This window comes from Paenibacillus sp. FSL M8-0228 (genome assembly GCF_038007385.1).
GTDB classification, from domain to species: Bacteria; Bacillota; Bacilli; order Paenibacillales; family Paenibacillaceae; genus Paenibacillus; species Paenibacillus polymyxa_D.
On sequence record NZ_JBBOXA010000001.1, the window covers coordinates 4515343 to 4630685 of the forward strand.

At 48.0% G+C, this 115343-nt stretch carries 114 protein-coding genes and 1 pseudogene (2 of these 115 only partly in view); 38 read left to right on the forward strand and 77 right to left on the reverse strand.

What is annotated here, in order from left to right:
• Positions 1–723, forward strand: partial view of a DUF72 domain-containing protein gene (locus MKY98_RS20345; RefSeq protein ID WP_069011032.1) — the 3' portion only. The gene continues 156 nt to the left of window position 1, outside the view; the window shows 723 of its 879 coding nt (coding positions 157–879); the start codon falls outside the window, past its left edge; the stop codon is at positions 721–723.
• Here the strand turns inward: MKY98_RS20345 and MKY98_RS20350 are convergent.
• The 5 genes from MKY98_RS20350 to MKY98_RS20370 are packed head-to-tail and all read right to left on the reverse strand — an operon-like array spanning position 715 to position 5748.
• Positions 715–1830: a tetratricopeptide repeat-containing glycosyltransferase family 2 protein gene (locus MKY98_RS20350; protein WP_069011031.1), complete on the reverse strand. Its 1116-nt coding sequence runs from the start codon at positions 1828–1830 to the stop codon at positions 715–717. The genes MKY98_RS20345 and MKY98_RS20350 overlap by 9 nt on opposite strands.
• Positions 1827–2702, reverse strand: a complete 876-nt coding sequence (locus tag MKY98_RS20355) for a class I SAM-dependent methyltransferase (RefSeq protein ID WP_069011030.1) — start codon at positions 2700–2702, stop codon at positions 1827–1829. Before MKY98_RS20355 ends, MKY98_RS20350 begins: the two co-directional genes overlap by 4 nt.
• Positions 2695–4038 (reverse strand): nucleotide sugar dehydrogenase, encoded by a 1344-nt coding sequence (locus tag MKY98_RS20360; RefSeq protein ID WP_069011029.1) that lies wholly within the window; start codon positions 4036–4038, stop codon positions 2695–2697. Before MKY98_RS20360 ends, MKY98_RS20355 begins: the two co-directional genes overlap by 8 nt.
• A 2-nt stretch (positions 4039–4040) precedes the next feature.
• The gene (locus MKY98_RS20365) at positions 4041–5021 is read right to left on the reverse strand and encodes a polysaccharide biosynthesis protein (protein WP_069011028.1); all 981 of its coding nucleotides are present in this window, start codon (positions 5019–5021) and stop codon (positions 4041–4043) included.
• A 19-nt stretch (positions 5022–5040) separates the two neighbouring features.
• The gene (locus MKY98_RS20370; protein WP_029518347.1) at positions 5041–5748 is read right to left on the reverse strand and encodes a glycosyltransferase family A protein; all 708 of its coding nucleotides are present in this window, start codon (positions 5746–5748) and stop codon (positions 5041–5043) included.
• A gap of 215 nt (positions 5749–5963) precedes the next feature.
• Here MKY98_RS20370 and MKY98_RS20375 point away from each other — a divergent pair, with 215 nt between their 5' ends.
• A complete protein-coding gene (locus MKY98_RS20375) occupies positions 5964–6677 on the forward strand; it encodes a GT-D fold domain-containing glycosyltransferase (RefSeq protein WP_069011027.1) in 714 nt (237 codons plus the stop codon).
• Positions 6678–6930: 253 nt separating this feature from the next.
• On the forward strand, positions 6931–8058 hold the full coding sequence (locus MKY98_RS20380; protein ID WP_069011026.1) for an SGNH/GDSL hydrolase family protein: 1128 nt from the start codon (positions 6931–6933) through the stop codon (positions 8056–8058).
• A gap of 219 nt (positions 8059–8277) precedes the next feature.
• On the opposite strand, the gene MKY98_RS20385 is transcribed toward MKY98_RS20380, so the two are convergent.
• Positions 8278–8694 carry a hypothetical protein gene (locus MKY98_RS20385; protein ID WP_069011025.1) on the reverse strand — a complete coding sequence of 139 codons (417 nt, stop codon included), beginning with the start codon at positions 8692–8694 and terminating at the stop codon, positions 8278–8280.
• 164 nt (positions 8695–8858) lie between these two features.
• Here MKY98_RS20385 and MKY98_RS20390 point away from each other — a divergent pair, with 164 nt between their 5' ends.
• The 3 genes from MKY98_RS20390 (at position 8859) to MKY98_RS20400 (ending at position 12608) form a co-directional block, all read left to right on the forward strand.
• Positions 8859–10829: a methyl-accepting chemotaxis protein gene (locus MKY98_RS20390; protein WP_341011215.1), complete on the forward strand. Its 1971-nt coding sequence runs from the start codon at positions 8859–8861 to the stop codon at positions 10827–10829.
• Positions 10830–10885: 56 nt separating this feature from the next.
• Entirely contained in the window at positions 10886–11062 is a 177-nt protein-coding gene (locus MKY98_RS20395; protein ID WP_023990044.1) for a YjfB family protein, read from the forward strand.
• Between the two features lie 190 nt (positions 11063–11252).
• On the forward strand, positions 11253–12608 hold the full coding sequence (locus tag MKY98_RS20400; protein ID WP_069011023.1) for a dipeptidase: 1356 nt from the start codon (positions 11253–11255) through the stop codon (positions 12606–12608).
• 73 nt (positions 12609–12681) lie between these two features.
• Here MKY98_RS20400 and MKY98_RS20405 read toward each other — a convergent pair whose 3' ends face one another.
• The 5 genes from MKY98_RS20405 to MKY98_RS20425 all read right to left on the reverse strand — a co-directional run bounded on the left by MKY98_RS20405 (position 12682) and on the right by MKY98_RS20425 (position 15255).
• Positions 12682–13068, reverse strand: a complete 387-nt coding sequence (locus MKY98_RS20405; protein WP_176715708.1) for a hypothetical protein — start codon at positions 13066–13068, stop codon at positions 12682–12684.
• A 64-nt stretch (positions 13069–13132) separates the two neighbouring features.
• On the reverse strand, positions 13133–13396 hold the full coding sequence (locus MKY98_RS20410; protein WP_029518340.1) for a hypothetical protein: 264 nt from the start codon (positions 13394–13396) through the stop codon (positions 13133–13135).
• 86 nt (positions 13397–13482) lie between these two features.
• The gene (locus MKY98_RS20415) at positions 13483–13974 is read right to left on the reverse strand and encodes a hypothetical protein (RefSeq protein ID WP_013311697.1); all 492 of its coding nucleotides are present in this window, start codon (positions 13972–13974) and stop codon (positions 13483–13485) included.
• Between the two features lie 141 nt (positions 13975–14115).
• A complete protein-coding gene (locus MKY98_RS20420; RefSeq protein ID WP_069011022.1) occupies positions 14116–14598 on the reverse strand; it encodes a hypothetical protein in 483 nt (160 codons plus the stop codon).
• Between the two features lie 429 nt (positions 14599–15027).
• Positions 15028–15255, reverse strand: coding sequence for a helix-turn-helix domain-containing protein (locus MKY98_RS20425; RefSeq protein WP_007431813.1), 228 nt, complete (start codon positions 15253–15255; stop codon positions 15028–15030).
• A 304-nt stretch (positions 15256–15559) separates the two neighbouring features.
• Between MKY98_RS20425 and efeO the strand changes: the two genes are divergently transcribed.
• From efeO to MKY98_RS20440, 3 genes are read left to right on the forward strand one after another with little or no spacing between them, the layout of a single operon-like run.
• On the forward strand, positions 15560–16438 hold the full coding sequence (gene efeO, locus MKY98_RS20430; RefSeq protein ID WP_069011021.1) for an iron uptake system protein EfeO: 879 nt from the start codon (positions 15560–15562) through the stop codon (positions 16436–16438).
• 4 nt (positions 16439–16442) lie between these two features.
• A complete protein-coding gene (gene efeB / locus MKY98_RS20435; protein ID WP_069011020.1) occupies positions 16443–17807 on the forward strand; it encodes an iron uptake transporter deferrochelatase/peroxidase subunit in 1365 nt (454 codons plus the stop codon).
• A gap of 24 nt (positions 17808–17831) precedes the next feature.
• Positions 17832–19661: an FTR1 family iron permease gene (locus tag MKY98_RS20440; RefSeq protein ID WP_069011019.1), complete on the forward strand. Its 1830-nt coding sequence runs from the start codon at positions 17832–17834 to the stop codon at positions 19659–19661.
• 214 nt (positions 19662–19875) lie between these two features.
• Here the strand turns inward: MKY98_RS20440 and MKY98_RS20445 are convergent, their stop codons facing one another.
• From MKY98_RS20445 to MKY98_RS20500, 12 genes are all read right to left on the reverse strand, one after another.
• A complete protein-coding gene (locus MKY98_RS20445; protein ID WP_029518336.1) occupies positions 19876–21288 on the reverse strand; it encodes an alanine racemase in 1413 nt (470 codons plus the stop codon).
• 83 nt (positions 21289–21371) lie between these two features.
• Complete coding sequence (locus MKY98_RS20450; RefSeq protein ID WP_029518335.1) at positions 21372–22460, reverse strand: Gfo/Idh/MocA family protein; 1089 nt, start codon at positions 22458–22460, stop codon at positions 21372–21374.
• The gene (locus tag MKY98_RS20455) at positions 22457–23617 is read right to left on the reverse strand and encodes a hypothetical protein (RefSeq protein ID WP_029518334.1); all 1161 of its coding nucleotides are present in this window, start codon (positions 23615–23617) and stop codon (positions 22457–22459) included. The genes MKY98_RS20450 and MKY98_RS20455 overlap by 4 nt, the downstream gene beginning before the upstream one ends.
• 17 nt (positions 23618–23634) lie before the next feature.
• Positions 23635–25167 carry a hypothetical protein gene (locus tag MKY98_RS20460; protein ID WP_069011018.1) on the reverse strand — a complete coding sequence of 511 codons (1533 nt, stop codon included), beginning with the start codon at positions 25165–25167 and terminating at the stop codon, positions 23635–23637.
• Positions 25168–25216: 49 nt separating this feature from the next.
• On the reverse strand, positions 25217–26029 hold the full coding sequence (locus MKY98_RS20465; protein ID WP_029518332.1) for an ABC transporter permease: 813 nt from the start codon (positions 26027–26029) through the stop codon (positions 25217–25219).
• Position 26030: 1 nt separating this feature from the next.
• Positions 26031–26837, reverse strand: a complete 807-nt coding sequence (locus MKY98_RS20470; RefSeq protein ID WP_029518331.1) for an ABC transporter permease — start codon at positions 26835–26837, stop codon at positions 26031–26033.
• The gene (locus MKY98_RS20475) at positions 26827–27819 is read right to left on the reverse strand and encodes an ABC transporter ATP-binding protein (RefSeq protein ID WP_029518330.1); all 993 of its coding nucleotides are present in this window, start codon (positions 27817–27819) and stop codon (positions 26827–26829) included. The genes MKY98_RS20470 and MKY98_RS20475 overlap by 11 nt, the downstream gene beginning before the upstream one ends.
• Positions 27820–27888: 69 nt before the next feature.
• Positions 27889–29019, reverse strand: coding sequence for a hypothetical protein (locus tag MKY98_RS20480; protein ID WP_039272632.1), 1131 nt, complete (start codon positions 29017–29019; stop codon positions 27889–27891).
• Positions 29012–29257 carry an acyl carrier protein gene (locus tag MKY98_RS20485; RefSeq protein ID WP_029518328.1) on the reverse strand — a complete coding sequence of 82 codons (246 nt, stop codon included), beginning with the start codon at positions 29255–29257 and terminating at the stop codon, positions 29012–29014. Before MKY98_RS20485 ends, MKY98_RS20480 begins: the two co-directional genes overlap by 8 nt.
• A 17-nt stretch (positions 29258–29274) precedes the next feature.
• Positions 29275–30651 (reverse strand): peptide ligase PGM1-related protein, encoded by a 1377-nt coding sequence (locus tag MKY98_RS20490; RefSeq protein WP_069011017.1) that lies wholly within the window; start codon positions 30649–30651, stop codon positions 29275–29277.
• A gap of 55 nt (positions 30652–30706) precedes the next feature.
• Complete coding sequence (locus MKY98_RS20495) at positions 30707–31900, reverse strand: radical SAM/SPASM domain-containing protein (protein WP_069011016.1); 1194 nt, start codon at positions 31898–31900, stop codon at positions 30707–30709.
• A 49-nt stretch (positions 31901–31949) separates the two neighbouring features.
• The gene (locus tag MKY98_RS20500) at positions 31950–32228 is read right to left on the reverse strand and encodes an acyl carrier protein (protein WP_013311713.1); all 279 of its coding nucleotides are present in this window, start codon (positions 32226–32228) and stop codon (positions 31950–31952) included.
• Positions 32229–32585: 357 nt separating this feature from the next.
• Between MKY98_RS20500 and MKY98_RS20505 the strand changes: the two genes are divergently transcribed.
• The 3 genes from MKY98_RS20505 to nagA are packed head-to-tail and all read left to right on the forward strand — an operon-like array spanning position 32586 to position 35399.
• Positions 32586–33452 (forward strand): MurR/RpiR family transcriptional regulator, encoded by an 867-nt coding sequence (locus MKY98_RS20505; RefSeq protein WP_069011015.1) that lies wholly within the window; start codon positions 32586–32588, stop codon positions 33450–33452.
• Position 33453: 1 nt separating this feature from the next.
• Positions 33454–34182 carry a glucosamine-6-phosphate deaminase gene (gene nagB / locus MKY98_RS20510; RefSeq protein WP_069011014.1) on the forward strand — a complete coding sequence of 243 codons (729 nt, stop codon included), beginning with the start codon at positions 33454–33456 and terminating at the stop codon, positions 34180–34182.
• A complete protein-coding gene (gene nagA / locus MKY98_RS20515) occupies positions 34179–35399 on the forward strand; it encodes an N-acetylglucosamine-6-phosphate deacetylase (RefSeq protein WP_081317555.1) in 1221 nt (406 codons plus the stop codon). The genes nagB and nagA overlap by 4 nt, the downstream gene beginning before the upstream one ends.
• A 104-nt stretch (positions 35400–35503) precedes the next feature.
• On the opposite strand, the gene MKY98_RS20520 is transcribed toward nagA, so the two are convergent.
• Complete coding sequence (locus tag MKY98_RS20520; protein WP_029518322.1) at positions 35504–36493, reverse strand: YhcN/YlaJ family sporulation lipoprotein; 990 nt, start codon at positions 36491–36493, stop codon at positions 35504–35506.
• A gap of 194 nt (positions 36494–36687) precedes the next feature.
• Between MKY98_RS20520 and MKY98_RS20525 the strand changes: the two genes are divergently transcribed.
• The gene (locus MKY98_RS20525) at positions 36688–38265 is read left to right on the forward strand and encodes an esterase/lipase family protein (protein ID WP_029518321.1); all 1578 of its coding nucleotides are present in this window, start codon (positions 36688–36690) and stop codon (positions 38263–38265) included.
• 72 nt (positions 38266–38337) lie between these two features.
• On the opposite strand, the gene MKY98_RS20530 is transcribed toward MKY98_RS20525, so the two are convergent.
• From MKY98_RS20530 to MKY98_RS20540, 3 genes are read right to left on the reverse strand one after another with little or no spacing between them, the layout of a single operon-like run.
• Positions 38338–38997 (reverse strand): hypothetical protein, encoded by a 660-nt coding sequence (locus tag MKY98_RS20530; RefSeq protein ID WP_039272637.1) that lies wholly within the window; start codon positions 38995–38997, stop codon positions 38338–38340.
• 54 nt (positions 38998–39051) lie between these two features.
• Positions 39052–39294 carry a helix-turn-helix domain-containing protein gene (locus tag MKY98_RS27095; RefSeq protein WP_080658658.1) on the reverse strand — a complete coding sequence of 81 codons (243 nt, stop codon included), beginning with the start codon at positions 39292–39294 and terminating at the stop codon, positions 39052–39054.
• A complete protein-coding gene (locus MKY98_RS20540) occupies positions 39237–39593 on the reverse strand; it encodes a hypothetical protein (protein ID WP_029518319.1) in 357 nt (118 codons plus the stop codon). Before MKY98_RS20540 ends, MKY98_RS27095 begins: the two co-directional genes overlap by 58 nt.
• Positions 39594–39785: 192 nt before the next feature.
• Between MKY98_RS20540 and MKY98_RS20545 the strand changes: the two genes are divergently transcribed.
• Entirely contained in the window at positions 39786–39983 is a 198-nt protein-coding gene (locus MKY98_RS20545; RefSeq protein WP_230585117.1) for a YvrJ family protein, read from the forward strand.
• Between the two features lie 75 nt (positions 39984–40058).
• On the opposite strand, the gene MKY98_RS20550 is transcribed toward MKY98_RS20545, so the two are convergent.
• From MKY98_RS20550 to MKY98_RS20565, 4 genes are read right to left on the reverse strand one after another with little or no spacing between them, the layout of a single operon-like run.
• Positions 40059–40997, reverse strand: coding sequence for a DUF4340 domain-containing protein (locus tag MKY98_RS20550; RefSeq protein WP_069011012.1), 939 nt, complete (start codon positions 40995–40997; stop codon positions 40059–40061).
• Positions 40994–42385 carry a GldG family protein gene (locus MKY98_RS20555; protein ID WP_069011011.1) on the reverse strand — a complete coding sequence of 464 codons (1392 nt, stop codon included), beginning with the start codon at positions 42383–42385 and terminating at the stop codon, positions 40994–40996. The genes MKY98_RS20550 and MKY98_RS20555 overlap by 4 nt, the downstream gene beginning before the upstream one ends.
• A 5-nt stretch (positions 42386–42390) precedes the next feature.
• The gene (locus MKY98_RS20560; RefSeq protein WP_029518315.1) at positions 42391–43113 is read right to left on the reverse strand and encodes an ABC transporter permease; all 723 of its coding nucleotides are present in this window, start codon (positions 43111–43113) and stop codon (positions 42391–42393) included.
• Complete coding sequence (locus MKY98_RS20565; protein WP_256026054.1) at positions 43110–44225, reverse strand: ABC transporter ATP-binding protein; 1116 nt, start codon at positions 44223–44225, stop codon at positions 43110–43112. The genes MKY98_RS20560 and MKY98_RS20565 overlap by 4 nt, the downstream gene beginning before the upstream one ends.
• 442 nt (positions 44226–44667) lie before the next feature.
• Between MKY98_RS20565 and MKY98_RS20570 the strand changes: the two genes are divergently transcribed.
• From MKY98_RS20570 to MKY98_RS20585, 4 genes are all read left to right on the forward strand, one after another.
• Entirely contained in the window at positions 44668–45888 is a 1221-nt protein-coding gene (locus MKY98_RS20570; protein ID WP_208332639.1) for an NTTRR-F1 domain, read from the forward strand.
• 192 nt (positions 45889–46080) lie between these two features.
• Positions 46081–47172: a glycosyltransferase gene (locus MKY98_RS20575; protein ID WP_069012659.1), complete on the forward strand. Its 1092-nt coding sequence runs from the start codon at positions 46081–46083 to the stop codon at positions 47170–47172.
• 58 nt (positions 47173–47230) lie between these two features.
• On the forward strand, positions 47231–48325 hold the full coding sequence (locus MKY98_RS20580; protein ID WP_069012658.1) for a tetratricopeptide repeat-containing glycosyltransferase: 1095 nt from the start codon (positions 47231–47233) through the stop codon (positions 48323–48325).
• 51 nt (positions 48326–48376) lie between these two features.
• The gene (locus MKY98_RS20585) at positions 48377–49471 is read left to right on the forward strand and encodes a glycosyltransferase family 4 protein (RefSeq protein WP_029518310.1); all 1095 of its coding nucleotides are present in this window, start codon (positions 48377–48379) and stop codon (positions 49469–49471) included.
• A gap of 91 nt (positions 49472–49562) precedes the next feature.
• Here the strand turns inward: MKY98_RS20585 and MKY98_RS20590 are convergent, their stop codons facing one another.
• The 4 genes from MKY98_RS20590 to MKY98_RS20605 are packed head-to-tail and all read right to left on the reverse strand — an operon-like array spanning position 49563 to position 54891.
• A complete protein-coding gene (locus tag MKY98_RS20590) occupies positions 49563–51416 on the reverse strand; it encodes a beta-glucoside-specific PTS transporter subunit IIABC (RefSeq protein WP_069012668.1) in 1854 nt (617 codons plus the stop codon).
• Between the two features lie 5 nt (positions 51417–51421).
• Positions 51422–52531, reverse strand: coding sequence for an ethanolamine utilization protein EutH (gene eutH, locus MKY98_RS20595; protein ID WP_029518308.1), 1110 nt, complete (start codon positions 52529–52531; stop codon positions 51422–51424).
• Positions 52532–52542: 11 nt separating this feature from the next.
• Complete coding sequence (locus tag MKY98_RS20600) at positions 52543–53577, reverse strand: Gfo/Idh/MocA family protein (RefSeq protein WP_029518307.1); 1035 nt, start codon at positions 53575–53577, stop codon at positions 52543–52545.
• 33 nt (positions 53578–53610) lie between these two features.
• A complete protein-coding gene (locus tag MKY98_RS20605; protein ID WP_069012657.1) occupies positions 53611–54891 on the reverse strand; it encodes an apiosidase-like domain-containing protein in 1281 nt (426 codons plus the stop codon).
• 244 nt (positions 54892–55135) lie between these two features.
• Here MKY98_RS20605 and MKY98_RS20610 point away from each other — a divergent pair, with 244 nt between their 5' ends.
• Together MKY98_RS20610 and MKY98_RS20615 are read left to right on the forward strand one after the other, a co-directional pair.
• A complete protein-coding gene (locus MKY98_RS20610; protein WP_069012656.1) occupies positions 55136–56164 on the forward strand; it encodes a LacI family DNA-binding transcriptional regulator in 1029 nt (342 codons plus the stop codon).
• 56 nt (positions 56165–56220) lie between these two features.
• Positions 56221–56439 carry a DUF5316 family protein gene (locus MKY98_RS20615; RefSeq protein ID WP_069012655.1) on the forward strand — a complete coding sequence of 73 codons (219 nt, stop codon included), beginning with the start codon at positions 56221–56223 and terminating at the stop codon, positions 56437–56439.
• A gap of 62 nt (positions 56440–56501) precedes the next feature.
• Here MKY98_RS20615 and MKY98_RS20620 read toward each other — a convergent pair whose 3' ends face one another.
• On the reverse strand, positions 56502–57407 hold the full coding sequence (locus MKY98_RS20620; protein ID WP_029518304.1) for an NAD(P)/FAD-dependent oxidoreductase: 906 nt from the start codon (positions 57405–57407) through the stop codon (positions 56502–56504).
• Positions 57408–57521: 114 nt separating this feature from the next.
• Positions 57522–57920 (reverse strand): Rrf2 family transcriptional regulator, encoded by a 399-nt coding sequence (locus tag MKY98_RS20625; RefSeq protein WP_029518303.1) that lies wholly within the window; start codon positions 57918–57920, stop codon positions 57522–57524.
• 159 nt (positions 57921–58079) lie between these two features.
• On the opposite strand from MKY98_RS20625, the gene MKY98_RS20630 reads away from it, so the two are divergent.
• From MKY98_RS20630 to MKY98_RS20650, 5 genes are all read left to right on the forward strand, one after another.
• A complete protein-coding gene (locus MKY98_RS20630) occupies positions 58080–60005 on the forward strand; it encodes a BglG family transcription antiterminator (RefSeq protein ID WP_081317619.1) in 1926 nt (641 codons plus the stop codon).
• Between the two features lie 123 nt (positions 60006–60128).
• Positions 60129–60497 carry a PTS lactose/cellobiose transporter subunit IIA gene (locus MKY98_RS20635; RefSeq protein ID WP_029518301.1) on the forward strand — a complete coding sequence of 123 codons (369 nt, stop codon included), beginning with the start codon at positions 60129–60131 and terminating at the stop codon, positions 60495–60497.
• Between the two features lie 17 nt (positions 60498–60514).
• Positions 60515–61810, forward strand: coding sequence for a PTS sugar transporter subunit IIC (locus MKY98_RS20640; RefSeq protein WP_029518300.1), 1296 nt, complete (start codon positions 60515–60517; stop codon positions 61808–61810).
• Between the two features lie 70 nt (positions 61811–61880).
• Positions 61881–63317 (forward strand): glycoside hydrolase family 1 protein, encoded by a 1437-nt coding sequence (locus tag MKY98_RS20645; RefSeq protein WP_069012654.1) that lies wholly within the window; start codon positions 61881–61883, stop codon positions 63315–63317.
• Between the two features lie 29 nt (positions 63318–63346).
• Entirely contained in the window at positions 63347–63673 is a 327-nt protein-coding gene (locus tag MKY98_RS20650) for a PTS sugar transporter subunit IIB (RefSeq protein ID WP_039272650.1), read from the forward strand.
• 66 nt (positions 63674–63739) lie between these two features.
• On the opposite strand, the gene MKY98_RS20655 is transcribed toward MKY98_RS20650, so the two are convergent.
• From MKY98_RS20655 to MKY98_RS20665, 3 genes are all read right to left on the reverse strand, one after another.
• A complete protein-coding gene (locus MKY98_RS20655) occupies positions 63740–64672 on the reverse strand; it encodes an NAD-dependent epimerase/dehydratase family protein (RefSeq protein WP_069012653.1) in 933 nt (310 codons plus the stop codon).
• Between the two features lie 131 nt (positions 64673–64803).
• A complete protein-coding gene (locus tag MKY98_RS20660; protein ID WP_069012652.1) occupies positions 64804–65430 on the reverse strand; it encodes a DUF1796 family putative cysteine peptidase in 627 nt (208 codons plus the stop codon).
• Positions 65423–66070, reverse strand: a complete 648-nt coding sequence (locus MKY98_RS20665) for a DUF1796 family putative cysteine peptidase (protein WP_029518295.1) — start codon at positions 66068–66070, stop codon at positions 65423–65425. Before MKY98_RS20665 ends, MKY98_RS20660 begins: the two co-directional genes overlap by 8 nt.
• A 245-nt stretch (positions 66071–66315) precedes the next feature.
• Between MKY98_RS20665 and MKY98_RS20670 the strand changes: the two genes are divergently transcribed.
• Together MKY98_RS20670 and MKY98_RS20675 are read left to right on the forward strand one after the other, a co-directional pair.
• On the forward strand, positions 66316–66663 hold the full coding sequence (locus MKY98_RS20670) for a hypothetical protein (RefSeq protein ID WP_029518294.1): 348 nt from the start codon (positions 66316–66318) through the stop codon (positions 66661–66663).
• Positions 66664–66688: 25 nt separating this feature from the next.
• A complete protein-coding gene (locus tag MKY98_RS20675; protein ID WP_029518293.1) occupies positions 66689–67111 on the forward strand; it encodes a hypothetical protein in 423 nt (140 codons plus the stop codon).
• A 65-nt stretch (positions 67112–67176) separates the two neighbouring features.
• Here the strand turns inward: MKY98_RS20675 and MKY98_RS20680 are convergent, their stop codons facing one another.
• The 4 genes from MKY98_RS20680 to MKY98_RS20695 are packed head-to-tail and all read right to left on the reverse strand — an operon-like array spanning position 67177 to position 71103.
• Positions 67177–67350 carry a hypothetical protein gene (locus tag MKY98_RS20680; RefSeq protein WP_165148594.1) on the reverse strand — a complete coding sequence of 58 codons (174 nt, stop codon included), beginning with the start codon at positions 67348–67350 and terminating at the stop codon, positions 67177–67179.
• Positions 67351–67381: 31 nt separating this feature from the next.
• A complete protein-coding gene (locus tag MKY98_RS20685; protein ID WP_069012651.1) occupies positions 67382–68602 on the reverse strand; it encodes a glycosyltransferase family 4 protein in 1221 nt (406 codons plus the stop codon).
• Positions 68603–68635: 33 nt separating this feature from the next.
• A complete protein-coding gene (locus MKY98_RS20690; RefSeq protein ID WP_069012650.1) occupies positions 68636–69862 on the reverse strand; it encodes a sialidase family protein in 1227 nt (408 codons plus the stop codon).
• A complete protein-coding gene (locus MKY98_RS20695) occupies positions 69862–71103 on the reverse strand; it encodes a sialidase family protein (protein ID WP_069012649.1) in 1242 nt (413 codons plus the stop codon). The genes MKY98_RS20690 and MKY98_RS20695 overlap by 1 nt, the downstream gene beginning before the upstream one ends.
• Before the next feature lie 166 nt (positions 71104–71269).
• Between MKY98_RS20695 and MKY98_RS20700 the strand changes: the two genes are divergently transcribed.
• A complete protein-coding gene (locus MKY98_RS20700) occupies positions 71270–71656 on the forward strand; it encodes a hypothetical protein (protein WP_231109445.1) in 387 nt (128 codons plus the stop codon).
• Here the strand turns inward: MKY98_RS20700 and MKY98_RS20705 are convergent.
• The 18 genes from MKY98_RS20705 to MKY98_RS20790 form a co-directional block, all read right to left on the reverse strand.
• Entirely contained in the window at positions 71653–72852 is a 1200-nt protein-coding gene (locus MKY98_RS20705; protein WP_069012648.1) for a glycosyltransferase, read from the reverse strand. The two genes, MKY98_RS20700 and MKY98_RS20705, sit on opposite strands and share 4 nt — an antisense overlap.
• A 28-nt stretch (positions 72853–72880) precedes the next feature.
• Positions 72881–73597 carry a glycosyltransferase gene (locus tag MKY98_RS20710; RefSeq protein WP_029518287.1) on the reverse strand — a complete coding sequence of 239 codons (717 nt, stop codon included), beginning with the start codon at positions 73595–73597 and terminating at the stop codon, positions 72881–72883.
• Entirely contained in the window at positions 73594–74592 is a 999-nt protein-coding gene (locus MKY98_RS20715) for an NAD-dependent epimerase/dehydratase family protein (RefSeq protein ID WP_029518286.1), read from the reverse strand. The genes MKY98_RS20710 and MKY98_RS20715 overlap by 4 nt, the downstream gene beginning before the upstream one ends.
• On the reverse strand, positions 74553–75407 hold the full coding sequence (locus MKY98_RS20720; protein ID WP_069012647.1) for a dTDP-4-dehydrorhamnose reductase family protein: 855 nt from the start codon (positions 75405–75407) through the stop codon (positions 74553–74555). The genes MKY98_RS20715 and MKY98_RS20720 overlap by 40 nt, the downstream gene beginning before the upstream one ends.
• A complete protein-coding gene (locus tag MKY98_RS20725) occupies positions 75404–76390 on the reverse strand; it encodes a polysaccharide biosynthesis protein (protein WP_029518284.1) in 987 nt (328 codons plus the stop codon). The genes MKY98_RS20720 and MKY98_RS20725 overlap by 4 nt, the downstream gene beginning before the upstream one ends.
• Complete coding sequence (wecB, locus tag MKY98_RS20730; protein ID WP_069012646.1) at positions 76383–77474, reverse strand: non-hydrolyzing UDP-N-acetylglucosamine 2-epimerase; 1092 nt, start codon at positions 77472–77474, stop codon at positions 76383–76385. The genes MKY98_RS20725 and wecB overlap by 8 nt, the downstream gene beginning before the upstream one ends.
• Positions 77475–77595: 121 nt before the next feature.
• Positions 77596–79257, reverse strand: coding sequence for a glycosyltransferase (locus MKY98_RS20735; protein ID WP_069012645.1), 1662 nt, complete (start codon positions 79255–79257; stop codon positions 77596–77598).
• A 60-nt stretch (positions 79258–79317) separates the two neighbouring features.
• Positions 79318–80451: a CgeB family protein gene (locus MKY98_RS20740; protein WP_029518281.1), complete on the reverse strand. Its 1134-nt coding sequence runs from the start codon at positions 80449–80451 to the stop codon at positions 79318–79320.
• A gap of 33 nt (positions 80452–80484) precedes the next feature.
• Complete coding sequence (locus MKY98_RS20745) at positions 80485–81576, reverse strand: CgeB family protein (RefSeq protein ID WP_029518280.1); 1092 nt, start codon at positions 81574–81576, stop codon at positions 80485–80487.
• A gap of 182 nt (positions 81577–81758) precedes the next feature.
• Positions 81759–82118 (reverse strand): hypothetical protein, encoded by a 360-nt coding sequence (locus tag MKY98_RS20750; protein WP_069012644.1) that lies wholly within the window; start codon positions 82116–82118, stop codon positions 81759–81761.
• Positions 82066–82416, reverse strand: coding sequence for a hypothetical protein (locus tag MKY98_RS20755; protein ID WP_039272663.1), 351 nt, complete (start codon positions 82414–82416; stop codon positions 82066–82068). The genes MKY98_RS20750 and MKY98_RS20755 overlap by 53 nt, the downstream gene beginning before the upstream one ends.
• Complete coding sequence (locus MKY98_RS20760) at positions 82416–82748, reverse strand: hypothetical protein (protein WP_029518277.1); 333 nt, start codon at positions 82746–82748, stop codon at positions 82416–82418. The genes MKY98_RS20755 and MKY98_RS20760 overlap by 1 nt, the downstream gene beginning before the upstream one ends.
• A gap of 29 nt (positions 82749–82777) precedes the next feature.
• Positions 82778–83065, reverse strand: coding sequence for a hypothetical protein (locus tag MKY98_RS20765; protein ID WP_013311765.1), 288 nt, complete (start codon positions 83063–83065; stop codon positions 82778–82780).
• 119 nt (positions 83066–83184) lie between these two features.
• Positions 83185–84645, reverse strand: coding sequence for a glycosyltransferase family 2 protein (locus MKY98_RS20770; protein WP_069012643.1), 1461 nt, complete (start codon positions 84643–84645; stop codon positions 83185–83187).
• A 72-nt stretch (positions 84646–84717) separates the two neighbouring features.
• Positions 84718–85449 (reverse strand): sugar phosphate nucleotidyltransferase, encoded by a 732-nt coding sequence (locus MKY98_RS20775; RefSeq protein ID WP_029518275.1) that lies wholly within the window; start codon positions 85447–85449, stop codon positions 84718–84720.
• A complete protein-coding gene (locus tag MKY98_RS20780) occupies positions 85446–86246 on the reverse strand; it encodes a glycosyltransferase family 2 protein (RefSeq protein ID WP_069012642.1) in 801 nt (266 codons plus the stop codon). The genes MKY98_RS20775 and MKY98_RS20780 overlap by 4 nt, the downstream gene beginning before the upstream one ends.
• Positions 86243–87178, reverse strand: coding sequence for a glycosyltransferase family 2 protein (locus MKY98_RS20785; RefSeq protein ID WP_069012641.1), 936 nt, complete (start codon positions 87176–87178; stop codon positions 86243–86245). The genes MKY98_RS20780 and MKY98_RS20785 overlap by 4 nt, the downstream gene beginning before the upstream one ends.
• Positions 87175–88104: a glycosyltransferase family 2 protein gene (locus tag MKY98_RS20790; protein WP_069012640.1), complete on the reverse strand. Its 930-nt coding sequence runs from the start codon at positions 88102–88104 to the stop codon at positions 87175–87177. The genes MKY98_RS20785 and MKY98_RS20790 overlap by 4 nt, the downstream gene beginning before the upstream one ends.
• A 559-nt stretch (positions 88105–88663) precedes the next feature.
• Here MKY98_RS20790 and MKY98_RS20795 point away from each other — a divergent pair.
• Both MKY98_RS20795 and MKY98_RS20800 read left to right on the forward strand, forming a co-directional pair.
• A complete protein-coding gene (locus MKY98_RS20795; protein ID WP_069012639.1) occupies positions 88664–90442 on the forward strand; it encodes a M4 family metallopeptidase in 1779 nt (592 codons plus the stop codon).
• Positions 90443–90910: 468 nt separating this feature from the next.
• Positions 90911–92710, forward strand: a complete 1800-nt coding sequence (locus MKY98_RS20800; RefSeq protein ID WP_069012638.1) for a M4 family metallopeptidase — start codon at positions 90911–90913, stop codon at positions 92708–92710.
• Positions 92711–92840: 130 nt separating this feature from the next.
• On the opposite strand, the gene MKY98_RS20805 is transcribed toward MKY98_RS20800, so the two are convergent.
• Entirely contained in the window at positions 92841–93623 is a 783-nt protein-coding gene (locus MKY98_RS20805; protein ID WP_029518270.1) for a WIAG-tail domain, read from the reverse strand.
• Between the two features lie 113 nt (positions 93624–93736).
• Positions 93737–94900: a glycosyltransferase family 4 protein gene (locus MKY98_RS20810; RefSeq protein ID WP_029518269.1), complete on the reverse strand. Its 1164-nt coding sequence runs from the start codon at positions 94898–94900 to the stop codon at positions 93737–93739.
• 204 nt (positions 94901–95104) lie between these two features.
• Here MKY98_RS20810 and MKY98_RS20815 point away from each other — a divergent pair, with 204 nt between their 5' ends.
• Both MKY98_RS20815 and asd read left to right on the forward strand, forming a co-directional pair.
• Positions 95105–96232: a YheC/YheD family endospore coat-associated protein gene (locus MKY98_RS20815; RefSeq protein WP_029518268.1), complete on the forward strand. Its 1128-nt coding sequence runs from the start codon at positions 95105–95107 to the stop codon at positions 96230–96232.
• 88 nt (positions 96233–96320) lie between these two features.
• A complete protein-coding gene (gene asd / locus MKY98_RS20820; RefSeq protein ID WP_029518267.1) occupies positions 96321–97118 on the forward strand; it encodes an archaetidylserine decarboxylase in 798 nt (265 codons plus the stop codon).
• Positions 97119–97305: 187 nt separating this feature from the next.
• Here the strand turns inward: asd and MKY98_RS20825 are convergent, their stop codons facing one another.
• On the reverse strand, positions 97306–98091 hold the full coding sequence (locus tag MKY98_RS20825; RefSeq protein WP_069012637.1) for a helix-turn-helix domain-containing protein: 786 nt from the start codon (positions 98089–98091) through the stop codon (positions 97306–97308).
• A 180-nt stretch (positions 98092–98271) separates the two neighbouring features.
• Between MKY98_RS20825 and MKY98_RS20830 the strand changes: the two genes are divergently transcribed.
• On the forward strand, positions 98272–99570 hold the full coding sequence (locus tag MKY98_RS20830) for an aminotransferase class I/II-fold pyridoxal phosphate-dependent enzyme (RefSeq protein ID WP_069012636.1): 1299 nt from the start codon (positions 98272–98274) through the stop codon (positions 99568–99570).
• Positions 99571–99671: 101 nt separating this feature from the next.
• Here the strand turns inward: MKY98_RS20830 and MKY98_RS20835 are convergent, their stop codons facing one another.
• Entirely contained in the window at positions 99672–100949 is a 1278-nt protein-coding gene (locus tag MKY98_RS20835; protein ID WP_029518264.1) for a sensor histidine kinase, read from the reverse strand.
• Between the two features lie 206 nt (positions 100950–101155).
• Between MKY98_RS20835 and MKY98_RS20840 the strand changes: the two genes are divergently transcribed.
• On the forward strand, positions 101156–101272 hold the full coding sequence (locus MKY98_RS20840; protein WP_023990126.1) for a hypothetical protein: 117 nt from the start codon (positions 101156–101158) through the stop codon (positions 101270–101272).
• Positions 101273–101383: 111 nt separating this feature from the next.
• Here MKY98_RS20840 and MKY98_RS20845 read toward each other — a convergent pair whose 3' ends face one another.
• From MKY98_RS20845 to MKY98_RS20865, 5 genes are all read right to left on the reverse strand, one after another.
• On the reverse strand, positions 101384–102607 hold the full coding sequence (locus MKY98_RS20845; RefSeq protein ID WP_069012635.1) for an ABC transporter permease: 1224 nt from the start codon (positions 102605–102607) through the stop codon (positions 101384–101386).
• Positions 102608–102609: 2 nt separating this feature from the next.
• Positions 102610–103356, reverse strand: coding sequence for an ABC transporter ATP-binding protein (locus MKY98_RS20850; RefSeq protein WP_013311782.1), 747 nt, complete (start codon positions 103354–103356; stop codon positions 102610–102612).
• 18 nt (positions 103357–103374) lie between these two features.
• Entirely contained in the window at positions 103375–104766 is a 1392-nt protein-coding gene (locus tag MKY98_RS20855) for a DEAD/DEAH box helicase (protein ID WP_029518262.1), read from the reverse strand.
• A gap of 122 nt (positions 104767–104888) precedes the next feature.
• Complete coding sequence (locus MKY98_RS20860; RefSeq protein ID WP_069012634.1) at positions 104889–105668, reverse strand: SDR family NAD(P)-dependent oxidoreductase; 780 nt, start codon at positions 105666–105668, stop codon at positions 104889–104891.
• Between the two features lie 39 nt (positions 105669–105707).
• Positions 105708–106166, reverse strand: coding sequence for a chemotaxis protein CheX (locus MKY98_RS20865; protein WP_029518260.1), 459 nt, complete (start codon positions 106164–106166; stop codon positions 105708–105710).
• A 429-nt stretch (positions 106167–106595) separates the two neighbouring features.
• On the opposite strand from MKY98_RS20865, the gene MKY98_RS20870 reads away from it, so the two are divergent.
• The 3 genes from MKY98_RS20870 to MKY98_RS20880 all read left to right on the forward strand — a co-directional run bounded on the left by MKY98_RS20870 (position 106596) and on the right by MKY98_RS20880 (position 109264).
• Positions 106596–107498: a LysR family transcriptional regulator gene (locus tag MKY98_RS20870; protein ID WP_023990132.1), complete on the forward strand. Its 903-nt coding sequence runs from the start codon at positions 106596–106598 to the stop codon at positions 107496–107498.
• Between the two features lie 60 nt (positions 107499–107558).
• Positions 107559–108368: a histidinol-phosphatase gene (locus tag MKY98_RS20875; RefSeq protein ID WP_069012633.1), complete on the forward strand. Its 810-nt coding sequence runs from the start codon at positions 107559–107561 to the stop codon at positions 108366–108368.
• Positions 108369–108523: 155 nt separating this feature from the next.
• On the forward strand, positions 108524–109264 hold the full coding sequence (locus MKY98_RS20880; protein ID WP_069012632.1) for a GTP pyrophosphokinase: 741 nt from the start codon (positions 108524–108526) through the stop codon (positions 109262–109264).
• A 37-nt stretch (positions 109265–109301) separates the two neighbouring features.
• Here MKY98_RS20880 and MKY98_RS20885 read toward each other — a convergent pair.
• A pseudogene (locus MKY98_RS20885) lies at positions 109302–109772 on the reverse strand (alpha/beta fold hydrolase); the annotation flags it as partial.
• A 157-nt stretch (positions 109773–109929) separates the two neighbouring features.
• Between MKY98_RS20885 and MKY98_RS20890 the strand changes: the two are divergent.
• Entirely contained in the window at positions 109930–110808 is an 879-nt protein-coding gene (locus MKY98_RS20890; RefSeq protein ID WP_069012631.1) for an NAD-dependent epimerase/dehydratase family protein, read from the forward strand.
• 352 nt (positions 110809–111160) lie between these two features.
• Here MKY98_RS20890 and MKY98_RS20895 read toward each other — a convergent pair whose 3' ends face one another.
• From MKY98_RS20895 to sdhB, 5 genes are all read right to left on the reverse strand, one after another.
• Positions 111161–111769, reverse strand: coding sequence for a GNAT family N-acetyltransferase (locus tag MKY98_RS20895; protein ID WP_069012630.1), 609 nt, complete (start codon positions 111767–111769; stop codon positions 111161–111163).
• Between the two features lie 51 nt (positions 111770–111820).
• Positions 111821–112561: a metallophosphoesterase family protein gene (locus MKY98_RS20900; RefSeq protein WP_069012629.1), complete on the reverse strand. Its 741-nt coding sequence runs from the start codon at positions 112559–112561 to the stop codon at positions 111821–111823.
• Between the two features lie 104 nt (positions 112562–112665).
• Positions 112666–113610, reverse strand: a complete 945-nt coding sequence (locus MKY98_RS20905; protein ID WP_069012628.1) for a metallophosphoesterase — start codon at positions 113608–113610, stop codon at positions 112666–112668.
• A gap of 64 nt (positions 113611–113674) precedes the next feature.
• On the reverse strand, positions 113675–114484 hold the full coding sequence (locus MKY98_RS20910; protein WP_069012665.1) for an aminoglycoside N(3)-acetyltransferase: 810 nt from the start codon (positions 114482–114484) through the stop codon (positions 113675–113677).
• Positions 114485–114655: 171 nt separating this feature from the next.
• On the reverse strand, positions 114656–115343 hold the 3' portion of the coding sequence (sdhB, locus tag MKY98_RS20915) for a succinate dehydrogenase iron-sulfur subunit (RefSeq protein WP_039272681.1). 80 nt of this gene lie beyond the right edge of the window; the window shows 688 of its 768 coding nt (coding positions 81–768); its start codon lies off the right edge, out of view; it ends in the stop codon at positions 114656–114658.

Genomic DNA, 115343 nt, shown 5'->3' on the forward strand with positions numbered 1-115343 from the left:
CGCTGGGCGGCGGAAACCCCTGACTCTTTTTCATTTCTCGTCAAAGCCTACCAAGGCATGACTGGACATACCCGCGGCAAGCAGCCTTACTTCAAAACAATAGATGCCATGTACGAAGCACTGCATGCATCGATACAGCCTCTTCACGAAGCGGGCAAGCTCAAAGCCGTGCTGTTTCAGTACCCACCCTGGTTCGACTGTACACGTGAGAATGTTGCCATACTGCGAGACACAAAAAATAGGATGGGAGAGGTCCCATCCGTACTTGAATTCAGACATCAAAGCTGGTTCACACCCGATTTTCGGAAACAAACGCTGGCATTCATGCGTGAAGAAGGCTGGATACACAGCGTATGCGACGAGCCGCAGGCAGGACCAGGATCGGTTCCCATTGTGCCGTTGGCTACAGACAGCAATCTGACAATCATACGTCTCCACGGACGGAACATTTCCGGTTGGAATCAAAGCTCTGCACCGAATTGGCGGGAGGTTCGTTATCTGTATCGGTACAATGAACAAGAGTTGACCGAATGGAGAGACAGGTTGCTGGAGCTGGAGCAGCAAAGCCGCGAGGTGTGTGTTATTTTCAACAACAACTCAGGTGGAGACGCCGCTGCTAATGCCAAGCAACTCATGACCATGCTTGGCATGGACCCTAAACCTTTTCCCCCTCGCAAGCCAAACGAAGAGGATAACGGGCCGGAACAGCTTGAACTATTTTGAGGAACGGGCTGAGGGTGAGGAGTTGGAGATAGCCTCCTTGAGCTTGCGTGCATTATCCAGTAAATGCGGGTCGTCAGGTAAATAGCGTAAAGCGGTCTGGTTATGCTCATACGAAGCGTCCAGCTGACCTACATGGGCATAGCAATGGCTGAGCCGCACATGAGGTAACCAGGAGTAGCATGGTAGTGGAACAGGTCGCATACCCGGAAGGTGATGCTGTTGCTCCAATGCCTTTTCGTACCAGTACGCGGCAGTGCTCCATTCGTTTCTTGTGAAAAACCAGTCACCGATCATGCAACACAAATCTGATTGCGGCACACCGTATCGAAAGGAACGTAACAGACGATCCAGCTGTTGCTCCGGCTTCCCAAGGTGAAGATAGCATTCCGCCGACCGCGCACAAGCGGTAATCCGATCCTCACGGTAGCCGCTTGGCTCCTCCAACAGATGGTTGAACGCCTCTACCGCCTCGGCATATTCTTTACGGTCAAAACATTCATTGGCGTGCAAATACAGCAGACGCCCCTCCAGCTTGCCGCTTTCGCTGATCCACCGGGCGAGAATACGTTGGTTACGGAGCGTGTGGTCTTGCATTCGGCGGTGAGTTATTGCCACATCTGAATGAACGATTTGCCCCTGAGGTATCACCAGATCCTCATGCAGACGCCCTTCCCAGCGGTATTGTCGCTCACGCTTCACGAGACGGATACGGCGTGAGGTGAACAACAGTTCACCCTGCTCCCCCTCTGCCAAATGAAGTGGCATCACCACTGCGTCGATATCCTTAGACAAACGCTGCTTCAAGGCACGCAGGCGCTCACGATCCGGCTCCAGCAGCACATCGTCCGCATCCAGCCACATGACGTAGGAACACGTCGCCTTGTCAAATGATTCATTACGGGCGGCTGCAAAATCATCCTTCCATTCAAATGTATATAGCCGATCCGTATAGCGGGCCGCTATCGTATTCGTCTGATCCGTCGACCCTGTGTCCACAATAATGATTTCATCCATCAGGTCTGAGACCGAATCCAGACAGCGGGTAAGTGTGTGCTCCTCGTTCTTTACGATCATGGACAAGCTGATGGTCATTGGATGCTCAGTCATGACTTCACGTCATCCCCTTTACCTTTGGCTGATTCTCCCCTCGTTTTTCCGGTAGACTCGCCATCAGTATATGCACCTCTCCTTTCAGCCTGCGTCTTGTCTAGCTGTTCGACACGTGCATACCTTTCCATCGGCAAAAGTTGTTCCTCCATATACCGGATTCTCTGTACCGCCTTGTCGAGTGCGGCCTTTCGCTGATTCATTTTGCGAACATGCTGCTGCTCCACCAGTCGAAATTGCTCCTCGTCCAGTTTCATCCACTCATTCAGATGCGCTGCCTCTGGTTTGACCTCACGCAGTTCTTTCGACTTCTTGCGGCCTGCAAAGCACAAATATTTGTGATGCACCTCCAACGCTTGTTCATCAAAATAAGGATACAACACACGGGAGAGGCTCCCGGCATAGTAAGTCCGCTTGTGATCATGAAACGGATGGTAACCATAAGGTACAGACAAGACGAGCGTACCCTTTTTATTCAACAAGCGGTAAGCATGAGCCAGCAGGTTGTCGGGATGCGCAAAATGTTCCAAAATCTCCCCTAAAATAATGGTGTCAAATCCACCGGGAGGACGCTCAAATTGTGAAATGTCCTTTAACTGAAAGTGGACTCGTCCCCGGATGGGTGCGGATTCCTGACGAAGTTCTTTTTTTGCATAAGAAATGCTGCCCTCTTCCAAATCAATTGCCGTTACCTCAAAGCCTTCCCGCCCGAGCAAAATAGCCGTTATGCCCTGACTGCACCCAACATCCAACACCGTATGACCCTGTACATGGCGACAAATCCAGTGAATTCTATTGCGGGTGGCTTCATGAGATTCCTCCGAATTAATCTGCCCGTAATAACGTTCGTTTACCTGATCACGGTTAGCCAACAGCGGCGCCCCCTCCGGGATGCCCCAAGATCACGACATGTCCACCTGTGCAATGTGCAGTCGCATTACGTGTATCGAAGACCAGCGGGGCATGGTCGACCAACTGTTGGTAGTTCACCACAGAATGGTCTGTCGTAATGACTACGATATCTGCACTTTCCCATAGCTGGGCATTTGCCGTCCGAGATGGGATTTCTTCACCGTTCAGCTTAAAACTCGATACATACGGGTCGGTGAAGCTAACCGAAGCACCCATTTTAGTTAAATGCTCGAACAGGACAAGAGCCGGGGATTCGCGAACATCATCAATATCCTTTTTGTAGGCCACACCTGCCAGAATGATGTTGGCCTTGTTTATGGCTTTATCTTTCTGAGCAAGCATAGCTTCAATTCGCTCCGTAATATACAGCGGCATACGCCGATTCATGCGATCTGCCAAGTCCACGAATTCCAATGGAAAACCATGCTGCTCGGATTTCCATGACAAGTATAGCGGATCAACCGGGATACAGTGCCCCCCGATGCCAGGTCCCGGATAAAAAGGCATATAGCCGAATGGCTTGGTGGCCGCTGCATCCAGTACCTCCCATATATTGATGCCAATTTTCTCACAGGCGGCTGTCAACTCATTGACCATTCCAATGTTGACGCTGCGGAACGTATTCTCGAATAGCTTGGCGGCTTCCGCCACGGTCGTCGAGCTTACCGGAACAATCTGGTCCAAAAAGGACCCATAAAACCCTGCTCCCACTGCCAGACAATCCGGCGTGCAACCGCCGATCACCTTGGGTGTGTTGCGAATGTTAAAATGAACGCTACCCGGATCCACACGTTCCGGCGAGAAGCACACATAGAAATCCTTACCTACCGTCCAGCCCCTGCGCTGCTCTATCACCGGTCGAATCAGTTCCTCGGTCGTTCCCGGATAGGTGGTGCTTTCCAGAATCAACAGTGTTTGTCTACGCAAATGAGGTATAGCCTGATCAATAGCCGTTTCAATATAGGACGTATCCGGCTGGTGTCCGTCCGTCAGCGGCGTAGGCACGCAGATCACGACGATATCCGCTTGCTCCAGTACCTTGATATCCGTAACCGGATGCAATTGCTGTCCAATCAGACCTTCCAATGCATCATCACCAATGTCTATGATGTACGACTTTCCTTGAAGCAGCTTGGCTACTTTGACGGGATCGGAATCCACACCATATACATCATAACCAGCCTTTGCCATTTCCACTGCCATGGGCAGCCCTACATAACCGAGGCCGATTACCGCAACCTTTATAGTTCCTTTGGTTATTTTTTCCATAAGCTGCAAAATACCCACCTCTTTCATCATTACTCCATGCCTCGCAGTAGCTCAGCAATTCCAGCGCGATCCATTAACTCATCGTCCGAGCGATATTGATTGAAGCTCACTCGTTCCAATCCACCGTATTGGCTCAGTAAGCGCTTGTCTGCTTGCTGGGGAAGAATAACAAAATAGCGATCATCATAGCGATACGTATGCGGCACCTCATAGGGCGAAATCAGCACCTCATGCAGCTTTTCCCCACCACGTATACCAATCTCCTTTACTTTCAACGCAGGCTGCCCCGCCTGTTCTTTCATCACTTCTGCTAGATCTGCAATATTGCAGCCCTTCATTTTCATCACTAGCGTCTCTCCCCCAACCGCCGTGACAGAAGCCTTCAGCAGCAAACCAATCGCCTCTCCGAGCGTGAGGAAAAAGCGTGTCATATCTGGGCTCGTCAGCGTTAAATCCTGCCCATCCGCGATCTGGCGCTTGAACAGGGGCACGACACTTCCACTCGTCCCCAACACGTTGCCGCCGCGTATACACACAAAGCGAGTACGCTCACTTAAAGTGTTGGCGCGGATCATCAGTCTTTCACCTATCGCCTTCGTCATGCCATATACATTCACCGGATCTACTGCCTTGTCTGTAGAGACATCAATTACCTTGGCGACTCCCTGCTCAATGCTGGCCCGGATCACGTTTTCCGTACCGTGTACGTTCGTCTTGAAAGCCTCTTCCGGCTGTCTCTCACACACAGGGACATGCTTTAATGCCGCCAAATGGAATACATAGTCCACTCCGCGACATGCCTCCTGCAATGCCTGAAGATCTCGAATATCTCCAATCATGAAATTCAGGCGAGGATCCGATAGAAATTGCCGCTGCATGGCAATCTGTGCAAATTCACCGCGTGAGAAAATACGAATCTCCGCCGGGTCCTCCTTCAGCAATTCAGCGGTTAGGCGTTGCCCCCAAGATCCCGTTCCTCCGGTCACCAGCAGTTTTTTTCCTTTGAACAATATAATCTCCTCCTGACCGTTACGAATTGGCAATGCCTGTTCCCAGAAATTCTGCCAGCACAGCATTCATTTCATTCTCTGACAGCCGATCCTTCGCCGGCACTTTTTTCACCGAAGTATTGGCAGCATGAATGACGTTCACATAGTTGCGAAGTGGAATGATCTCATGCGGCAGCTCCGTTACATATCCGTGCGTACCCTTTCCAGGAATGACCACACGGTAATCATTCAGAAAATCTTCCACTTGATAGCGAAACACATAAAAAGAAGGCGAACGGTGAAACACCGGTGCCATCTGCCCCTCAACCGCATCCCACAGGTAACCCATCTGGTTCACCAGCGCAACCGTCTCCGATTGAAACTTGTAATCATGCAACTGTTGTACAAAGGACTGGTGATACAAATCGTCGGAATCTATTCGAGCAATGAGCAGTTCGTCCGCACCTTCGATGTACGCATGGATACGACGTTTACTTTCGATGCTCGTACCAAAACGGATGTGGTCGGGAATGGGCTCATGTCGGGCCAGCTCCTCTTCCACGATGTCACTGCATCCGCCCGCCAGCTTGACGACAGATAGGAAATCCGCATTTGTCTGACTGAGTAAACTACGCAGCGTAAAGGTTCTGAATATATCCAGTCGCTCGCTGATCCACTCACGTGTCAGGCGGTTGGGATTCATCCCATAGTTATTAAAATTAATTTCAATTACAACCTTGCGATTCATTGATCTTCCTCCCTTTCAACCGTCTTCTCTCAAGTTATGAAGACGCTCCTGAAACGGCACGTACAGATACAACGAATCTTGTAAAAATAGGTAGAATCCAAAAAGAATAGCCGTTCATACAAAAACCTTTTCGCTTTCGACATATGATAGAATACAAAGTTTTTTACTCCATCTGAAAAGTTGAACAAGCAGGAACGACAGGGAGGAAACATGATATGACGAATCCAAAGTATCTGGAGATGGACGAGGTACTGAAGCGTTTGAAGCTAGCACTCGATCAGCACCAGTCCTTTTCGCTCATTCGTATTGGAGATGGTGAAAATTTGGTGTTGGCGCAGGATACCGTCTGGCCGATGGAAAAGGTGTTACAGGAACGTTGGGCGGTCAAAGCCAATCTCGGTCAAAAGGGACTGTTTCTACCAAATACGGAGCTACGGGACGCGGTGGCTGAGGCAGTGAGCAAAGCCAGCATTACTGGCATTTTGCCATATGATGACGAATCTATTAAAGCACCATCCTATATGAAGCGGGAGCTGACCGATCAGGTCTTTGCTCACTATGCTCTTTCCCCCCCGCTGACCTGCCACGCCTGCCTGAATCGGTATTTGGCTGGGACACCCGCTTTCTGGGACATGCTGAAAAATCGACGCATTCTGCTGGTCACCCGGACGGCCGCTGAAGTAAAGCCTGTTCTTGAGGCTGATCCGTACAAGCTGCATATCGCGCACACGCTGGCATTTCATCAATATGAACAAATGCCTGAAACACTCCAATGGATCGCAGCACACAAAGATGACTTTGACATTGCGCTGTTCTCTTGTGGTGTCAATGCAGTCGTGTTAGCACAAAAAACAGCAGAACTCACTGGCAAAGTAGGTATAGACTTCGGCAAGGCGATTAATATCGTCATGTTCGGCAAAGCTAATTAATAGATAAAATAATATTTGTGAAAAAATATACTTAGCAAAAATCCTTGCTCCGTATATCAAAAAGCACCAGCAAATTTCAATTGGCTGGTGCTTTTTGATACCATATGTAGTTCTAAAGCGTGATCAAAAAGGATAATCCATATAAAGCTTTGAGCCCTTGCTTGTTTAGAAATAGAATTTGAGATTTCCTGTAACTTCTTTTACAATATTACAGAAACTAGCATTCATTAAAAACCATAAGGAGGGTGTTGAAATGTCACATAACAAGAGATTGAAGACATACCCACTTGCAAAAGCAAAGCATATAAAGGTTCATGGTCGAACTACGCAAACACGTACACCGCTTACTCTATTTTGGACAGGAAGTGGCATTGAATTGAATATCAAAGGCTCAGAGCTGTGGATTGAAATTGAGGCCGATTACCAGGTGTATGAGCCCTGGATCAGTATTGTCATCAATGGTGTCCCGATGAGTCGCCTGATGGTGACTGCAGGACGGCATTGGATCTGTCTTTTGAGAGGGTTAAACCCTGATACAGTCAAAAATGTCCGTGTGGTCAAGGATGTCCAGCCTATGAGTTCGGACCCGCACTGCTTGTTGCAAATTCATGCCCTGAAGGTTGACGGAGAATTGCTACCGGTCACTGATAAGCCCCTCAAGGTGGAATTTATCGGTGACAGCATTACCTCGGGAGAAGGAACGATTGGAGCGAAGGACGAGACAGACTGGGTTCCCATGCTGTTCACAGCACTACGCAATTATACAGCCATAACAGCCGAAGCACTAAATGCGGACTACCGAGTGTTTTCACAAAGCGGCTGGGGTGTCCTAACGGGCTGGGATAATAATCCCGATACGAACATACCGGCATATTATGAACAGATATGTGGTGTGCTGACCGGTGAGAGAAATGAAGCATTAGGGGCATTTTCAGATCATGATTTTACCTCATGGCAGCCGGACGTGGTCGTAGTGAATTTGGGGACTAATGACGGGGGAGCCTTTTATTCTCCTGCATGGACGGACCCAGCAAGCGGTAAAGTGTACAAGCAACGCTTGAACGAGGACGGCACATTCAATGAAGAAGATTTACAAGCTTTTGAAAGCGCTATCGAATGTTTTCTTGTCAAGCTTCGGAATTGCAATCCTGCGGCTCATATTGTATGGGCCTATGGGATGCTGGGTACTCCTATGATGCCCTCAATCTACCGAGCAGTAGATGCATACAAGAAAAGAACGAGGGATGGGAATGTGTCTGTATTCCAACTGCCTAACACGACGGAAGAAACGATAGGGTCTCGCAGCCATCCCGGGCTCCCCGCCCATACCAAAGCGGCAGATGAGTTGACAGTGTATTTGCGAGAGATTCTTAAGAAATAGAATCCGAGAAGCACGATCAACTTTGTAGAACACGCTCATAAAGGAAATTACAACAACTAGGTCATTTGTGCTCTGGGTGTTGTTGAGAATTATAGCCACGAGTCTGTAGCAGCTGTCTGTCTATGCTCGTGGCTAGTTGAGCTTCTGCGCAGCGGCCTATCCTAGGAGAACCACGAACAGGCAGCGAGTATTTACTAAAGAAATATTCACCTGATATATTTACAGAAACGGAGTCGAAGCGATGCCCGTGAATACCTCTGGACCATTACGAACAGTGGTCGAAACACCAGAAATATAAGAAGAATATACTGTTTGTATTGCCAATGGAGCGGATAGATCCTGTGCATTAAAAGCTTGCGTTTCATTAGATCCGGTCACGCCCAGTACCCCCTCGGCGCGGTAGACTACCTCGCTCGGATCATAGTCGGCTCCACGCACGATTTCAACTGCATACGTATCGCCAAGCTCACCGATTAGACCAATGGAACCACTAAAAGTCACAATCGGACCTGGCACAAGAAAGGTTCGCAGAGTAATCAAACCGAATCGCTCCGGTATAGGACCCAGTTGAATATCGGGACCTTCACCTGTCTTTGATGAATTGGTGGAGCTTCTCATATCCAGAAAAAAACCCATACCTTATCCCTCCAAATTGCAAGATACTCCATGTTATGCAAGAAATTCTTTGGCGTATTGGACAAATTAGTAATAAATCTATCAATTCAGCTCAAAATAACCGATAGTAAATACATATGATATAAGCTTTAGAAATGAATATATAGATAGAAAGCAGGGGTTAGATGAAACGACTGAAAACATTAACACTACGCAAGAAATTGACCGCAGCATTCCTTCTGGTCATGCTTGTTCCTAGTATTATTGTAAGTTCTTTTTCTTATCAAGCAGCATATAACCAGACGGACCGCCAATTACTTGATAGTGCGACAACTAGCGTTACTGCATCCGATCGTGCAGTTACTCAAACGATTCAAGCCAAAATCGCGGATCTCGAATATTACTCTACAACGATGACGGCTAGTGATAACAGTGCTGAAGCAGATGATGCCATTCTAAAAAGATTACAAGTTTATTTGAAAATGCACGCGGAAGCTGTTGATATGTTTGTAGGAACCCCCGAAGGTAAGCTCATTATTGGCAAAGCCGTAGGCTCCACAAACGATCCTCGTGAGCGCCCGTGGTACAAACAGGCCCTGGAGAAACCCGGTCAAACCGTAATCAGCCCTGTTGGACTCAATACGGCTAAGATCCCCGTTGTGTATATTTCACGTACACTTCCCGACAACAGCGGTGTTCTCGGCCTTTCCCTGAACCTGAAAAATTTGAAAGAAATCACAAATTTAAAAATCGGACAAAATGGCTATATTATGATATTAGATGGTACCAAACGTATCGTTACCCACCCAACAGAAGTCAGCGGAAGTACCAAAATGGGAGAAACAATACCCAAACTGTTTGACTCTAAGGAAGGCAGCTTTAACTACGATCTTAATGGCGTAGATAAACACCTGATTTTCAAAACCAATGCGCTGACAGGCTGGAAAATTGCCGGCACAATGGACAAAGCAGAAACCAGTGCCTCCGCCCAACCGATTCTTATCACGACGATCGTAGTGTTGGTGATTGCAGCCATCATCATTGGCGTGCTCGCAATGTGGCTAATCAGCAGTATACTTAAGCCTATCCAAAGATTGCGTAATTCTATGGATGCCATCAGCCAAGGTAATCTTTCGATTAACGTGGCTACGACCAGTACAGATGAAATTGGTGAATTATCAAGATATTTTCAACAAATGGTAGATAACCTGCGTAACATGATTAGAGAAATTCAAGCGATGACTGGCAATTTGTCGGCATCCTCGCAAGAGCTTGCAGCAGGTGCAGAACAAACGACCCGGGCTATCGAGCATGTGACCATAGCCATTCAAGACGTGGCTGCTGGCAGCGAACGCCAAGTGGGCAGTGCTAAAGCTAATCAGACACGGGTTAGCGGCATGGCAACAGACATCACCGCTATGACCGAAACTATGGCTGAAATGACTACTTACTCCGCACAGGCCATTCAGGCGTCGGATGCAGGCAGTGAGCATATCGGCAACAGCGTCGTTTCCATTGATGGCATTCGCACTACCGTGGAAGAACTGGACACCATTATCGGTGCTTTGAATGATCGATCTGGACGAATTGGAACGATTATTACTGTCATTACGGAAATCGCCAGCCAGACTAATCTGCTCGCATTGAACGCTTCTATTGAAGCGGCACGTGCAGGGGAGCATGGTAAAGGTTTTGCTGTCGTGGCCACAGAGGTCCGCAAGCTGGCTGAAAACTCAGCTCATTCCGCACAACAAATTCGTGAACAGATTCAAGGGATACAGAGCGGTGTATCTGAAGCCCTGACCGCTATGGAATCCGCCAAGGAACGCGTAAGCGAAGGTATCAATTCCATTGACCTATCCGGTCGCTCCTTCTCACGCATCCGTAGAGCGGTAGCCAAATCAGCGAAGCAGCTGGATAACGTCGCAGCTTCTACCGCTGGAGTCGCAGATGGAACAAGTACAGTCGTCAGCAGCATGGAGGAAATTACACGCATCGCTGAAGAAGCGGCATCCCATACGGAGACCGTGTCCGCAGCCGCTGAGGAGCAGCTCGCCTCCATGGAAGAGATCGGTTCGTCTGCCGCAGATTTGACCCGTCTGGCAGAACAGCTTCAAGATTTACTGACACAATTCCAATTGGATGAAACAAAATAACCGTTCCAACCGATAAATATAGAGAAAGAGTCTTCACAATGAAGGAGGGTTGGAACATGGATATCGCAGCATTATCAACAGGTATGAGTCAGGCTAGCTTGGCCCAAGCCGTAAGTGTGAAGGTATTAAGTATGGCTAAAGATCAGGCTAGTGAACAAGGACAGGCCTTAGTGCAGATGATGGAAAAAAGCGTACAGCCTCATCTTGGCGGTCAACTGGACATTCGCGCGTAAATACATGCATATGCTTGGTTAAGGGCGATTCTACTCAGGTCTGGACAGACCCGGGTAGAATCGTTTTTTTATCTCCCAATTTCTCGTTCAGCACAAAACGTAGTAAACTAGACATATCGTCCACGACCTCGGTTCGGAGGATAGCGCAACATTCACACGATTTACATTGAAAAAGGAGGATACATAGTTTATGAGTTATTCTGAATATTTTAAAAAAGCCAGAGAGCAACAACTGGGCGAGTTACAGGAGTGGTTGTCCATTCCAAGTATCTCAGCATTATCGGAGCACAAAAAGGACATTAACCAAGCAGCTGATTGGCTGGCTGCCAAACTGACTGCTGCTGGTCTGGAAAACGTTGAAATCATTCCGACCAAAGGGCACCCGCTGGTATATGCGGATCATTTGCACGCACCTGGTAAACCAACGATCCTCGTGTATGGACACTATGATGTACAACCCGTAGACCCGCTTCACCTGTGGGAAACGCCGCCGTTTGAGCCATCCATACGTGATGGAAAATTGTATGCGCGCGGAGCGACAGATGATAAAGGACAGGTTTTCTTGCACATTAAGGCAGTTGAGGCCATTTTGAAGCAGGAAGGCAAATTGCCACTGAACATCAAATTCTGTATTGAGGGCGAAGAAGAAGTATCCAGTCCGAACTTGCTTGAGTTTTTGCAAACTAGAGCTGAACGTCTGGCAGCCGATGCTGTACTGGTGTCCGACACTTCCTTGATCGAAAAAGGAAAGCCTGCCATTTGCACAGGTTTGCGTGGATTATGCTCGCTGGAAGTCGCCATTCACACGGCGAACACAGATCTACATTCCGGTTCTTTCGGTGGCGGCGTGCCGAATGCCCTGCATGCTCTGGTGTCCTTGCTGGCAACCCTGCATAATGACAAAGGCAGTGTAAGCGTCGAAGGATTCTACGATGATGTTGCTCCATTATCGGCAGAGATGAGAGAAGAATTCATGAAGCAAGGCTTCAATGAGAGCAAGCTGCAACAAGATCTTGCACTTGATTCCCTCTATGGTGAAGAAGGATTCAGCTTCGTTGAGCGTGTGGGGGCTCGTCCGACACTGGAACTGAACGGCGTATACGGCGGCTTCCAAGGGGAAGGTACGAAAACGGTCATTCCGAAAGAAGCTCACGCTAAAATTACGTGCCGCTTGGTGGCTAACCAGAACCCGCAAGACATTCTGGACAAAATCGAGCGCCATTTGCGCGCCCATGTTCAGGCAGGAGCTACCCTGGATATTCAACAGGGCGAAAAAGCGAACGCCTTTAACATCGACCCGTCACACGCGTTTCTGCAAGCGGCGGCCGATGCTTTTGAGAAGGTATACGGTGTGCGTGCCCTCTTTACCAAGGATGGAGGCTCCATCCCAATCGTGGAGACTTTCTCCCGTGTGCTGACTGCCCCAGTCGTGCTGATGGGTTTCGGCTTGCCAGATGAGAACCTGCACGCGCCCAACGAGCATTTCAACTTGGACAATTTTGACAAGGGTCTGCTGACGATTGTGGAGTTTTTGAAATCGGTGTAAGTAAACTAAAAAGCATTCACAGCATGGAACCATCCTTGCTTCGTGAATGCTTTTTTTTCGTTAGTTCTGTCGCTTAAGAAAAACGGGTATAGCGCAACAGATGAGCCAGCCGATTGAGCCGTTCTATCTCCCGATCGAACTCATGCAGCGGCTGTCCAGCCAAAGCAGCGTTTGCTCTCAGATCCCGTAGCGGGTTCATTTTCCGACCCATGAGTTTCAGCACCGTGGCCTTCCCCATGTTATTCACCACCACATATTGTGTTAGCGGGTCAAGCTCAATCCACAATACATGATGCTGTTGGAAAAACGACAATAGTTGCTTTTTTAACGCCTCCAGCTCTTCAAGGTCACCTGTGATTTGCGGATGATGATGAAAAGCCACATAGCCCATCACCCGCAGGTCACTTATGATTTGTTCCAAATGAAGCGTTTCGTGTATGTACACATTGTTCGTGCTCATGCGGTTTCTTGCACCATTCGTATGATCTTCCCGGATGACGTTCACCACCTGACTATCATTTATATCAAGCTTTATCTTTCCCCTTTTCCAATAGCTGCACAAGCCAGCAACCTCCAAACCACAATGCACCTACAGCAAAAAAAACGGTATACACCGTATATAACGTGGTCAGTTCAAACAAGCTATTGTACCGATTAAGCAAGATCCCCCACAAGCATAGCAGAAAATTGCTACCATTTTGCTGATGAAAGCGATGCTTATAGATCCGTTGAATCAAAACAGCCAGGAATCCTATCAACAAAACGTGATTCAGCAAAATACTCCACATTTCCATAAGCCCCCTTTTTCACTATAGCGCAATGGCTTTGAAAAGTCAGGACGTACACAAACCTTGCGAACAAAAAAACAACCGGCTTATACGCCAGTTGTTTCCCGTTCCACAAAATACTTATTGGTCATATAATGGGCCTTGCCTCTGGAAGTATCCACCATTCCCTTTTTGTTGTCGAGAAAAACAATCTCCCGGCATTTGGTGCAGTACCACTTGGTCCGCTTAAAGGGAGATTCTGTAACATACGATGTACCACATTTGCAATCTACTTTAATTAAAGTTTCTGTTGATTTGTAAGCCTGGGACAACTCTTTTAGGCCAGTATCCGGTTGTTGAATGGGGATAATAACCTCCTGATAGCTTGAATACTGATTATGCACTTTAAAATCAGCCACCAGTTCCGCATGCAGTCCAAAGTACTCTTTGCCAATCTCGGTTACAAATTTCTTACCGATTCTGTAACACTCAAGCCATTCCTGTATCTGTTGATTAGACAAAGGCACTGTGCCCTTGATACCACTATTTAATGTGTAAGTCATGATGTATAAAGTATCATCTTGTCTATGTCCGTACATGAGAAGCCTCCTTATAATACACTTGATAATGTACTACAAAGCGCAAAAAACATCAATTTTATTATTTGCCAAAAGACTTATATCATTTGGGTAGGCACACAACAATTGTGAGTATATGGTTAGAAAGCAACTGACAATCTGTCAGTTGCTTTGTCTTTCCACATAGTATTTGTTGGTCATGTACCACGCCTTGCCTTTATCCGTATCCACCATGCCCTTTTTACGATCCAGGAACACAATGTTATTACACTCCTTGCATGACCACTTGGTTCTTTTATGCGGTGACTCCTCTATATAGGAAGCACCACATTTACATTCTACCTGAATTAATGTTTTATACTGGCTGTACGCCTCTACCAGTGGGTCCAGCTCTACAGCTTTGTGTTCCATTACAGGCTGTATTATGAATATGTGTTCTCTCTGCTCCGAGTATTCATTATGTACCTTGAAATCTGCTACCAACTCAGGGTTTAAACCAAAATACTGTTTTCCCACAACCGTTACAAACTTGCTGCCAATTCGATATGCTTTGATCCATTCCTGCACCTGCTTACTGGTTAGGTCGACAGTTCCCTTTATACCGCTGTTCAGCGTATAAGTCATCAAGTGTTGGTTGGGTGTCATATGTCTTAACATTCACCTCCGATCAAGAATATACCACAGGTAGCTCTAGGCAAAAGCTACTTCCTGCTACCTGAAGCAACGAGCTTTTTCTGCCTTGTGATTCTTCTTCAATCCATCTTCCATCCTGTCGTCATGCTGAATACTGTTTTTGTAGGGATTTATATTCTTAGACTATCACCGAATGCATTTCTAGCCTTGTATAACTTTGTGGTAATTCTTCTGATTTGATCACTTCTGCTAGTTTACCATGATCTCCAATGGTAGTTTCTTCCTTCTATATATAGTACATCATTTACACGCAATTTCCCACATATTTCAGCGGTTTAATCGTTTTACTTTTTTATATACCACAAAACAAAAGCCTTCCCGACCACCCTTCATTGTCGAAGGATCATCGAGAAGACTTTGTACCCCGCAAGGAACGAGAGGTCAGATTTTTAATTCGCCAAGCCTGATTAATTCCACGACCGCCTGTGAACGACCTTTTACGTTCAGTTTCTGCATTACATTGGAAATATGGTTTCGGACCGTTTTTTCGCTAATAAATAGCTGTCCGGCGATGTCACGTGTTGTTTTGTCCTGCACGAGCAGTTCAAATACTTCACGTTCACGGTGAGTTAACAAAAACTTGTTTTTATGGTCGTTACCCTTCGTCAATTTCACCCCTCCTTGCTCGGGTTTTGTGTGGTGTAACAAGGTTAAGGGATACAGTCAACACATTTTATGTCATGCGCTTAGGTATGGTTCAATATGCGGATAAAAATGGGCATAGGCACCCTACTAACTCCCTTCGATGGAGGGTTGGACTCTGCGTCTAATTTATGTATTGACAGGCATATGGGCCAGCCTTATGATAAGAAAAACCGCGACTGATAATCATTATCAAAATGATAATTTGATATAGATATCGCAACAGACTATGGTTCAAGGCCAGTTTGGCCAGAAAGGGTGTTCATTGATTATGAAACTACGTTATGCCGTACCGGCCGGAGTGCTGGTCTCTTCTATTCTGTTCGCAGGTTGCGGACAAACCGGAACTACTACTCAACAGCCTGCTGCAACGACCAAAGATGCAGGAGCCACAACACAGACAACGACTCCTGCCGCTTCTGCTCCCAATTTTGATCAAGCGGTAGCAGCTTACCGCACCTATGCCATCGAGCAATGCGATACGTTTGTGAAGAAGACAGAAGAATTCACGAACGCGGTCAAAGCTGGCGAGCTGGATAAAGCCAAGGCGCTGTATGCTCCTGCACGCATGTACTATGAACGGATTGAACCAATTGCAGAAGCGCTGGGTGATCTTGACCCAAATATTGATGCACGTGACGGTGATGTGGATGCAGCGGATTGGCGCGGCTTTCACCGGATTGAAAAAACATTATGGGAAGAAAACACAACCAAAGGAATGGACGAGTTCTCCGACCGACTACTGAGTGATGCCAAGCTGCTGCGCGCCAAAGTAGAAACAGTTAATATTGACGCCAGCCTGATGGTAACGGGTGCAGTCGAGTTGTTGAATGAAGTCTCTACCTCGAAGGTGACGGGTGAAGAGGAACGATATTCCCATACGGATTTGTACGACTTTGCAGCCAATGTAGAGGGCGCACAAAAGATATATGACATTTTGAAAACAGATCTGAACCAAAAAGATGCCGCGTTGGAAAAACAAATCGGTGAGCGCTTTACGGCCTTACAGCAGGAGTTGGCTCCTTTCAAGGACGGAGAAGGCTATGTATCGTATACAAAACTGAAACCGGAAGAAGTTAAAAAGCTGAGCCAAAACCTCGATGCCTTGGCAGAACCGTTGTCCCAAATGGGGAAATTGTTAGGAGTGTAATGATATGAAAGGCTTTAAGCGGCAAAAAGGGCAAGAAAAGCCGCAGTATGCGGAATCCCATAATGAACAGGGCGATCTGGTAAAAAAGGATGCGAAGCTAGTGAAAGATGATCCGTCAGGAAAAAGCAAATCCGTATCACGCCGAGACCTATTGAAGCTGGCCGGGGTAGGTGGACTAGGTCTCCTGCTTGGCGGCGGGGGCGTGGGAGCCGTGCTGTCAGCCGGTCAACGTCTCGAAAGCATGATGACGGATGCGGATACCAAAGATGTAATCCCTTTTTACGGGAAGCATCAGGCAGGTATTGTGACTCCGGCACAGGATTTCATCTGCTTCGCCGCTTTCGATCTAACAACCAGCGACAAGGAACAGGTGCGTAGCCTCTTCAAAGCCTGGACGGAAGCAAGCGCTACAATGACTTCTGGCGTGCTCCTTGGCAACGATAATGAAAACCTCAACCTCCCTCCGTCCGATACGGGCGAGGCGGCAGGATTGTCGCCGTCCCGCACGACGATCACCTTTGGTGTGGGCCCATCCTTTTTTGATGGACGATATGGCCTGGCAGGGCTTAAACCTGCCGGGTTCCGTGATCTGCCCCGTTTTCAAGGGGATGCCCTAGAGGAGCAATGGTGCGGTGGCGATATCGGAGTGCAGGTATGTGCCAATGACTTGCAGGTCGCTTTCCATGCCCTGCGTAATTTGGCGCGTATCGCCAGAGGAACGGCGGTGCTTCGCTGGACGCAGGAAGGCTTTCAGCGGACTGCACAAGCTGATCCTGCGGGAAGCACACCACGCAATTTGCTGGGCTTCAAGGACGGTACGGGGAACCCGGACACCTCCAAGGCAGACGAGATGAATCGGCTGGTGTGGACACAGACCAGTGACGGACCAGCATGGATGGGCGACGGCAGCTATATGGCTGTACGCCGCGTACGCATGCGGGTAGAGGTGTGGGATCGCTCAACATTGGGCGACCAGGAGGATACTTTTGGACGTCATCGCAGCAGCGGGGCCCCACTCGGTAAGGTCAAGGAGTTCGACAAGCTTGATCTGGCGGCCAAAAATCCGGAAGGCAAGCCAGTTACGCCTCCTACCTCTCATGTGGCTTTGGCTCATGGGGACGGGAGCATTAACATTTTGCGGAGGTCTTATTCGTATTCAAGCGGATTGGACAAGCAAACTGGACAGCTGGATGCCGGGCTGCTGTTCATCAGCTATCAGCGTGATCTATTCAAGCAGTTCGTTCATATTCAGGAGAAGCTTGCACGCAATGACAAGCTGAACGAATACATTGTACACAAAGGCAGTGCGGTGTTCGCCTGCTTCCCAGGTGTATCGCAAGGCGGCTACATCGGGGATACGTTATTTTAGCAGCAGGCAAGGAAGGGGATTTATATGAATCGGCGTAATAAAAGCTTGGGATGGGTGTTGGGGTTGGTGGCTGCTCTGCTGCTGACCGTAGCTCCGTTCCTATCCAGCTTCGGGTCGGTCGCTTTTGCACAAACAGATGCCAAAGCTGTCACCAATGATCAGCTGATGCCTGTAGTGGGCGGAGCGCTGGTGGAAGCGGGACAAGCCCAATGGACGGAAGCCTCCAAGGATCTGAAAGAATTCCGCACGCTGTGGGAGGCCGCCAAGACAAATGGTGGAGATTCAGCTCACATCGCGACTGTAGATCAAGCACTCACCGATGCGGAGCAGACACTCGCCAGTGGCGGCGGGGAATCAGCGAAAGCTGCCTTATCCGTGCTAGCGCGCTCGGTCAATGAGTACGTCACTGCTGCCGAAGGGGACAAACCAGCCCCGGCTGGAACCAAAGCAGCGGAAAAACTGCTTCCCATGGCGAAGGGCAGTCTGGCCGCCATGCAAAAAGGCGATTGGGCTGCCGCCCGGGTGGATTACGACCGAATCGTCAAAGCCTGGTATCAGGTAGAAACACCGATTCGTTTGGACAATTTTCCGGTATACAGTTCGCTCGAAACTAAAATCAGTCTCATTCGCATCTCCATGCAAGCTGAGCCCATTCGCCAAGAACAGGCTCTCAGGGAAATGCAGGAATTAACGACTCTGTTGTCTGATTATAGTCAGGGCAAATCTGTGAACACAGGTCAAGGAACGAATACAGGCAATACGGCTACCGGAACGACGAATGGTTCGACAGCTTCCTTGGGCGATGCAGTCACCTTGCTCAAATCCGCACGCCAAGATGCTGTAGCTAATCAATCAGAGCAAGCGGCTGACAAGGTAGTGCAGTTTATCGCTCTGTGGCCTTCTGTCGAAGGACATGTACAAATTGCCGATCCGACGTCTTACACTGCGATTGAAAATGAAATGACCGAGGCTTCCGGATATCTGCTGTCTTCTCCACCGAATACAGACAAAGCCATACAGACTCTTGATCAGATGCTGGACAGGCTCCGTCCGTTGACGGAAGAACGTTCTTACACTGCGTGGGATGCCGCACTGATTTTGCTGCGTGAGGGTCTGGAGGCCATCCTCGTGCTCGCAGCTCTGCTGGCGTATGCCAAAAAAAGTGGCGAAGCCGTGGCTGGACGGTGGATATGGGCAGGAGCTGGAACGGGGCTGGTGCTGAGCGGAATTCTGGCAGTGCTGTTCACCACACTGGTGGCAGCAGCCGCATCGGGCAGCATGCGTGAGCTGCTGGAAGGTGTCACCGGACTGGTAGCAGTCGTGCTGATGCTGACCGTTGGTAGCTGGCTACATAGCAAATCCAATGCTGCCGCATGGAACCGCTTTGTGGAAAACAGCGTGGGCAACGCATTGGCACGGGGAAGCCTGTGGTCGCTATTTGCGGTTTCTGCGCTCGCAATTCTGCGTGAAGGAGCCGAGACAGCTATCTTTTATGTCGGTATGGCTCCAGCCATCGAAACCTCGCAATTGCTGATCGGCATTAGCTCGGCGATGTTTATTCTGGTCATTCTGGCGTTTGCGATCATTAAATTTAGTGTACGGTTGCCGATTCGCGCCTTTTTCCTGACTGCCACTGCACTGATTTACTATCTCGTATTCCGATTTCTGGGCGAAAGTATTCATTCGCTTCAGGTGGCTGGCAAGCTTTCGGGGCACACTGCCTCCTCGCTTCCGTCCATTAGCTGGCTGGGAATGTATCCAACTTGGGAAACATTTGTCCCACAAATCGCTGTACTGATCTTTATGGTATGGCAGCTTGTGCGTCAGGAAATGCGCAGCTCCAAGCAACATTAAGTCGATACTACCCTACTCATCATGTAAAAAAACGCCAAATCACAGGTCCGATTTGTATCGGTTCCCATGAGTTTGGCGTTTTTTTTATATACTTCAGCATTTTGCATCATTCGATTCCCAACGCTCGTAAGTACAATATATAGACGAACTAAAGCGTTTCGATCTATATATTGCTGATTTAAAAACGCTCTTGGGATTTATGCAAAATGCCCACTTATATCACATCCTCAGGCAACGGAATCATGCGCTGATGACGCAGCAGGTCCGTGCGGTCACCGTGTTCACGAATGACATGTACCTCCCCACGAAAATCGAGCAGCTCCGCCGGGGTAGCATGTCCCAGAAATTGTAGTGGACTATAGCTTAATCCATAGGCTCCTGCATTCGGAAAAGCAATATAATCGCCCTCGTGAATCGGAGGAAGCTGCGCTTTTTTCACAATACAATCCTCGGGTGTACAAAGTGGACCGACAATGCTTACCGTCTCCAGCTCCATGGATGCTTCTTCCAAAGGCCCTCCTGTTCGGCTTGCAATCTCTTCTAATGATTGTTCGACAGCAACAGCCGTTTGAGCAGAAACGTCTCTCTGCCCCATCTGTAGGGTTGCTTCCAACTCTCGTTCTTTGGGTTCTTTCGATTCTCCCACTTGCCTGCGCATAATTCGTACCGGGTAGTTGTCCCTAATGCGGCGTCCTCGAAAAGTAGCTGCGGCGTAGTGATTCATGCCACCATCAGCCACGACAAACTTCTCTCCCTTGGATTCCTTTGTATACAATGCTCGGCAGACATACATGCCCGATTGAGCAACCAGATACCTGCCGCTTTCGATGATTAGTTTAACCCCGGGCATGCGGGTTCGGGTCTGCTCCGCGAGTGCGTTCAGTCCGTCAATGACGTGATCCATATCGAGCGGCTCCTCATGAGCAAAATAAGGTACGCCAAACCCGCCGCCCAAATTGATCGTATGCATTGCCACACCATACTGAGCCTGTACCCGTTCTGCCAACTGCAGCGTATTCGCAAATGAAGCTAAAATCTGATCCGATTTCAACATTTGCGTACCTGTATATACCTGAATACCTTGAAAATGGACGTGTGGGCAATCTTCCAGTACCTTAAAAAAGTGATCCAGCTGTCCTTCATCTACTCCAAAGGGGCGCGGAACGCCGCCCATCTTAATCGTTGCTCCAGACAGATCGTTATCAGGATTGATGCGAACCGCTGCCCTGACAAGCTGGCCCGCTTGGGCCGCAATGTCCTCCAGCAGACGCAGCTCCCTCACCGATTCGACATGAATACAGCCGATTCCATAGGCTATCGCCTCGTTCAGCTCGGCTACTGTTTTTCCCGGTCCGGCGTACAGCACGTCTTCCGCAGCATACCCGGCCTCCATAGCGACGAACATTTCTCCGGCCGAAGCAATCTCAACACCACAACCTAACGAGCGCAGCAACCCAGCCAAGGCTACGTTACCATTAGCCTTGAGCGCGTAATGTACACGCACAGCCGGGTGCAATCGGGACAGCAACGAGCTGACATGAGCATGCAGCGCGTCCCCGTCATAATAGTAAAATGGCGTCGGATGCTCGCCGAATCGTTCCAGTAAGGCTTCGTCCTTTTTATCCATCTACTGAATTCCCCTCCTCTCTTTGCCTTGATACTCCGTATTTTGCATCATTCGCTTCCCACCGCTCGAAAACACAATCATGCTCATACTGCATAGATCGTCTCGCCCGAGCGTGCTGCTTCATGAATGGCTGCCAGCAGTCTGACGCGTTCCGCAGCCTCGCGAAATGGTATGGGCTCCGCTTCTCCCCGGATGATACCGCAAAAGGTATTCAACTGATTGACATAATAGTTCATAGGCTCGAAAACCGTTTTGGTATACGAAGATGTCTGTGATAACACAGGCAGTGCGTCCGCATCCGCTATATTTGACGCGATATTCTTTTTGATCTCCGTCTTGAGTGTCATTTTATAAAAGCCTAAATTTGCTCGAAAGCAGTCCTTTAAAGTGACTACTGCCGAATCAAAGGTCAGTACATGAGCACAGCGATAAGGGCGCTCGAATGAAAAGAGGGCAGATGCCTCCAATCCACTCGGATAACGGGCTTGCGCACGAAATGTCCAGTCACAGCCATGAGGACCATTGAAATCCGATTGACTGTGGAATTCCGCCTGATCTAATCCAACGACGGCCTGGAGCAATTGGAGCCAGTACACGCCTAAATCCCAAAAACATCCCCCACCCTGCTCCGGACGGGATCTGTAATTGTCCGCATGCCCTTCTTTTGCCGGAATACATAAACTCGTCTCTATGGAGCATAAACGACCATAACGCCCCGATTCTACGATCCTCCGCAGCTCACGCTGCCACGGATGGTGCTGCACCATGACACCCTCCAGCAGGTGAACGTTACTCTGCTCGACTATAGCTGCCAAGGGTGCCAGATCAGCCGTATTCAGGCATAACGGCTTTTCCACCAGCACATGCTTATGGGCCCGTAGTGCTTTGCCAATCCACTCGGCATGCAAGTCGTTGCTGAGTGCAATATATACAGCGTCGATCTCCGGGTCCTTTAGCATATCCTCAGCATGCCGATAAACGACACTGACGCCAAAACGATCTGCCATTTCTCCTGCCTTGGCAACCGTGCGGTTCGCAAGCGCGGTCACGCGTGCCCCTGCAACATGTCGGATCGGTTCCAGCAACGCACGGGGAGCAATGGCAGAACAGCCAATGATCCCAAAGCGAATATCTCGCATCGCAGGCTCTTGCGCAGCCGCCGCAGCGTTCATGACCCCTGCTCCATTCCCGGTGAGCCTGCTAACATTTGGATGCTATTCACATAGGACTCTATATAACGCGGCGTTCGACTGCGCAGCTCTACGATCCTGCGATGCATATCCTCCAGTATCTGAGCACTGCCGTCATAGGTTTGTATCCACGTATCGTACCGCATACCAAGTCCCAGCCGTTCCCATAGATCTGCATTATGCTTTTCATGCACACCAAATGGCTCCAGCATGATGAGTGGAGTGGCTGTAGCGAACGAATCGGTTAGGCTGCCACCTCCTGGCTTGCTGACAATGGCCTGGACATGACAGGCTTGGTCCAGCATGCTATGGTAATCCGGTCCGACCTGATACACGGTCTTCTCGCCCTTTTTCACCTCTCCGAAAGGTGGAAATGTATGCTCCCCGGCTTCATTTCGCTGCCATGTCCTCCACTGCGGATCCATCTGAAAATAGCGTATACTGTCCCGCTGTTCATCCGGTTGATCCTGATCATACAACAGCAGATCCAGCTCCCAGCCCGCTTCTTCTAACCGTCCAACCTTGTCACGGTAGGTGCCCATCCCCCAACCGCCGCCATGTACGAATAAGCGGGATTGCCGTTCTTCAAACGGAACATACTCCACAGCCGGAATATCAATATAGTAGCTGACTCTATTGTTATCATTTTCAAAAAAGGTCGTTTCTCCACAGCCATCTGCAAAATGCGGATTATGCTTGGCTAGATTCTTCCAAGATGGGGAAGGCGTCGAATCCATGTACACGATGTCCACATGCACCGATTCAGGTTCTCTGCGCTTGCGATACTCTTCCAACACATACATCCAATGACCGGATAAGCATATAAAATACCGCCGATCCTCCTCCATCCATTGGTTCAACAGCACTTCCATCGCAGCGAGATCCAGTGAATTACGCATATCCTGCGGAACCTTCTGCGACATTAAGGCCACCGCAAAATTGTCATGGTAAGCTTTGCGGCTTTTGTCGACCTTAAGACGAGCCGATTCCGGCAGTACATTTTCAAATACATGAATCGCCGTATCCATGCCCAGCCTGCGAAGACCCGCTTGCAACAACAAGCCAGGGGTATAAAAGCCCAATCCGAAACCGGAACATAAAATCGTTACCTTCATAAGCTTATCGGTACTCCTACGCATGCTCATACGCCTCCCGTTTAATTCAGCACTGTAAAATGATGCTCTGCCAAAAAACGCTCCAGCTTTGTAGTCAATCGCATTTTTTCCTCATCGCTCACGGCAACCAGTTCCAAATAAAGGCGCCCCTTGCCTCGTGCCCGTTCGCTTCCAGCGGTTTCTTTTTCACCATTCAAGTCCGGCTTAGCCGTGCCATTCCCTTCTGATCCGCCACCGCTGGCCCCAATTCCGCTCACACGAACCTGCTTGGCAGGCGATCTGCCTCCGCGCCCGGTTGCATTTCTGCTTGGCGTGCTTGTATGGCCCACAATCTTGTTCTCGCCATCTCGTCCACCTGTGTTCACATATAACGTATTGGCACCCAGAGGCATGACACCTTCTTCACGTTCACCTGTGAACAGCAATCCTTCACCTTTCAGCCCCTCCAGCAGTTCTTCATAGGATAGACTGCCATCATGGGACAGTGAATAATTCGTCAGCGTGCCACGCATATTTTTTCCGGCCAGAAAAGTATCAAGCTGATGCTTGATCAAGCTCATCGACTTTCTGGCATTAATTTCGATAATAGGCTCCAGCTTCCCACCACGAAGTGTCATGGAATCAATGCAAACATCGCCGTAATAACCATCCTGATACAATTGCCGCCCCACGTCCTGCATTAAGCTAAAATAGCCCTCGCGCTCCAGTCGCTCCAAAAAAGCCCCGTCCGGCGACAAGGATTCCCGATAGGAGAATTGTGTGTTAGCCAGCCATTGTACAGATATGATATCGACACTTCCATTATCACCAATCGTAAATTGGCATGAAAAATCCTGCTCTTTCTCCTGGAAAGGCTCCAAAAGGAAAAGCACCTGTTTGCCTTTGCGCTCCTGTCCACGTAAATACGACACGATCCGGTCCAGCATTTGTGTCGAGGTAATGTGCAGGTTTCCTTTGCCCGATACGCCAAAATCATCCTTGATTAAAAAGCTTCCATCCCGCAGCAGCTTACGCCCCGCCTCAGCGACATCTGCAAACGAAGTCACAATATAACCCGGGTTGCGCAGACCAAGGCTGCGTTTCAGATCAGAGGAATACGTTTTGGCATTTACCTTGCGAATCGTTTCCAGCGGTGGCTGATGTAGTGTTATTCCCCAAGCACGTGCAGCCTCCTCCACATGCGGTAAACCCGCAAACGGGCTAAGCACACAGCCTTCCAGTTGAGGAAATCCCTCTCCGGCATCGGCCTTGCGACTACCCAGCAGTTCAAATACGGAAGCGGTCGATACATTGCCTGCACGCTCCATGCCATCGGTCAAATCCCGTTCGTTGACAGCCGGATGAAAGCCCAACTGCGCGATATACTGACGATGTACGGGCGAAATGGCATAACGGGTCAATAACGCATCTCCCGGCTGGCAAAAGCTGAACAGCAGTTCATCCATGGCTGCTACAATCGCTGAAGAAGCCCGGTCAGGCAGGGCTGGCAGGGAAGCTAACTGGGCATCCCGCCAGTAAGCCTCCGCTTCGAATGTTCCCATATACAAATGACGCTGATTCGGTATCGCATTCATATGATTCGCTTCCTTTCCTGCTTCATTATTGGCCCACTACACGGTAGCGCTACTGACTCGCGCTCGTATAATCACGTAGAGCAAACTGCCATATCAGGCGGATGATCGCCAGCAGCCAGAGAGGTGCGAGAAATGCCCATACCACCAACCCGGGTTCCATTTTGCCGAGAATGAACATGGGCGGAAAATTACAAATGACAAACACCGGAAGCACGAACAAACCGATACGCTGAATCAGATTACTGTACACGGCCATCGGCACATAGTTTGTCTCGAAAATGCTGTTGGACAGCTCCGTAACGCCGTTCGTGCGGATAATCCAGAAGGCCAGCAGTTGGGGGAGCAAAAATACGGAGTATGCCGTAAGCACTCCGCATCCGAGCAGCACAGAGAACCCTCCTGCGGTTTCAAAATTAAACGGCAATCCGAGTCGATACCAGCCGATCCCCGTCATAATTCCGCCGCCAATTACATTTGGCACGGTATAGCCCAGTTCAAATTGACGCAGTGTCACCATAAATTGCAGCGATACGGGTTTGGTCATGAGCACATCCAGTGAGCCGGTACGAATTTTGTCAGGCAGGCTTGTAAAATTACTGTAGAACAATCCACTATAAAATCCGCTCATCATCGTAAACACGCCGATATATAACAATATGGCGTCAGGAGACCAGCCGTTAATGTCCGTCCCGGCGCGGTATGGTACCGATGCGTACAGCAGCTTGATGAGTAAATAAGCCGTTTCAACCAGAAATGCAGTTATAAAATTAATGCGGTATTCCATCTGCGACATGACGGAAAACTGGACAAACTTCCAGTACAGTCTGATGTAGCGCCTAACGTTTCGGAAAACATTTTTCATGTTACCCCCCCACCGAGACAAAGCGTTTGACCCCGGCTTGCCACACCCAGCGTGATAGGGCCGCCAGCGCTACAATCCAGAGCCATTGTACGCCAATGCCTTTAGCGGCTTCCAGTACAGTCAGCTTGCCCGTCAACGCATTCACCGGAAAAAATACGGTGTAGCTGAACGGTAGCAGACTGAACAGACGGGCCAAAACATCTCCAAAAATCGTCAGCGGAAACACGGTACCGCTAGCTACATAAATGACAAGCGACAGCGTATAAAATAGTCCCGCCGACTCCGTCACCCAAAAGGCTATGCCGCTCAACGCATAATAGACCACAAAATTAAGCACAAGCGCTCCCGGCAACGCCAATATGTAAAGCAAGATGTACGATAGCCCGAAGCTGATTTGTCCTTCCAGGCTAAGACATAACAGCAAAATAGCAGCCGCCAGCAGCACGACCGCGGACTGTATGACTTTGCCTCCGATAAACCGGCAAAAACGGTAAGCGAAATAATGCACAGGCTGTACCATGAATTTTGCCAGTCCACCTTCCTTGATATCTGTAGCAATTTCGTATTCAAAGCCCGTAGCAATCAGTTTTCCAGTGACTCCCGCCATGACCACATACACTAGCATTTCTGGCAGAGAATAACCCAGCACTCTTGCTTGTCCCGAAGAACCAAATACAGCTAGCCAGAGAAAAATTTGCGTCATGATGGGCAGCATAAATCCCGCCATTTGGAGCCAATAATTAGCCCGATACTCCATTTCGTTTTGCATGCCGAGCTGGAGTACCTTCACATATTTGTTATTTCGCATCGGCCAGCCTGCCCCCATCGTACAAATTGGCTATCCCCTCTTCCAGCGGGACGTCCTCAATCGTAAAATCAACGACAGGCAGTGCGTCCAAAATCTTTTTGGACCAAGCCAAGGTATCTTCTGCATCCAGCTCGAATACCGCCTCCAGCTCCGAGTTGGAGCGAAGTTTGCCGAGGCTCGCCAACGTTAGGTTGGATACAGGGGTCTCCAGTCGAACCTTGAGCAATTTACGGGCACCGATGACCTCGTTCACCTTGTGTAAGTCTCCGTCATAGACCAATCTGCCCCCGCTGATAATGATGGATCTACTGCACAAATCCTCAATATCCTTCATATAGTGGCTTGTCAGCAGGATGGTCGTCCGGTGCGTGCGGTTATAGGCTTTGAAAAACTCTCGAATTCGCCGCTGAGAAACAAGGTCCAGTCCGATGGTCGGCTCATCCAGCAAAATGACCCGTGGACGATGCAGCAGCGCGGCGATCAGTTCCATTTTCATACGCTCGCCGAGAGACAGCCGCCGAACCTGCACATGAAGCTGCTCCTCCACCCCAAGCAGAGTGACCAGTTCATCCAGTGCCTCTTTATAACGGTTTTCATCGATTTCATAGATAAGCTTGTTCAGCTCGAATGACTCGCTTGCAGGCAAATCCCACCAGAGCTGGTTTTTCTGTCCCATTACAATGGAAAATTGACGTTTAAACTCTTTTTGTCGTTTCCACGGGGTAAAGCCGAGTACCGATGCCTCCCCGTCCGTGGGATGGAGAATGCCAGACAGCATTTTGAGCGTCGTTGTTTTGCCTGCCCCGTTTGGACCGAGAAATCCGACAATTTCCCCCTCCTCAATGCTAAAGCTGACATTTTGCACAGCCTCTTTGGTCAGCTGCTCACGCCTGAACAAGTTTTGCAACGATTTGCGCACGCCCGGCTCCTTTTTGTAGTACGTAAATGTTTTCGACAATTGGTTTAATGTAATGGACGGCAATTAATCCCCCTCCTCTTTCCTCTGTGCAGGACACCTGGATGAACGGTCTGATACGACCGAATGCTTGGACTACTCGGCTGCTTGCTCTGCTAAAATCATCAGTTCCTCCAGCATATGCCGCTGTCTTTCAATTAAATGCAAAGCTCGTTCCGTAATCTCAGGCATCCGATGCTTGCGCAGTTGAAGCCCTGTTTTGTAAATATGCAGATTAAGCTTGTGCCAATCCGCGTACAGCCCCTGTGCCAATTCAATTACATGCTGTGTTTGTGGCCCCAGCGTGGCTTGGTGCAGCAGGCAATAATCAGCTGTATAATCCGTCAAATGAAGAGCACTGCCCAATCGCAGATTGTAATAGATTTCATGACAGTACGTCCGAAAATCCTGATCCTCCATGTCTGCCAACAGACGGAAGTCATCAACAAATGCCCGGTACCCCTCATCTCCCCGCTTGACCTGCTTGCCTGTTACAGCTTTCCCCGTTTGACTGACCGACTCATTAGACGTAGGTACGCCTCTCCAGATGGCTTCGTGTCCAGTCAAATACTGTCGTATATGGTGAGCACACGCAGCATGCATCTCACTTGGCGAAAGCGGGGCAGGCTGCTCCACCAGCCATGCATACTCAATAATGCCCTGCATCAGATCGTCGAGCCGGGCTGAGCCCACATAAGTCATGGCATGTCCCGAGGAATCGAGCAGGAAGCTATCATTCACCTGTGCTGTCCGTTCTTGCAAGTCCAATCCGCACAACTCTATCACGTGGCCCCTTGGGTAATTTTTCACATATACATCGTGATAGGTTAAAGCGGTGCTTGACGTATGCAGCATGGTACCGTAGCCCGATGTGAGTACCCGCAACAGGTCGGTTTCATCACTGACACCAGCGACCCACGGTTCCACCCGAATAACAGGTCCACCACTGGCTGCCATTTCTTGAAGCTGCTCCGGATATTTCTCAGGCCCGAAGCGCTTCAAATCTCCACCATACTCTGCGCACATACTCCCACACAGCATGAATAGCTCGGATTCGGCCATGGTCACCCCGTACCTCCGCAATGAGGTACGCAGGGAAGAATATACACAATGCTTCCCTGGAAGAGCGTTTGCCACTTCTTCTGCACCATAGTCCACAACGGAATTTTGACGAGTCTCCATATCGGATCCCTGCATCAACCTTGTCTTTTCGGCGCCCTTATGCATATTTGCTCAGCAGACGCTCAATGCCTTGCAGTGTAGATAGATGCTCCAGCACTAGATCGTCGTCCTCCATCGTAATATCAAGCTCATTTTCCAACTCTACGATTAATTCCACAGCGGATAAGGAATTCAGCCCCAAGGTTCGCAAATCTTGATCCGGAGTCAACTGTTCCAGCTCGCCCGGAGCCAGCTTCAAAATCTTTTCCAGCAAGGGTACTACATGGTATACATCTGTTTTCATTCTTGATTCCCTCCCATTTATGAGCATCCTAATCCAGCAATGATACCTTCCAATTTGTGTGCATACGCATCAGCTTCCTGCCAGCTGTCTGCCAAAATAAGTGTGAAAATCCGGTTCACATAGCCCCGCTTCACAGGAATACCAGACAATGTACCCGCCGTATACACAAACACCCCTTCTGGACGTTCGGGCGTATAGAGCAAGCCCTCCTCCGCGAGCAGCCCGCACAAGCGGCTGTAGGTGAGAGGTGTGGCGGTAACGTTGCGATAATAACGGGATAATGTTTTGTGCTGCTCTCCCAGGACGGATGACAAAAACGAAATATAGGTAGACAACGTAAATCTACCATTTATCTCAATGACTGGAACCAGCAAACCTTCTTCGTCAACAAAACCGTCAATAGAGGCCATTCCTGTGTATCCAATAGAATAAAGATACGTACCCAGCTGATAGGCGCAGCGTCTCACTTCTTCCTCCAGCGCATCTCCGATCTCAGCCGGCACTTGAGATCCGATATATACGGTGCCGTCCACATTTTGCCTTTTTAGCGAAAACATCGTCACACCACCGCCCTCGTCAATGCAGAGCTGGTAGTTCAGATCCATCTGCTTATTGTGCCAGCGCTCCACCAGCCAGCCGCCGGATGATGGCGACGAGCCGCCAAAGCGCCTCATCACACTCAGCAGCGTGTCCAGCTTGGACAGCTCGTCCAGCATATACATGCCTTGTCCCGAGGCACCGTGCGGCTGCTTGATAATCAGCTTCACAGGTCCATCCGATAAGTCAGCCAGTCTGGCACACTCCCTGCGGATCGCCGATTCGTCTGTACATACAGCGCCTTCGCTGACAGCAAAACCAAGCTTTTGCGCGGTCAGGCGGCTGAATATTTTATCATTCACCTGAGCACTGACCGCGGATGGAGCGCCAATCAACTCTAGCCCGCAAAGCTCCGCAATCGCTTCCTCCTGCGGTGTGACCGCATAGGGGACGAGCCACGCTTTGGCTCCACTGCTGCTGTGGCCTGCATCTGCAACCGTACGCAGTCGTGCCAAAAGCGCCTCATCCGCCAGCACCAGCTCTGAAATCGGCGTTAGCGGATCAGAAGGCTCTGGCACCTCAATACGCGGCAGGCTAAAGCCCAACCGTTGAAGCATGTCCAGAAACGCCTCATCCGGATATTCCCGAAGTACAATGACATCCTGACTTCGACATAGCAGAAGGTTCATTTCCTCCATCCGATTTACGACCTGCTGTTCATCCCGGTCTACCATGCCCCCCTTGCGGGGGGATGGATGCCATACTTGCTCTGCACCGATATTAAACAGCCAAATCAGGACTCCATGGTCCCGTTCATCCGCAAGCGCTTCCACAAGGTTAATTGTTTTAGTCGTCACGACTTATCATCATCCCTCTCTCTTCCATCCAGTAACAAACAACATTCATAGAAAGCTAAATGTATTTCAGAGAGCCTGCCCCGTGCAGATACAATACGCTGCATTTGGAGCACACCGGAGTCAATCCTTCATGATTAATCTTTTGACGGGTTTTCTCATACGCTTCCGAGTTCCATATCTCCTTCAGACTGTGCTCACGCATGCTTCCAATCGTGAACTCACTGAAAAATTTGCAAGGCATGACCTTCCCGTCTGGTAAAATATCTGTTCTGGAGGTGAGCGCCAAACAATGATTGGAACAACGGCTGACCATTTCCTCACCATGTATAAATTTATCAATTTCCTCATAATCCAAACCGGGCTGATAGCGCACGCGAATGTTCCATACTCGCTCATTGATCCGCTGTAGTTCCTGCATCAGAGGATCGATGTTATCCGGGTTGATTTTATATTTGAAAGCATGCCAGCTACTAATATTTTTTTCTTCGAGTTGTCGGAGCCAAGAAAAATTACGTGTAAAATATTCATCCATTTTGAGGGAGGTCTCTTTGGAAATGTACCAGGGGAACGTCAGCAGCACCAGATCCAGCCTTTTGTCCTCCAGCATTTGCAGAAATTCGTACATCCGTCCGATCATGTTATCGTTAATGACCGCATGGACAGTTACCCGTCCCTTGTACAATCCCTGGTCGCGCAGTTCAATCAGCTTATCCATCTGCCGCATTGTTTTTTGAAAGGTGCCTTTACCGCGAATTAGGTCGTGTTCTCTTTCAAAACCTTCAATCGCTATTAATAACTCCAGATTTTCGGACAAATCCAAAATCCGGTCCAAATATTTATCAATAAGTAATCCATTTGTACAAAAGGTCATTTCGCGCCGATCTTCCGCCAGCACGTCCAAAATTTCATCAAAACGCCGATGAAACATTGGTTCGCCGCCCCACATGTACAGTCTGGACTTGGCTTCCTTGGTTTCGCTCAAAATTTGCCGGAGCATGTCTGGAGCAAGATCCATGTTTTGTTCTTCTTTATCCATTTGGTGATGGTAGCCTTCCTCGTTCCATTCAAAGCAGTGCGTACATCTCAGGTTGCAGCGGTTAGTCAGCTTAATGCCGATCGTCTGGGGCATGTCCGTTTTGAAAGCAGGGTCCTGTGTGGCGTTACGGTAAGATACAGAAGCGTTTTTCAGGTTACGCTTGATGAGCTTGAACGCTTTCTCATCAATCAGCACATTGCTTTTGGGCTGCATGCTAACACCTCGTTTAATGGATTTTCAGGCACATGTACCTAGCTGTACGTCAGACCGTCTCCATTCCCTCCAGATGCGGCGCTTGTTCCGCATCGCTGATCCCCTGAATGTAGCTGCAAAACGCATCTACCGAGCTCAAATGCTCCAGTTCAAAGGAATCAAAATCAATCTCCACATCAAATGCATCCTCCACTTGCAGCATGAAATGAACCAACTGCAACGAATCCAGTCCCGCATCATGAATAATGTCCGAATGTCCATCCAGCTTTGCGACCAGTTCAGGATCTTCCTTGACTGCGCTGATCATTTCAATCACTTGGCTTTGCATAGCAAACTCCTCCTTGTGAATGAGATTCTGTTCGTTCCACCCAACGATGCCCTCTGCAAAGAAAGCTCCTAGAAAAATTCCTTCACTGGAACTTTATTCAATTATACTCCTCCAATGAAGAGACAAGTCAATAGGTTGTTTTGTAAGTAAAACTCGCAATATGTAAATTAATGTATGATAACTTCTACAATTTTCGCTGGCTATTTTTTCGCAAAATTTAATAAAAATTCTTCTCACATCTCTTGCATGAGCGACAGAATTATTTTACAATACACGTGAAAATGTTTTTCTTAATATCATTCTTATAAACGATATTTATTTTCACGCAAATACTCTACAGCCAAAGGAGCACAGCTCATGTCCCCCATTCTTCATACATTAGCCCAAAGACTGGAGCTGCTTCCCGTACAGGAGCGCAAGCTGACGGAATCCATCCTGCAATCCCCGGAAGATGTGTTACATCTGGGTATTCGGGAGCTGTCAGAGCGTTGTGGTGTGAGTGCAGCGACCGTTACGCGGTTTTGCAAATCACTACATTTTAAAGGCTATCCCGATTTCAAAATGAAGCTGGCCGCCGAGTTGTCCCATTCCAACCGTAATGGTGAAGAATCCTATCAGGATATTGTCGCCGGAAATTCACTTCCCCGAATCGTGCAAGCTATTCAGGCGAACCACACCGCATCCATTGCAGACACGACCCGACTGCTGGATTACGACAAGCTGGAGCAGGCTATTGCATGGCTGTCAGCCACGAGCCGCATTGATCTCTATGGGATGGCGACATCGTCGATTGTGGCGCAGGATTTTTACCAGAAGCTCATCCGTATTGGCAAGAACAGCACTGCCTTTGCAGATTCACATATGCAGATTACCTCTGCCTCCTCGCTCGGAGTGGGAGATGTCGCCTTTGCCGTCTCTTATTCAGGAGAAACCCAGGAGACCATTGCGGCTCTACGCTGCGCCAAGGAACAAGGGGCCAAGACACTATCCCTGACCTCCTTCGGAAACAACACGCTGGCAGGCCTTGCGGATATTGCGCTATTTTCCTCCTCATTGGAGGAAGGAATGCGACGTGGGGATATGGCCTCCCGCATCGCCCAGCTTCATATCATAGATATTCTGTTTACAGGTATGGTGAGCGCGGATTTTGACAAATATATTCCGAGATTGGAAGGTTCATATCAACAAGTGAGCAAGCTCAAAAAACAACCGGGAGGTCACTAAGATGAACATACGCATTTTGAACAGCCGTGAAGACCTGAACGCTACTGCCGCCGCTGTGATCGCTAGCTTGCTGCAATCCAAACCACAGGCCATGCTTGGCCTGGCCACCGGTAGTACGCCGATTGGCATTTACCGACATCTTGCAGATATGTACCGCAAGGGACAGGTCAGTTTTGCACGCGCCTATTCCGTGAATCTTGATGAGTATGTTGGTCTTCCCCCAGAACATCCGCAGAGCTATCGAAGCTTTATGAATGAGCACTTGTTCCAACATATCGATATTCCGATATCCCACACACGTGTCCCTGACGGGAATGCACTGGATCTGGCAGCAGAATGTGCAGCGCACGAGCAGGCTATTCTGGATCATGGCCCCGTGGATCTGCAATTGCTTGGCATTGGTCATAATGGACATATCGGCTTTAACGAACCTGGTCACAGCTTGGCTGGAGCTACACATGTTGTAGATTTAAAAGAAAGTACGCGCTCGGCGAATGCTCGATTTTTTGGCGAAATAGATGCTGTACCCAGGCAAGCAGTTACGATGGGAGTAGGCACGATTCTTAAGGCGAAGCAAATTATACTGGTGGCTTTTGGTGCGGATAAGGCTGACATTATAAAGCAGGCTTTAACTGGACCCGTCACGACAACGTGTCCGGCTTCCCTGCTGCAATGCCATCCCAACGTACTTATTTTATTAGATCAGGAGGCAGGAGAATGGTTCAATTGAAGTCAGATGAAATGAGTGGTACCGTACCCCAGCTACTGTATGGGCAAGTTGTCGTTGGGAATGACATCATTGAAAAAGGGGTTGTCGTCATTGAGGGGCAATCCATTGTATACGCTGGTTCAGAAGCGAATTTGCCCGCCGATTGGACAGCGTTAGTCTTCGCAAATCAGGAAGAAAGCGCAGCGAAAACCGCCAAAATTGTGCGTTTGGAAGGAGGCTATCTGCTGCCAGGCTTTATTGATATTCATGTTCACGGCGGGAACGGTGAGGACTTTATGGACTCCGATCCGAGGGTGCTGGATACGATCACCTCCTTTCACGGTTCACAAGGTACGACAGCTATGCTGGCTACCACGATGACCGCGCCCAAGGAACAGATTGACCGGGTATTGAGTGAAGTTCACGCATACATGGCACTACCTATGCCCTATGCTCAGTTGGAGGGCGTACATTTGGAAGGACCGTTCATCAGTCCGAAGTGGCCGGGAGCGCAAAACCCGGAACATATCGTGCCACCGAATCTCTCATGGGTAGCAGAATGGGAGCAGCGCTACCCGGGCCTTGTTCGCCAGCTCACGCTTGCGCCCGAACGGGAAGGAGCGCTGGAACTGATTGCATGGCTGCGCAGCCATGGCATTACCGCAGCTCTCGGTCATACGGATGCTACGTATGAAGAGGTTGAACAGGCAGCGACGGCAGGGCTGAACCATGCGGTGCATGCGTTTAATGCGATGACTCCGTTGCATCATCGCAAGCCGGGAGCCGCCGGAGCCGTACTTGCTGATCCGCGCATTGAAGCAGAAATCATCGCGGACGGCATTCATGTGCATCCCGCCGCCATTTCCCTGCTCGCTAGGTTAAAACAGGATCATAATCTCATTCTCATCACCGATGCCATGTCTGCTACTGGTCTCGAAGACGGGAAATATACACTCGGCGATTTGCCAGTGATTGTGCAGGGCGATGTAGCACGACTGGAGGATGGCGTCACATTGGCCGGAAGCACACTAACGATGATTGAAGGCTTCCGGTATTTGGTTCAACACGTGGGTATGAGTATTCCTGCGGCATCACAAATGGCCAGCCTGAATCCGGCTCGATCCTTGCACATTGCTGATCGTACAGGTTCGCTTGAAGCAGGTAAACAAGCAGATATCCTGTTACTGGATGGAGACTTAAAGCTGCAAGGCGTATGGATTAAAGGATTGCGCAAATAATTCAGTTATAGTTATCATTCCCCCAAAACTAAAGAGCTATCCACCAGCGTATTCGCTGAGATGGATAGCTCTTTCTTTGGCATTGCACAATTATAGGGTTTGAATTAGCGATGATTCATCGGGGCAGGGGTATGATTTTGTGGACGTGTGGGTGCTGTATTATTCATTGGACGGTTTGTATCAGCCGCCGAGGTCGGGAATACACGTTCAATTACATCCATCATACCATTGCTCAAGCCTCTAATCGGATGACCATTTTGCACACTGTGTGTAAAGTCAGTGGCTTGTTTGACAAAGTCCGGGTTAGCGGATACATGTACCTGTTCAATCGAAGGTGCAAATTGCTTCACTTTATTCGCGATACGGCTCTTGACTGCATCACTTGGTTCATATGCAGTTCTTGCTCCCTCGATTGTGGTGTTTCCGTTATCTGTGCGATTGTTGTTGTCCGTTAAGCCACGCAACATACCGTACGATCCTGTACCCATCGTACCAAATAAACCGTCATCACGACGCGCAGGTGTTCCATTCCCGGTAACTCCATTGTCTGTCATTCCAGGCGTTGTAGTATCCGTAGTACGGTTTCCTCTAGTGCCATTAACGCCATTCACACTCGGTACATTCCCGTTACGTCCAGTACTGTTTGCACTTGGAGTACCGTCAATACTTGGAGCACCGACACCTGTTCCGTTGGCTTGGTCTTTCAAGGAAACGGCTACATAGGCATGTCGTTCACCGACCAGCACTGTCGCAGACTTTACATCCGGCATCTCGGATATACGTTTGGACAAATTGCGATCGACTTGCAGATTACGGACTGGATGTCCGGTTCGGTTGCCATTTTCATTCAATGACATCCCGTCCATACCATTCGACTTAACCCCATAACGATTCACACCATCCATACCATTACGGTTCACACCATCCAAGCCATAACGATTCACTCCATCCATATGGTGCGTGCTTTGTGCGTTATAGCGGGTAGCGTTCGTGCGGACGTTATGATTCGCAGTCCCACATCCTGTCAAAGTAGCCATGCTTGCAAGTAAAGCAGCAGAAATCGTCAAACTAATGACCTTCTTAGTTCCTGGCATGAACTCATCCTCCATACATATAAAATGTGTGACGAGATTATCATGCGCCATGGATCATGGGGATATCCTGACTAAAAAATGACTAAAAAAATAAAATTTTAATGTAAATATGAAATACAATTGATGATTTACCACAAGATGGCATGTATAATAAGCTTGAAAAATACTTTATTTTACAAAGGAGGATTTTCAGTTTGAAAAAGATCACTGTTTTAATGCTCATTTTTTTGTTATCAATAACTCTTGTCCCCGTCGGCGCTTTTGCAGGTTCCACTACCCCCCAACCCCCGAAAGATCCCGCTGGAAGCTGGGTAGAAGGCCCATCACCTAATCGCGTTGATCCTACCAAGCCAGCACTTTTGTTCGTACATGGTTTGAACAGTAGTGCTGAAGTCTGGACCAAGAATAATAACGATATGCTTCAGCGTGCACGTGACGCCGGATACCAGACAGCCACCATTAATCTGTACGATACAAATGGCACCTCCCAAGATATGTGGGACAATGGTAAGCTTCTGGCCGACAAAATTAAGGTCATCAGTAATCACTTTGGAAAAAAACTTATCGTTATCGCCCACAGCAAAGGTGGAGTGGATACTCAAACCGCTCTCGTATATAACGGAGCCGCTCCCTATGTACAACGTGTCATCACCCTCAGCAGTCCTCATCATGGCTCACAACTTGCAGATCTCGCCTACAGTAGCTGGGCCGGATGGCTGGCAGATATCGTCGGCTCACAAAATCCTGGTACCTCCACTTTACAAACATCTTATATGAAGTATTTCCGATCCAAGACCGATGCACTCAGTAATGCGACTACAATTCCATTCTTCACGTTTGCTGGTGATAACTGGTCTGGCGGCACTGCTTCCTACATAATGGGCGGACTTTACCTCTCATCCTTTGGTAAGAATGATGGAGTGGTCACAGTCGACAACGCTAAGCTTCCCGGCGGACGTGTAGTTAAAGTCGGATCTTGGGATCATGCCAAGGTTCGTACCGGCTCCTACGTTTTCTCCCTGATCCAACCCTACCTCCAAGCAAACACTCCAGCATTGAATCAGGAAACTGAAGCACTTTCAGCATCTTCCCTGACTGCTTCTGCTGTACAAGCCACCTATAGCGAGATCGACAATTCATACTTTATTCGAGGCGGCGATTATAATGGACAAGCCTCAGAAACCCTCACTGTTGAAAATGGTGTCAAATCCATTGATCTGGACTGGATCAGCGATAAACGTGTGAGTCAGCTGGAACTAACCAAGCCTGACGGTACTAGTGAAATTATTAATCTGAAAGCAGGCTATGATGACGATATTTTTGCTGGTGCCTGGCATCATAACGCCGTCATTCAAAATCCAAAACCGGGCACCTATAAACTGAACGTCACAGTTCCTGATCAAGGAGCGTATCTCCTGATTGCACGTTACCAGGCTGTTCAAGTTCCTGAACTGAAATACAATCTGAATGCAGTGGGTCCGAAGCTAAACCTGAAAACACAGGATTCCCCGGACAGCGTGACACAAGTCACCTACCAAGTTCAATATTATGGTGATCCGCAGCAAGGAGTCACTTCTGCACCTAAAGGTTTGACGGCACAGCAAAAAACGGTTAAACCTAACGGGCAAATTGAGCTATCCAAAGCGGACAAGCCCGGCATCTATTCTGTAACCTATGAAATTAGCGGCACCACAGAGGCAGGTTATCCGTACCGCCGTACAGCTGTTCAATCCATTTATATTGATGCAGACGGCAACAAGTATGCCGACTAAATAAATCTACAGCCTAAAAAGCCTGCGAATCCCTATTAAGTTGGGGCATTTGCAGGCTTTTTTTCATTGTGTTCAATCTGTTGTCTGATTCCTCAGCTTATGAAGCCAATAGTAGCGGTGTAAATCCATAATAAAATGAAAAAGAACAAATGCCAGCATGGAGTATACACTGATCAATACTGTGGCAACTAATTGTTGTGTAGCAAATCCGAGGGAAACATTCGCTATCAGATAACCAGCCCCAGTAAATGTGGTGATCGTCACTACAGGCGCTCTCTTGTTTTTTTTCTTAACTTTTGGTTTCTTCTTATGTTTTGAAGGATCTTTGAATTTCGCCAAATTATATTTTATAAAGTAATACAAAGCGACTCCATAAAGGGCAAAAGAACCTATAAAATACCATGAAGTATCCAGACCCAACATGCCATAAGCAAACTTTTGTGTCATGATCATGAAGCCCATAGAACAAATCAAACCAAATACACCACGGAATAAAATGTAATTCAATTGCAATTTGCGTGGCATGATGACCAGTACTAGAGCCCAAATGTTTATCAAAACAATCGGTGGCAACAGTACATACACGTAAACTGCAATGTATGGATTTCCCACTAAGGGGATAACCAGAAACAGATCTAACAGTAATAAAACAAGAATGATGACATTGGAACGAATACTGTTGACTGGGTACATCTTCATACTTTTCTCAAAAGAAGCCCTGTTATCAATCATAAACTTATAAGCCCTCCGTTAAATAAGTAAACCTACGGATAAGGATAGCCAAGGCTATATCCATTGTCCACTTTTCACTGTCTTTAACTCTTGTCGCAGTTCTTCTATAAAATCAGTCACAATGCTTTGGACAGCATCTTCACGGGACATACGAATATATCGACTGGTCTTTTGAATGTCTTCCTCGAACAATTGAAGTATCCTATACATGGCCTCCTGATCTCCACTTTGTACTAATTTTAGCAATTGGACGAACTCAGCATCCGAAATAACTCTTTCAGCATTTTCTTTTTCCATTTATTCACCGCCTGTTGGGATAGCTTTAACTCTTTTGCAATCTGTGCTTCGGTTTTATCTAGTATGTAAAGGTCAAAGATGATCATTTTTCCGATCTCAGAAGATAGAGAGTTGATAAGCTGTAATGTGTACATATGAGAGTTTGAAGATTCTGTAAAAGATGGGGCACTGACGGATTCGTTCTTTTCCATTACAAATTCATGATTGGTTTGTACCCGAGCACGATACTGGATTCTCCAGGCAATGCGGTACAGCTTCTTTCGATATTGTTCTACCAATGTTAGCTGAGACTGATCCATTGTAAATCACCCTTTCTCTTTGGATTTGACTTTTTCTAATCCTCATACTATAGGGTAATTTCCAAACCTATTTTACAACCAAAAACAGAACATTTGTTCTTATTTATTATACTATTTTTACAATCGGTTGTATATGGTTCGTTTAATTTACCTTCCTTTATATATGGCTAAAAAGGAGGGAATACATTGCAAATGGATGATGCTCTTTCTCTGGTTACCAACGTAGGCTTTCCGGCTGGACTTTGTTTTATTTTGTTGCGGCACATCCTGCACACGATGGAGGAAAAGCTGGATAAGCTGGACGTCTCACTTCATGAGCTGATTCAAGTAATCCAAGATTTAAACGACACTAACAACTCTTCTTCCAAAAGCAGCAAACCTGACGAATAACAAACACAAAGAAGCTCCAGACGACGATCATCCGCCGTTGGAGCCTCTTTGTGCAGCTAATTTAATTACTAATGGTTATTTTCCAGCCTGAGCTTGGTCGTGGGCATTCTGTTCAGTACGGTTCACGTCAGATACTGACAGACCATAAGCCCAGTTACTTTGTGGCGGTACAACCCATACGGTATCTGGATCATCTTTAAGCGTCCAGCCCTGATAGACCAGCTGGGAATCATCCTTACCCAGCGATACACTTAGCGTAAAGCGGTGGACAGGCTTGCTCAGCTCAGAGGCTTTGCGCAAGGCCTGACTGCTGGCCAGGTTTTTGATCTGCTGCGAGAGGGAAGTCGCCGTGTCGCTGGCTACTGACTTTCCGTTCAGCGTCCAAGATGTGGAGGCACTGTCTCCGGTCCCGCTGTTACCGGAGGATTTGAGCATCCATGAAGCATTTTGGCCTTCCCACTCTATTCCGCTCAGCTTGGTATCGTCCCAATCGAACGGCGTTGTATCTATAAAATCTTCAGCACCCAGCAATAACCCTGAAAGAGTATCTATAGGTACAGAAGCTATCTCTTTTTTGTCTGATAATACATAAACAGCATCTCCGGAAGGCAACGTTTCACCGAAAGCAAAGGTACGAACGTCACCCTGCTTGGTCTTAATCTCAATCTGATCATGGGTAGCGGAGATCCCATATTTGGCTACGTCTGTAGGGGAAGATTCCACCACTTCACCCAACTTTACATTTTGAATCGCCGCTAGCCAATGGTCTATTGTATATTGGTTTAGCGGGTAAGTCCGTGGCTTGCTCATACTCCATTGGCCATCATGTTGTTCTAGTTCCACCGACTTGCCGTCCTTTCCAGTGATTGCGAAAGACGTAATATTCTCTTGCGTAAGCTGAATCAGCTGACGAGCAGCCGGCGCTTGTTCATAAAAAAAGTTTTGGCTCTTTGCATAGATTATACCCGCTCCCAATACAACTAACAGCAGCACTGTGGGTATCCATTTTCTCATGCTCTTCTTCGCCTCCACCATAATAAGATTCCGATGACCGCGAACAGCAACGGCAATCCGATGACAGATATGGTCAATATCGTTTTCGCTTGTGCAGGAGTCAAGTAAGCTACCTTATAATCCTGCTCCTGACGAGGACGAATAGTGAGCCCATCAGAATGCTCCTGCACATAATTCAGACTGTTCAGCACAAAGTCTCGATTGCCTCCTGTGCCGATCTCAGTGTCGCTTAAGAGGGCAGACGTTCCGAGAATAACGGCTTTGGGCTTGCCGTCTTTCCCTTCTACCGCATAACCGAGATCCAGCGGCCCCTGCGGGTCCTTGTCATCCTTCTGTGTTTCGTTGTTCAGCAGACCTTGGATATTCGTTTCACCATAGCTAGCTCCAGAAGATTTCATCAAAAGCGTCGTCTTCCAATCCTTCTGCTCTCCTGCCTGCAAAGCAATAGACAATGAAAGAACAGGGTACAGATTGGAAGCCGCCAACTTATCGGTGATCGCATGACTGCCGAAGGTAGGAACCGTCCATAGCGGTCCAAGTGTATTCGTCTGTTCTTGATCCACCACGATGGCATGAGTGTCCTTCACTCCATAATCAGCCGCTAATGCATCAAGGTTTTTCCAATCGGACCCCATGTTCGGGTGAAAGCCTAGTGCCATAAAAAGCTTTCCGCCACCATTCAGATACGTACGAATACTCTTCAGTTCTGTTGCACTGATATCACGTTCTGGTCCAACAATAGCCAATACAGACGCATCTTTGGGTACACTACCCGCCTGATTGAGCTGAACTTCCTCTGTTTTCACATTATCTTGTGACAGTGAGCTACTTAATTCAGTCATTTGGGACAATGGGATTTCCTCATGTCCAGTTAGAAAGGCCACTTTTCCTTGACGGGTAGATGATAATCCCAACAATCCACTCGTCAGCTTTTCTTCCCCCGTAAATTGGTATGCCCCTTCACCACTCACCTCAGCTTGCGTAAATAGACTCCCAATATCTATAACCCGTTTCTTCTCCCCCTGCACCAACACAATAGACGCTGCAGTAATACCATATTGCTTGGCCAGTATCGGTTCCTGATTCAGATCGTATTGCTCGACCTTGAGCTTGCTGTTACGCTTGGCGTATTCATTCAGCATATCCGTAACATCCCGGTTCAGCTTCTGATTTTGCGAGGTGGATACGGTAAAGGCAATCAATCGTACGTCTTCCTTTACATCCTGGATGGTCGTCAACGTTTGGTCAGACAGCGTATACTGCTTCCCTGCCGTCAGATCCAGTTGAAAGCCACCCAGCGAACGCAGAAATAACGTCAATAAAATAAAAATCCCTACAGCAGCAATCGATAGTACCACACTATTGGTATGACCCAGCCATTTTTTCATATTCATTACCTCCACCGTTTCCGTTCAACCACTTGGATGCTGAATAGCAAAAAGAGTACCGCCACCGTCACGTAGTACATCACATCGGCTCCATTCAGCAATCCTTTGGTGAAACTGTCAAACCGTGCGGTTAGTGAAAAAGGTTCCAGCCATTGCTGTACCGCCGCAGATGCACCCGTCTGTCCACCAAACGAATCCAGCATCCAGAACACAAGTAAAATAATAAAACTGACGACCGCTGACATCATCTGATGCTGTGAAAGCGTCGAAGCGAATAAGCCGATCGCCATCATGGCTGCGCCAAGCATAAACAGACCGATCACAGATGTTAATACCAGCGTCCAATCCAGCGACCCATAAAAGGACATCACGACCGGATACGCTAGACTGCACAGCACTAATATGAGCAACATGCCCAACGACGCTAAAAATTTACCCACGATCATTTCCGTCACACTCACAGGTGAGGTAAGCAGCAGTTCATCCGTACCTTGCCTGAATTCCTCCGCAACCAGCCTCATCGTGAGCAATGGGACGACGAACACCAGCATGGACAAGGTGTCACCGAGTACCAGCCGATAGTCCAGAATGCTTGGCTGATACATAACAAAATTGGTATAAAAAAGTAACCCCGTCAGCAGCATGTACACTGCAAGCGCAAAATAGGTCGTTGGTGTCCACAGATAGGCTTGCAGCTCTTTTTGACAAACCGCGAACAAACGCCTCATGACCGATTACCTCCTGTATCCTTATCTTCTTCGGCCTTATCGTCCCCGGACGCAGCATCTCCATGCTCCACCGTGATAGCCGTAGGGGCTGCATTCTTCGAGGAATGTAGGTCTTGTACTGCTGGATCGTCGACCTGACCTTCTTCCGTCTCGCGTGTCGTTAACTGCTGGAAGATATTTTCCAAGCTAAGGCTTTCTTTTTTCATCTCCAAAATCGGAAGCTTCGCATCAGACAGCACATGAAATAGTTCTTCGCGAAAATCCTCACCGGAGGCTCCTGTGAGTAGCAATCCAGTCATATCTGACTCTGCGGCACTTAGCTCCGTGTTCGCTGAAGGCAGCGTGGTCGCCATAGATTCAACCTCTACTTTTCCCCAAGTACGAAGGACATCCATCACCTGCTCACGCTTGCCTTTAACCTCTACCTTCACCTTGAATCCATCTTCCATCGAACCGCCGAGCGTGTCAGGGCGCCCATCCATGACCAGTTTCCCTTCATGAATGATGAGAACACGATTGCATAACGCATCCACCTCAGGCAATATATGTGTGCTAAGCAATACCGTATGATTTTCGCCAATCTCCTGAATGAGCTGACGAATCTCCAAAATCTGATTGGGGTCCAAACCCGAGGTCGGTTCATCGAGCACCAGTAAATCCGGGTTATGAATAATCGCACCTGCCAGTCCCAAGCGCTGTTTATACCCTTTGGACAAACTGCGGACTAATTGTTTTTCCCGCCCATTCAGTCCTAGCCTGGAAATCATCTCCGAAATACGCAGCTTCTGCTCTCTCGCAGGCACGTCACGAATACTAGCTACAAACTTCAAATAGGATCTTACGGACATATCCTCATACAAAGGGGGCGTCTCCGGCAGATAACCGATTTTGGAACGGGCCAGTCTACCCTTATCCTGAATCGGGATACCATCAATCGTAACCACTCCCTCGTTGGGTTGAAGATACCCTGTAATCATGCGCATCGTCGTCGTTTTACCCGCACCATTCGGCCCCAGGAAACCAACAATTTCACCGCGCTGCATTTCAAAATCAAGCTTATGTACACCCCGGTTGCCCTCATACCACTTGCTCACCTGCTGTACTTTGAGCACATGTTCCACCCTTTCCTTTATCGTATTGACAAATCATATCGAACTACACACACATATCAAAAAAACTCCATAGCGATAGATTTGGACGACCAAATCAATCTTTGGGCGAGCGCTCTCATCCTACTACTCTCCCACCTAAAATGTTGCATGAGTAGCGGGTAGCAGTGGAGCGGAGGGTTTGGAGCTGGAGAAGCACCAGCGATCGGAAGCCCAAAGCCTTCGCGAAACGGTCTCTCCTCGCCTCATGCTACACTTTTAAACTCTAATGATACCCCCCCACATATAACTCCAGCTTAACGTCACATAAATAGAAGCTTAAAATAATGTGTCTAAAATGTGAACATGGAAATGCGCATCTGCCCTCGTAAACTTGTACGGTTCGCCACGGCGTGGATTCGCATCTACTATCATTACAACGTGTGAAGGGAGTGTATAAAAAACGATGACCGTACTATTTACCAATCTAGTTAATAACGGCGACTTCGAGACTGGATCTACCCTTTTTTGGAACGCTGCAAATGTGACCGTCACTAACTTATCCGTAAAAAAGACAAACTTTTATAGTGCGATCCTGACAGGAGGCGCAGTAGATGCATCTCTTTCCCAGGTCGTTTTTGCTGCACCAGGCGAAAGCTATACATTAAGCCTCTCAGCTGCAAAAATAGGAAGCCTGTCCAGTCCTCAAGTTAACATTTTTCTGTATTACTATGACGCAACCTTTAGCTTCCTTAGCACGGGGCTGACTACCTATTTGAGCGCAGGCACATTGCCAGACGCTGTGAACGGAACATGGCAAAGCCTGTATGAAGTAACAGCTCCTGTTCCAGCCAACGCAGCCTTTGCCTTTTTGGTTATTAGTAAAAATGCCTTGGCTAACACTGCTGATGTAGCCATTGATTCTATTGCTCTTGTTAAAGCAAGTGCAGCTGGAGCTGTGGGCCCAGCCGGACCTGCCGGGCCTACGGGTGCTACAGGGCCTGCGGGTGCCACAGGCGCTACAGGCGTTAGCGGACCTGTCGGACCTACGGGTGCCACGGGTGACACTGGTGTTACCGGACCTGTTGGGCCTACGGGTGCCACGGGTGACACTGGTGTTACCGGACCTGTTGGGCCTACGGGCGCCACGGGCGACACCGGTGTTACCGGACCTGTTGGGCCTACGGGCGCCACGGGCGACACCGGTGTTACCGGACCTGTTGGGCCTACGGGTGCCACGGGCGATACAGGTGCTACTGGACCTGTCGGACCTACAGGCGCCACGGGTGATACAGGTGCTACTGGACCTGTCGGACCTACAGGGGCCACGGGTGACACTGGTGTTACCGGACCTGTCGGGCCTACGGGTGCCACGGGTGATACAGGTGCTACTGGACCTGTCGGACCTACAGGCGCCACGGGTGACACAGGTGTTACCGGACCTGTCGGGTCTACGGGTGCCACCGGCTTTACCGGACCTGCTGGACCTATCGGGCCTGTCGGACCTATTGGCGACACAGGCGCTACGGGACCCGCTGGACCAACAGGGCCGACTGGACCTACCGGACCGTTTGGCCTTGGATTTACTGGCCCGATTGGACCAACAGGAGACACTGGTCCACAAGGACCGATTGGACCTACCGGACCTACGGGGCCAACTGGACCTACAGGGCCTACCGGACTCTAACGTTCTTTTTTCTACCACATTATATTTAAGCGACGTACCATACCTTATCGACAAAGCCGCACAGCCCGTTTAGGCTTTGTCATCCTTGCCCTGCCGCGATTGCGGCAGGGCTTCTATAATCAGACCTCTTGATAAATAAAGCTTTATGTTCGACCTGAATCCTTAGAAGGTTCCCAAAGGAGTGGTACTCAATTGATCAGTATCAGCCTGTGCATGATCGTCAAAAATGATCAAAATACTATTGGCCGTTGCCTGGAATCGATCCATCCTATTATGGATGAAATCAACATCGTGGACACGGGTTCACAGGATCAGACCATTGACATATGTCGCAACTTTACAGATCGAATTTTTCCATTTGAATGGGTAGATCATTTTGCCCTTGCACGTAACTATTCGTTTGAACAAGCTACGCAGGAATACATTCTCTGGCTGGATGCCGATGATATTTTGAAGGAACAGGACGCCGTCAAGCTGCTTGAGCTGAAGCAAACCCTTGATTCCTCAGCCACACCAATCGTGGATTCCGTGTCTATGAATTATCACTATGCCTTTGATGATCATGGCAATGTCACCCTACATTTTCGTCGAAACCGCTTAGTTAGAAGGTCAGCCGGGTTCCGTTGGCACGGAGCCGTGCATGAGTACCTCGCCGTAAACGGGAATATTCAACATGCCGATATCGCCATAACTCACACTAGAACACACACGGTCTCTCCAGGACGAAACCTGCGAATCTATGAGAAATTGCTCGCCCAAGGTCATGCCTTCTCTCCTCGTGACCTCTACTATTACGCTAACGAGTTAAGAGACAATAAAAGATATGAGCAGGCTGTGCAGGTTTACCAGGATTTTCTGGATACTGGACAATGCTGGGCAGAGGACGCGATTAGTGCATGTAGCAAAATGGCTGATTGTCTACAACAGCTTGGCAAGCTGGAGCAAAGCATTACGGCGGCTCTCCATAGTTTGACCTTCGATACGCCCAGGGCTGATCTGTGCTGTCGGATGGGTCATTATTTTTTGCATAAAAATGAGATCTCCAAAGCTATTTACTGGTACGACATGGCTACCACTCTGAATCCTCCCGACACGATGGGCCCGGTACAAGACGCGTACCAAACGTGGTTTCCTCATATCCAGCTATGCATTTGCCATTTTCGGATGAAGGATTACACACGTGCGAATTGGCACAACGAGCAAGCTGCCATTTACATTCCCAACGACCCGTACGTCCTGCATAATCGACAGTTCTTCAGCCCAATCCTGAATCCTCCCCAATAAAAATGTCCCACACACTCACCCCTTAATCTTTAAGTAAGTCAAAGGAGGAGCAAGCGGAATGCAACAATCGAATCGGTACAAAATAGCTGTCTATGCCATTAGCAAAAATGAAGCCCGATTCGCCAAACGCTGGATGCACACCATGCGTGAAGCCGATGTTGTCATTGTAGCGGACACCGGCTCTACAGACGATACTGTTTCCCTGCTACACGAAGCGGGTGCAGAGGTGCATCGTATAGAGGTAACTCCTTGGCGTTTTGACAAAGCTCGCAATGAGTCCCTACGGCTGGTCCCTGATGATATAGATATTTGTGTCTGTACGGATCTGGACGAAGTCTGGGAGGAGGGTTGGCGGTCGCGGCTGGAACGCAACTGGAAGGAAGGAACTACCCGGATGCTATATGCCTTTACACATGGACAGCCTGGGCAAGATACCGTTTATACATGGTTCTGGAAAGAAAAAATACACACTCGTCACGGGTACCGCTGGGTACGCCCAGTTCACGAGGTGCTTGAATATATCGGAGAGGGTAAAGAACGCAACATCCGATCAGACCAGCTCCGCTTGTATCATGATCCCGATCCGCACAAGTCCCGCAGCCAATACCTTCCACTGCTGGAGCAGTCTGTGCGCGAGTTTCCCGAGGATGACCGCAACATGCATTACTTGGGGCGGGAATATATGTATCATGGCCGTTGGGACGAGTGCATTGCTACGCTGCAACAACATCTTGCCATGCCGCAGGCACGCTGGGCAGATGAACGCAGTGCTTCGATGCGCTTTATTTCTAGAGCCTATAAAGCAAGTGAACAATGGCAAGAGGCAACACGTTGGTTATACCGGGCTATTGCGGAAGCACCGTATTTACGTGAACCTTACACGGAAATGGCTCAGCTGGCCTATCATACGCGGAACTGGCCCGCCGTCTATCATATGGTTGAAGAAGCGCTGCAAATTTCTACACGACCGGATACGTACATGCAAGAGGATTTTTGCTGGGACGCCACGCTGTATGATCTTGGTGCCCTCGCTTGCTACGAGTTAGGCCTTTTACACAAAGCATGTGAATTTGCGAAAGAAGCAACAGAACGCTCCCCGGAAGATTCTCGCCTCAGTCATAATTATGCGCTAATTCAATCCAGGCTTCCATAGAAACCCACACCCCGTCCTGTTGGTTGAATAACTTGGTATTAGAGCTTGTGGTTGGCAAAGGAGGTTATTGAGATCAAAGTTCTATTTACTTTTTATATACCCAGCGGCGGCGTAGAAACCTTGAACCGCCAGCGTTGTAAAGCGCTCATTCAGGACGGGATCGAATGTCATCTTCTCTATTATCAGCAGGGTACAGGGATGCAAAACCTGCACGGCGATATTCCAGTGTTCACGACTTCCTCTGAAGAAGAAATTCGAAAGCTGGTGGAGACTCATCGCTACGATGCAATTATCGTCTCTTCGGACTACCCTATGCTCCCCAGATTGCGAATGTTGGGCTATCAGGGGATATTGATCTATGAATCGCAGGGCTTTGGCCCTCACGAAGAAGCGGCTTGGGTTGTTGCAGATGCAGTTCCGTATCTTCAAAATTACGCCGATGCAGTGCTCCTACCAGATACGACTCATTTAGTGAATCTTTTCTCCACCATGTGTCCATGGCTTAATCGCTATGTGTTTCCAAACGTGCTGGATACCAGCGTATTTAATTATGTACCTAACACTCCTCCAACTAATCCGGTTATTGCCTGGGTTGGACGGCTAGAGCCCAACAAGAACTGGAGGCATTTTGTCGATATTTCTTACTGGATGCTGCAAAACCGTGCGGATCTTCGAATCTGGATGTTTTATGATGAAACATTGTCACAGCCGGAGGATAAAATACAATTCGAAAAAATGCTTACTCAGCTTGGCATGTCCTCCATTATCGAGCGTTTTAAAAGCGTACCTCATGCCAATATGCCCCTGTATTACTCCATGATTGGCGACTCAGGCGGCTACTTGCTATCGACCTCATTGGTGGAGGGATTCGGCTATGCAGTTGCTGAGGCGATGGCCTGTCGTTGCCCGGTATTAAGCTCTGATTCAGACGGAGTACGAGCATTCATTGACCACAACGAAACCGGTAAATTTTATCAGCAGGGGGACATCTTGCAGGCGATACTGCAAGGACTAGACCTGATGAACAACGTACCTCAACGCGAATCTATCCGCAAGAAAGGACTGGCGCGAATCGTTAACCTGTTGGCACCGGATAAATATGTGCGTTCCTTCAGACAGATGATGAACACGCTAGGTGTGAGGTAATTAAAAAAAAAGCTGACGACAACCCTTTTTATATACGGGGCATCGTCAGCTTTATCTTGCCTTTTTTATTATTGAATATTGGAATTGGAATCTATCTAATCTTTAGTAAGCGGTCTCCTGCATGAATATCCTTGGAATCTTCAACTAAAATATCCGTGTACACGGCTGTATTGGTTACAATGACGGATGTGGTAATATCATATCCGTCATCCTCTATAGCTTTGGGATCGAATTCAACCAGCTTGTCCCCTTTTTGAATCGTATCTCCTTCAGACACAAAGGAAGTGAAATGTTTTCCCTTCAAGCTGACCGTATTAATTCCAATGTGAATGAGCAGTTCAACTCCATCCTCAGAGATCAGTCCAATCGCATGTTTTGTTTTGAAAACGGTAACAACAGTTCCGTTAAAAGGTGCGTAAGCTACTCCTTCTCGGGGGATAATTGCGGCTCCCTGACCCATCGCACCACTGGAGAAAGCTTCATCTTTCACTGTGGTTAAAGGAATCAATTGACCATGTAGAGGACTGAATATCGTTTTTTCTTCTTCTTTGTTTTCATCTGCAACCTTAATTTCAGACGCAGATTGTGCATTTTTATAACCGATAAGATAGGTCAGAATAAATGCGACTACAAAAGCTACAACCAAAGATATAATAAAGCCGATGAAGCCTGCATCCATGCCTTTTGGATTAATGAATAGAGGTATACCAAAAATACCGCCTGAGGCAAATCCATATGCCGTTGAGCCGAGTAAGCCTGCTGCAGCTCCTCCTATACCTCCAGCAATCGAGGCTAAAATAAACGGTTTTTTGGTGGGGAGCGTAACCCCGTAAATAGCTGGTTCAGTAACCCCCATCAAACCCGCAATTGTGGCAGAAGTGGCGATGGGTTTTAATTTAGGGTCCCGTGATTTCAAAGCAATGGCAAAAGCTGCACCTGTTTGGGCAAACGTAGTACAGAACAACATACCGTTAATCGGATCAAACCCGTTCGTAACTACATTATTCAAGAGAATTGGAATAAACGCCCAATGGAGACCAAAGATAATAATAGCCTGCCAGAATCCGGCCAGAACGAGACCAGCTACAGCCGGACTTAACTGGTAAATCCACATAGAGCCTTTGGCTAACCCATCGCTGATAATAGTTGCGATCGGTCCGACAACCAGAAAAACAATCGGTGATATGATGACCAAGGTCAGAAAAGGAACAATGAACATTTTAATGGAAGCAGGTGCAAACTTGCTTATCATTTTTTCGACCTTAGCTGCCAAGAACGCCCCAATAATGATAGGTATAACAGAAGAAGTATAATTAATTAGAACGACAGGTATGGTCAAAAAGGACAGCGCCGTTTTATCCGTAAAGGCCGAAGTAATGGTCGGATACACCAAGGCGGCCCCCAAAACAGCGGACAGGTACGGGTTTCCTCCAAACTTTTTACCTGCTGAAAACCCTAGAATAACCGGAAAGAAATAAAACATAGCGTCCGCTGTCGCATATAAAATTTTATACGTGCCCATCTGATCCGTCATCCAGCCCAGGGATGTGCATAAGGCCAATAGTCCTTTTAGAATCCCCACAGCAGCGAGCACACCCACAACGGGCATGAACACACCTGAAATGACATCGACAAATCGACTGAATAGGCTCGCTTTTTCATTTTTTTGATCGTCTTCAACCATCTGATCTCCATGCTTTACTCCCATGGTATCCAAAAGAGCTTCGTATACTTTGGGAACCTCATTCCCGATGACCACCTGAAATTGGCCACCACTTTCTACAACGGTAATGACACCGTCAATCTGCTTGATCTTTTCTTTATCTGGCAATTGATTATCCTTCAGTTTGAATCTCAATCGAGTGACACAGTGAATGACACTGTTCACATTTTCATTTCCGCCCACGGCTCTCAACACTTCTTTGGCTGTTTTTTTATGATCCATCATGTTCACTCCTTCTTGGATGCGCTTTCTATTTTTCTATTCGTAGTAGCTGGATGTGCAATAACTGCGACAATTACGGCACTAATCCCGCCTGTAAGTTTTCCCACGATCATGGCAATCACCATATTCTTGTCCATTCCAGCTACAAAGCCAAGATGTCCTCCGAGAACGAAAGATCCACTGACAGCAAAGGCAATACTGATCACTTTTCCTCTGGGCTCCATCTCTTTAACTAAAGTGAAGGTAGGAATATTATGAGCAAGACTAGCCACAAGACCCGCAGTAGCCGATGGATCTATGTTTAGCAAACGTCCTGCCCGTTGAAGCGGATTTTTAAATATTTTTGTAATCCAAGCAACCAACGGAAACGCACCAGCCAATACAATAGCAATCGTTCCAACCGTTTGCACACCGACAGACAACGGAGCCATATTGGGAATAATCACAAATCCAGTTAAGGTTTCGACCCCAATCGCTGCCAAACCGACAAGGGATAGAAGCCTAATGCCGTTACCAAACCACTTGAACCATCGGATCGTATACTCCGTAAATAGACGTAAACCCAGCATAATGATTATTGAAAGAAGCATGGGAATGATCAGATTTTTTAAAATCATAATCACGTCAAATCCGGCGATCATTCCCCCTATGAAACAGCCAACGGGAATGGTACTAATACCGATCAAGATACCTTTTGCAAAATATGGATGATCCCCTTTTTCCAAAATGCCGAGGGCAACCGGAATCGTAAATACGAGCGTTGGGCCAAACATGGTCCCTAGAAAAACCCATGAAAACACGCCCGCTTGCTGGCTGTGCGCCATTTCTGCCGCAAGTGCGTATCCCCCCATATCTACCGCCAATATCGTATTAGCAAAGGATGCCGGATCGGCACCCATTGCCACATATAACGGTGAAACAATGGGGATCAACCACGCGGCCAGTACAGGGGCCAAGGAAACAATCCCTATCATGACCAGAGCAAGAGAGCCCATGGTCATAAACCCATTGTTGAAGGCTTGTCCCAAACCCCAGCGATTTCCCAAACATTGATCCAATGCACCCAACACTAAAAAAAGAGCGATAACATACATCACAATATCGTTAATGGACATCCTGTTGCCTCTTAATACACATGAACTTTATGATTTTCTGCGCTGTCATAGGTGTCGAATACAAGCTGAAGGGTCTTGATATTGTCGTGACCACTCGTTTGAAATTCTTTTCCCGTGTTGAGGCAATCTATAAAATGAGCCTGTAGCTTTTTATGGCTTTCCTCATAGTTTAATTCAGTCTTTTCAACCAATACTTTTTCGACTCCCTGATTATTAATGAGACATAATTTACCTGTGTTGTACAGTTTTAGGGTAGCCTCATCGCCTTCAATCACCAGTTGTTCTTTATGATCGGGAAGAACCTGTTCCGACAGCTGCCCATCCAGTTCCCTGCGAGTCGCCCAGCTCATGTCCATAAGACCGAAATAATGTTCATAACCTAACATGATAATGCCCGTGTCTTCTCCTTGTGTGTATGGACTGACCCGCTTGGTTTCCGCATACAAACGCCGAGGTTCACCGAATAAGAAACGCCAAGTATCCAGCCAATGAACTCCCATTTCATAAAACAAAAGCTTGGGCATATCTCTGAAAAATGGCTGCGGCAGCTCTTTTTCCGGAGCAAACCTCGGTGAATAAAAATCGGTATGCGTATAACGTATAACATTCATATTTCCAACGATATTCTCTGCCAGCAATTTTTTTATAATTTGAAAAGGTTCAAGCCAACGCCAATTTTCTGTCACCATAAGTCTGACTCCTGCTGCTTCAGCAATACTTACTATCTGCTCAGCTTCCTCAACAGAACGGGCAAAAGGTTTTTGGCACATAATATGTTTTCCGGCTGCGGCCGCCAGTCGAACCAGTTCCAGATGTGTCTCAGGAGGTGTAATGATGTCCACGACATCAATATCCGCTTCGCTTAGCATCTCCTCCAGGCTGGTATAACAATATTCAGTAGGTACATGGAATTGATCTGCTTTTTCAAAAAGTAAGCCTTTATTTCGATCACAAAATCCTTTGATTTCTGCATCCGAGATAAACTGCCATGCTTTGATATGTTTCTCCGACCAATATCCCGTTCCAATAACGCCGATTTTCCACATGTTGCTTCACTCCATCCACATTCTTCTCTGTTTTTATTTCGTTCCGATGATTACAACATCACTTTCAAAGCTGTGCATGTCTAGCACCGATTGATCCTTTTGGACGGACACGTCGGTTTGAGCAAACCGCTTCCCGGCTAAATCAATCGTTGTAAACTTGTATTCCTGCACGTTGATACTTAGTCGTACCTTTGTGTTAACCGGGACATACAACACAATGGTATTCTCGTTCCCCGCAGCTCTGATTTCCTCTGTCTTGTTTAAAACAATATCCAACGGCTTTACGCCAATCAGGTTGTACATTTCAAACAGATATTTAATAAAGGAATAATCCCATGCGCCCTCAAATTGCAATGCAGTTCTCCAATCATAGGGACTATCGAATCCTTCCCCTTCTACAATGCCGAATTTCTTTCCTTTCTTGTGCCAGCTCCAAATGCCATGCGCTCCGTAGGTAATGCCCGCACCCCCGCCTGCAAGGAGGCTTTGCCATGCCGCTTTTCTGGCATCCAGTGCTGTGTATCTGCCATACACATTGCGGCTGTAACTAATTTGTTCATAACATGGCTCTCCATTAATGACAGGCCGTATATCCGGCTTATAATAGAAATGTTGAGCAATCTCATGGGCTACATGTTGGAACTCGGAATTATGTCCTGATTGATACATATAGAATCCAAGACCCTGGTGTTTCTCAAAGGCTGGAGGAATTTCTCTCAATCTTCCTTGAATATGCAGCGTAGTTAAGCTTGCAGGGCTTAATTGTTGTACAATATCCAGTGCTTTTAAATAATAGGAATTGGCACGTTCGGTCGGAAAATCACTATCCCCGCTAATCAGAAAAATAGGATCAAATGGAGAAAAACGGTTTACCACGTACGTTACATAGGGTTCAACGCATTCAAACGGCATTTTATTACCTTTTTGGAACATCTCAGCCCATGTATCCGGCACATAGTTACACCACAACAGAACCAGTGCTGGAACAAATCCACGCTCTGTAGCCATCTTCAACATGATTTCTGCCCGGTCAAAATAAGCTTCGTTTAATGTATGGTAGTCGAAATCCCCATTTTCCATTAATGCAAACGGCTGTAGATTCAGATCCGATTCACTTGCGTCCCATTGTCGGAGTATGTTGATTTGCAACACATTGAAACCTTGCATCTTCCGATAGTCAAGATAATCGCTCCACTCCTCTATCGTCGCGTTGGTAAATACACTCCACACCGTATCTGCCAAATAAAAAAAAGGTTTTTCCTCTTTGGTAAAACTTCTTTGATTTTCAGCCATGTTTAAACTCAAATGAATCACCGTTCCTCTCTTGCTGTATGCGCAAAATTCTCTAAACAAAACTAAATAAAAAACTAAACTTATGTGTTTTTTACGTGAAATAAACTAAATTAGAGCGCTTTACACTTGAATATTAACATTATAAATTATAAAAGGTCAACGAATTTTTACTTTTAGTTATTTAGTTTAGTTTAGTTTATGAGCTAAACTTTCTTGCTGAGTAATGATATAATTTATGTAGTTTAGTTCAATAGGGGGTTCCACATTGAAAATTGATGATATTGCAAGGCTTGCAGGTGTTTCTAAATCTGCTGTTTCTCTTGCTTTTAATAACAAACCCGGAGTCAGTGAAGAAACCAAGGAGCACATTCTAAAAATAGCCCAAGAGCATGGATATAAACCACGCACCATGAAGACAAACAAGGAAGCCATTAAAAATCATCATGTGATTCGTTTTGTGGCCTGTAAAAATACAGACATCGTAACAGAGCACTATGATTCACTTCCATTTTTTAACGAATTAATTCATCATATTACCAATCAGGTGAGAGAACATGGAAACACCTTGATTTTTTCGTCTTTTGATAGCCATAGCCTCGAAGAAGAATTATCTGCTTTGGAAAAAGATCAGCCCTCTTCAGGCATACTTCTACTTGGCACCAATTTAACTTCCGAGATTATTCATTCCATACAATCCATTCATTCCAATATTGTTATTTTGGATACTTGCTTTGAACACGTCGATGCCAGTTTCGTATCTATTAATAACTATCTCGGTGGGTATCAGGCAGGCCAATATTTAATTCAGTCAGGACACAGAAAGATAGGATACGTACAATCCAGTACCAGAATTCTGAACTTTAAAAAACGAAAGGAAGGGTTTATGGCGGCTTTAGAGGAGCACAATCTTTCCATAGAAAATGGGCTTACATTTGATATGCATCCCATGCTTGTGATGTCACAGGACGCATTTAGAACAGCTATTCATGAATTGGACGAGCTACCTTCGGCCCTATTTTGCGAAAATGATTATATGGCGATCAGTGCCATTAAAACGTTTCAGGAAATGAACATTCGAGTGCCTGAACAAATTTCCATCATGGGCTTTGATAATATACATGAAGCGAAGGTCATTAGCCCGGAACTCACAACCATTCATGTGAAAAAGGATATTTTGGCCCGAACGGCTGTAAACTTGCTTATGGAGAGGCTTAACCATCATCAGGGGCATCATACTCAGGTTCTTGTGAATACAGAGGTTATTGAAAGAAGGTCTTGTTTAGTCACAGAATGACCTATGATATGGTGCACGAAATGGGGTAATAGAGAAGATAAGAATGGGGGATCATCATGATATATGATTATTTATGGTGGGCAGGTGCCGCATGCATAATACTGGCTATTATATTAAGTGGAACAGGGGTCAGCGGTGACCGCATGCGGGCTAACTTTTATGTTGAACAGGCAGCTGATCCCGAGGGGAAAGATAGAAAAAACAGATGGAAATGGTCCTTTATTTTTATGATCATTGGTTCATTATTGCTTACTCTCTCTATGATTTTAGAATAAAGCCGCCATATTGGCGGCCTTTTCTATTATCGGATTCCATATTGGACATTTCCAATTTCTCGTCATTCGTTGAAATCTTCCTCTGTCAAATCCATATTTACGCTCGCAGCAGTTCGACTGCCGTCGGCCGCGGCAAAAATCAACTGAGAAGGCATGAAGTACGATGAATCCCCAGCAGCATATACACCAGGTATGGAGGTTCTCCCCGCTTCATCCGTCTTGATCCCGCCCGACTCCGTTCTTTCACAGCCCAAATGTTCTCCAAACGGTGCACTTTGTACAAACTGGGGAGTCACGAAGCCGCCGATCCTCGGGACTTGAGTGCCATCCGTAAAGCGCACGTGCTCAAGCTTTCCATTGTGGCCGATGAACGCCGCAACAGGTTGCTCTATTACTACTATCCCCTTGGATTGAAGCCGTTCTTTTTGCTCGTCCGACAGGGATGCATGACCGTTCGTACAGACGATCAAATCCTTGCTCCAATTAAGGAGTAGTTTGGCTGTATGAAATATAGCCGCCGATTCAGAGACAAGGACAAGCGGTTGATCCCGCAGCTCCCAACCGTCGCAATAAGGGCAATTAAACAAACTTTTCCCGTATAACGGATAAAAACCTTCGATCTTGGGGAATATCTCCTTCACGCCCGTCGCTAATATCAATTTTCGCGCTTGAACGCGAAGGCCTGACGAATCAAACCCCTCAAATCCGGATACGTTTTTCATAATCGAAACAACCTCGGTTTGCAAATGATGAACAGACGGATAACGCAGCACTTCCTCATAAGCTACACGGCGGAACTCAGATGGCGTTACGCCATCTCTTGTAATAAAACCGTGCGACGCATGCGTAACCGCATTTCTGGGCCGATTATTATCAATCAAGGCCACACTTCTCCTTGCCCTGCCCAGCACGAGGGCTGCATTCAACCCAGCAGGCCCTCCGCCAATAATAGCGCAATCGTATAGCATAACACCCAACTCCTTTTAAAAGATATTAAAGACTCTTTATGTCTGCGATAGAACCAAAAAAACACCGTTTTACATAACTGGCAACCACCCTCTTTCTATATAAAATCGCTCACTTTACACTTGTGCTTGCTTTTGCGCCAAATCGACCAATTTCGTATTTTTTAGATGTCGTTCCATTTTCTCCTCTGCTTCCCTCATTACAGCTTGAATCAGGCACTCAGAACCGTGGACGAAATCACATTCAAACAAAGAATTCGTACCTTCAATGGCATGGATAATATCCAAAAAAGTAATGTCATCTTTATGACGGGATAGGCGATAGCCTCCATTGGCTCCAGAAACGGATTCGATCATTCCAGCCTTCACAAGCCTCGTCAAAATTTTTGAAAGATAAGTTGGTGAAACATTTTGGGATTCAGCCAGTTGCTGAACACCTACCGGCTTAACCGACGAATCAGTAACGAGCATGAGCATAGTGTGCAGAGCATAATTCGTTGCTTTTGTAAATTTCATAACTACACCTCAATCAAAGACTTATTGTATCTACTATATCGCCGAATCTGCGAGTGTGTCAAGATCATCTAGGATTCACGCTGTTGTCAACCCTTCTTTTGGTTACGCTCTAACCGTTGTATACTGTTCATCAGAAACAGCTAAGAGAGGGGGCTCGTTGTGCGTATTTTTGATATTCTTCGTATATTGGTTGCTGAACAGATGGTCAAAGGAGCACACTTGGCAAATGCATTGAAGGTATCTTCTCGAACGATACGAACGGATTTAAAGGAATTGGGTGCGCTGTTGTCAAAGCATGGAGCAGCAGTTAAACCCCTTAAAGGAACAGGCTACAAGTTAGAGATTCGGGACGAACAAGCATTTCATCATCTGCTGAAGCAATTAAAGGATGATGAAAATAATGGGCCCTATCCATTAGCGAGTTCTTCTGAAGCTAGAAATCGTTTTTTAATGAAAAAGCTATTGCTTACCAATGCATATGTCAAACTTGATGATTTAGCCGAGATCCTGTATGTTAGTCGATCCACTTTACAGAATGACCTCAAAGAACTGCGCAAGCTGCTGGCAACTTACGGACTATCTCTGGAGAATAAACCCTATCATGGTATTCGAGTCAAAGGGAATGAGGCCAAGCTGCGTTATTGCATTTCCGACTATATATTCAGTAGGACAGATGAAATAGGCGAGCAGCAGATGTCCCACCCTTCTCTGATCTCTAACGAAGAGATGGAATTCATAAGAGAAGTGATTCTGGATCGTATTGAGATCCATGATATTCAGTTATCGGACATTGCCCTGAACAATCTGGTCATTCATATTGCTATAGCATGTAAGCGAATTCGTGAAGAAAGGTATGTGTCGTATTATCCGCAAGAGATGAAAAAAATCGAAGCGCAAAAAGAGTTTAGGGTGGCGACTGAGATCGTATCCGCCTTGGAACAAAACATGAAGCCCTCCTTTCCACTTGTTGAAGTTGCGTACATTGCTGTTCACCTGTTGGGTGTAAGGACCGTCGTTAGTGCACGTATGGATGAAGTGGAGATTAAAAAGATCATTGATAAAGATATCTACGAACTGACTATCGAAATACTAGACCAAATTGATCAGCAGTTGAAGATGAACATTCAACACGATCAAGAATTGCTGATTGCATTTTGCCTTCACCTCAAACCAGTGATCAACCGTTATCAATACGGAATGAATTTGCGTAATCCTATGCTGGATGAAATCAAAGCCAATTACCCGCTTGCCTTTGAAGCAGGTATCATTGCTGCGGAGGTCATCAAGCAGCGGCTTCATATACACATCGAGGAAAATGAAATTGGATATTTAGCCATTCATATCGGAGTCGCGATGGAAAGAAAGAAAATGGAGGATGCACCCAAAAGATGTATGATCGTATGTGCTTCTGGACTCGGCAGTGCTAAGCTGCTGTATTATAAGCTTCAATCGGTCTTCGGTTCAAGGTTGGATATCGTGGGAACCACTGAACTTTATAAGCTGAAACAAATGCCGTTGGATACACTGGACTTTGTCATTAGCACGATCCCCATTTCAGAACCGCTTTCTATCCCTATGATCCATGTGAATACATTTTTGGGCAGTTCTGATATTACTAAAATTGAACAAGCCATTTCTGAGGTCAGACTTCCTGCTGTGCAGTATGTACGAAAAAAATTGGTCTTCCTTCAGCAGAAGTTTGAGAACAAACTCCAAGTGCTTGAATTTATAGCCGAAAAAATACACGAAGCAGATCTTGTAAAAGGCCCTCTACTGCAATCCGTGATAGAGCGTGAAGCCGTTTCCCCCACTTCATTTGGCAACTTGGTCGCGATCCCGCATCCGATGGAACCTTTCGCAGATTCCACATTTTGGGCCATCTGTACATTACAAAAAGCAATCGATTGGGATGGCAAGCCGGTACAGTTTATTTGTATGCTCTGTATACAGCGTACGAAATCAGAAGATTTACAGACTATGTATCATATCTTGCTTGAAATTTTAAATAATGAACAGCTCGTCCAGCAGCTTATTCGCTGCAAAACGTATACAGAATTCATAGAAGTGTTGCATAAAAATAGTTGAACATAAGGAGTATGAAGAACGATTGATTTCCGTTAAGAAGAGGAAATAATGTGTGTTATGTTGAAAGCGATTCCAAATTATAATAGCCATACGAACGAGATGATTGAAAGGAGAGAGGATCACGTGAATCATGATGAATCTACAGAGCACGACGTGAACATGGAGGACATGGATGATACAGAGATTGTATTCCAAATTATATTATACGCAGGGAATGCACGCAGCTCCGCCATGGAGGCGATTGAGCTTGCAAAGGCGGGGAAATTTCGTGAAGCCAAAGAAGAATTAGCCTCAGCAAAAAAAGAACTGGTGTCCTCCCACAAGATTCAAACCAGAATCATCCGTAAGGAAGCAGCGGGTGAAAAAACAGAGATGTCTGTCATGATGGTACATGCTCAAGATCATTTGATGAATGCACTCACCATTCGCGATATGGCCTCAGAGTTTGTAGACCTGTATGAACGCATGGATCAATTCGTACCGAAATCGTAGAGGAGGGACGCTATCCCATGGCATTCAAAGACAAACTGGTTGACGGCCTCACATCGGTAGCAAATGCAATCAACAATTTTAAATATATTATAGCGATCAAATCAGCTTTTATCACATTGATGCCCGTTATTATTGTCGGGGCCTTTGCTGTACTGATTTCCAATATGGTCATGGACCCAGTCAATGGTTTGGCCCATTTTAGGCCATTCTCATTCCTGGCTGAGTACAAACCGATTTTCTCAGGCATTAACTATGCCAGCTTGAATATCCTTACCATTCTGGCTGTTTTCATGATTGGTCTGGAGCTAGGAAAAATTAATGGTGAGAAAAATCTTTTCCCCGGTTTGCTTGCTTTAATCTGTTTTATCTCTGTGACACCAACCACGATAGAGTTGATGGTTAACGGTGACATGCAAAAAGTAACAGACGTCATAGCCCGTCAATTTACGGATACCAAGAGCTTGTTTTTAGGGATTTTCATAAGCATCCTGTCCGTCGAGCTATACAGCAAACTGGGTAAGTCCGACAAGCTAAAAATCAAAATGCCTGAAAGTGTTCCCAGCAATGTGGCCGTTTCATTCTCCGCACTCATTCCTACCATTATTACGGTGACTGTCTTCTCCATGTTTGGATTCTTTTTTCATAAGTTTACGGGACTCTATCTGTACGATGCTGTCTATAATGTGGTGCAAAAACCTCTGGAGGCCGTAGTACAGGGACTGCCAGGTATACTGGTGCTGATGCTGGTTGCGCAAATCTTCTGGGTGATCGGTATTCACGGAAACCAAATGGTAAAGCCCATTCGTGAACCCCTGCTGCTTGGCGCGATTACTGTCAACATGACTGCTTATGAGCAAGGACTGCCCATTCCGAACATTATTACGATGCCTTTCTGGGACGTATATATGAGTATCGGTGGTTCAGGGATTACGCTAGCCCTCTTGATTTGTATTATGATCGCTTCCAAGCGTGAAGATATGAAGGAAATAACAAAGCTTTCGCTCGGCCCAGGTCTGTTTAATATTAATGAGCCTGTCATTTTCGGACTTCCGATTATGTTGAATCCATTGATGGCTATCCCTTTCATTATTACTCCGCTCATCACAGGAACGATTGGTTACTTCTCGACGTTGCTTGGATTTGCAGGTAAAGCCGTCGTCATGGTTCCATGGACTACTCCGCCTATTATTAATGCCTACCTGTCTACAGGTGGAAGCATTGGAGCCGTCGTCACTCAGATCGTTTGCATTGTGGTAGCGATTATCATTTATTTCCCGTTCGTCAAAATTGCCAACAAGCGAACGACTGAATAATGCGCTACTATAGAAATACACTAATTAATTGAAAACGCATTCTTTATACAATGAAAAGGAGAAACATGTCATGGCTAAACATACGATACAAATTCCATCGAATTTCATCATGGGTGCAGCGGCTTCCGCCTGGCAGACAGAGGGATGGAGCGGTAAAAAAGAAGGTCAGGACTCATTCCTGGACCAATGGTACAAAAATGACCGCTATGTCTGGCACAATGGATATGGACCCGCGGTTGCAACCGACTTTTATAATCGCTATACCGAAGATATTGCGCTGATGAAGCAGATTGGCTTAACCCATTATCGTACTTCTATTAATTGGTCCCGCTTCTTAACGGATTATGAGAATGTAGTGGTGGATGAAACGTATGCGGATTATATGGGCCGGGTCATTGATGAGCTGATTGCAAGTGGAGTCGAGCCGATGATTTGTCTGGAACACTATGAGGTCCCTGCCTATCTGCTGGATAAATATGAGGGCTGGTCTTCCAAGCATGTAGTGGAGTTATTTGTAAAATATGCGGAAAAAGTGTTTGAACGGTACGGCGATCGGGTCAAGCACTGGTTTACGTTTAATGAGCCCATTGTTGTACAGACTCGCGTCTATCTGGATGCCCTTCGCTATCCCTATGAACAAAATACGCGGAAGTGGATGCAATGGAACTATAACAAAACGCTGGCTACCGCAAAGTGCGTACAGCTTTTCAAAGCAAAAAACTATAGTCAGCACGGGGCTAAAATAGGCGTTATTCTGAATCCTGAAGTCACTTATGCCCGATCAAGCACCCCTCATGACCAGTATGCGGCACATGTGTATGATTTATTTTACAATCGAGTATTTCTGGACCCGCTTATTAAAGGCGAATACCCGCAAGAATTGTTCGATCTCATGGGCAAGCATGATATTGCATTTAAAGCTACAACGGAAGAACTGACCGTAATTAAGGAAAATACCGTTGACTACGTCGGAATCAATCTCTATTATCCCCATCGGGTCAAAGCGCAGAGTAAAGCGTGGAACGAAAACACCCCCTTCCACCCCTCTTACTACTATGAGCATTTTGATCTTCCGGGTAAAAGAATGAACAAGTCACGGGGCTGGGAGATTTATCCTAAAATCATTTACGATATGGGAATGCGCATTAAGAACGAATATCACAATATCGAGTGGTTTGTCGCAGAAAATGGTATGGGTATTGAGAATGAAGCTGCTTTCAAAAATGAGGAACACATCATTCAGGACGACTATCGTATTGACTTTATAACAGAGCATTTGTACTACACATTACAAGCTGTAGAAGCGGGCTCCAACTGTACAGGTTATATGCTGTGGGCCTTTACAGACAACGTTTCTCCCATGAATGCTTTTAAAAATCGCTATGGACTGGTAGAAATTAACCTGGACAATGATCGAAGTCGGCATTTGAAGAAATCCGGCTACTGGTATCAGGCCGCGATCAAAGAACGCTCATTTATTGCTGATCTGGATGAAGAGTACAAGTAGTTAAAAATGAATTCTGGAGGCGCTCAAATATGAAAAAAATTATTTTGGCATGTGCTGCGGGTATGTCCACATCCATTTTGGTTTCTAAAATGAAAAAAGAAGCAGCAGCAAGATCCATAGAGCTGAACATCGAAGCCATCCCCGAAAGCACCATCAAGGAAGAGCTGGAAGGCATTACAGATTCCGTGATTGCTATTTTGCTCGGACCTCAAGTGCGGATGCGTAAAAAGGCAGTCACCGAAATTGCAGCTCCCTATGGTATCCCAGTAGATGTCATTGACACGTTGGCTTATGGTAGAGGGAACGGTGCAGCTGTCCTAGATCAAGCCTTTAAGCTGGCTGGCGAGAACATCTAATTGCTATTCAAATGAAAAAGAGGCTGAGAATTCCCTCAGTCTCTTTCTTGAGTTGCGCGCTCTTTATCACGACATATCTTCTTTGCCTGAGCCCATACTACTCACATACGTTTCCTGTAAACCGGCAGAAATGCCGTATAGCGGTTCCCAACGAAGCCAATGTCTGGCGACTGCGTTACTAAGACAGCTATGGTGAATGTCTCCAGCTCGCGCTGGTGAATACACAGGGCGGACAGACGAACCATGCAGCTTCAGTAAATCGTAGGCCAGTCGATTGATGGACGTCGTTCGTCCCGTACTTACATGTACTGTGCGTTGATCCGCTGCATGAATAGCCGCCATATTCGCTCGAACTACATCCTTGACGTACACAAAGTCACGAGTTTGCGTCCCATCGCCGTGAATGAGCAAGGGGCTTCCTTTTTTCAGCCGCTCCATAAAAAGAGCGACAACACCACCCTCTCCCTTCGCGGCCTGACCGGGACCGTACACATTTCCATAACGCAAAATCGTGTAGTTCAACCCGTGCAGCCGATAAAAAAGTCGAATATACGATTCTGCGGTCAGCTTGGACAGTCCGTAGCCTGAAATGGGCTCCACGGGATCGTCTTCCTGTATACATTGCTTTTGCAGCTCTCCGTATACGCCAGATGTGGAAGCAAATATGAATTTTGACACACCGGCTTCATGACAAGCCTGCAATAAATGAATCGTCCCCAGCACGTTCACATCCGCGTCCTCATCGGGTTGATGGATGGATTGCTGCACATCAGCCTGTGCGGCCAAGTGAAACACAATATCCGGGCTTTCCCGAATCAGCAACGTCCTAGCTTCAGAGCTGCGAATATCCGCAATATGCATGACCGCGCGCGGGTCCACATTTGCCATATTTCCGGTCGTCAGATTATCCAGCACATGTACTCTGATGTCCGAATCAGCAAGCGCACGTACCAGCTGAGAACCAATAAATCCAGCTCCCCCGGTGACCAAAGCCTTCACTAGCTCACCCTCCTTTTGAACCGAAGCATATGACTTCCCTTCGCATCATGTTATGCGACTCCCTATAGCTTGGCGCAGGCACACGCACAGTCCGAAGACAATCTATAATGTGTCTCTAGAATCTCAGCATCTCAGACATGCAGTCTCACGTTTTCCAGCATATAACGCCACATCTCATCCTGACCGTTCCATATATCCTCAGGCGGTAGCTCCACTGAAACCAGCCGCTCCAAACCCCAATCCAGCTCCGTCACACCATCTGTCCCTGTATAATCCACGTATAACAAGCGAAAATCATGTGTAATCCTCTGTAATAACACATCATGTAGTTCCACCGCTTGCTCCCGATTGCCTCCAAGACGAACTAGTAGCAGACGGGACGCAAGCGTGAATTGATCCAGTAGACGTGCGATGCGGCGATCAAGCGTCGTTTTGAATGCAGGGTAGGAAGTCAGCTGCTCCGATGTATTTTGGCTAACCGGAAAATGGTGTGCCGCTATAATCTCATAGTTTGCATCCTCGACCATGAAGTTATGTTCGCCGTAATCATGTCCCGTGACACGTAGACTGTCAACATCCATAAAATCGGCAAAACGGGCGTCCAGCAAGCGACTGATCTGTGACAAGTTACCGGAAATCATCCAGTCCAGCGGACCCGCATAGGGACGCAGTCCGTTTTTATCCAGCTGAATGGAAGGCAAGCAATGTCCACCCAGACTGAATACAGCATCATAATCCCCCTGCAACCGCTCAAGCACGACGCCCTCCCCTTTCCGAAGACAAGGTCATCCCTTTAAAAAGAGTACGCCAATGCGGATCACTCTTGTAATTCCATACATCGGCAAAAGGCATTTCCACCGCGCATACATGCGGAAGCTGCCAATCCACCTCCGTCAACTCCGTTACGCCGGAACAATTCACTACCAACAAACAAAATTCATTCGCTACCATGCCTGACAAAATACGTTCCAGTTCCTCTACTTCTTCATAGGTTCCCAGCATACGGACGAACAAGCTGCGCTTCGCCATCTGTGTTTTTGCAAAAAAACGTTCAATACGACGGTCTATCTTTTCCTTGAACTCGGGATAGGTCACCAGATCTGAGGACGTATTGCGCTCCTGCGGAAAATCATGTACCGAGATCACATTATAAGCGATATCTCTGACCATATAATTCAGTTGGCTCGTACCAACGACACTCAAATTGGGCAATTCCATAAATCCGGCAAACCGATTTTCAAGCAAGCGGTTCACATCGGACAGCGTGTCAGACATCATCCAATCCAGTACCCCGGCAAACGGCCGCAAACGGTTCTTTTCCAATTGAATGGCAGGTGTACAGTTTTGCCCCAGACTGAAGACCGCTTCATATTCCCCTGCCAGCTGTGCGAGTCTCATAGCCGTGCCTCCTTTTTTAATACGACCCTTCTCTCAGTTCCTACTCTATCCTTCTTCTGTAGTCGAAAAAGGGACTTCAGGCCGTAGTTTGTTCCACTCTACATTACATGCACAGCACGGCGAAAAGGGTTGGACACCGATGCGCTTTTTGTCAAAGAGGCGTACAACTATCCAGTCCAATCCCGGTTATTTTTCATATCATATTAAGGCTGGTAACCTAACGGAATTCAAGGAGGCATCATCATATGTCCGTGTTTCTTTTAACCATCGATCACCATCTCGCTTACCACAGCGCCCATATACAAAGCTGCCATGTGACCTTTTTCAATCGTGAAAAGAGGGCCGTCGATGTGTTGCTGGAAATGGGGAATGACAGTGGCGTTTTTAGGCGGCAACTTCTTCGACTGGGCCCTTCTCCCGAAGCTGACTCCGTGCTAGAACTCAAGGATATGGAGGCAGCCCAAAATCCGTTTTATCTGCGAGTGATCACGAATATTTACAATCCAGAAACGCTGTTTATCCTGGCTGAATTTTTGGAAAACGGGAACGTTGTCGCTAAGCGTACAGCCAGTCATTTTACCGTGACACCCTAATGAACGGGCAGAGGAGGAAGAAGGTATGTTGAAATATTCAGTTCAAAACAAAGCTGAGCCAGGCACATATGCACTGCCTTTTCAGGTTACCGATCAGGAGAGCGTGCTCTCTACATTGATCATTCCTGCAAGTGAAGCTGAAGGACGTATTGTCATTGAAGTCTCTTTGGCATGGGAAAATCCGCTGCTCAACTGGGATATCGGGGAGCTGGATATTCGATTGCGTCGCAACGATGAGCGGGGACCTATGCTGGACTGGTTGCAGGATTCCTGTTATCAGGAGGGATTTGCCGAGTTAATCTATGAGGAAACGGGAACACAGGGAGAGCCTTATGTATACTGCCTGACCGTACAATCAGCCGACCGCCGTGCTGTTGTTACAGGACCACTCATGGTTCGAGGCTCTGTGTATGTAGATTCGATGGACGAGAACCCGGATGGACAATGAACTGAAATAACTAAAGGCAGGTGGGAGTTTTAAGCCCAACCTGCCTTTTTATAGGGTCTGTATTCTCATGGCGCGGATTGCTTCAGACATTCTAAAATGTCAGCGTCCGGCAGCGTATAATCTTCTGGCAACGAAGTGTTAATTCGGTTCCATATTGCGTAATCAACCTTCAAATCCGGGTGTGACTGCTGGATTTCAAAAATACGGTTGTACAAGTCTCCAACGACAGGAAAAGTCATGCTCTCCCTCCTAACTATTGAATCAACGTATTCAACGTACTTGATTCAGCGCTTGCCCATAAATATTCACGAGTCGTTCAATCATAACATCCAGAGACCAATGCGCGATCCCCCATGCCTTGGCACGATTTCCCATGACTATCCGCACTTCATCCTGTGCCAGCAAATGCTGCAAATGAGCTGCCAGTGCCTCCACATCGCCAACCGGGGAGACTAGTCCGGTGTGTTCATGCTTCACCATTTCCGGCAGTCCACCCGCATCCGATACCACTGCCGGAAGCCCCATAATCTGCGCCTCCATGACCGAAAACGGCTGATTGTCCTGTATGCTTGGATGAACAAAAAGGTCCGCCAGTTGTAAAAGAGCAGGTACATCTTCACGATGCCCCAGAAAAACCACGTCTTCTTCCAGCCCTAGCTCCTTCGCCTGTGTTTGAAGCTCTTCCCTTTTATCTCCCTCCCCGACAATCCAGCAAACCCAATCCGTACGACTTGCTTTCAGCAGGCCAAGAGCGCTCATTAAATAATGCAGCCCTTTGATATAGACCAGCCGTGAAGGACAAATGATAACTTTTTTCCCCTCAGGTCGTATCATGTCCGTTCCCCGGGCGTGGACTTCCCAGAAGTGCTCGGTATCCAAACCGTATTGGAAAGTAGCAATCTGCTGCTCAGGCACTTCGAACTCACGCACAAGCGTCTGTTTCATCCATTCTGTAGACGTAATGGTAATATCCGCGGATAGAGCGCCATAGTGCTCTAGCGCCCAATAATACTTCCACATCAGCGTCTCACGGTAACCCTCCTCATGATCCCGCTCCAAAGCCATCATAACTTCACGAGCCAGCGAGCCATGAATATTCGCTACCAACGCGCTATCTTTGCGTTTGACCCGACTTAGCGCACGCGTCGCAATGACATCTTGCGTGTGAATCACATCATACTGCTCGACCCCGAAATACGCCGCTGCCAGCTCCATACAGTATCGATCCTTTTCCACCGTCTGCACCCATGAATCCAAATGTAATACAGGGACAGCCGATTCATTCAGCTTCGTATCCAGCAGGGGCAGCAGTTGATCCTTCAGTAGCTCCCTATCTTCAAAAACAATATGGTATTTAGGTGTATCCGGTCCGTTTCCCATCAAGTCTACCGTGTGGCCCAGTAGCTCCAGTCTCCGTTTAATTTGCATCATAAAGGGCCATACGCCACCCAAATGAGGAATCGGCCAGTACGTAGCCAACAAAATTTTCAAAACAGCCTCACCTCCTCTGTCTCGTACGCTGAGCTACACCCCATTACTTCCGTAAATTTGCTGGAAACCCGATAACGCATCTGTCCAGACCGCAAAAAACCCATTATTCGGCACGATCGTTACATCAATAAAATTACCGATTGTAACGACTGGAACCGGACTAATCCCGTTAGGATTAAAGGAGCTGTCTGTTATTCTGAGGTTCGTAAATGTACTTCCTCCGTCCGTTGATTCGGCCACAAATACGTCTAATAAAGAGGTCGTTATTTGATTGGTATAATATACGATCTTGATCACGCCGGTCACAGGCGAAACATCAATAGCCGGGAAAAAATGCTGTGCCCCTGCACTGGCCCCTGTCACCGATTGCGGCGCAGTCCAGCTTAATCCACCATTCACCGACCTGGCAAGCAGCACATCCGCATACCCTGCCCGATTATCCTGCCAGACCGCATAAAGTGTTCCCTGATTCGGGCTCGTAGAGCGATCCACGGCAATGTTAGCTGCCGGCAGCACATTGAAACCAAAGCCGGCCACGGGCAACGGACTCGGAACCGGGACCACAGAAGATACAGGTAGCGAGGAACTAAATGCTGTCCCTCCATTGAAGGACACAATGACCTGATATTGGTTAACCGGATTCGTGACAATGTACCCGACATAAATCACCCCTGTAATGCTCACAGTGATTTCCCCCCGCGTAATCTGATTGGAGCCAGCGGTGAGCACCACGGGTGTCCCCCATGTGATCCCTCCATCCTGCGAACGTTGGAAGAACATGACTGATCCGCCGAAAAAGTCAGGATTGTACTGATGCGTATAACATAAATAGATATTTCCGGTATAGGAGCTGACCTGAGAAGTATCGAATTTCACGCTGACCTCAACATTATTGACAAATGTCCCATACCCTCGCTGGGCAATCACAGGCGGATCAAATGTATTACCGTTGTCTCTCGACACATAAGTGGCGATGGTACCGCTCAAACCGTCTGCGGTAAATACGTGACAGGCTATGACAAACAAGTTGGGAAAACCGTAGCTGACGCTATGGGATTCCGCCCCTACATAGCCGGCTGGTAGCGGTAAAATCTGCTGTGTGAAAGAGGCACCGCCGTTACCTGAACGGTATACCGCCGTCAACGGCGGCCCTGTCGTAAAATCGATAGCCGCAGACACAATGGTACCGTCGAGCAGGTTGAAAGCTACACTCGGCTCCTGGGCCAGCCTTCCGTTAGGCGTAAGCTGTACGTTCGGCATCAGGCTCCACCCCCCGGTACACCCGCAAATATCGTCAAACTGCCTGTGCGCGTATCTGTCCAGACGGTAATATAGCTGTTCGGCGGTACAATGGCGACATCAATATAATCACCGATCAGCTCTGATTCGCCTCCACCGACATTCGGGTTAAAGGAGGTCGTCGTGAGACGACTGTTCGTAAAGGTGTTACCTCCATCGGACGACTCTGCGGCGAACACATCCAGATTAAAGCCGTCCACGCGATTGGTATAGTACACGACAACGACCAGTCCCGTCTTGGGCGACACTGAAATTGCAGGGAAAAAATTTTGCGAGCCGGGCGGGCTGTCTGTCACAATGACCGGAGCACTCCAGGTACCGCCAAAATCGCTTGATTTGGACAACAAAATATTGCTGTATCCCTGACCAAAGTCCTGCCACACGGCATATAGCGTATTTGTTGTGGAAGGCACACCCGAGCAGTCCGCGGCCAAGCTGGGGAAATTCAATATCCGAAAGTCATAACCAGGAACGGGCAAAGGATTGGGCACAAGCGTTATATTGGATACGAGAATATCCCCGCTGAAGGTTGCCCCGCCATCAAAGGAGCGTCGGATAAAAAAAGCTGGTGTTTGCGGTCCCGTACGAATCCAACTGACATATACGCTTCCATATTTGTCGACCGCAGGCTCAGGCCGCTCCGTTGAGGATTGGATATTGGAGAGCATTAACGGTCGGTCCCAAGTTAGTCCTCCATCGGTGGAACGCTGGTAGAAGGCCGCAGATTGAGCATTAAAATCCACATTATATTGGCGGTTATACGTGACATAGACGTGTCCGAGATAGGGACTTGCCCCCGCATTATCCGTCGTAATATTAGTCCAGTCATTATTAATGTAATCTCCATAGCCCGGGTTAATGACCACTGGAGGATCAAAGGTGGCTCCATCGTCCGTAGAACGGTAGATCACGACAGCCCCGTTTTCATTGCCCGGAAATACATGCGCGGATACGATAAAAATATTGGGGAACAGATAGGCTACCATTCCTGCCTCGGCTCCTGTATAACCCGGCGGAATCGGCAATAAAGTATCCGTCCAGTTCGCTCCGGCATCCAATGAGCGATACAGTCCAATCAAGGGAGGCCCACTGCTAAAATCAACAGCTACAGCTATAACAATATTCGGATTCAGTAAATTAACAGCAACACTAGGCTCAAATTTGGGCAGGCCGCTGGGTGTCACCTGAAAATTCAAAGGCATCGCGAGCATTCCCTTCATTATATAAATAGATACGCCTGAAGTATTTCTATCAAAATGTACTTTTTTCAGCACAGCCTAGAGACAACCATACAAGCTTTCTTTTCAATAGATTCATAGTATAAAAGCATCCCTTCAAGGGTTATCCAATATTCTGTTTTTTGAGAGGATGATTCGATTGGCTTTTACAACCGGTTATATGACGAACACTAGAGATTTTGGTACTGCCTGCTCCAATGTTGTTGTGAACTTGGTCAATGAGGACACAGTAAATGCGGCAACCGTGACCATCCAAATTTTTTTCTCGCTGGTACCGGATACCAAGACACCACTGTATGTGACATCGGTTAACTTGCCTGCAAACTCCATTGCCCGCCGTACCTTCTTTATACAAGGGGTTCTTGCCTATGAGGTACAATACAACGTGGCCTCCGCTGCTCCAGCGAATGTCGTGCTCTCCAACTTTGGACTGGATCAGTTTGGTAATGTTGTACAGGAGCACCGTGTTCTCCAGTCCGAGCTGACCACAATCCCTGCACTGTCCCCTGTTATTTAAAAGCCACCCTGTTCCAGTGCCTGATGCAATCTGTGGGTGTAATACACGTAATTCCATTCTGGCGGTACGGACTGAACCCCTCGTCCGCTGCCGATGGTGGAATGGTCATCTGTATAGTAGGAAAAGGCATGTGTATCCTGTAATGGGCGCAACAAATCCGTGAGATACAGTAGATCCGTCACGGCAATATAAGGTTTGACACCGAAGCATACAACAAAGCGAGTCGTGGTTTCACCAATCGCCTGAACCAGTGCTTCCTGGATCGAATAATGCTGCCGTGATGTTACGATTAACCGAGGGTCGAGCATCATCGACAGGAAAGCGCTAGCTTCCTGTTCTGGCGTTAAATCCAGCAGCCGTACCACGCAATTGCTGTAGTGCTGCTCCAGCAGATTATCCAGCAATGATTCAGCTTGAGCCATATCCGTGACAGGCATTAAAATCGTCATTTCAAGTGGGATGCCCCGGCGTGCTCTCGCCTCATACTTGGCGATTTGGAATGCGCGCCGCCAGCGTCGGTGCTCCTTTTGGCTGTGTAGGCCGGCCGATACACTAAATGTGGAATTCACCCGGTAATCCATCAGGATCTCCGGGATGAATTTCATATTGCACGTCTCGGTCAGCCGCAGCCAGTAATCATAATCCTCAACGGGTTGCAGCCGATAGCCGCCAATCTGGAGGGCATATTTGCTTTTGTACATAAATGAAACCCCAACAATGCTGGCGTTCAGCAATTCGTGATGTGGCTGACTTTGGTACCGGATCAACGCCTGTTGATGCTGCTCGTCATACAACGGGTTCCCATATGCGTCAACCTGGCGGAAGGTAGAAAACACAAGACCGAGTGAGTCTGGCCCCTGCTTCAGCTCTTGCCGCAATCGTTCAATAAAGGAAGCATTATAAACATTGTCGCTGGAGACCCAGGTCACATACTTGATCCCAGGATCTTTAAACAACTCATCGAATCCCCGGTTTAGGGCGTGGGATACTCCTTGGTTCTGAGGGAGTGTAACCAACTGAACGCGCGGGTCTCCCATTGCTGCATAGAGCGCTGGCCCCACCATTTCCGGCGCTCCGTCAATAACAATGATGAAGCGAAATCCCCTGTAGCTCTGGGCTAGTACGGATGAGATTGCAGCTTGCAGATAGCCGATATCCTGTTTGTACAGTGGCATAACAATCCCCGTATCTACCATATCAATCCCCCCTGACAGACTTTCGGCTTCATGAGGATAAACCACTCAATACCTGACTGAAGCGATCTCGATAACGTGCTTGGGTGATGTTGTACTCCCGCTCCACAGCGGGCCAATATTTTTTGGTTCCCATTTCATCATGCCAACGGTAGTTAACCAAGGACTCGTTCAGAAAAGGAAATGGATATCCCGCCAGCATCACGCGGTACCACATATCCAGATCATGTGTGTACGGCAGCAATTCATCAAACAAACCGATATGTGCAAACAGCTCCTTTTTAAACATAACCGTGCATCCATTGACCGGATTTCCTTGTTGAAAAAAACGGTAAAACTCCGTCATAGACGGAAACACGGCGGCTGCCTGGTAGCTTGTGACTTGGCTGTATTGATTGATGAAATTGAAGTTGGTATGGGAGATGTACGCACCGTTTTCCACCATAAAAGAAACCTGATTGTTAATTTTATCCCTATGATAGGTATCGTCGGAACTGAGCCACGCAATATAATCGCCACTGGCATGTCGGATACCATGATTCAGAGCGCTGGCTGTTCCACCATTGGATTTACCTAAATAATGTATATAAGGAAGATAGGCCTGAAGCATATCAACATGTTCCGTGGAGCCGTCATCGACGACAATAATCTCGAGTGGGCCATAAGTTTGCTCTAGTGCACTTTGCAAAGCCTGATCCACATATGCACAGTTATAAAAGGGAATGACGATCGTTACTTTCGGTCTCATATCGTTCCTTCCTTTCCGGCTCGGCGGTATTGAATCATATCCTCCAGAGATTGCCTCAGCTGTATGGTCGGCTTCCAGCCCATGTCCTCCAGCTCTTTCGCACGGTATGCCTCGGTAGATGCTGACTCTGCCACATCCCCCCATTGTATGGGAATAGATGTTTTGGCCAGCGCAACCATACGTTCCACGATATTGCCCAGTTCCACAATGCGGCCTGTGCAGACCGAGTACACTCGGCCTGGCACACCCTGTTCCAATAGCACACCGTATGCGCGAACGGCATCACGAACGTCGAGAAAATCACGTTGCGCATGTCGGGAAGATACCCGGAACGGGACAGTTTCAGTTGCGGACTGCCCCTCCCTACGTTCCGTCTGAACGATATACCCCGCGAGTAATGCACAAAATCCGGTAGATGGACCCGGACCGATCAAGTTGCAAGGCTCTGCCAGCATGACGGATTGTTCGAACAGCGCGCCCCACGAGAGCGCGACTGCCTCTTGAAGGCTTTTGCTAAGGCTGTATGGATGTGTTGGATGATACGGAGCCTGCAAAGCCGTCTTTAGCCGAGAACCCGCCACGACAATTCTGGCTTTGGGGAAAGGTCGCAGTACATCGAGCAGATACAGGGTGGACAGTACATTGGATTCCATGTATAGCAGGGGACTCTCCCAAGATTCAGGGACGGAATTTTTACCACCCAGGTGAAGCACATAATCCGGAGCAATCTGTCTAATTACTTCGCCCAGACGTTTCTTGTCGAGCAAGTCACACACATAAGGCGTAATACAGTTGCGAGTCTCCGCCTCTGGGCTGTTATTTTCATCATCGCGAGCCAGTAAGATCAGTTCTGAGACGGAAGCGGCAGTGCGAGTCAGCGCCGCTACCTCCCAGCCGAGCTTTGCAAAATGGCGGCAGGCATGCATCCCGGTATAGCCCGCCGCTCCGGTAATGACTATGACAGGCCGACGTTGTTCCGCTGTGCTTCCGTCCATTCCAGCAGCTCCTTCAGCATGATGCTGTAGTGAGGAACATCGTAGAGCAGATCGGCCCGGGTAGAACGAAGCGTCCGGTCCTGCACCGGCTCATCTTTCGGCACGATCCGAATATCCTCCCTATTCCAGATATCTTTGAACAGCAGCAGCAAATCGTGCTTGCTGATCGGTTCAGGGTGAACCAGATGAATGAGTCCGTCCAGCGGCTCATTCATCTGCACCTGTATCGCCTTTGCTAATTCCAGCGTCGTAACCCCGTTCCAAAAGACCCGGCGATACCCGTTAACGTCTCCGCTCTGCTGCAAGAACCAGTGCAGCAGACCAATGCCACTGGGCCGAATTTCCGGCCCGATAATGGAGGTACGGATAGTCAGATGCCCTGCGGCCTTTACTTCTCCGAGTATTTTCGTCAAAGCATAGGCACTTGTCCCATCGGGTTGATCCGTCTCCTTATATAAACCAGGTACCCGATTTCCCTCGAATACGCAATCCGTGCTGATATGAACCAATCGGGCACCGATACTGTCCGCTGTCCGCCGGAGAAGATGTGGCAGCAACCCATTAATTTGGTATGCTGCAATTTGATCCTCCCCGGCATGCTGATTCAGTACACCTACCGCGTTAATAATAACGTCTGGCCGTACACTCCGTACCAGCTGCTCCACCATAAAGCTGTCCTTTACATCCAGCAGCAGACCACCTTTATTTTCGGGATCACGGGTGGTGTAGAACACGTTATACCCGCTCTGGTTTTGGAAATACTTCACCAGAACATGGCCCGCCATGCCGTTACCACCCAAAATAAGCAGCTTCATTTGATGAACCCCCCGCTTTGGAGAATGCTGCGAATCTCCTCTTTCGACATCAAATTAAACTCCGAACTAAAGCTGCTGAATGACACGGGAGGGCACTGATTATAGCGGTCCTTTAATTGAGGAATATTCAGCGTTGGGAGAATGACCAAATATTGCTCGTCATAGACTACCGTCGTCAGGCTTTCAAAATCGCTCATCAAAATCTCATGAATTTTCTCACCGGGACGCACACCTTTTTCTACAATTTCTACGTTTTCCACACCTGAATCCTCAATGAGCACCTCAGCCAAGTCCAAAATACGGCAGGTTGGCATGGTCATGATAAAAATTTCCCCGCCAACACTTTCCACCGAGGCTTTGAACAGGAGACTGATCGCATCACGCAAGGTTAGGAAGAAGCGCGTCATGTTCATATCTGTGATCGAAACCTTGCCCTTTTGGCGAATCTGGCTTTGGAACAGATGCACCACGCTTCCGTTTGTGCCCAAAACATTACCGCCGCGCACCGTCACGAAACGTGTATCGCTATTCAGCAGATTGGCGTAAACAATCAGTTTTTCTCCTATTGCCTTCGTCATGCCGTAAAAATTGGACGGATTCGCGGCCTTGTCGGTCGATATATAAATGACTTTCTTGACCTGATTAACGACAGCGGCCTCGATTACGTTTTGAGTGCCTACGACATTGGTTTTGAGTGCCTCGTAGGGCTGATCCTCACAGACGGGTACGTGCTTGAGCGCTGCCAAATGAAATACATAGTCCACTCCTTGACAAGCGGTAGTCAGCGCATCCTTATCCCGAATATCTCCAATACAGAAGCTGAGTCGTTCATCCTCAAACTGCCTGTTCATGGCAACCTGACTGGATTCTCCGCGTGAAAAGATAATGACCTCTTTGGGGTTACGCGGCAGTAACTGGGCAACCAGCTCATGCCCCCAGGAGCCGGTACCGCCGGTAACCAAGATACGTTGGTTTTCAAACATGCCGTTTCCCTCCAAGCAGAAATTTAACTACCTTATCCGACACATCTTCCACCAGATAGCCTGCGGGACATTGCCACTTATGGGTCATCCCGGTCATTATGGCTACCGCGTTTGCTATAACCTCGCCATTAAGGCCGGACACGATATTGCTGCCGCAATCTACCGTTTCCGGCCGTTCAGTCGTCCGGCGCATCGTAACCGTCGGCACCCCCATGACACAGCATTCTTCCTGTACGGTACCACTGTCTGTCAAAGCGCAGCGGGCATGCCGCTCCAGCAGAACGAAGTCAAAAAAACCGAACGGTTCGTGAAATTCCACAAGCGGATCAAGCTGGATCGGCGGATGGCTTGCGATCCGGGCGGCAGTCCGGGGATGAATACTGCAAATGACCCGCTGCCCGAACTGCTGGGCTACCCGGTTAAGACCATCTAAAATAGCCAGCAAATGCGGTGGATGGTCGACATTTTCGGCTCTGTGGGCAGTGACCAGGAAATATTCTCCCGGCGACAGTCCCAATTTTTTCAAAATCCCACTACCAGTTACTTCTTTCTCATAGTGCTGCATTACTTCGTAGATCGGATTTCCAGTCAGTATGATTCGTTGGCTTGGGAAGCCTTCGCGTAGTAGGTGCTGCTTGCTTTGCTCCGTATAAGGCATATTAATGGTAGATATCGCATCAATGACACGCCGGTTCTTCTCCTCCGGCACATCCAGATCATAACAGCGGTTCCCCGCCTCCATATGCACGACCGGATAACCCATACGTTCCGCAAGTAAGGCACATAGAGCGCTGTTCGTATCACCGAGCAATAGCACATGATCGGGGCGTTCCTTGTTTAAAATATCCTCCATCTGCGAGTACATGGCGGACAACTGTTTGCCCAGTGTCCCCGCTTTCTCCTGAAGTACATAATCCGGGGCACGCAGTCCCAGTTCGCGAAAGAACTGCCCGCTCAGGCTTTCGGTGTAATTTTGGCCCGTATGCACAAGCACATGTTCATCTGCATGGCGGTCTAGCTTCGGAATGATCAGGCTGAGCCGTATAATCTCCGGTCTTGTGCCGAGCACGGTCAATATTTTCATGGTTTTGGAACCCACCTTTGCTGTCGTTGTTTCATTGAATTGTCGCGTTCAATGAAGGATAGCCATCCAGCAGACTGGCTGTGCTCCAGCTTAACGTTCATCTCAAAGGTCCGGCGTAGGTTCACCCGGACCGTTGTTTTGTATGCTGTCCAGCCTTGAGTGTGACTCGCTTCGGTTTGTGCGCGTTGTGTCGCCGTGACCGGTGCTTGATTTTCCGCTTGAGCTTCTGTCTGGACTTGGTTTTCGGATAAAGTCCCTTCGACAACGGGAACCCGTGAATTTTCTTAAGGCGACTCTTGCCGCCGCTTCTCTTATACCTGCGATTCCGAAGTCTGGTACGCTTGCGGCCCTTTGGCCATCTCGCCCGAATACTACGCTTGCCGCGGGGCAATTCGGGTGGTGACTCAGGTAAAGGGGGTGCTGGTTGTGGCAAGCCCTGAATGGCTGCATATTCGATTGGCGGCAGACCCAGCACAGGCAGCTGACACACCACCGATTCAGGAAATTCTCGAATCGTGCTGGTATAACCCTCCGGTATAGCGGTGACCTGACGCAGCCCTTCGCCTTCCCTCGTCCATACAGGTCCACCCGGCTGCTGAATCAACGGGAACCAATGCGGATGATGACATACCCATTGACTGACCATGAGGTGCATACTGCTTCGGTAGGAATCAGGTCCGTATACACGTGTAGCTGCACTGTTGTTACGGACACCAATCCGTTCCACTTCCTCGGGATGATCGAGCAGATAGCCCACTTTTTGCGCCAGCATGTCGCTGTTGCCCGGCTCTACCAAAAAATCTGTATTTCCGGTAGCCTCCATCAATTCCACAAGTCCACCCTGCGCAAAGGCTACTACGGGCTTACCGTAAACTAGCCCTTCCAGGGCGGTCAGACCAAAGCCTTCTTCCACCATACTTGGGATCACAACAATATCCATTGCGCTATAGGCCGTTGACACGGATTCCTCGAATGAATTGAACTGGAAGCGGTGGCTATAACGAGATTGGCGGATTAAAGAGACACATTTTACGTAATATTCCGAGTCCACCGAGCTGCCGATGATCCAGAAACGACACCGCGAATTGGTTTCGCACAGCTTTAGAGCCATTTGGACAAAAGGTAACAGCCCTTTGGCTTCGTAGATAAAGGAAGAAATATAACCAATGCAAATATGAAAATCCCGCAGCCCCAGTTTTTCACGTTTCCTTTTCCGTTCCAGCACATGCTCTCTGGGAGACGGCATATCCATATCCCGGCAGGGAGACAACACCGTATGCGGACGTGTCAGTCCCCCACCATGCAAAGGACGCATTACAGCTTGAGAAATGCCGATGACCCATTGGCTATAGCGCTCAATGATAGAAACAGAAACTGGCGTATGCGCATTCTGGTTAATGACTTCGGTAATTTTCCAGATCACCGGAATATTAAGCTCATGGGCAGCCATTGCAGGCATGACGTTCACACAGGTATTGACCAGCACCACATCAGGTCGAGCATGCCGAAGCATCTGGAACAACGGTGCATACGCCACATGGGTCCGCAAATTCTCCGCATCCTGCGCCAATCCCTCATATGGGGTATACATGCCATGCAGCATGAACAGATTCTGTGTCAGAACGGTGATTCCGCGCTTGCGGGCCATTGAGGTCAGCCGCCCTTCACCAGGCGTTACGAGAATACAATCGAAGTACGTACGCATATCTAGACAAAATTGCAATAGCAGCTTCTCTGCCCCCGTAATACTGCGGACGTTGCTAACATGGCTGAATAACATCATTTTCGGCTTGATCGGAGTTCACCTCCTTTAAAATAGCAACCACCGGACGTGTGAATCACCTTATGGAAATATGACCGACAACAGTTGGTCAATCCGGTGACCATACGTGTGCTCCCGCAGGGTTCGTTCCAGAGCACGCAGAGCAATCTCACGACGCTCCTTTTCATGCGTCAAATAAAACTCAACCTTCTCCAGCAGTTCCTGCTGAGAGCTGTAGGTCTCTATCTCTTCCCCTGGCTTATAAAAACGAGCCAGATCATCTCTTGTATCTGTCAGTTGCAACGTGCCACTGGCAGAAATTTCAAACGTACGCGGATTGGGCGAAGCCCCCGGAATTTTCAGTGAGTTGTTGTTCACCGAATCATCCTGATGGGAACGATGAAGATTAATTACGATTTTGCTGCCGTTGTACGAATCATTGGTCTCGCCCGGAGACATCCAGCGACCCAGCTCAATTTTGTCGCCATACGACTGATAATCTGGGAGACGATCCCACCAGATTCCGTTGATTTTAATGTTACGAGCCATGAGCTGCGGCATAATCGGATTAAAGAAATAGATGCGGTTCCAGTAGGCTGAGCCTGTAAACCCAATCTCACGTCGTACCGAAGCGGGCGAGCTGAGGGGGAAATAGTGAGTCAGAAATGCTCCAAAGGGCAAATAGTGCACAGACGTGCAACCCAACTGACGGTACAGCTCCATGCAGTTCATTTCTAACGTGAACACATAATCATAATTCGTAACGATTTTGGTCGTCGTGTCGGTGTAATATGGATCGTCCGTTAGCCAGATGGCGGTGGGGATGCCCAACTGGCGTACCGCAGTAACCTGCTCCAACGGAAGATCCATTCCATCCAGTGCCAGCATCAGATTCGGACGGAGCTGAGCGGCAATATCTCCTACCGGCTGACGTGGGTCTGTTACGGTAACCTGAGCCGTCATGCTCTGCAATGTGGTAATGACCGCCTCATCCAGCGGAGAATACGGAAGGCCTTTGCCTGAGACGACATACAGTACATGGATCTGTCGAAAAGGGAAAACTGCTTTCATCCGCGCAACAATTGCGTTAGCACGGCCGCGCAGATATCCTTCGTCGTATCCGTCATGCAATCCCGCAGTTCTCCCCTTTTCCCAGGAGGCTGCCGCCGTCTGGTGAACAGCCGGGTCATACGGTCCTGTCGTAGATATCGTCATCACTTTCACTCCTCACTGTTTATGGTGTTTACTTTAGGCCATCGCCTTGTCCAGCAGTTCTTCCATGCGATTGGAGTACATATGCTTTTGCATAGTCGTGTACAATGCGCGCCAGGCCATGCGTTCGCGTTCCCAATCATGCTTGAGATAGTAGTCCAGCTTCACTTTCAATTCATCTGCTCCAGAGAAAGTTTCAATGTCATAGCCTGGTCGGTAATAACGGCTCAAATCCTTCCGAACATCCGTCATTTGAAGCGTGCCACAAGCAGAAATTTCATATGTCCGAGGATTGATGGACTCCGCTGAAAGCTGGTGTGTATTCCGATTATCCAGTCCGGGGTCTGTCGGGCGGTGCATATTGATGACAATTTTGGAGCCGTTATAATATTGAGCGGTCTCTTCCGGCTCCATAAAGCCCGGACGGATAAAGCGTTCCAGCACATCCCGCCGGGTCAGCCGATCCCAGTGCCCACCTACGATCAGCACTCTTTTGTCCGCCAAGAAGGGAGCTAGGTGGTCGAATAGCTTCACACGGTTCCAGAAGGCATTTCCAATGAAACAAATATCATGCTGATGCTCCCGCTCTACCCGCCGAGGATAAAAGATACGAGCTGACGCAGCCAGCGGCAAATAGTGAACCCTCGTTACTCCCTGATCGCGATAAAACGGCAGGCAAGAAATTTCGTGCGTAAATACGACATCGTAGGATTGACAGATCAACGCCGTATCCTCCGTAAAGTAAGGATCATCTACAAACCATATGGCCGTCCGAATGCCTAGGGCTCGTATTTGCTGTACCTGCTCCAGATGATCCGCCGGAAAAACATGCAGCCCGTTCATGACCAGCACGAGGTCTGGACGTTGAGCCTCGGCGTCAGCTAGCATCGTAGCAGGCGTACCGATGGCGCATGAGCTGCATATTTGGCCTAATGCTTCTTGCACACCTGTGTCTATAGCTGCGAAACCTTGCGGAATATACAACACTTTCAAATGACGAACAGCAGGCTGTATGGCCACGACCTGTGACAGAGCAGCCGTGCAACCGCCCATTCTGCGTCCTTCCCGATAGCCGCATCGGTACGCTTCGCGTTCATTTCCGCTTTGTTGATCGTTCACATCCTTCACCCTGTCCTGTTGTAGGATAAACTTCTGTCACTCCTAAACTATATGCGGAGGGGTCAAACGCATCATGGACGACTGCCACTGCCCGGACAAAATTGGCGTTTGCCCGTCCAACTGCCGAACCGCAAATAACCCCGAAGCTGTGTAGCTTCGGGGGGTTAGCTGTCATGGATGTTCTGCATAGTTTACTGAGCCTGGTAAGCGACCTGGTGTCCATCTTCATAACCTTTGGCAAAGCCTGAATTGAAACCCTCGTTGTAAGCTGCATCATACCCCTGCTGAAATGCCTGCGGATCATGCTCCAATGCAACAGTCCCGGGCTGTGGATTCTCCGCAGAAGGGACTGCCACCGGGTTAGCTTGAGGTTTTTTTCGCCGCCGCAAAAGAGGATGTCTTCTACGTGCAGAATGATGTCCTCTTTTACGGCGTCTTAGAGCAAGCAGACGTCTTCTTCTCCGTTTTAATCTGCGAATGCTGGAACGCCGGGCATCTTTACGTCTTTTGCGGGCTTTTTCCCGAGTGGCGCGTTCCCACCTTGTGCTCATTTTCATTCCTCCTTTGCTTTCTCGTGGTGGTTTCATTTTTCTGAACAGGCACATGGAGCCACGGTTTCGTCGGTTTTCCATATACCTGTCGTCTTAATGGAATACCCGCCAACATTTGCGTGATTTCGCCCTGGTAGTTGCTGAGTATACGAATGGTTTCTTCCAGACGGGTAGCCGACATATCCGCATGGGGCGTCAAGTCCGCAAGACTGGTCAGCATCCGGGCAACGGCGTGCTGGCTGGCAGCAATAGACTCCATTATATCCAGCTTGATCTCACGTTCACGCCTCATGCTCATTAGTTCATATCCCCCGAGCCCATGCCTCCCATCATCCCTTCCATGCCGCCACCCTGCTGCTCATCCTGATCCAGCAATGCTTTGAGATTGCTGCAAAGACCAGTCTGAAGCCGCGTTAATCCCTCCAGCATTTCCACCATTTGCTCGTGAATCTCCAAAGGTCGCCCCAGCTGTTCTTCATCGGTGTCAAAGGCGTGGGGCGCCAGATGGTTCAGCGCCCAATTACGCACTTTTTCTGCTTCGACCGCCTTGGCCTCCAGGATCATAGACACATTCCGCTGCATTTTGGAGGCTGCGTCCAGCATGTGAATCATTGCTTGTTCCCTACTCATGTGTTCACTCCCTGCCCTCGGTTGTTACGTTACTCCTCTTCCGGGTATGCCGTTTCCTTCACGACACGAACGAGCATTTCAGCCATTGCTTCCTGAAGATCGGCAATGCCGTTCAGATAGGCCACAATGCTTTTGTTTACTTGTCCCGAGCTGTCGAGAATGCCCGGAATTCCGTCAAAACGCGGCTCCTCATCTGGCAGTTCATGTATGATCTGCGCCATGCGCACAACCACCTGCCGTTCCGCATCCAACAACCTTGACATCTGCTGCTGCGAGTGCGAAATGTGGATCAGCAAATCATCTAACTCGTTATGCATAAGCCCCTCCTTTATGTGCTCCGCCGTGCGGAACGCACGAATTACCTACGGGCTTTCCGCTACTACAGCGTATGCCGCAGCGAGTAGTCGGTTCCGCCTAAAAGCGCCTATTCAGATCATTACAGATGCCCGTGCAGCACCGGTGGAGCAATAATAGGCTGCTTCTCCGGCAATGCCGACAATTCTTCAGAGGACAAAAATTGAATTGGATAGTCCTCAGCCCGCCAACTCATCACAGCGTAGAGGGTAAGGAATGGTCTTTTCCAACCGTTGCCGATTTGGTACAGTTGCCCACCTTCAGCATACAGTAACTCGATCCATCGCCTACGTTGGGCCGGGATATGAAGTGTGGGAAGCATGGACATGTTCCCCAGCTCAGGAGCCGCCAGCACAGGCAAGGGTTCCTCTGGCGACTCAGCTACAGGTGCATCAGTGCTGCCGGAAACTGTGACCTCCGGCTTCCCTACCAAGGGAAGTGCCAACAAGTCCAGCTGAGACAATCTGACAGGGCGCACGTTTTCACCTCCCGCAGCACTGACTCCATGCAAATACCGCCTTCTTCCCGATTCTAACCGAAATACTACACCGGACGGTCCCTGAACAACCGCTCCGATGGGGTAAAAGCTTGCCGCTGATACGTGTGTTTCCTTACCTGTTGAGATCTGGTCGTCCGTCTCCGCTGTACTGAATTTCAGGTTGTGGAACAGCTTATCCGCGTCCCCCCACTTTTGTACAAAAAAGGATCGGTTCCGGCTGCTTTCCTCCATTGAACCGCTTGTTTCGGTCGTTAGAGGAAAACCATACACCGTATCCCGATCTCTTTCTTCATAATGGATAAAAGCATCTCCGGCAATTGCCATACGTATCCCCAACAAACGCACACGCAGTAGCCAATCTGCATGGGCCTCCTCAATACTGTGGCAGCCTTCGTCCCAGTAGCCCGTTTTTTTCAGTGTCTCTCTGCGCAGCAATAAACAAAATCCAGCCAAGCTTTCGGTCTCTCGCCATGCATCCGGTTTGGGAACATTGAAGGTCATGGCAAATTGACGTGCTCCATTTTCGTTCATATCAGGAACCTCGATCTGCTGTTCTTTGAATGGACCATTCGTTACAGGCCCAACAACACCCATACGCGGATCGCTGTGTAAACACCCTAACAACCGATCCAACCAGCCGGGGGTCACCATGGAGTTTTGATCCAGTACCACAATAGTTGTTCCTTTTGCCATCATCAGCCCCTGATTCAGGCTACCTATCATTTGCACATCCTTTTTTAACAGCGCATAACGCACAGCGATGCTTTTACGGAGCAAATAGGTGGATGTCCCGTCCGTCGAGCCGCAGTCCACTACAATAATTTCGTGAGGATGGCTCGTATTCTCCTCAATACGGTGAATGCATGCACGGAGCTGTTGAAGCTGATTGCAGGACGGAATGATAATACTGACGCCTTCAAAAACCTTGCCGAACGAAGCCTGACCCAACCTGTTACCTTGCTCCTGGCCCCTTTTATATCCTGACCAGTAGCCTTTCTTTCCGAGCCGCTTGCTGTGTTTCCTTTGCATATTCAGGCGTTTCATGCCGTTCACTCCTCCGGGTGGCATTATGCCTATACTATATGCCTGGCCCGGTAGGATGGTGTTTCATTGAGATCAAGGTAGAAGTCCTTTCATTTTCAATCCAGCTTCCTGAAGGGAATCGAAGGTTCCTGCGTCGCTCCAATAACGCCGTAAAATATCATATTCCAGCTTGCCTTCAGCGGCATAACAGTTGTTAACATCCGTGATCTCAAGCTCACCACGTGCCGAAGGTGTAATTTGCCGGATCTTATCGAACACGGCAGTATCGTACATATAGATACCCGTAACGCAGTATTTGGATTGGGGATGCTGTGGCTTTTCTTCAATCCGCGTAATGCTCTCCGGACGCTCAGGATCAAACACGGGTACCCCGTAACGACGAGCATCTGCCACCTTTTTCAACAACACTCTGGCGCTCCCCGGGGGCTGTTGCTTGAATCGTTCGATCACAGGTCCCAAGTCTTCCTTGAACAAATTATCACCTAACAAAACAGTGAATTTCTCTTCTGCCTGCATATAGCTTCTTGCCAGTTCGAGTGCTTCTGCAATGCCGCCCGCCTTTTCTTGAATCCGGTAGGTCAGTTGGACACCATAATCACTGCCACTGCCCAAAAAATCGGTATACAGCCCGGCCGATTGTTTACCAATAATAATAAGCATATCGGTGATTCCAGCCTGTCGCAGCCTCTCGATACCATATACGATCATGGGATACTTGCCGACCGGAAGCAGATGCTTGTTGAGTAATGTAGTCAACGGATGAAGGCGCGATCCGGTTCCTCCTGCGAGAATAACCCCTTTCATATCTTCCTTCCTCCTTCGACAGCATGTTCAGTGCATACAACCCCAGCGTTTCCAGTTTCGATGAACATTCTGGGATCTATGCTCCATTTCTCTATAAATAAACGATAGTTCCGCTCGATCAGCTCTTCGATCCAGGAAGTTTCCGAGCGTGAGAAGCTCGCATTCCCCTCGTGATAGACAAAACAGTCGTTGCACATGAGCAGCTTGTAGCCATGCACACGTGCGCGCAGACAATAATCGTCATCCTCATAATGTCCGGGACTGAACCGTTCATCCAGCAATCCGATCCGTTCCATCAGATCACGCCGGAATAACAAACAAAATCCGACCAACCGCTTAACCTCCTGCCACCTGGAGGGATTACTTACATTATTCTGCTCCGCATATCTCAGACAGCTGGCCAAATCTCCTTCCAAGCCGTGTATCTGCTGAATACCGCTGACGCAATTCGTCACCGGTCCCACCAATCCCACGATGCTTTCGCTCTGCAATGCGGCCAACATATTCGATAGCCATCCCCGCGTAACCGTCACATCATTGTTTAAAATAACGAACTGATCACCCGAAGCCAGCCGGAGCCCCATATTACATGCTGCTGGAAAGCCCCTGTTTTCAGGAAGACGTATGCTGATCAGCCGCTCGGATGCGCAAAAATCATCCGTTCCGTCATTCGAAGCGTTGTCCACAACAATGATTTCATACGGTACATCTATCGTATGTGTCCGAATCGCCTCAATACACGGCTTTAACAGATGCAGGCCGTTATAAGTCGGAATAATGATGCTCGTCAGACTCATTGTGCATTCCTCCCTTTGGCAACGTCTACCCGTGTTGGAACAGGCCCGAGCGGGGAATACCCGGCTACCTGAAACACAGCCGTCAGTGCCTCTGCATGATCACCGACGATCAACTGTTCCATAGCGTTCCCTTTGCCAACATTGAAGGTCCGCTTACGGTTTGTTTTAATGACATCGACAGCATGTACTGCCGCCACGATCATGCCATACAGAATTGCCATGGCGTGGGCTTTTGGCGGTACGGCAAGCACGGCTGAGCCAAGCTGATCCAGTAAACGCCGAGATAATGCATGCGGTACGGCGGTCAATGAGCTTGCTCCCAGATCCGGCCTGCGCAGTACGCGATTCAGGAATGCTTTGCACCGTGTCACGCTGTCTTGCTGGGCATAGGGGGGCAAATGTCTGCCCAGATCATTAAGCGCGACATCCGTTCCCTGATCCACCGCGTGGAGAAAAGGCAGCAAATCAGATCCCGAAATCGGCAAATCTCCGTCCACGAACAGCACAATATCAGCCTGCGTCATACGCGCGCCTACTGCACGGCCAACATCATGCCCCAGTCGATCGGGCACGTTGACGAGAGTCACATTAGGATGATGTTTGGCTACGGTGGAGCGCGTGCCGTCCGTGCAGCCGTTCAATACGACAATGATATCCGTAAGCGGAAGTTTTTCCAGCTCGCTCAGCACCCGGTCAATCGTTGACTCTTCATTACAGGCGCTGACCACGGCCGCTGCGGTTCCCTGTAATACAATATCTCCCGGAACTTCGCGTTCCACAGGCGGAGTCACTTTGGTCATTCCTGTTGCCCGAGGTGTGGGCTTTCTCACCCTACGGCTATGCATTGAAGTCGTCGTTCCTCGTTTTCGCTGAACACGTCTGACCCCCCAGCTCGGTTCTTCACGCTTCCCTCTGCGATACGGTCTACTCACAGTTTCACCTCGTCTCTGATCCGTTTGCGCTCCAAATCCGTAAAGCCCGCACGCGTTCCCAGATGCGATGTAAGCCAGGCAATGGCATCCAGATGATCCTGAACAATTACACCTGCCAGCGGGTCCTTGCCGTTCTGTTTTTTACGTGTCGCATTTATTTTACCGACAGCTATTCCATATACAGTCACCACTCGTAACCCGGAAGCGATGGACATAGCTTGAAATAAAGGAGGTTTCTCCAAGGGCTTTGGACCTATTTTGTTTAGAGCCTTTTGACTAATGGCGTGTGGAATGCCAGTCATAGATGCCCCCCCTAAATCAGCACGATTCGACAAGATATTCAATACATGCTTTGCCTCCACTACAGGATGTACGGGCGTATGATTCACAGGTCCATGGTAATCATTCAGCACCACATCCGCTCCTGCACATATGGCGTGTATAAACGGCCGGAGTCTAACGCAGGGAATGACGATATCCCCATCCAGGAAAAGCAGGATCTGTCCGGATGCCGCCTCCGCTCCAACACGACGGCCAACATCATGTCCGAGCGGTTCCGGGAAAGAAAGTACACGAGCTCCCGCCGCTGCTGCCACCTTCGCCGTTCTATCGTGTGATCCGTTCTCAACGACGATAACCTCTGTATGTGGATGGACACGGCGCGCCTCGCGAATCACAGCTCCGATTGTTTTTTGCTCATTCATGGCCGGAATAATGACAGATACGAAAAACTTTCCCACTGATGACGGTCCAGATGGTCGCTCTTCGCCGATCTGTGCCCCTCTCTCCGTGTCGAGTACCTCCCTCATGGCAGGGGTCTTATGCATGTTCGGCATTCGTAACGGCAGCCACATCTTAGAATGATAGTATGCGCCGGAATGCCGCCTCCGTTTGATCTTGTATCCAGCTCTTCCCTGCTTCTTCATGCTCCCGTCTCACCTCCCTTCCTGCTGTATAGATGGACAGCATGATTAGGACAGTTCAACATAACCTATGCGGTCCAAAAGCCGTGTGTAACGGCAAGCGTGGAGTCTTTTCGACATAGCAATTTTCGACTTTATTTTACATAACTTATTAATCCTATTAAATAAGTGAGTTATTAGGGTCTAAAGATTCATTTTGGATAAATTTGTGACATAGATCTTCTCGTCTGTCATTCTCTGTGCTAATATCAGAGCCAGATGATGGGAGTTCAAAAAATCAACATTAGTTTTTTTTGCATAAGTCATTCTTTTCCATTATCCACCATTATTCTATTTTCTTTATATACGACAGGAAAGGAGGAGTTTGTCACCTTTTTAGGCCACATGCTTCATACTGCAGTACCCTCTTTTCACGTACGCTTCATGAAAAACACTTCGGTATTTCTCTTCATGTTCCATTTTCTTCTATTCCAGACGACAACACGACCTACATAAATGGCGCAATGCCTTATTCAAGACAGGATGATTCATCCTGACATTAATCGAGGAGAGTGAATTTTTAATGAAAAAAGTATGGGTTTCGCTTCTTGGAGGAGCTATGTTGTTAGGGTCTGTCGCGTCTGGTGCATCAGCGGAGAGTTCCGTTTCGGGGCCGACTCAGCTTACACCGACCTTTCACGCCGAGCAATGGAAAGCCCCTTCCTCGGTATCGGGTGACGACATTGTATGGAGCTATTTGAATCGGCAAAAGAAATCGTTATTGGGTGCGGACGACTCTAGTGTACGTGAACAATTCCGAATCGTTGATCGCACAAGCGACAAGTCCGGTGTGAGCCATTATCGGCTGAAACAGTATGTAAACGGGATTCCCGTATATGGAGCTGAACAGACTATTCATGTGGGCAAATCTGGTGAGGTCACCTCTTACTTAGGAGCGGTGGTTACTGAGGATCAGCAAGCTGAAGCTACGCAAGGTACAACTCCAAAAATCAGCGCTTCTGAAGCGGTTTACACTGCATATAAAGAAGCATCTGCACGGATTGAAGCCCTCCCTACCTCCGACGATACGATTTCTAAAGATGCTGAGGAACAAAGCAGTGTAAGCAAAGACACTTACGCCGAAGCAGCTAACAACGAAAAAACGCTATCCATTGATAAAGACGAGCTGAGTCTTGATAAAGCGTCTGCCTTGAAAGATAGCAAAATTGAAGCGGTGGAGACAGAAAAAAGTTCCATTGCCAAAATCGCTAATCTGCAGCCAGAAGTAGATCCTAAAGCCGATCTGTACTTCTATCCTAAAGGGGATGACCTGCAGCTGGTTTATGTAACAGAAGTCAATGTTTTAGAACCTGCCCCACTGCGTACTCGCTACATTATTGATGCCAATGATGGCAGCATCGTATTCCAGTATGACATCATTAATGAAGCGACAGGCACAGGTAAAGGTGTGCTTGGTGATAGCAAATCATTCAACACGACGGCTTCCGGTAGTAGCTACCAGTTAAAAGATACAACACGCGGTAATGGTATCGTGACTTACACGGCCTCCAACCGCCAAAGCATCCCAGGTACCCTTCTGACCGATGCCGATAATGTATGGAATGATCCAGCCGGCGTGGATGCCCATGCATATGCTGCCAAAACATATGATTACTATAAGTCTAAATTTGGACGCAACAGCATTGACGGACGCGGGCTGCAACTCCGTTCGACAGTCCATTACGGTAGCCGCTACAACAACGCCTTCTGGAATGGCTCCCAAATGACTTATGGAGACGGGGATGGTAGCACATTTATCGCCTTCAGCGGGGACCCCGATGTAGTGGGACATGAACTTACGCACGGTGTCACAGAGTATACTTCGAATTTGGAATATTACGGAGAGTCCGGTGCATTAAATGAAGCTTTCTCGGACGTTATCGGCAATGACATTCAGCGTAAAAACTGGCTTGTAGGCGATGATATTTATACGCCAAACATTGCAGGCGATGCTCTTCGCTCTATGTCAAATCCTACGCTGTATGATCAACCAGATCACTATTCCGACTTGTATAAAGGCAGCTCCGATAACGGTGGCGTTCATACGAACAGCGGCATTATTAATAAAGCCTACTATTTATTGGCACAAGGTGGTACTTTCCATGGGGTAGCTGTAAATGGAATTGGCCGCGATGCAGCGGTCCAAATTTACTATAGTGCCTTTACGAACTACCTGACTTCTTCTTCTGACTTCTCCAACGCACGCGCTGCTGTGATCCAAGCGGCAAAAGATCTGTACGGTGCGAACTCGGCACAAGCAACTGCAGCTGCCAAATCTTTTGATGCTGTAGGTGTAAACTAAATCATATACGCTATAATCCTCATATTCTCGTCCATAGACCGTTGCCGTTGTGCAACTGTCATGTGGCCCTACTCATACAATGGACGAAAAAATAGGGGTGCAGTGTACAAGTCTGCGCCCCTTCCCCCCTTATTTATGGCGTCCCCTCAAAGGGGCGCCCTTTTCATATTCATAGAGTCCCTCCGATCATTTTCGACTAAATAAGACAAATAAACCGTAAATCAGGGACTAAAGATTCATTTTGGGGTATTTTGTAAAATTAATCTTCTCGTTCGACAACCTCTGTGCTAATATCAGAGCCGAGACGATGAAATTGCAAAAAAAATAAACCTTAATATTTTACATAAAGTCATTTTTATCCAGCCTCTTCACGTTTCAAAGGAGCAACAAGACTTACATATATGACGCTAGGCTTCTGCAAACAGGGTGTTTTTTACCCCAACATTAATTAAGGAGAGTGAGTATGAATTGAAAAAAGTATGGGTTTCACTTCTAGGAGGAGCTATGTTATTAGGGGCCATTGCGCCTGGAGCCTCCGCAGCTGAAAATTCTGTTCCCGATCCGACTCAGTTTACGCCAACATTCCAAACGGTGAACTGGAAGTCTCCTTCAACGGTAACAGGCGACAATCTGGTCTGGAGCTTTTTAAATCGACAACAAAAAACATTATTGAGTCTGGACGATACCCACATCGGTTCCCATGTGCGCGAGCAATTTCGTATCGTGGATCGCACCAGTGACAAATTTGGTACAAAGCATTATCGGTTAAAACAATATGTAGACGGAATTCCCGTATTTGGAGCCGAACAGACCATCCATGTGAACAAGTCTGGTCAAATCACCTCTTATTTGGGAGCTGTCATTTCAGAAAATCAACAAGCCGATGCTAAAGAAAATACAACTCCAAAAATCAGTGCTACTGAGGCTGTATATACCGCTTATAAAGATGCAGCTATACGGGTTCAGTCTCTCCCTTCCTCCGCCCCAATCGTTCCTGAACCTTACGAGGGTACAAGTAGTGTAAGTAAAGACACTTACGGAACAGCATCTAACAATGAATTTTCAATCTCTGTTGATAAGGACTCCTTGGATTTGGATAAAGCAGCTGAACTGGAGAACAGTACATTGGAAGTGGTAGAGCCTGCATCCTCTATTCCCAAGATTGCAAATCTGGAACCAAGCGTGGACCCTACAGCAGAACTGTACATCTATCCCGATGGAGACTCCACACGTCTCGTCTATGTAACCGAAGTTAATACTCTACAGCCCACTCTGCTGCGCACACGTTACTTTATTGACGCTAATGACGGAAAAATCGTATTCAAGTATGACATTCTTAACGAAGTGATCGGCACAGGGCGCGGTGTATTCGGCGATACCAAAACATTTGAAACCACAGTCTCGGGCAAGAAGTATCAACTAAAGGATACGACTCGTGGTAAAGGAATCCTAACTTATAACGTCCACAACACCGAGACGCTCCCCGGCACCCTGTATACAGATTCCGATAACGTATGGGAAGATCCTGCTGCGGTGGATGCCCACGCTTACGCTATCCGCACTTACGATTATTACAAGGATAGATTTGGACGCGACAGCATTGACGGGCATGGCATGGCTATCGCTTCGGCAGTCCATTACGGCGCAAAGAACTACAATAATGCCCACTGGGGTGGCACTCACATGCTTTACGGAGACGGAGACGGCACGTTATTTGCCCCTTTTAGCAGCGATCTTGAAATTGTTGCCCATGAGCTGACACACGGTGTAACCGAGCATTCATCAGGGCTCGTGTATTTCGCTGAATCTGGTGCATTAAGTGAAGCCATCTCAGATATTATAGGCAACGACATTGAGCGTACCAATTGGGATTTCGGCAAAGTCGCTTATACTCCTAATATTAAGGGCGACGCCATTCGCTCCCTTTCCGATCCTGCCAAATACGGTCAAGTCGATCACTACAGCAATCTCTATCCTGATCCTAACAACGAGGATTATGGTGGAGCCCATATTAATAGTGGCATTATTAATAAAGCCTACTATCTACTGGCACAAGGAGGCACCTTCCATGGTGTCAAGGTAGATGGAATCGGACGTGATGCAGCCGTATATATTTATTATAATGCCTTCACCAATTATCTGACTTCTACGTCTAACTTCTCCACCGCGCGTGCCGCTGTTATCCAAGCGGCCAAAGATAGTTATGGTGAAAATTCAATAGCCGTAACCTCTGCTATGAAGTCTTTTGACGCTGTAGGTGTGAGATAAGTGAAATAATACAAACTTCCCCGATATTACAAGTCTACCCCCTTCCCTTTTATGTATACGGCGTCCCACTATGGGACGCCTTTTTTCTAGTATAAAGTTGATTATGGACACTTATATTCCTGGCTTCTTATTATTGCCCCATCGCAATCCAAAGGACCAACCCTTCACATATCGGTCCCGAGTGTATGCGTTCCACAGTAAGTACTACCGAATGCCTCTGACGTTGTGTGACGGATACCATCACTCCCGGTATACTCGCATTGGCAGTGATTACATATTGTGTATCTATAAATGGCTTCTCAAATACAACGCTCACTTCGCCCCTATCTGCCCGTGCGGGTAGGTGAAAAGAAATGCTCCCATATTGTGGTGAAGCTATATGATCGTCAGAAGCCTCGTCACTGGTCGCTGATCCATCGTGAATGGCATTCAAGTCTAATTCTTCTTTCTCCGTATCGAAGGCTAGATCGATATCTTGCTCAGGCAAGATCACACGCTGCTTTGGGCGGTGTCTTCCTTCCGCAATGTGAATACTGGTTATGGAACAATCCAGTAATGAATCTTGCTCTGCCTGATCTTCCGTCGTAATAGACGGTTTATCGTTATCCATCCTGCATTCCGTATCTGACTCAGGCACAGACAACAGCAGTACAGATGCTCGATTCATCTGCATCGCTTCCTCTAGCGTTTTGGGAAGCTTATGCTTCTTCCACGCCGCTTCCTCTACAGCTTGAACGGAGGTATCCTTCTCTACAGGGGCAGGAACCGTTGCCGTCCCGCGCTGGCTCGGTCTAGGACTGCCGGAAGTCGAAGCCGCTTTTTCCTTGTTAACACGGCGGGAGGGAACCGCATTGGAAGGGTTACGTCGCGCTGTTCTTTTATCCTTAGGGCTATGGTTCGTACGATGGTTCATGGTGACCGCTCCTTTGGCACAGGAGTGAACCAGCGGTCGCTCCGCTTCATTCACCCGGCTGGGTATCATGGCTAATGCCTATAAGATAACCTATGCGCGTAACAGCGCCTGCGTCACTCCGTTGCGCAGTCCGTTATGATTTGTGCCCAGCGTTGTGCTGAGTGCTGCCACAAAAATCGTCTCCGTACCTCGCCAAGTCCGGCTTCTCCCATCCGTCGTCGCAAGTCAGGTTGCTGGAGCAGCCTGATGATGGCATCGGCCATTTCCTGCTCACCGTGAGACGGATACACAAGCCAGCCTGTCTCGCCGTGTTGTACTACCTCTGGAATACCGCCGATTCGTGAAGCGACCACCGGCACTCCTGCTGCCATAGCTTCCAGATTGACCAGCCCGAAGGCCTCATCCTTCACTGAAGGAACAACAGTCACATCGGCTAGCTGATATAGCGAGGCCAATGCTGGATGCGGAACATAGTCTAGGAATTGCACATGCTTCCCCAACCTTAGTTTACGCACCTGCCGATGCAACGACGCCGTATACGGCGTGAGGCGGTCATGCCCGTAATAGGCACTACCTGCAATGAGCAGCAGTACGCCCGGGCAGGCGCGGACGACATGCCGCAGGGCCTTGAGCAGCCGGTGAACGCCCTTCCCTGGCATCAGTCTGCCCGCAAATAATACGATTTGGCGGCCTGACCAGCCGAAATCGTCCAATCGCGCCGACCTGGCCGCTTCTGCTGCTGGAGTCCACCGTGGCAGGAAATCGCCAGGATGGATACCCAGCTTGTTTACGACGATGCGTTTCCTGACTGCTTCGGAACAGTCAGAAGCTACGATTGCTCCCAAATACGCACTGTTCACAATAATGCGATCCATTGATGCCAGTAGCCTACCCATGTCCTTCCGTTCAAGGTGAGGCTCCCGGATGAACGTGGTCGAATGCAAAGTCAGCACAACTCGGCTATTGGGCAAAGCCTCGCGAATGGCATACGCAACTGCCGGGCGGTTGTGTACATCTACTACCGCTGGTGACCATCTCTTTAAATCGGCAATCACCTCAGAAATATAACCTGCTCCCCGCGTAAAACGCATACAGGGAATTCCGTCGACATCGCCATGATCCGATGCCTCTGCTCCCTTTATGCCATAGATCTGCGCCTGAAGCTCATGACTAGCCAGCGGTACCATGCGGGCAATTACCCGCTCCACAGAACTGCTGCGGGGCGAAGGTATAACAAAGGAGCCCGGTGTAACAACTGCTACCTTCGGCCTCTGCATCACCACACCTACTTTCTGACCTTATTCCAACACTCTGCAACACTCATCTTGTATCATATCGTCTGCCTCCCTGAAAGGTGCCTCGCTTCTAACTTTGGGCTTACCGCAAGGCTAGCGTCCATGCCTGGCCGATCTTTGATACATATGATGGACTACAATCACAGTATGATCAGTTGGAGTGCTACAAGGAGGGCGGACATACTCATGTTGCATGTCGGCGTCATGCTCAACCCGGCAACCTACCGGGGCATTCCCGCCATGAGGACGCGATATGAATCCATCGCCAATTACGAGGACGCCGGGTTAAGCTACGAGCTCATCCCCTGCTTTCTTCGTCTGGAGGATATTCATATAGCGACCGGAACATGCCGGGCTTTTGTTAAACACGGCAACGAGTATCGGCAAATGACTCTTCCGTTGCCGCCGGTCATCCACAATCGGACTCTCTATCGGCAAAATGAAAATGCTAGAGATATCAACAAGCTTGTACAAAAGGGATACTATATTTTTAATGAACAAAACCGTTTCCCCAAAGACCATATACATGCAATTCTGCAGGAAGACCCTCTGCTACGCATCCACCTCCCCAAAACCTTGCAAGGCAACCTTTCCTCCATCCATACCTTAATGGAGGAAACCGGAGATGTTGTCATTAAACCCAGTAGCGGTAGCGTGGGTAGAGGAATTATGCGTCTGCGGCATTCCCGCGGAGGCTGGACTTTGCAATGTGCACATCCTTCTATACCTGAGCGTTGGTCCACACTACGTTTGCATGTCGGAGAACTCCCGTTATTTCTACACAAACGACTGCTGCATGTGCCTCATATCGTACAGGAAACCATACCGCTTGCTTTGTACAACAATCGTCCGTTTGATATCCGTGTGACGGTTCAGCGCGGATATGGCGGTATCTGGGGTGTGACAGGCATGTTCGCTAAAATTGCTCCTTCCCACACCTTTGTCTCCAATGTGGCACAGGGGGGTACGGCCCGTTCCTTACTGGAGGTGTTATCACAAACAGAGACGGTTCAGACTTCGAACGCAGTCCGGCTGATGAATGAACTGGAGCGGCTCTCGTTACAAATCGTGCACCGACTGGCACAAACCCTTCCCCGTCTCGCCGATGTCGGTCTGGATCTGGGAATTACCCGTGAAGGCAAGATTGTTTTTATCGAATGCAACGGTCGTGACCAGCGCTATGGCTTCAGCCAGGCTGGCATGCACAATGTCTGGAAAGAAACATACACTCAGCCGATGGCTTACGCTCGTTGGCTTCTCGAACGGATGCCTTCGTCAGATACCGAACGTTCACCAGGCCGTCCACTGTATTGATTTACGTCACATTCTGTGTCAATATAGTTCAGAGCGGCCGGACAGGTTCCGGCCAAGACGGCTCGGAAATGAACAAGGGGGATCTGTAATGGCAAAACAGTGGCTGCGGCTCATGACGGAGCTATCATCGCGCAAGTGGGTGTGCCGGATTGTGGGCTCCTTCGCGCAAAGCGGTGCAAGCCGACTTTTTATCCCCACCTTTATACGTACGTACCAGATCCAGACGCATGAGGCTGAACAGGAATGGAAGGAATACCGTTCTCTGAACGCCTATTTTACACGCAAATTAAAAGCGGGCATGCGCCCGATTGATACGAACGCCGAGGTGATGACCAGTCCGGTGGATGCACGGATTACTTTCACTGGCCCAATTACGTCCGGCACTCTTTTGAATGTCAAAGGGCAGGACTATACGCTGGAAGAGCTTCTTAACCGCTCTCCGCGTCTTGAAAAATACACACACGGCTATGCTTTTGTACTCTATCTCAGCCCGACGGATTATCATCGCATTCATGCACCAGTATCCGGTACGCTGGTAGAAAAAGAGCATCTGCGCGGCAAGGTATACCCAGTGAATGACTTCGGCTTGCAGCATATGCGAGCAGTTCTTAGCCGCAATGAACGACAGATTACGTACATCGCCCACGAATACGGTGAGGTGGCGGTCGTTAAGGTTGGCGCAATGAATGTGAGTAGCATCAAATATACGGATGATAAAGCCGTCTCATGGACAAAAGGAGACGATCTCGCCTATTTCGAATTTGGGTCAACCGTCGTTTTGCTAACTGAGAACGGTACGTTTGAGCCAGACCCCGCATTGAAGCTGGGGGATGTGGTGAAAATGGGACAACGTCTGGGTTGCTTTCGACATGATCCCAAAGCATAAGTGAATATATCATAACAGGATTATAGCTACACATATGAGCATTGGGATCGAATGATATAAATTGCTCATATAAAAAAGGACCCGGCGTAATGGCTCGGGTCCTTTTTTTGGAATTTATCCTTTATATTTGTCATGCGTTACTCCCATTATGCCTAAATCCGAAACAGCTTGTCCACCGTCTATAACATTACCGGATCTCAGACGGACTTTTCCCCGTGTATTGCTTGAATTGGCGGCTGAAAAAAAAGATGTCACGATACCCCAAAGCCTCTGCCACCTCGGTCACATTCATTCCCGCATGCAGCAGTAGATGCTGTGCACGCTCAATCCGCATGCTGATAATATGAGATTGCGCGGAAACACCTAGCAGCTCCTTGAATTTAATCGAAAAATAACGCGGTGACAGCCCTGCCCGTGCAGCTAAATCCTCGACGCGATGAGGAAGTCCCGGATGCTGACGCACGTAGTTGGCCGTTTCCCGAATGACCTCGGTGAGCTGGTTACTGGCCTGTTGCTCCTGCGGCTCCTTACGGTCCGCACGCAGCAGATGAATCATCAGTTGTTTTAGAATCAGCTTGCCTTCCTCGTCAGCTCCGTAAGCACGCTCCAGGCGCAGTCGAACGTACCTGGCAAGCATATGCTCTACCTCGAACGTTTCCTCCAGCATACGGTAGCTTGCAGGGACTAGCTCTGGTTGTTCGATGAGATCAAAATGAATATAGGTAAGTATGAGCGGCTTTTGCGGGTTATGTGTGGCACGGGTATCATCCCCCGGCTTGAACAGGAAGCAACTCCCCTTGCTCACCGGATACGATGTTCCGTTTAAGACCACTGTTCCTTCTCCGCTCCATACATAGAATAAATCATAGTTTGGCATCGGCTTCTCGCGTACCTGCCATTTCCAGCCCGGCTCGCACACAATTTTGGCGAAGGCCGACAACAGGATAAACGATGACGCAGATGTATCCAGCAAAATCTGCACCTCCTCTTGTTAATCTTTGGTTGTCCTCTATCCCGTTAATTTATAATATAAGCTCAGCGCCTTCATTAAGCAAAAAAATGCGTTTTTATGCTCCCAGATGCTTTTGCGTGACGCTTACCGTGTGTGATGCTATAATATGTAATCAAAATGACTTGGAAGGATGAAACGGGAATGAATCCACTGGCAGCGCAGTTAAACCAAAACATTCAGACAGGCAACGAGCATGTATATCAAATGCTTTCTCTTTTAGGGAAAGAAATTTATTTCCCAAAAGAGGGGATTTTGAGTCAATCCGCAGAAGCCGGGAAGCTTGCTAAAAAGTACAACGCCACGATTGGTATTGCTACGGAAGGTAACGGTCCTATGCATTTGGAGGTCATTCAGGAGAAGCTGTCCGCTTACAATCCCAAGGATTTATACCCTTACGCACCCCCTGCGGGCAAACCTGAACTTCGTAGTGTATGGCGTGACAAAATGCTGAAGGAAAACCCTTCATTGGCTGGAAAAGGTTATGGCCTTCCCGTAGTTACGAACGCGCTGACCCATGGTTTGAGCATCGTTGCCGACCTGTTCACGGATGAAGGGGACGCTGTCATTTACCCAGACAAAAACTGGGAAAACTATGAGCTGACTTTCGGTATTCGCCGTCATGGACGTTTGGTGAATTTCCCGTTGTTCACAGAGGATCAACGTTTTAATAGTGAAGGATTACGCGAGGCGCTACTGGCACAGAAAGAATACGGCAAAGCAATCGTTGTGCTGAACTTCCCGAATAACCCGACGGGCTACACACCGGGAGTCGAAGAGGGTAAAGCGATTGTTGCTGCCATTCAGGAAGCCGCAGAAGCAGGCATCAATGTCGTAGTTGTGACGGATGACGCTTATTTTGGTCTGTTCTTCGAGGACTCCCTGCATGAATCACTATTCGGTCAGTTAGCTGGACTTCATCCGAGAATTCTACCCGTCAAAATTGACGGAGCTACCAAAGAAGAATTCGTTTGGGGCTTCCGTGTCGGATTTATTACCTTTGCTTCGGAACATCAGGATGTACTGAGCGCACTGGAACAAAAAACATTAGGGATTATTCGGGCAACGATTTCGAGCGGTCCTCACCCATCTCAAACCTTCGTCCTGGATGCCCTCAAATCACCCGATTTTGCACAACAGAAAAATGAAAAGTTCCAAATTATGAAGGGGCGGGCTAATAAAGTCAAAGCGTTGCTCGATAGTGGAAAATACGGAGATGTATGGAGCTACTATCCTTTCAATTCGGGTTATTTTATGTGCCTTAAGCTGAACGGCTTGTCCGCTGAACGACTGCGCACACATTTGCTGGAACAATATGGGGTAGGAACAATTGCGCTGGGTGAATATGATCTCCGAATCGCATTCTCATGTATCGAGGAAGAGTATCTGGAAGACCTGTATGACATTGTTTACCGTGGCGCACAAGATTTGTTGAACGCATAATATGTAACAGATTCAATATAGCATCATTAGCGGTATGCCGGATGTTGTGGCATACCGCTTTTTAATGGGCTGAACCATTGTAAGTCACACTTCGAAACAAACTATCCTTCAGCAGCGAGCATTGATTCTTGTGCGAGTGGCAGCAGGATGACTACCTCCGTTCCGACTCCGGGCTCACTCTCATAGTGTATACTTCCGTTCATGGCTTCAATGATTCGAAAGGAGACGACCGTTCCCAGTCCCGTTCCTACCTCTTTGGTTGAAAAAAACAAAGTACCCACTCGCTCCAGATGCTCCTGACTCATGCCTTTTCCTGTATCCCTAATATGCAGACATGCCTTCTCTTCCTGAATCGCCAGCTTTATGTATACCCTGCCTCCATCATCCGCAGCTTCGATCGCATTTTTCGTCACATGTATTAACGCCTGTAACAGCTGATTACGATCCATATGTACGTATATTTCATTCCTTAGCTCAGTATACAGTCTTACGCCTTGCTTGGTCGCCATCGGTTTCAAAAGCAAAACAATCTGTTGAACCATGCCAGACAGATCCATCAGCTCTGTGTTCCCAATCTGCGGTCTGGATAAGTTCAGATAGTCGCTAATAATTCTTTCAGCCCGATCGACCTCTGCTAGTGCCAAAGCAATATATCTGCGATTTTTCCCTTCTAGCCCTGACTGAACCATTTGCAAGAACCCTTTAATAACGGTCAATGGATTCCGTACTTCATGAGCCATAGAGGCAGCCAGTTCACCTAACGTATTCAGATGCTCAGCATATTTAATCTTTCTTCTCATTTCTTCCCGTTCCAAACTAAACTCCATCCAGAAAGAGGAGGCTCCAATGCTTAGGAATTGAATCATACCGAACCAGAGTATTGCCCGGATCAGCTCGATCTCATCCTTATCTAGCCTTCCATTGACCCAGGAATGTATTAACAGAAATATAAACATGGCAATACTGGTCCATATACTCATTAGCATATTCATGCCCACCCGAAGCAATATACTATTGAGCTGCATAAACTTTTTTCTCACCAAGAGAGGCCCCAAATAACACAACATCATGCTGGGAAAACTCACCACTATAGACTCAGGATCTATATACATACGAGCCATCACCATCAACGTTATATTCAGAAGCCCTGCCTTAGGACCAAAATATAAAACAGAAAGGATCAGAGGAACATATCGAAGATCCCAAAATAGTCCATACCAAATATACGAAAACATAAGGCAAAGCACAGAAGACACACCCAGCACCCCTCCCATAAGCAACGGGGTATGTTTCATATGCCGATGATCTGACAAAGCGCTATATACCAATAACGGTACAAACACAAGAAATATGTTCACGAGCAGCTTATCTATCAGCATCTCGTCTTTCCCACTTTCCAAGTGATAATGATTACGTACTTCTTCTATTCTCGACAATACGTGTCTTTTCCTCTCTCCTCCCCTACATCTGATGAAAAATATAAGGCGATTCAGCAACATACCTGAGCAATGGCCCACGCAATCTGAAAATCCACTTCATAAGATACGATGTATCCTTTATCACAATGACCGAGAGGAGAATGAGCATGGGAGCAGAAGAAACAAGAGGCGGTTACGGTGGTTACGGCGCATTCACAAGCACAGGAACAATTCTGGTACTGTTCATTTTATTAGTTATCATCAGCAAAACGATCTTTATATAAGCTGACGGATATCTGCACCCACGGCTATGATAGCAGTACAAAAAAAGGCTAATTCGCAAGCAGCAAGTGCTGCCTGCGAATTAGCCTTTACTTTATTCACATAGATACAAATCACACTTCTTCTTCATCCTGACCGTCCAAACGCCATTTTTTGGCTTGAGCGCCTCGTAGCAGGAACACTACTGCAACTCCCCCAAGCAACGTGAGCAGTGTAGACAGTAGATCTTCCGTTCCCTTTGCCAGAAAAGGAAGCCACAGAACCACAGCAGCCGGCAACGTCAACCGAACAACAAAGTCGAGAAAAGACGCACGACGACTATGCGCAGGAATCGGATACAACTGAAGCCATAACGAATCCTTGTGATACTGCCTTAGTGAAGTGACCTGTACACCAATGAGGAATATGAAAAATAAATATACTGCAATACCAATCCAACTAGCATGGGTGATATATATAATTAACAACCCCAGAATCCCGAGCCGAATGACAATACCTGCTGGCTCTGTGCGCAGGAACGTCTTAAACAGCAGATAACGATACGCTCCCCTTCTGTTCCAAGGTATGTTACCTCCCAACCAGGATAGCCAACGGCGCGGCGTCACTCTCTGCGTAAGGGCGGGCACATCGACAAACCAGCCCAAAGTGCGCATCACCCGAGCAGCCTGCATACCCTCTGTACGAATCAGCTTTTCCCAAGCCACTAGCAGCTTGACCGGAAAACGCAGAACAAGCACGTACACCACACCGACCAATATGATAAATGGTACGCTGTGTAGTGGAGGCTGCCATAGCCATGCGGCTACCATCAGCACAGCCAACACCCACCGAAGCAGACGATAGCCTATACTCCCGCCAATCGATACCATACGAAGCTCTTGCCAGCCGCCGTAGCTGAATAGCAGCTTTAATAGCACGAACAGTAGCAGGGTCAGTAGCAACGGCTTAGGCGCGGAATCACTGCGAATATACAGCGGCCACACGATAATAGACAGCAATAGCAAACCGAATATTTTATACACCACACCCCGAATCCGGCTGGCCTTAAAATAATAGTGCATTGCGTACTCCTGTGGACGGAGAAAAACAATATCCGCTGCGTTTAAATACGTACGAAAGCTCGCATGAGCAATCGGAATAGCCACAATAAGCATGATCCAGCGGATGGGCAAATCCGGTGGAGTATGCATTAGTAGCGACGTGTACCATGCGGCAAAGGCAATCAGTGCAAAGCCGAACACCACCGCCAGACCGCTCTGAATGACATAGCCCAGATAAGGCAACACCTGTCCCCAGAACGCTACACGTCTTTCTTTATGCAGACGTTGCAAATCCATGCTCATTCCCTGCCCTGTACCAGCTCATAAAATGCATCTTCCAGCGGCATGCCCGGCTTACCCGCCTGTGCTGTCACTTCGTCCAGCGTACCCTGCGCAATGATGGCACCCTGATGAAGTACAATGAAACGATCGCAATAATTTTCAATCGTGGACAAAATATGAGAACTGAGTAGAATGGACGAACCCGAACGCTTCATCTCTAACATAAAGTCAAGCAGGGAACGAATACCAAGCGGGTCCAAACCCAAAAAAGGTTCATCTATGACATACAACGGCGGTCCCGCTAAAAATGCACACATAATCATCACTTTCTGGCGCATCCCTTTAGACAGGTGCATCGACATACTTCCACTTTTATCCCGCATACGGAACAAGTCCAGCATTTGATCACTGCGTGTGCGGAAATCTGCTTCGCTAACTCCGTACGCTCTGGCCGTGAATTCCATATGCTCCATCACCGTCATTTCAGGATACAGCTCTGGAGATTCAGGTACAAAAGCAATGGCTCCCTGATATTCCTCGGGATTTTCATCCTGCTTATGCCCCTGCACACGAATTTCTCCGGCCTGCGGTGTCATCAGGCCCAAAATATGCTTCATGGTCGTACTTTTCCCGGCCCCGTTCAGACCAATCAGTCCTACCATTTCGCCCGGTTTCACATCCAGCGAAATCTGATGCAACACCGGGCGCTTGGCGCTATATCCGCCGGTCAGTCCGTTAATTTGCAACACAGGCTGTTGTTCCATGGCTCCCCCTCTTCTCCCTTACTCGTTCGGTTTTGATCCTTTTTCCTTCAGCCATCTTGGTGCACCCTTGTTTTTGCGATCACGCTCGCGCTGTGCTTTTCCTGCTTTGGACAAGGCTGCACCTTTGCTCTTGCCTGGAGCTGAACCGTTCGCGGAATTCCTGCCAGGACGTCCGTTTTCGGCACGAACAGGTGCCTTTCGGTCCTCCGCCGATGCTCCGTTAGATAAGGATCTAGCCTCGGAGGGTCTTACAGGTGCACGCTTGGCATCCGCCGGACGCGGCACAACTACTCGACCTCCATGCAACGCACGCTCTGCGATGTCAATGCCCAGTTCACGGGAGAACTTACGCATGATGAACGTTTCACGGTCAGTGACAACCGATGCCACCAATCCTTTGCGTCCCATCCGTCCTGTCCGTCCTGCACGGTGAACATAAGCTTGACTATCCGTAGCCGGATCAAAATGAATAACCATTTCAAGGCCCTCAATATCCAGACCACGGGCTGCCACATCCGAAGCGACCAGCACTTTGAGCTTGTCCTCACGGAATCGGGCCAACACATTGCTACGCGTGACTTTATCCGCATCTCCATACAAGGATGCCGTAGTCAGCCCCATATGCTTGAGCTTGGCCTCAATCTCCCCGATGGCATTGGTTGTATTCACGAACACCAGCGCTTTTCTCGGATTAAAATGACGTACCAGACGGCGCAGCATATCCACCTTATCCCGTTCTTCAGATACAAAGTAATAGTGTTCCAGTCCACTGGCCGTCTTCTGGTCGGGATCAATCCCAATTTCTACGTATTCACGCATCTCCCGTTTCGCCAGCGACTGAATCTCGTCGTTCAGCGTTGCGGACAGGAATACCAATTGACGATCGCGTTGGGCGGTGCCCAATATATTGGTTACATCGCCTGCTCCGCCGAGCTGGAACATCTGATCCACCTCATCGATAACAATGGCTGTAATATTGTGCATTTTCAACTTTTTTGAAGCGATGAGTTCCCGTACACGTCCTGGTGTGCCCACGACAAGCTGTGGATGATCCTTGAGCTTTTCGATTTGACGTTTGATAGCCGCCCCACCAATCAGACCGAGTACACGGATTCCGCGATGCTCTCCGTAGCGTTGACCCTCACGTACAATTTGCATGGCCAGTTCCTGGCTTGGAGCTAGTATCAGCTTTTGCGTAGCCTTTTTCTGCGGATCAATCGCTTGCAACAGCGGCAGCAAATAAGCCAGTGTCTTGCCTGTGCCAGTTTGTGAGCGCGCCAATACATGCTTTCCCTTCATTATTTCCGGTATAGCCTCTGCCTGAACTGGCGAAGGCTGTGTAATTTCATGCTCAGTCAGTTTGTCCAACAGATCCTGTTCAACGCCGAGCGATTCAAAATTCAATGTCATGAAAAGGTCCAACCCCTATACGTAAATTCGTTACTCTCCATTATATGCGAAAATTCCTCTGTTACCAAATCACAAAAATAAAAGATGTCCCTCACCATAGCTAATGGCTTACGGGACATCTTTTATTTCTTATTCATCACACCATGACCCAGCCTATCGGTCAGTCTGGGAGCTAATTGATAAAGCTTGAGAAAAGGAGATACCCACCGTGGCAGATTAACCTCCTCCTTGCGAAGCTCCATCGCTCTTACAATATGCCGTGCCACCTTATCAGGTTGTAGCATAAACCAGCTTACATTTCGAACATATCCTCCTGAAGGATCTGCCAACTCAAAAAACGGTGTGTCGATCGGCCCCGGATTAATCGTCGTTACAGTCACTCCACTCCCGCGCAGCTCTTGCCGGAGCGCATTGCTGAAACCGAGCAAAGCATGCTTCGTCGCCGTGTAAGAAGACGATTTGGCTGTCCCGATTTTCCCGGCCATTGATGCTACATTGACAATCTGTCCAAGGCCCCGCTCTGTCATTTGTGGCAGAAACGCCTTGATGCAGCGAACAACACCCATGTAGTTCACGTCCATCATTTGTTCAAACTCCGTCAGGTCGGTTTCATTAAAATACTCAAACTTTCCGTAGCCCGCATTGTTAAGTAATATATCGACCCGTCCGTACTGTTCCAATACTCGTGCAGCAACAGCCTCTACCTGCTCCTGGCGGGTGACGTCCAGTTGGATAAGCTCATGTCTGCCGCTGATTCCAGCAGATACTTGCTTCAGTCGCTCCTGCGAGCGTGCTGTTAAAATAGGAATCGCGCCCTTTTCGCTTAACAACTGAGCGCAAAGGGCGCCAATCCCACTAGATGCACCTGTAATCACAACTATCTTGTCCTGTAGTATACTCACGCTCATCCCTCCACATTAAAGAAACTTGCTCCTTTAATATTAAGAGATCATCACCTGAATATCCAGCTCACCGATTCCTTCCACCGTGAGCGGAATATAAAGGGCACGCTGAGGCACAAAAGTGGTCAAGTTTTCTGATTTCATGACCTGCGGAGGCGTAATATCCACGACAATTCCCTGACTGGACAAAATCGTACTGGCATTACCACTAATCATATTGCCCAATTCTGAAATTGCGCTTTTTCCCATCTCATCAATTTCAGTCAACACAAATCCGCCCATCATCGCTGATACCATACGTAGCGCCACCTGTTCATTCAGGCCGAACACAATATTTCCGCTAAGCTGTCCGGTCATCCCGATCATAATCCAGATGTGGTCGTCCACCAGCTCGACATTTTTCACACCAAGATTTCCGGATGAAGGAGATACTTGGATCAATTGTTCAATGACCCGTCGCGCCGACTCCAAAAAAGGATTTATCACTTCTGCCTTCACGATCAAAGCGCCCCTTTACGATGGGCTTTTAGACACACAACAAAAGTCCCATTTAAATTAGAATTTTTTAATTAAATATTACTGTAAAACGAATCGATCCTCATTAAAATGCTCTCTATATCACTTATCGACAGCTACCCGGTAATTTTTTATAGCTAAACCACAAAAAATGTGAATAATGTCCTATATCTTTACTTCTTACCGGTTTTAGATTGATTATTTTTGAAGGATATCAGGACTTTAGTCTTTATTTCCCAATATACCACACTTTAAGGTGCTCTGCTTCGATTCATTGCCCTTCCTGCTCGAATAACCTATAATTTAATGAAATAAAGCATAACGACGGTTTTACATATGAACCTATGGATTGGCTAAAAATATTCATTCTATACAGCTGCGATAAGATTAAGAAAAGAGAGGAGGAACTTCATGAACATCAGTCAACTCGAAACACTTATCATGATTTCCAAAACGATGAGCTTCCGCAAAGCCGGAGAACTTCTCAATTTGACGCAGCCGGCGGTGTCCGCCCAAATTAAAAGTCTAGAGGATGAGTTCAAAACCATCCTGATTGACCGCAACCAGCCTGTCACCCTGACCGACCGGGGAGCTGTTTTTTTGGAACATGCCGAGCGCATATTAGAGGTTGTTGAGGAATTAAGACAAAAATTGTACGATCTAAACGAAACACCACAGGGTCACATTGCGCTGGGTACCACAACATCCATCGCTATTCAAATTTTACCGCGCGTGCTTTCCTACTTTCAGGATCAGTTCCCTCTCATCAAAACCTCCATTCAATCCATGGCTTCCTCCATGATTTATCAGCAGGTGGAGAACGGACTTATTGATGTTGGCATCGGCTATCTGATCGAACGTAATCCTAATTTAAGCACTTCGGTTCTGTATTACGATTCCTTTGAGCTAGTCGTGTCTCCTACTCATCCGCTGGCTTCACAACCACATGCTACCATTGAAGCCCTTCGGGAAATTCCGCTGATTCTGCTCTCTCCTGATACGGTGGGACGAAAATTCGTAGACGATGTATTTAAAAAGCACCAAATCGTGCCTCATGTCGTGATTGAGTTGTCCAGCAGTGAGGAAGTCAAACGGATGGTCGAAATTAATCTCGGTGCGGCCATTATTTCCAGACTATCGGTCACTTCTGAACTGCGTGCAGGCACATTAAAAATGATCCATATTCCTGAGCTGGAAGTTAGTCATCCGGTAGGAGTGATTTATAAATCCGGCCGATATCTAAACTCAGCCATGCAGCAATTTTTAAGTGATCTGAAGGGGATGCCGGAGACGAATTTCACCAGTTCTGAATAACGTAATTCGCTATGAACAACATACGCAATATAAACCCTGATTACGAAAGGAAGACAGGCTATGAAATTTGATCTGCACACCCATCATTTCCGCTGCGGTCATGCAGACGGAAACATTCGAGATTACATTGAAGCAGGCATTCAGTCGGGCTTACAAGCGATTGGTATTTCGGACCATTCCCCTTTCCTGGGCAGCGAACAGGATCAGGCTTTTCCTAAAATTTATATGGCCAAATCACAGCTTGCTGAATACGTAGAAGAGGTACAACAGCTTAAAAAAGAATACGAAGGCCGTATTGACGTGCTCCTCGGATTGGAAACGGATTATTTTCCTGATTTTGCTGAATTATATCGTTCCACTCTGGCTCCTTATCCATTTGATTATCTCATTGGGTCGATTCACAATGTCGAAGGGGACAGCATTTTTAACCGTAACCGTTGGAACAAATTAAGCGACGCTCGTAAAATCGAGGTCAAACAAGCCTACTATGCGCTCATTCAGGAATCTGCGCGAAGCGGCATGTTTCAGATTTTAGGCCATATTGACGCAATGAAGGGGAACTTTCCAGCCTTTTCAGACATTCCTGCTGATGAAGCCATTGATGAAACCTTGCAGGTAATTGCGCAATCCAATGTGGCGATTGAAATTAACACTTCGGGTAAAACCAAACTGAGTGGCGGATGGTACCCGTCTGCTTCTATTTTAGAAAGAGCGCACCATTTTGGTGTGGAGGTTACTTTTGGTTCGGATGCCCATAAACCTTCGCGGGTAGGCGATGACTGGGAAGAAGTAAAGGCAATGCTGAAGGATATCGGCTTCCGGGAATGGGTCTATTTTAAAGAAAAACGTAAAATTTCTGTGGCGCTTTAAAATTCAAGGTGGGAATTGCCTCTCCGCAAATCATTTGATCTTACGAACGCTGCTGCAATGGAATTGTTGGGGATTGTAATTTATAAGGTAATAATTCCATTGCAAAGGCGAATGCTTAGCAAGATTATGACATCTATGTGTGAGGAGAATTACATATGCACTTGGAAGATCCTATGGACAAATTTAAAAAGCTAAAGCATGACATCACGCGATTTATGCTAATCTATAAATTTGCGCTCGACGAAATGGAAACCAAGATTGAAATATTAAAGCAGGAATTTCAGGCATTACACGATTACAGCCCTATTGAGCATACCAAATCACGCCTTAAATCTCCTGAGAGCATCATGAATAAAATGATTCGTAAACATAGCGAGTTATCGCTGGATGCTATCAAAGATCATATCAAGGATATCGCCGGCTTGCGTATTACTTGCTCTTTTATTTCTGATATTTATGATGTCAGTAACATGCTTCAGAGACAAAGTGACTTGAAGGTACTGGAAATTAAGGATTACATCAAGAACCCCAAGCCGAACGGTTACCAGAGCCTGCATTTGCTGGTTCAAGTTCCTGTATTCATGTCGGATTGTGAGGAGCTAGTCTGCGTAGAAGTGCAAATTCGAACCATTGCGATGGATTTCTGGGCCAGCCTGGAGCATAAAATCTTTTATAAATACAACCAGGCTGTTCCCGAAAGTCTGACACGTGAATTAAAGAACGCAGCAGACTCCGCTAATGCGCTAGATCTTCAAATGGAGCGACTGCATCGTGAAATTAAGGAGATTAAAGACGCTAGAGGTGAAGAGGACTCCATGGAGGAGCTTCGGAAGATTATGATTAATAATCAGCAAATTACGGTGCCGGTCAATTTCTTGAAGCTTCTAGGAGAGTAAGATTAGGCGGTGCTCCACCGCTATGCGATTGATTGGTTCAACGAATCGCATGTTTGTTCAAAAATGAAAGAATAGAGTCATTGATTAAGATCGGCTTCTCTCTAAGCATGTGCGGTCGATGACTACAACCCGGAACAATTAGATAACGTGAGTCTTGGGCCCTTGAGCATAATTCCAGGAGTTGCTCTTCTGTGGCGAAATCGTCATGTTCACCCGCGATAAATAATGCAGGGCACGTAATGCTACTTAACTCACTACGTGTCAATTGCGGATATTGGCGCCAATCCTGTGCGCTCTGACGCATAAATTCTTGCCAGTTCCCCTGATGTGCCTCCTCATGCCGTTCCATCATTTGATGGATCATTTCATAACGTTCGTTTTTGATGAGCCACTCTGGTTCGAATTCATCTGCCCCCTCAGGACATGCGACTCCACTACAGCCTATGGTCGTAACGGTGGCGAACATTTGAGGGTGCTTCACCGCACAATATAAAGCCACATTGCCTCCGCAGCTGTACCCATTTTTTCGTAAACATTTCTAAATCCTGAATCTCTACGTATGGCATATGATCCTCCTTTTTTTCATTGCGTCCTGTATCTTTTACATTCATTAGTCCGTCTATCTTAATATAAATGAAAACCATTCTAGGAGGAGTGATGTAAGTATGAAAAAGATACTTGTACTGGGTGGAACGCGTTTTTTTGGCAAGAGACTGGTGGAACGTCTGCTAGAGAGTTCCGAGAACTCCGTTACCATCCTCACACGGGGCCAAGCAAGCGATTCGTTTGGTGACCGCGTTCAGCGGATCTGTGCAGACCGTACCGACCCGCAAGCGCTCGCTGAGGCCGTAGGTGAGCAAGTGTGGGACGTTGTTTATGATAATATTTGCTTTTCCCCAGATGAAGCCAGCGAAGCCTGCCGCATTTTTGATGCTAAAGCCAAGAGGTATATTGTGACCTCCAGCCTATCCGTCTATGATTCGAGCCCGGAAGTGCTGACAGAGAGCATCTTTGACCCTCAGGCTTACCCGGTTCGCAAGGGCGGGAAGGACGATTTTACATATCAGGAGGCTAAACGGCAGGCAGAAGCAGTTTTTATGCAGCAAGCTACATTTCCTGTAGTTGCTGTTCGTTTTCCGATTGTATTGGGGACAGACGATTATACGAAAAGACTTCATTTTCATATCGAACATGTTCGTGAAGGAATAGAATTCGGAGTACCTAATGCCGCAGCACAAATCTCATTTATTCGTTCCGATGAAGCCGCAGATTTTCTGTTTTGGCTTGGTCACACTCCTTTTACAGGTCCTGTAAATGCTTGCTCCAACGGTACAGTGAGGATTGGGGAGATCATTTCGATCATTGAGCAGGTAACTGGAAAACAAGCTGTGATGAAAGAAAAAACAGCAGACGAGCACATGTCTCCATTTGGTATTACACAATCGTGGTACATGGATACGTCCAAAGCCCAGTCAGAGGGGTACTCATTTCTCTCCCTAAATGAATGGCTTCCAGAGCTGATAACCAGCCTGACCCGTTCCTAAAAACCATAAAAAAAAGGGGACCCGAAGCTTCGGGTCCCAGCAATATATATATGATTCAAAGGGGGTCATGTTTATGTTGTACCCACTCTATGTTAAAGTAACTTTGCAGTTATATTTCATTTTTGTAACAAATTGAAATATAACTGAGCACAGCCAAGGCAAGAAGGCTACTCGCTTCCGCAGAAATAGAGAAGGCACTACTATAGGATAACAAAAAAAGAGGACCCGAATGATCGGGTCCCAGCAACATATATTATTCAAAAGGGGGTCATGTCTGTATTGTACCCGTCCTGTGTTAGAGTTGTTTTGCAGTTATATTTCATCTTTGTAACAAAATATTCCAATGTTATTTCTACGCATAATCCCCTTGGGTCAGCGAAAATACCAATACACTCGGCACCTCTCCTGAGGGATCATAGGCACCAATGGTACGCAGCAGACGCATCTTATTTTTAATAAGCACGCGCATGGAAGCCTGATTATCCGCTTGGCAACGACTTTCGATCCGCTGGAGCTTCAAAGATCCGAAACCAAAATTCAGCATTTCTCCTACCACTTCTGTAGCCAGCCCCTGTCCCCAAAAAGGACGATCCAGAATATAGCCCAATTGCGCCTCACCCGTTCTTTCATTCCATTGCTGAAAAGAGACGATACCGAGCAACGGTGAAGAGGTAAGCTCATTGGATTCACTAAGTAGATTGCTTTCTTCTGTATTTCTCGGATGCCATTCCACCGCAAAATGCAGGGAATCTAGTGAATCGGAAGAAATTTTAATTTGCGCAACCAGACGCCGCATTCGTGCATAGACTGGCTTGCGAATTCGATTCACATATTGGATCACCAATGGATCGGATAGGATCCGTTCCAGCGCGGGATAATCCTCCGTTCTTAGCTGGCGCAATCGGACTCGACGGGTGTAAAGCTCTGGTAGCCCAAGACGAAGCATTTCTCTGGTCAGCACAATGTTCCCTCCTGCGGATGGATTGGCTTTTAGAAATGAATGTTTCCATACTTAATCCATGTCCTGAATCCCGCGGTAAATTCCTGTACGCAGCTCTCGAATATAATACGGCAAAGAAGGCACATCAGCTTCCTCCGCTTGTTTTACCGCCAGTTCTATATCATAAGGTACACGTACAAAATGAATGGAGAAGGACGTAGGCTGCTCCTCTCCCATCTCCCCCTCTAAAATGCAGTAGGAAGCCTGCGTAACATCCAACGGATTCCCGACACTGCCGACGTTAAAAAGTGTTTTCCCCTGAAAATGCTGGATAAAAGCATTGTGCACATCACCATATCCCACAACATCCGGAGCAAAAGCAACTTTTCCATTTTCTTCTGCTAACGGATCGAACATGGCAAGCCGTTTTTCCGGCTCATCCCATGGCTGCACACGGTGATACACACTTTGCGGCGAGGCATGCACCAGACGGATACGGCGTCCGCTCATTCTGAAATCATAATGAAACGGTAACTGTGCCAAATACTGCACTCGTTCTGCCCCCAAGCGCTCGGCTTGCCAGCTAAAATTGAGATCATCCGTAATACTGACCAGCTCATCCCAATTCCCCCGCACTACCACTTCACAACGTTGACGGACAGCATCCAGTACCTCGCTCGGGCTAGGCCCTTTGCCGATCAGATCCCCCAAACAAAACACACGGCTAATGCCTCGGGAAGCAATATCCTCCAGCACCGCCTCACAGGCAGGCCAATTGCCATGAATATCTGAAATGACAGCAATACGATCCATCTGAACCTCACTCCTTTGTCCGAAACGACTACATCTCTACACTACATTCAAGCCATCTTTATGTAGTTCCAAACTATATGACGAAGATGAAAAAAAATCATGGCCTATTGGCCAGATTTTAGCGTAATGACACTAAGCTCCGGCCTGCACAGCACGCGAATCGGCAAATGTGTCATGCCAATGCCTCGGCTAACATATAGCGGCATTCTCTCCGTTCCCACATGAAATAATCCCTGGATGTACTTGCGTCCACCCGGAGGCGGCATTGGCGCTCCAATGACCGGCAAGCGTACCTGTCCTCCATGCGTATGCCCCGACAATTGAAGATCAAAGGACATTTGCGCCGCCACATCTGCATAGTCCGGCTCATGCATCAGCAGGAGCTTGCACATCTCATCAGGTAGTCCGTGGATGGCACGCTGCGGATTGGGCTTGCCCATAATGTTATCCTCTAAACCGACCATGGCTACACGCTGCCCCGCGCGCTCTACAATCGCATGCTCGTTTCTCAGCAACGTAAACCCGGTTTTCGGATACAATTCCTGTACTCCGGCGGGTAAGCCTCTATAATCATGATTGCCCAGAATAGCAAATTTGCCAAGTGTGGCGTGCATAGAAGCCATAACTGGAACAGCAGCCTTCATGGATACTGCATAGTCATCCACAATATCGCCTGTAAAACAGAGCAAATCTGGCTTCAGACCTGCTATCCGGTCCGCAAGCTCGCGTAAATCCTGCTCATCCATGTGAAAACCCAAGTGCACATCACTAAAATGTACGACCCTGATTCCGTCAAAAGCAGACGGAAGACGAGGGATAGACAAGTTGAAGCGTGTAATTTCCAAATGATTAGGCTCCCATAAGGAAGCATATCCTCCAGCTAGAAGCGCGGTTCCGGCTGTGGCTAAAGCCGCTTTTTTCAAAAAATGGCGGCGCGAAGGATTGGCTGGTTCATTTGAAACGGAACGCCGCGAAGAACCGGGAGGGATAGCGGCCCCCTGATGCGGGCCATCCTGACTCTCGCGGCGGGTGTGCGGCGTCTTCTCCATATGCGTTCCCCCTTGCGATCTATTCCTTGATCTCACTTATTCGAATTCTTACCGTCCAGAAGCTTTAGCGATGGGTGGACAACCACTGCTCCGCATAGTCTACCAAATCACGTTGCCTCGCGAAAAAACATGAAGCCTCCCCAATGTTCACCCGCGTAAAAGCTGAGGGACAGTCCCGTTCAAAATCAAGTCCCAGCTTCTCAAAGTCATCTGAGGTAATATTAAAATCCTGAAAAGATACCCACGCTTTTGCTCCATCCACCATCATAGGAGCTTGATGGGTGATCACTTCACGTCCATTGTAGGCTGTTCGATATTCCGCCAAATGCAGGGACGTGTTGCTGTCATGTCCGCAGCCCAACAGCACTACATAAGCATCTGCCTCGTACAGCTTCGCCAAGGGCGAATGCTCACCCAGTCCAAAGTCGAGCTCATGAGCTGCCAGTAATTCCGAAGCTGTGGGTCCACGTGCCGCCAGAGAAACATGCGGATGCCCGCTGCGCTTGGTTCCCGGCAGGCCACGGAACGTTTCTACAATGACGCCCATCCCTCCGGTCAGCGTCCAGGCCGGATCATAAGCGGGCATTTCCTCGCGTACCAGTTCCCACCATGACTCATCCAGAGGCGGGTTCATCCAAGTCGAGGGATCAGTCAAGTCATGTGACTGTGTCGGCATCACCAGCGTCCCTTCCGGGCCAACTGCTTCGGTTAGTGCGGCAAGAATGACCGAGGCCCCGCCTGGAACAAAGCGTCCAAAGCTGCGCATCGACGAGTGAGCAAGCAATGTCATGCCGCTCCGAACCCCCAGATCCTCTAATCCCTTCAATACATCCGACCTAGTGACAGGTCGATTCGTTATCGGTTGCACAGTCACCTGTCCAGCCTCCTTTTCTCCAAAAACGATACACAATACCATAATTATACCATAACTGCTATCCCGCGCTCCTTCCTCCATGTTACCCTCCATCATTCCTGAGCGCAAAAAACAGGCTTTCTCCAGTTTGAGAAAAAGCCTGTTTGGGCATAACCTATTCGCTGTCTAGTGCTATACAGTCAGCCAGCGCTTGAACATATGCTTGGTCGTTTCCTTGTTCATTTCGGCAATAGAAGTGGTCAACGGAATACCTTTCGGACAAGAGCGTACGCAGTTTTGCGAGTTCCCGCACCCTTCCAGCCCGTCGTCTGTCATCAACGCCTCTAGCCGCTCTTCCTGATTCATTTCCCCTGTCGGATGGCTGTTAAACAGGCGAACCTGAGATATCGCCGCAGGTCCGATGAACGTCGTCTTCTCGTTGACGTTCGGACAAGCTTCCAGACAGACACCACAGGTCATGCACTTGGACAGCTCATACGCCCACTGACGCTTTTTCTCAGCCATTCTAGGACCAGGGCCCAGATCGTAGGTACCGTCAATCGGAATCCACGCTTTGACCTTCTTGAGCGCATTAAACATCCGGCTGCGGTCGATGACCAAATCCCGAACTACCGGGAATGTGTTCATCGGCGCGATCGTAATCGGCTGCTCCAGCTTATCGACGAGCGCTGCACAGGCCTGACGCGGCTTGCCGTTAATCACCATGGAGCATGCTCCGCATACTTCCTCCAGGCAATTCGACTCCCAGCACACCGGAGCCGTCTCTTTACCGTGGCTGTCCACCGGATTACGCTGAATTTCCATCAGCGCGCTAATCACATTCATTCCCGGACGATAAGCCAATTCGAATTCTTCCGTA

Coding starts and splice junctions, on each gene's coding strand:
- MKY98_RS20350 (WP_069011031.1), bottom strand. CDS start 1,830: ATGACTGAGCATCCAATGACCATCAGCTTGTCCATGATCGTAAAGAAC.
- MKY98_RS20360 (WP_069011029.1), bottom strand. CDS start 4,038: ATGAAAGAGGTGGGTATTTTGCAGCTTATGGAAAAAATAACCAAAGGA.
- MKY98_RS20370 (WP_029518347.1), bottom strand. CDS start 5,748: ATGAATCGCAAGGTTGTAATTGAAATTAATTTTAATAACTATGGGATG.
- MKY98_RS20375 (WP_069011027.1), top strand. CDS start 5,964: ATGACGAATCCAAAGTATCTGGAGATGGACGAGGTACTGAAGCGTTTG.
- MKY98_RS20380 (WP_069011026.1), top strand. CDS start 6,931: ATGTCACATAACAAGAGATTGAAGACATACCCACTTGCAAAAGCAAAG.
- MKY98_RS20385 (WP_069011025.1), bottom strand. CDS start 8,694: ATGGGTTTTTTTCTGGATATGAGAAGCTCCACCAATTCATCAAAGACA.
- MKY98_RS20390 (WP_341011215.1), top strand. CDS start 8,859: ATGAAACGACTGAAAACATTAACACTACGCAAGAAATTGACCGCAGCA.
- MKY98_RS20395 (WP_023990044.1), top strand. CDS start 10,886: ATGGATATCGCAGCATTATCAACAGGTATGAGTCAGGCTAGCTTGGCC.
- MKY98_RS20400 (WP_069011023.1), top strand. CDS start 11,253: ATGAGTTATTCTGAATATTTTAAAAAAGCCAGAGAGCAACAACTGGGC.
- MKY98_RS20405 (WP_176715708.1), bottom strand. CDS start 13,068: ATGAGCACGAACAATGTGTACATACACGAAACGCTTCATTTGGAACAA.
- MKY98_RS20410 (WP_029518340.1), bottom strand. CDS start 13,396: ATGTGGAGTATTTTGCTGAATCACGTTTTGTTGATAGGATTCCTGGCT.
- MKY98_RS20415 (WP_013311697.1), bottom strand. CDS start 13,974: ATGTACGGACATAGACAAGATGATACTTTATACATCATGACTTACACA.
- MKY98_RS20420 (WP_069011022.1), bottom strand. CDS start 14,598: ATGACACCCAACCAACACTTGATGACTTATACGCTGAACAGCGGTATA.
- efeO (WP_069011021.1), top strand. CDS start 15,560: ATGAAACTACGTTATGCCGTACCGGCCGGAGTGCTGGTCTCTTCTATT.
- efeB (WP_069011020.1), top strand. CDS start 16,443: ATGAAAGGCTTTAAGCGGCAAAAAGGGCAAGAAAAGCCGCAGTATGCG.
- MKY98_RS20440 (WP_069011019.1), top strand. CDS start 17,832: ATGAATCGGCGTAATAAAAGCTTGGGATGGGTGTTGGGGTTGGTGGCT.
- MKY98_RS20445 (WP_029518336.1), bottom strand. CDS start 21,288: ATGGATAAAAAGGACGAAGCCTTACTGGAACGATTCGGCGAGCATCCG.
- MKY98_RS20450 (WP_029518335.1), bottom strand. CDS start 22,460: ATGAACGCTGCGGCGGCTGCGCAAGAGCCTGCGATGCGAGATATTCGC.
- MKY98_RS20455 (WP_029518334.1), bottom strand. CDS start 23,617: ATGCGTAGGAGTACCGATAAGCTTATGAAGGTAACGATTTTATGTTCC.
- MKY98_RS20460 (WP_069011018.1), bottom strand. CDS start 25,167: ATGAATGCGATACCGAATCAGCGTCATTTGTATATGGGAACATTCGAA.
- MKY98_RS20465 (WP_029518332.1), bottom strand. CDS start 26,029: ATGAAAAATGTTTTCCGAAACGTTAGGCGCTACATCAGACTGTACTGG.
- MKY98_RS20470 (WP_029518331.1), bottom strand. CDS start 26,837: ATGCGAAATAACAAATATGTGAAGGTACTCCAGCTCGGCATGCAAAAC.
- MKY98_RS20480 (WP_039272632.1), bottom strand. CDS start 29,019: ATGCATAAGGGCGCCGAAAAGACAAGGTTGATGCAGGGATCCGATATG.
- MKY98_RS20485 (WP_029518328.1), bottom strand. CDS start 29,257: ATGAAAACAGATGTATACCATGTAGTACCCTTGCTGGAAAAGATTTTG.
- MKY98_RS20495 (WP_069011016.1), bottom strand. CDS start 31,900: ATGCAGCCCAAAAGCAATGTGCTGATTGATGAGAAAGCGTTCAAGCTC.
- MKY98_RS20500 (WP_013311713.1), bottom strand. CDS start 32,228: ATGCAAAGCCAAGTGATTGAAATGATCAGCGCAGTCAAGGAAGATCCT.
- MKY98_RS20505 (WP_069011015.1), top strand. CDS start 32,586: ATGTCCCCCATTCTTCATACATTAGCCCAAAGACTGGAGCTGCTTCCC.
- nagB (WP_069011014.1), top strand. CDS start 33,454: ATGAACATACGCATTTTGAACAGCCGTGAAGACCTGAACGCTACTGCC.
- MKY98_RS20520 (WP_029518322.1), bottom strand. CDS start 36,493: ATGCCAGGAACTAAGAAGGTCATTAGTTTGACGATTTCTGCTGCTTTA.
- MKY98_RS20530 (WP_039272637.1), bottom strand. CDS start 38,997: ATGATTGATAACAGGGCTTCTTTTGAGAAAAGTATGAAGATGTACCCA.
- MKY98_RS27095 (WP_080658658.1), bottom strand. CDS start 39,294: ATGGAAAAAGAAAATGCTGAAAGAGTTATTTCGGATGCTGAGTTCGTC.
- MKY98_RS20540 (WP_029518319.1), bottom strand. CDS start 39,593: ATGGATCAGTCTCAGCTAACATTGGTAGAACAATATCGAAAGAAGCTG.
- MKY98_RS20545 (WP_230585117.1), top strand. CDS start 39,786: ATGGATGATGCTCTTTCTCTGGTTACCAACGTAGGCTTTCCGGCTGGA.
- MKY98_RS20550 (WP_069011012.1), bottom strand. CDS start 40,997: ATGAGAAAATGGATACCCACAGTGCTGCTGTTAGTTGTATTGGGAGCG.
- MKY98_RS20555 (WP_069011011.1), bottom strand. CDS start 42,385: ATGAAAAAATGGCTGGGTCATACCAATAGTGTGGTACTATCGATTGCT.
- MKY98_RS20560 (WP_029518315.1), bottom strand. CDS start 43,113: ATGAGGCGTTTGTTCGCGGTTTGTCAAAAAGAGCTGCAAGCCTATCTG.
- MKY98_RS20570 (WP_208332639.1), top strand. CDS start 44,668: ATGACCGTACTATTTACCAATCTAGTTAATAACGGCGACTTCGAGACT.
- MKY98_RS20580 (WP_069012658.1), top strand. CDS start 47,231: ATGCAACAATCGAATCGGTACAAAATAGCTGTCTATGCCATTAGCAAA.
- MKY98_RS20590 (WP_069012668.1), bottom strand. CDS start 51,416: ATGGATCATAAAAAAACAGCCAAAGAAGTGTTGAGAGCCGTGGGCGGA.
- eutH (WP_029518308.1), bottom strand. CDS start 52,531: ATGTCCATTAACGATATTGTGATGTATGTTATCGCTCTTTTTTTAGTG.
- MKY98_RS20600 (WP_029518307.1), bottom strand. CDS start 53,577: ATGTGGAAAATCGGCGTTATTGGAACGGGATATTGGTCGGAGAAACAT.
- MKY98_RS20615 (WP_069012655.1), top strand. CDS start 56,221: ATGATATATGATTATTTATGGTGGGCAGGTGCCGCATGCATAATACTG.
- MKY98_RS20620 (WP_029518304.1), bottom strand. CDS start 57,407: ATGCTATACGATTGCGCTATTATTGGCGGAGGGCCTGCTGGGTTGAAT.
- MKY98_RS20625 (WP_029518303.1), bottom strand. CDS start 57,920: ATGAAATTTACAAAAGCAACGAATTATGCTCTGCACACTATGCTCATG.
- MKY98_RS20640 (WP_029518300.1), top strand. CDS start 60,515: ATGGCATTCAAAGACAAACTGGTTGACGGCCTCACATCGGTAGCAAAT.
- MKY98_RS20645 (WP_069012654.1), top strand. CDS start 61,881: ATGGCTAAACATACGATACAAATTCCATCGAATTTCATCATGGGTGCA.
- MKY98_RS20650 (WP_039272650.1), top strand. CDS start 63,347: ATGAAAAAAATTATTTTGGCATGTGCTGCGGGTATGTCCACATCCATT.
- MKY98_RS20665 (WP_029518295.1), bottom strand. CDS start 66,070: ATGAGACTCGCACAGCTGGCAGGGGAATATGAAGCGGTCTTCAGTCTG.
- MKY98_RS20670 (WP_029518294.1), top strand. CDS start 66,316: ATGTCCGTGTTTCTTTTAACCATCGATCACCATCTCGCTTACCACAGC.
- MKY98_RS20675 (WP_029518293.1), top strand. CDS start 66,689: ATGTTGAAATATTCAGTTCAAAACAAAGCTGAGCCAGGCACATATGCA.
- MKY98_RS20680 (WP_165148594.1), bottom strand. CDS start 67,350: ATGACTTTTCCTGTCGTTGGAGACTTGTACAACCGTATTTTTGAAATC.
- MKY98_RS20690 (WP_069012650.1), bottom strand. CDS start 69,862: ATGCCGAACGTACAGCTTACGCCTAACGGAAGGCTGGCCCAGGAGCCG.
- MKY98_RS20695 (WP_069012649.1), bottom strand. CDS start 71,103: ATGCCTTTGAATTTTCAGGTGACACCCAGCGGCCTGCCCAAATTTGAG.
- MKY98_RS20700 (WP_231109445.1), top strand. CDS start 71,270: ATGATTCGATTGGCTTTTACAACCGGTTATATGACGAACACTAGAGAT.
- MKY98_RS20705 (WP_069012648.1), bottom strand. CDS start 72,852: ATGGTAGATACGGGGATTGTTATGCCACTGTACAAACAGGATATCGGC.
- MKY98_RS20710 (WP_029518287.1), bottom strand. CDS start 73,597: ATGAGACCGAAAGTAACGATCGTCATTCCCTTTTATAACTGTGCATAT.
- MKY98_RS20715 (WP_029518286.1), bottom strand. CDS start 74,592: ATGGACGGAAGCACAGCGGAACAACGTCGGCCTGTCATAGTCATTACC.
- MKY98_RS20720 (WP_069012647.1), bottom strand. CDS start 75,407: ATGAAGCTGCTTATTTTGGGTGGTAACGGCATGGCGGGCCATGTTCTG.
- MKY98_RS20725 (WP_029518284.1), bottom strand. CDS start 76,390: ATGTTTGAAAACCAACGTATCTTGGTTACCGGCGGTACCGGCTCCTGG.
- wecB (WP_069012646.1), bottom strand. CDS start 77,474: ATGAAAATATTGACCGTGCTCGGCACAAGACCGGAGATTATACGGCTC.
- MKY98_RS20735 (WP_069012645.1), bottom strand. CDS start 79,257: ATGATGTTATTCAGCCATGTTAGCAACGTCCGCAGTATTACGGGGGCA.
- MKY98_RS20740 (WP_029518281.1), bottom strand. CDS start 80,451: ATGACGATATCTACGACAGGACCGTATGACCCGGCTGTTCACCAGACG.
- MKY98_RS20750 (WP_069012644.1), bottom strand. CDS start 82,118: ATGAGCACAAGGTGGGAACGCGCCACTCGGGAAAAAGCCCGCAAAAGA.
- MKY98_RS20755 (WP_039272663.1), bottom strand. CDS start 82,416: ATGAGCATGAGGCGTGAACGTGAGATCAAGCTGGATATAATGGAGTCT.
- MKY98_RS20760 (WP_029518277.1), bottom strand. CDS start 82,748: ATGAGTAGGGAACAAGCAATGATTCACATGCTGGACGCAGCCTCCAAA.
- MKY98_RS20765 (WP_013311765.1), bottom strand. CDS start 83,065: ATGCATAACGAGTTAGATGATTTGCTGATCCACATTTCGCACTCGCAG.
- MKY98_RS20770 (WP_069012643.1), bottom strand. CDS start 84,645: ATGAAACGCCTGAATATGCAAAGGAAACACAGCAAGCGGCTCGGAAAG.
- MKY98_RS20775 (WP_029518275.1), bottom strand. CDS start 85,449: ATGAAAGGGGTTATTCTCGCAGGAGGAACCGGATCGCGCCTTCATCCG.
- MKY98_RS20780 (WP_069012642.1), bottom strand. CDS start 86,246: ATGAGTCTGACGAGCATCATTATTCCGACTTATAACGGCCTGCATCTG.
- MKY98_RS20790 (WP_069012640.1), bottom strand. CDS start 88,104: ATGAAGAAGCAGGGAAGAGCTGGATACAAGATCAAACGGAGGCGGCAT.
- MKY98_RS20795 (WP_069012639.1), top strand. CDS start 88,664: ATGAAAAAAGTATGGGTTTCGCTTCTTGGAGGAGCTATGTTGTTAGGG.
- MKY98_RS20805 (WP_029518270.1), bottom strand. CDS start 93,623: ATGAACCATCGTACGAACCATAGCCCTAAGGATAAAAGAACAGCGCGA.
- MKY98_RS20810 (WP_029518269.1), bottom strand. CDS start 94,900: ATGCAGAGGCCGAAGGTAGCAGTTGTTACACCGGGCTCCTTTGTTATA.
- MKY98_RS20815 (WP_029518268.1), top strand. CDS start 95,105: ATGTTGCATGTCGGCGTCATGCTCAACCCGGCAACCTACCGGGGCATT.
- asd (WP_029518267.1), top strand. CDS start 96,321: ATGGCAAAACAGTGGCTGCGGCTCATGACGGAGCTATCATCGCGCAAG.
- MKY98_RS20830 (WP_069012636.1), top strand. CDS start 98,272: ATGAATCCACTGGCAGCGCAGTTAAACCAAAACATTCAGACAGGCAAC.
- MKY98_RS20835 (WP_029518264.1), bottom strand. CDS start 100,949: ATGCTGATAGATAAGCTGCTCGTGAACATATTTCTTGTGTTTGTACCG.
- MKY98_RS20840 (WP_023990126.1), top strand. CDS start 101,156: ATGGGAGCAGAAGAAACAAGAGGCGGTTACGGTGGTTACGGCGCATTC.
- MKY98_RS20845 (WP_069012635.1), bottom strand. CDS start 102,607: ATGGATTTGCAACGTCTGCATAAAGAAAGACGTGTAGCGTTCTGGGGA.
- MKY98_RS20850 (WP_013311782.1), bottom strand. CDS start 103,356: ATGGAACAACAGCCTGTGTTGCAAATTAACGGACTGACCGGCGGATAT.
- MKY98_RS20855 (WP_029518262.1), bottom strand. CDS start 104,766: ATGACATTGAATTTTGAATCGCTCGGCGTTGAACAGGATCTGTTGGAC.
- MKY98_RS20870 (WP_023990132.1), top strand. CDS start 106,596: ATGAACATCAGTCAACTCGAAACACTTATCATGATTTCCAAAACGATG.
- MKY98_RS20875 (WP_069012633.1), top strand. CDS start 107,559: ATGAAATTTGATCTGCACACCCATCATTTCCGCTGCGGTCATGCAGAC.
- MKY98_RS20880 (WP_069012632.1), top strand. CDS start 108,524: ATGCACTTGGAAGATCCTATGGACAAATTTAAAAAGCTAAAGCATGAC.
- MKY98_RS20890 (WP_069012631.1), top strand. CDS start 109,930: ATGAAAAAGATACTTGTACTGGGTGGAACGCGTTTTTTTGGCAAGAGA.
- MKY98_RS20900 (WP_069012629.1), bottom strand. CDS start 112,561: ATGGATCGTATTGCTGTCATTTCAGATATTCATGGCAATTGGCCTGCC.
- MKY98_RS20905 (WP_069012628.1), bottom strand. CDS start 113,610: ATGGAGAAGACGCCGCACACCCGCCGCGAGAGTCAGGATGGCCCGCAT.